The 111562-nt window shown below is 64.6% G+C and carries 102 protein-coding genes and 2 pseudogenes (2 of these 104 only partly in view); 40 read left to right on the top strand and 64 right to left on the bottom strand.

Annotated elements, in window-relative coordinates; all coding sequences use genetic code 11:
- The 13 genes and pseudogenes from atpA to ACMGF8_RS04855 form a co-directional block, all read left to right on the top strand.
- Positions 1-943 carry the 3' portion of a F0F1 ATP synthase subunit alpha gene (gene atpA, locus ACMGF8_RS04915; protein ID WP_102862412.1) on the top strand. It extends 602 nt beyond the left edge of the window, so the window shows 943 of its 1545 coding nt (coding positions 603-1545); its start codon lies off the left edge, out of view; it ends in the stop codon at positions 941-943.
- A gap of 50 nt (positions 944-993) precedes the next feature.
- Positions 994-1854, top strand: a complete 861-nt coding sequence (gene atpG, locus ACMGF8_RS04910; protein WP_016964880.1) for a F0F1 ATP synthase subunit gamma — start codon at positions 994-996, stop codon at positions 1852-1854.
- 27 nt (positions 1855-1881) lie between these two features.
- Positions 1882-3258 (top strand): F0F1 ATP synthase subunit beta, encoded by a 1377-nt coding sequence (atpD, locus tag ACMGF8_RS04905; protein WP_007924510.1) that lies wholly within the window; start codon positions 1882-1884, stop codon positions 3256-3258.
- Positions 3259-3303: 45 nt separating this feature from the next.
- Entirely contained in the window at positions 3304-3729 is a 426-nt protein-coding gene (locus ACMGF8_RS04900; RefSeq protein WP_011064380.1) for a F0F1 ATP synthase subunit epsilon, read from the top strand.
- A 115-nt stretch (positions 3730-3844) separates the two neighbouring features.
- Positions 3845-5212: a bifunctional UDP-N-acetylglucosamine diphosphorylase/glucosamine-1-phosphate N-acetyltransferase GlmU gene (gene glmU / locus ACMGF8_RS04895; protein WP_102862411.1), complete on the top strand. Its 1368-nt coding sequence runs from the start codon at positions 3845-3847 to the stop codon at positions 5210-5212.
- A 187-nt stretch (positions 5213-5399) separates the two neighbouring features.
- Positions 5400-6167 carry a DeoR/GlpR family DNA-binding transcription regulator gene (locus ACMGF8_RS04890; protein ID WP_102862410.1) on the top strand — a complete coding sequence of 256 codons (768 nt, stop codon included), beginning with the start codon at positions 5400-5402 and terminating at the stop codon, positions 6165-6167.
- A 10-nt stretch (positions 6168-6177) separates the two neighbouring features.
- Complete coding sequence (glmS, locus tag ACMGF8_RS04885) at positions 6178-8010, top strand: glutamine--fructose-6-phosphate transaminase (isomerizing) (RefSeq protein WP_110594160.1); 1833 nt, start codon at positions 6178-6180, stop codon at positions 8008-8010.
- Positions 8011-8108: 98 nt separating this feature from the next.
- Positions 8109-8429 carry a hypothetical protein gene (locus ACMGF8_RS04880; protein WP_102862408.1) on the top strand — a complete coding sequence of 107 codons (321 nt, stop codon included), beginning with the start codon at positions 8109-8111 and terminating at the stop codon, positions 8427-8429.
- Between the two features lie 70 nt (positions 8430-8499).
- On the top strand, positions 8500-9402 hold the full coding sequence (locus ACMGF8_RS04875; RefSeq protein ID WP_102862407.1) for a LysR family transcriptional regulator: 903 nt from the start codon (positions 8500-8502) through the stop codon (positions 9400-9402).
- A gap of 125 nt (positions 9403-9527) precedes the next feature.
- Positions 9528-10157: a glutathione S-transferase family protein gene (locus ACMGF8_RS04870; RefSeq protein ID WP_102862406.1), complete on the top strand. Its 630-nt coding sequence runs from the start codon at positions 9528-9530 to the stop codon at positions 10155-10157.
- Between the two features lie 25 nt (positions 10158-10182).
- A pseudogene (locus tag ACMGF8_RS04865) lies at positions 10183-11058 on the top strand (pyridoxamine 5'-phosphate oxidase family protein); the annotation flags it as partial.
- Positions 11059-11214: 156 nt separating this feature from the next.
- Positions 11215-12417 (top strand): DUF3142 domain-containing protein, encoded by a 1203-nt coding sequence (locus tag ACMGF8_RS04860; RefSeq protein WP_102862404.1) that lies wholly within the window; start codon positions 11215-11217, stop codon positions 12415-12417.
- Positions 12404-14554 (top strand): hypothetical protein, encoded by a 2151-nt coding sequence (locus ACMGF8_RS04855; RefSeq protein ID WP_416758858.1) that lies wholly within the window; start codon positions 12404-12406, stop codon positions 14552-14554. The genes ACMGF8_RS04860 and ACMGF8_RS04855 overlap by 14 nt, the downstream gene beginning before the upstream one ends.
- Positions 14555-14899: 345 nt before the next feature.
- Here ACMGF8_RS04855 and ACMGF8_RS04850 read toward each other — a convergent pair whose 3' ends face one another.
- Positions 14900-15514: a LysE family translocator gene (locus ACMGF8_RS04850; RefSeq protein ID WP_416760268.1), complete on the bottom strand. Its 615-nt coding sequence runs from the start codon at positions 15512-15514 to the stop codon at positions 14900-14902.
- A 160-nt stretch (positions 15515-15674) separates the two neighbouring features.
- Between ACMGF8_RS04850 and ACMGF8_RS04845 the strand changes: the two genes are divergently transcribed.
- Positions 15675-16148, top strand: a complete 474-nt coding sequence (locus ACMGF8_RS04845; protein WP_016966246.1) for an Lrp/AsnC family transcriptional regulator — start codon at positions 15675-15677, stop codon at positions 16146-16148.
- Between the two features lie 170 nt (positions 16149-16318).
- On the opposite strand, the gene ACMGF8_RS04840 is transcribed toward ACMGF8_RS04845, so the two are convergent.
- From ACMGF8_RS04840 to ACMGF8_RS04815, 6 genes are read right to left on the bottom strand one after another with little or no spacing between them, the layout of a single operon-like run.
- Positions 16319-17251 (bottom strand): phosphatidate cytidylyltransferase, encoded by a 933-nt coding sequence (locus ACMGF8_RS04840; RefSeq protein ID WP_102862402.1) that lies wholly within the window; start codon positions 17249-17251, stop codon positions 16319-16321.
- A 1-nt stretch (position 17252) separates the two neighbouring features.
- Positions 17253-17876 (bottom strand): lysophospholipid acyltransferase family protein, encoded by a 624-nt coding sequence (locus ACMGF8_RS04835; RefSeq protein ID WP_207166805.1) that lies wholly within the window; start codon positions 17874-17876, stop codon positions 17253-17255.
- A 9-nt stretch (positions 17877-17885) separates the two neighbouring features.
- The gene (locus tag ACMGF8_RS04830; protein WP_102862400.1) at positions 17886-18341 is read right to left on the bottom strand and encodes a hypothetical protein; all 456 of its coding nucleotides are present in this window, start codon (positions 18339-18341) and stop codon (positions 17886-17888) included.
- On the bottom strand, positions 18331-19677 hold the full coding sequence (locus ACMGF8_RS04825; RefSeq protein ID WP_102862536.1) for a phosphatase PAP2/dual specificity phosphatase family protein: 1347 nt from the start codon (positions 19675-19677) through the stop codon (positions 18331-18333). Before ACMGF8_RS04825 ends, ACMGF8_RS04830 begins: the two co-directional genes overlap by 11 nt.
- Entirely contained in the window at positions 19677-21434 is a 1758-nt protein-coding gene (locus ACMGF8_RS04820) for a bifunctional alpha/beta hydrolase/class I SAM-dependent methyltransferase (RefSeq protein WP_207166803.1), read from the bottom strand. Before ACMGF8_RS04820 ends, ACMGF8_RS04825 begins: the two co-directional genes overlap by 1 nt.
- Before the next feature lie 10 nt (positions 21435-21444).
- Complete coding sequence (locus tag ACMGF8_RS04815) at positions 21445-22068, bottom strand: CDP-alcohol phosphatidyltransferase family protein (RefSeq protein ID WP_102862398.1); 624 nt, start codon at positions 22066-22068, stop codon at positions 21445-21447.
- Between the two features lie 646 nt (positions 22069-22714).
- Between ACMGF8_RS04815 and ACMGF8_RS04810 the strand changes: the two genes are divergently transcribed.
- The 4 genes from ACMGF8_RS04810 (at position 22715) to cfaB (ending at position 25928) form a co-directional block, all read left to right on the top strand.
- A complete protein-coding gene (locus ACMGF8_RS04810; RefSeq protein WP_102862397.1) occupies positions 22715-22966 on the top strand; it encodes a hypothetical protein in 252 nt (83 codons plus the stop codon).
- A 65-nt stretch (positions 22967-23031) separates the two neighbouring features.
- Entirely contained in the window at positions 23032-23877 is an 846-nt protein-coding gene (locus ACMGF8_RS04805) for a DUF692 domain-containing protein (protein WP_102862396.1), read from the top strand.
- Positions 23868-24686, top strand: a complete 819-nt coding sequence (locus ACMGF8_RS04800) for a DNA-binding domain-containing protein (RefSeq protein ID WP_207166802.1) — start codon at positions 23868-23870, stop codon at positions 24684-24686. The genes ACMGF8_RS04805 and ACMGF8_RS04800 overlap by 10 nt, the downstream gene beginning before the upstream one ends.
- A gap of 54 nt (positions 24687-24740) precedes the next feature.
- Entirely contained in the window at positions 24741-25928 is a 1188-nt protein-coding gene (gene cfaB / locus ACMGF8_RS04795; RefSeq protein WP_416758852.1) for a C17 cyclopropane fatty acid synthase CfaB, read from the top strand.
- Positions 25929-25964: 36 nt separating this feature from the next.
- On the opposite strand, the gene cls is transcribed toward cfaB, so the two are convergent.
- Positions 25965-27404 (bottom strand): cardiolipin synthase, encoded by a 1440-nt coding sequence (cls, locus tag ACMGF8_RS04790; RefSeq protein ID WP_102862393.1) that lies wholly within the window; start codon positions 27402-27404, stop codon positions 25965-25967.
- Positions 27405-27536: 132 nt separating this feature from the next.
- Here cls and ACMGF8_RS04785 point away from each other — a divergent pair, with 132 nt between their 5' ends.
- Positions 27537-28061, top strand: coding sequence for a DUF3617 domain-containing protein (locus tag ACMGF8_RS04785; RefSeq protein WP_102862392.1), 525 nt, complete (start codon positions 27537-27539; stop codon positions 28059-28061).
- Positions 28062-28155: 94 nt separating this feature from the next.
- Here the strand turns inward: ACMGF8_RS04785 and thrS are convergent, their stop codons facing one another.
- From thrS to folE2, 8 genes are read right to left on the bottom strand one after another with little or no spacing between them, the layout of a single operon-like run.
- The gene (gene thrS, locus ACMGF8_RS04780; protein ID WP_207166801.1) at positions 28156-30045 is read right to left on the bottom strand and encodes a threonine--tRNA ligase; all 1890 of its coding nucleotides are present in this window, start codon (positions 30043-30045) and stop codon (positions 28156-28158) included.
- Positions 30046-30075: 30 nt separating this feature from the next.
- Positions 30076-31410, bottom strand: a complete 1335-nt coding sequence (locus tag ACMGF8_RS04775) for a dihydroorotase (RefSeq protein ID WP_250329695.1) — start codon at positions 31408-31410, stop codon at positions 30076-30078.
- Positions 31411-31412: 2 nt separating this feature from the next.
- Complete coding sequence (locus ACMGF8_RS04770; RefSeq protein WP_102862389.1) at positions 31413-31973, bottom strand: carbonate dehydratase; 561 nt, start codon at positions 31971-31973, stop codon at positions 31413-31415.
- A complete protein-coding gene (hisI, locus tag ACMGF8_RS04765) occupies positions 31963-32406 on the bottom strand; it encodes a phosphoribosyl-AMP cyclohydrolase (RefSeq protein ID WP_416758849.1) in 444 nt (147 codons plus the stop codon). Before hisI ends, ACMGF8_RS04770 begins: the two co-directional genes overlap by 11 nt.
- Positions 32403-33287 carry a metal ABC transporter substrate-binding protein gene (locus tag ACMGF8_RS04760; RefSeq protein ID WP_250329696.1) on the bottom strand — a complete coding sequence of 295 codons (885 nt, stop codon included), beginning with the start codon at positions 33285-33287 and terminating at the stop codon, positions 32403-32405. The genes hisI and ACMGF8_RS04760 overlap by 4 nt, the downstream gene beginning before the upstream one ends.
- A gap of 11 nt (positions 33288-33298) precedes the next feature.
- Positions 33299-34165 carry a metal ABC transporter permease gene (locus ACMGF8_RS04755; protein ID WP_416758846.1) on the bottom strand — a complete coding sequence of 289 codons (867 nt, stop codon included), beginning with the start codon at positions 34163-34165 and terminating at the stop codon, positions 33299-33301.
- Positions 34165-34833: a metal ABC transporter ATP-binding protein gene (locus ACMGF8_RS04750; RefSeq protein ID WP_102862385.1), complete on the bottom strand. Its 669-nt coding sequence runs from the start codon at positions 34831-34833 to the stop codon at positions 34165-34167. The genes ACMGF8_RS04755 and ACMGF8_RS04750 overlap by 1 nt, the downstream gene beginning before the upstream one ends.
- A complete protein-coding gene (folE2, locus tag ACMGF8_RS04745) occupies positions 34833-35726 on the bottom strand; it encodes a GTP cyclohydrolase FolE2 (RefSeq protein ID WP_102862384.1) in 894 nt (297 codons plus the stop codon). Before folE2 ends, ACMGF8_RS04750 begins: the two co-directional genes overlap by 1 nt.
- A 130-nt stretch (positions 35727-35856) precedes the next feature.
- On the opposite strand from folE2, the gene ACMGF8_RS04740 reads away from it, so the two are divergent.
- Positions 35857-37080: an N-acetylmuramoyl-L-alanine amidase gene (locus ACMGF8_RS04740; protein ID WP_115581256.1), complete on the top strand. Its 1224-nt coding sequence runs from the start codon at positions 35857-35859 to the stop codon at positions 37078-37080.
- 108 nt (positions 37081-37188) lie between these two features.
- Here ACMGF8_RS04740 and ACMGF8_RS04735 read toward each other — a convergent pair whose 3' ends face one another.
- The gene (locus ACMGF8_RS04735) at positions 37189-37566 is read right to left on the bottom strand and encodes a glutamine synthetase (protein WP_102881365.1); all 378 of its coding nucleotides are present in this window, start codon (positions 37564-37566) and stop codon (positions 37189-37191) included.
- A 122-nt stretch (positions 37567-37688) separates the two neighbouring features.
- Here ACMGF8_RS04735 and dksA point away from each other — a divergent pair, with 122 nt between their 5' ends.
- From dksA to ACMGF8_RS04715, 4 genes are all read left to right on the top strand, one after another.
- Complete coding sequence (gene dksA / locus ACMGF8_RS04730) at positions 37689-38093, top strand: RNA polymerase-binding protein DksA (RefSeq protein ID WP_102862381.1); 405 nt, start codon at positions 37689-37691, stop codon at positions 38091-38093.
- Positions 38094-38122: 29 nt separating this feature from the next.
- A complete protein-coding gene (gene zigA, locus ACMGF8_RS04725) occupies positions 38123-39331 on the top strand; it encodes a zinc metallochaperone GTPase ZigA (RefSeq protein WP_102862380.1) in 1209 nt (402 codons plus the stop codon).
- Positions 39331-40038 carry a DUF1826 domain-containing protein gene (locus tag ACMGF8_RS04720; protein ID WP_115581254.1) on the top strand — a complete coding sequence of 236 codons (708 nt, stop codon included), beginning with the start codon at positions 39331-39333 and terminating at the stop codon, positions 40036-40038. Before zigA ends, ACMGF8_RS04720 begins: the two co-directional genes overlap by 1 nt.
- A 168-nt stretch (positions 40039-40206) precedes the next feature.
- A complete protein-coding gene (locus ACMGF8_RS04715) occupies positions 40207-41169 on the top strand; it encodes a CobW family GTP-binding protein (RefSeq protein ID WP_207166794.1) in 963 nt (320 codons plus the stop codon).
- A 21-nt stretch (positions 41170-41190) separates the two neighbouring features.
- Here the strand turns inward: ACMGF8_RS04715 and ACMGF8_RS04710 are convergent, their stop codons facing one another.
- A complete protein-coding gene (locus tag ACMGF8_RS04710; RefSeq protein ID WP_102862377.1) occupies positions 41191-41583 on the bottom strand; it encodes a DUF3301 domain-containing protein in 393 nt (130 codons plus the stop codon).
- A 117-nt stretch (positions 41584-41700) separates the two neighbouring features.
- On the opposite strand from ACMGF8_RS04710, the gene pdxY reads away from it, so the two are divergent.
- Positions 41701-42573 (top strand): pyridoxal kinase PdxY, encoded by an 873-nt coding sequence (gene pdxY, locus ACMGF8_RS04705; RefSeq protein WP_102862376.1) that lies wholly within the window; start codon positions 41701-41703, stop codon positions 42571-42573.
- A gap of 21 nt (positions 42574-42594) precedes the next feature.
- Here the strand turns inward: pdxY and ACMGF8_RS04700 are convergent, their stop codons facing one another.
- Positions 42595-43989: an APC family permease gene (locus tag ACMGF8_RS04700; RefSeq protein WP_102862375.1), complete on the bottom strand. Its 1395-nt coding sequence runs from the start codon at positions 43987-43989 to the stop codon at positions 42595-42597.
- Positions 43990-44250: 261 nt separating this feature from the next.
- The gene (locus ACMGF8_RS04695; RefSeq protein ID WP_102862374.1) at positions 44251-44736 is read right to left on the bottom strand and encodes an acyl-CoA thioesterase; all 486 of its coding nucleotides are present in this window, start codon (positions 44734-44736) and stop codon (positions 44251-44253) included.
- A gap of 287 nt (positions 44737-45023) precedes the next feature.
- Here ACMGF8_RS04695 and ACMGF8_RS04690 point away from each other — a divergent pair, with 287 nt between their 5' ends.
- Positions 45024-46787, top strand: coding sequence for a cation:proton antiporter (locus tag ACMGF8_RS04690; RefSeq protein ID WP_102862373.1), 1764 nt, complete (start codon positions 45024-45026; stop codon positions 46785-46787).
- A gap of 51 nt (positions 46788-46838) precedes the next feature.
- On the opposite strand, the gene ACMGF8_RS04685 is transcribed toward ACMGF8_RS04690, so the two are convergent.
- From ACMGF8_RS04685 to uvrD, 4 genes are all read right to left on the bottom strand, one after another.
- The gene (locus ACMGF8_RS04685; RefSeq protein ID WP_102862372.1) at positions 46839-47246 is read right to left on the bottom strand and encodes an SMI1/KNR4 family protein; all 408 of its coding nucleotides are present in this window, start codon (positions 47244-47246) and stop codon (positions 46839-46841) included.
- A gap of 136 nt (positions 47247-47382) precedes the next feature.
- Entirely contained in the window at positions 47383-48258 is an 876-nt protein-coding gene (locus tag ACMGF8_RS04680) for a Tim44 domain-containing protein (RefSeq protein WP_102862371.1), read from the bottom strand.
- A gap of 181 nt (positions 48259-48439) precedes the next feature.
- Positions 48440-48880 (bottom strand): EamA family transporter, encoded by a 441-nt coding sequence (locus tag ACMGF8_RS04675; protein ID WP_060841802.1) that lies wholly within the window; start codon positions 48878-48880, stop codon positions 48440-48442.
- 101 nt (positions 48881-48981) lie between these two features.
- Positions 48982-51165: a DNA helicase II gene (gene uvrD, locus ACMGF8_RS04670; RefSeq protein WP_011064327.1), complete on the bottom strand. Its 2184-nt coding sequence runs from the start codon at positions 51163-51165 to the stop codon at positions 48982-48984.
- A 246-nt stretch (positions 51166-51411) separates the two neighbouring features.
- Here uvrD and ACMGF8_RS04665 point away from each other — a divergent pair, with 246 nt between their 5' ends.
- From ACMGF8_RS04665 to ACMGF8_RS04655, 3 genes are all read left to right on the top strand, one after another.
- Complete coding sequence (locus ACMGF8_RS04665; RefSeq protein ID WP_102862368.1) at positions 51412-54276, top strand: EAL domain-containing protein; 2865 nt, start codon at positions 51412-51414, stop codon at positions 54274-54276.
- Positions 54277-54443: 167 nt separating this feature from the next.
- Positions 54444-55310: a transcriptional regulator HexR gene (gene hexR / locus ACMGF8_RS04660; protein ID WP_011064325.1), complete on the top strand. Its 867-nt coding sequence runs from the start codon at positions 54444-54446 to the stop codon at positions 55308-55310.
- Between the two features lie 106 nt (positions 55311-55416).
- Positions 55417-55629 (top strand): PA3496 family putative envelope integrity protein, encoded by a 213-nt coding sequence (locus tag ACMGF8_RS04655; protein ID WP_081002137.1) that lies wholly within the window; start codon positions 55417-55419, stop codon positions 55627-55629.
- On the opposite strand, the gene ACMGF8_RS04650 is transcribed toward ACMGF8_RS04655, so the two are convergent.
- Complete coding sequence (locus ACMGF8_RS04650) at positions 55571-56533, bottom strand: LysR family transcriptional regulator (RefSeq protein ID WP_102862367.1); 963 nt, start codon at positions 56531-56533, stop codon at positions 55571-55573. The genes ACMGF8_RS04655 and ACMGF8_RS04650 overlap by 59 nt on opposite strands.
- A 189-nt stretch (positions 56534-56722) precedes the next feature.
- On the opposite strand from ACMGF8_RS04650, the gene ACMGF8_RS04645 reads away from it, so the two are divergent.
- The 4 genes and pseudogenes from ACMGF8_RS04645 to ACMGF8_RS04630 all read left to right on the top strand — a co-directional run.
- Positions 56723-58138 (top strand): acetyl-CoA carboxylase biotin carboxylase subunit, encoded by a 1416-nt coding sequence (locus tag ACMGF8_RS04645; protein ID WP_025131542.1) that lies wholly within the window; start codon positions 56723-56725, stop codon positions 58136-58138.
- 11 nt (positions 58139-58149) lie between these two features.
- Positions 58150-59958, top strand: coding sequence for a sodium-extruding oxaloacetate decarboxylase subunit alpha (gene oadA / locus ACMGF8_RS04640; RefSeq protein WP_102862366.1), 1809 nt, complete (start codon positions 58150-58152; stop codon positions 59956-59958).
- 270 nt (positions 59959-60228) lie between these two features.
- A complete protein-coding gene (locus ACMGF8_RS04635; protein WP_102862535.1) occupies positions 60229-61503 on the top strand; it encodes a HipA domain-containing protein in 1275 nt (424 codons plus the stop codon).
- Positions 61500-61763: pseudogene (locus ACMGF8_RS04630) on the top strand (helix-turn-helix domain-containing protein); the annotation flags it as partial. The gene ACMGF8_RS04635 and the pseudogene ACMGF8_RS04630, both read left to right, overlap by 4 nt.
- Positions 61764-61853: 90 nt before the next feature.
- Here the strand turns inward: ACMGF8_RS04630 and ACMGF8_RS04625 are convergent.
- Both ACMGF8_RS04625 and ACMGF8_RS04620 read right to left on the bottom strand, forming a co-directional pair.
- Positions 61854-62690, bottom strand: a complete 837-nt coding sequence (locus ACMGF8_RS04625) for an amino acid ABC transporter permease (RefSeq protein ID WP_207814938.1) — start codon at positions 62688-62690, stop codon at positions 61854-61856.
- Entirely contained in the window at positions 62687-63508 is an 822-nt protein-coding gene (locus ACMGF8_RS04620) for an ABC transporter substrate-binding protein (RefSeq protein WP_250329703.1), read from the bottom strand. The genes ACMGF8_RS04625 and ACMGF8_RS04620 overlap by 4 nt, the downstream gene beginning before the upstream one ends.
- Positions 63509-63618: 110 nt before the next feature.
- Here ACMGF8_RS04620 and ACMGF8_RS04615 point away from each other — a divergent pair, with 110 nt between their 5' ends.
- The gene (locus ACMGF8_RS04615) at positions 63619-64518 is read left to right on the top strand and encodes a homocysteine S-methyltransferase family protein (RefSeq protein ID WP_102881354.1); all 900 of its coding nucleotides are present in this window, start codon (positions 63619-63621) and stop codon (positions 64516-64518) included.
- A gap of 185 nt (positions 64519-64703) precedes the next feature.
- On the opposite strand, the gene ACMGF8_RS04610 is transcribed toward ACMGF8_RS04615, so the two are convergent.
- From ACMGF8_RS04610 to ACMGF8_RS04600, 3 genes are read right to left on the bottom strand one after another with little or no spacing between them, the layout of a single operon-like run.
- Positions 64704-65375, bottom strand: a complete 672-nt coding sequence (locus ACMGF8_RS04610; protein ID WP_102862361.1) for a GNAT family N-acetyltransferase — start codon at positions 65373-65375, stop codon at positions 64704-64706.
- A gap of 19 nt (positions 65376-65394) precedes the next feature.
- Positions 65395-65841, bottom strand: a complete 447-nt coding sequence (locus ACMGF8_RS04605) for a GNAT family N-acetyltransferase (protein WP_102862360.1) — start codon at positions 65839-65841, stop codon at positions 65395-65397.
- A 30-nt stretch (positions 65842-65871) separates the two neighbouring features.
- Positions 65872-66495, bottom strand: a complete 624-nt coding sequence (locus ACMGF8_RS04600; protein ID WP_207166787.1) for an FMN-binding negative transcriptional regulator — start codon at positions 66493-66495, stop codon at positions 65872-65874.
- A gap of 102 nt (positions 66496-66597) precedes the next feature.
- Between ACMGF8_RS04600 and ACMGF8_RS04595 the strand changes: the two genes are divergently transcribed.
- Positions 66598-68148, top strand: coding sequence for a PLP-dependent aminotransferase family protein (locus ACMGF8_RS04595; RefSeq protein WP_416758835.1), 1551 nt, complete (start codon positions 66598-66600; stop codon positions 68146-68148).
- Positions 68149-68188: 40 nt separating this feature from the next.
- Positions 68189-69400, top strand: a complete 1212-nt coding sequence (locus ACMGF8_RS04590) for a YeeE/YedE family protein (RefSeq protein ID WP_207166786.1) — start codon at positions 68189-68191, stop codon at positions 69398-69400.
- Between the two features lie 170 nt (positions 69401-69570).
- Here the strand turns inward: ACMGF8_RS04590 and ACMGF8_RS04585 are convergent, their stop codons facing one another.
- The 5 genes from ACMGF8_RS04585 to ACMGF8_RS04565 form a co-directional block, all read right to left on the bottom strand.
- On the bottom strand, positions 69571-70671 hold the full coding sequence (locus ACMGF8_RS04585) for a polyamine ABC transporter substrate-binding protein (RefSeq protein WP_102862356.1): 1101 nt from the start codon (positions 70669-70671) through the stop codon (positions 69571-69573).
- A 12-nt stretch (positions 70672-70683) separates the two neighbouring features.
- Positions 70684-71715, bottom strand: coding sequence for a histone deacetylase family protein (locus ACMGF8_RS04580; RefSeq protein WP_102862355.1), 1032 nt, complete (start codon positions 71713-71715; stop codon positions 70684-70686).
- A 163-nt stretch (positions 71716-71878) separates the two neighbouring features.
- On the bottom strand, positions 71879-73801 hold the full coding sequence (locus tag ACMGF8_RS04575; RefSeq protein WP_416758832.1) for an ankyrin repeat domain-containing protein: 1923 nt from the start codon (positions 73799-73801) through the stop codon (positions 71879-71881).
- A 101-nt stretch (positions 73802-73902) separates the two neighbouring features.
- Complete coding sequence (locus ACMGF8_RS04570; RefSeq protein ID WP_416758830.1) at positions 73903-75825, bottom strand: ankyrin repeat domain-containing protein; 1923 nt, start codon at positions 75823-75825, stop codon at positions 73903-73905.
- A 71-nt stretch (positions 75826-75896) separates the two neighbouring features.
- Positions 75897-76889, bottom strand: coding sequence for an AraC family transcriptional regulator (locus ACMGF8_RS04565; protein WP_102862353.1), 993 nt, complete (start codon positions 76887-76889; stop codon positions 75897-75899).
- Positions 76890-77087: 198 nt separating this feature from the next.
- On the opposite strand from ACMGF8_RS04565, the gene ACMGF8_RS04560 reads away from it, so the two are divergent.
- Positions 77088-77633 (top strand): hypothetical protein, encoded by a 546-nt coding sequence (locus ACMGF8_RS04560; protein ID WP_041120452.1) that lies wholly within the window; start codon positions 77088-77090, stop codon positions 77631-77633.
- Between the two features lie 72 nt (positions 77634-77705).
- Here the strand turns inward: ACMGF8_RS04560 and ACMGF8_RS04555 are convergent, their stop codons facing one another.
- The 29 genes from ACMGF8_RS04555 to aspA all read right to left on the bottom strand — a co-directional run bounded on the left by ACMGF8_RS04555 (position 77706) and on the right by aspA (position 108651).
- The gene (locus ACMGF8_RS04555) at positions 77706-78707 is read right to left on the bottom strand and encodes an asparaginase (RefSeq protein ID WP_416758827.1); all 1002 of its coding nucleotides are present in this window, start codon (positions 78705-78707) and stop codon (positions 77706-77708) included.
- 104 nt (positions 78708-78811) lie between these two features.
- Positions 78812-80251, bottom strand: coding sequence for an alanine/glycine:cation symporter family protein (locus ACMGF8_RS04550; protein WP_102862350.1), 1440 nt, complete (start codon positions 80249-80251; stop codon positions 78812-78814).
- A gap of 448 nt (positions 80252-80699) precedes the next feature.
- On the bottom strand, positions 80700-81929 hold the full coding sequence (locus ACMGF8_RS04545; protein WP_102862349.1) for a hypothetical protein: 1230 nt from the start codon (positions 81927-81929) through the stop codon (positions 80700-80702).
- Positions 81930-82252: 323 nt separating this feature from the next.
- Entirely contained in the window at positions 82253-83212 is a 960-nt protein-coding gene (locus ACMGF8_RS04540) for a PDR/VanB family oxidoreductase (RefSeq protein WP_416758824.1), read from the bottom strand.
- Between the two features lie 58 nt (positions 83213-83270).
- A complete protein-coding gene (locus ACMGF8_RS04535; protein WP_115581240.1) occupies positions 83271-84305 on the bottom strand; it encodes an aromatic ring-hydroxylating oxygenase subunit alpha in 1035 nt (344 codons plus the stop codon).
- A gap of 21 nt (positions 84306-84326) precedes the next feature.
- Positions 84327-84554, bottom strand: coding sequence for a recombinase-like helix-turn-helix domain-containing protein (locus tag ACMGF8_RS04530; protein WP_416758822.1), 228 nt, complete (start codon positions 84552-84554; stop codon positions 84327-84329).
- A 27-nt stretch (positions 84555-84581) separates the two neighbouring features.
- Positions 84582-85547, bottom strand: a complete 966-nt coding sequence (locus ACMGF8_RS04525; RefSeq protein WP_102862345.1) for a VOC family protein — start codon at positions 85545-85547, stop codon at positions 84582-84584.
- Positions 85544-87040, bottom strand: coding sequence for an aldehyde dehydrogenase (locus ACMGF8_RS04520; RefSeq protein ID WP_416758820.1), 1497 nt, complete (start codon positions 87038-87040; stop codon positions 85544-85546). The genes ACMGF8_RS04525 and ACMGF8_RS04520 overlap by 4 nt, the downstream gene beginning before the upstream one ends.
- Positions 87041-87153: 113 nt before the next feature.
- Entirely contained in the window at positions 87154-87957 is an 804-nt protein-coding gene (locus ACMGF8_RS04515) for an aspartate dehydrogenase (protein WP_102862343.1), read from the bottom strand.
- Between the two features lie 10 nt (positions 87958-87967).
- Positions 87968-89650 (bottom strand): thiamine pyrophosphate-binding protein, encoded by a 1683-nt coding sequence (locus tag ACMGF8_RS04510; protein ID WP_102862342.1) that lies wholly within the window; start codon positions 89648-89650, stop codon positions 87968-87970.
- On the bottom strand, positions 89643-90440 hold the full coding sequence (locus ACMGF8_RS04505) for an SDR family oxidoreductase (RefSeq protein WP_102862341.1): 798 nt from the start codon (positions 90438-90440) through the stop codon (positions 89643-89645). Before ACMGF8_RS04505 ends, ACMGF8_RS04510 begins: the two co-directional genes overlap by 8 nt.
- Position 90441: 1 nt before the next feature.
- Positions 90442-91275, bottom strand: coding sequence for an IclR family transcriptional regulator (locus ACMGF8_RS04500; RefSeq protein WP_102862340.1), 834 nt, complete (start codon positions 91273-91275; stop codon positions 90442-90444).
- Positions 91272-92150, bottom strand: coding sequence for an alpha/beta fold hydrolase (locus tag ACMGF8_RS04495; protein WP_102862339.1), 879 nt, complete (start codon positions 92148-92150; stop codon positions 91272-91274). Before ACMGF8_RS04495 ends, ACMGF8_RS04500 begins: the two co-directional genes overlap by 4 nt.
- 4 nt (positions 92151-92154) lie before the next feature.
- Complete coding sequence (locus ACMGF8_RS04490; protein ID WP_060845001.1) at positions 92155-92691, bottom strand: cupin domain-containing protein; 537 nt, start codon at positions 92689-92691, stop codon at positions 92155-92157.
- Between the two features lie 12 nt (positions 92692-92703).
- Complete coding sequence (locus tag ACMGF8_RS04485) at positions 92704-93471, bottom strand: SDR family oxidoreductase (protein WP_374704515.1); 768 nt, start codon at positions 93469-93471, stop codon at positions 92704-92706.
- A complete protein-coding gene (locus ACMGF8_RS04480) occupies positions 93468-94244 on the bottom strand; it encodes an ABC transporter permease (protein WP_102862338.1) in 777 nt (258 codons plus the stop codon). Before ACMGF8_RS04480 ends, ACMGF8_RS04485 begins: the two co-directional genes overlap by 4 nt.
- A 29-nt stretch (positions 94245-94273) precedes the next feature.
- Positions 94274-95275: an ABC transporter substrate-binding protein gene (locus ACMGF8_RS04475; RefSeq protein WP_102862337.1), complete on the bottom strand. Its 1002-nt coding sequence runs from the start codon at positions 95273-95275 to the stop codon at positions 94274-94276.
- Between the two features lie 39 nt (positions 95276-95314).
- Positions 95315-96151, bottom strand: coding sequence for an ABC transporter ATP-binding protein (locus ACMGF8_RS04470; protein ID WP_162884164.1), 837 nt, complete (start codon positions 96149-96151; stop codon positions 95315-95317).
- Positions 96152-96537: 386 nt separating this feature from the next.
- Positions 96538-97554, bottom strand: coding sequence for an aromatic ring-hydroxylating oxygenase subunit alpha (locus ACMGF8_RS04465; protein ID WP_207166775.1), 1017 nt, complete (start codon positions 97552-97554; stop codon positions 96538-96540).
- A complete protein-coding gene (locus tag ACMGF8_RS04460) occupies positions 97551-98723 on the bottom strand; it encodes a hypothetical protein (protein WP_416758815.1) in 1173 nt (390 codons plus the stop codon). The genes ACMGF8_RS04465 and ACMGF8_RS04460 overlap by 4 nt, the downstream gene beginning before the upstream one ends.
- The gene (locus tag ACMGF8_RS04455) at positions 98687-99841 is read right to left on the bottom strand and encodes an ATP-grasp domain-containing protein (RefSeq protein ID WP_115581232.1); all 1155 of its coding nucleotides are present in this window, start codon (positions 99839-99841) and stop codon (positions 98687-98689) included. Before ACMGF8_RS04455 ends, ACMGF8_RS04460 begins: the two co-directional genes overlap by 37 nt.
- A complete protein-coding gene (locus tag ACMGF8_RS04450) occupies positions 99829-101187 on the bottom strand; it encodes a F390 synthetase-related protein (protein WP_416758813.1) in 1359 nt (452 codons plus the stop codon). Before ACMGF8_RS04450 ends, ACMGF8_RS04455 begins: the two co-directional genes overlap by 13 nt.
- Positions 101177-102031 carry an MBL fold metallo-hydrolase gene (locus ACMGF8_RS04445; RefSeq protein ID WP_416758811.1) on the bottom strand — a complete coding sequence of 285 codons (855 nt, stop codon included), beginning with the start codon at positions 102029-102031 and terminating at the stop codon, positions 101177-101179. Before ACMGF8_RS04445 ends, ACMGF8_RS04450 begins: the two co-directional genes overlap by 11 nt.
- Positions 102028-103035, bottom strand: a complete 1008-nt coding sequence (locus ACMGF8_RS04440) for an NAD-dependent epimerase/dehydratase family protein (RefSeq protein ID WP_416758809.1) — start codon at positions 103033-103035, stop codon at positions 102028-102030. Before ACMGF8_RS04440 ends, ACMGF8_RS04445 begins: the two co-directional genes overlap by 4 nt.
- Positions 103035-104054 carry a beta-ketoacyl-ACP synthase 3 gene (locus tag ACMGF8_RS04435; RefSeq protein ID WP_102862329.1) on the bottom strand — a complete coding sequence of 340 codons (1020 nt, stop codon included), beginning with the start codon at positions 104052-104054 and terminating at the stop codon, positions 103035-103037. The genes ACMGF8_RS04440 and ACMGF8_RS04435 overlap by 1 nt, the downstream gene beginning before the upstream one ends.
- Before the next feature lie 36 nt (positions 104055-104090).
- Positions 104091-104750, bottom strand: coding sequence for a YcxB family protein (locus tag ACMGF8_RS04430; protein ID WP_102862328.1), 660 nt, complete (start codon positions 104748-104750; stop codon positions 104091-104093).
- A 99-nt stretch (positions 104751-104849) separates the two neighbouring features.
- A complete protein-coding gene (locus tag ACMGF8_RS04425; protein ID WP_416758806.1) occupies positions 104850-105629 on the bottom strand; it encodes a hypothetical protein in 780 nt (259 codons plus the stop codon).
- A gap of 412 nt (positions 105630-106041) precedes the next feature.
- Complete coding sequence (locus ACMGF8_RS04420; protein ID WP_060844991.1) at positions 106042-106395, bottom strand: DUF6124 family protein; 354 nt, start codon at positions 106393-106395, stop codon at positions 106042-106044.
- An 831-nt stretch (positions 106396-107226) separates the two neighbouring features.
- Positions 107227-108651, bottom strand: a complete 1425-nt coding sequence (aspA, locus tag ACMGF8_RS04415) for an aspartate ammonia-lyase (RefSeq protein ID WP_102862326.1) — start codon at positions 108649-108651, stop codon at positions 107227-107229.
- A gap of 181 nt (positions 108652-108832) precedes the next feature.
- Here aspA and ACMGF8_RS04410 point away from each other — a divergent pair, with 181 nt between their 5' ends.
- The 3 genes from ACMGF8_RS04410 to ACMGF8_RS04400 all read left to right on the top strand — a co-directional run.
- Positions 108833-109750 carry a LysR substrate-binding domain-containing protein gene (locus ACMGF8_RS04410; protein WP_102862325.1) on the top strand — a complete coding sequence of 306 codons (918 nt, stop codon included), beginning with the start codon at positions 108833-108835 and terminating at the stop codon, positions 109748-109750.
- Between the two features lie 447 nt (positions 109751-110197).
- Complete coding sequence (gene purE / locus ACMGF8_RS04405; protein WP_016967060.1) at positions 110198-110689, top strand: 5-(carboxyamino)imidazole ribonucleotide mutase; 492 nt, start codon at positions 110198-110200, stop codon at positions 110687-110689.
- Between the two features lie 11 nt (positions 110690-110700).
- Positions 110701-111562 carry the 5' portion of a 5-(carboxyamino)imidazole ribonucleotide synthase gene (locus tag ACMGF8_RS04400; protein ID WP_102862324.1) on the top strand. It continues 221 nt past the right edge of the window, so the window shows 862 of its 1083 coding nt (coding positions 1-862); the start codon lies at positions 110701-110703; its stop codon lies beyond the right edge, outside the window.

The raw sequence follows: 111562 nt of genomic DNA, 5'->3' as shown, positions 1-111562 counted from the left end.
GAAACAATCGACCATCGCCAACGTGGTTCGCAAGCTGGAAGAAAACGGTGCCCTGGCTAACACCATCATCGTTGCTGCCAGTGCTTCCGAATCGGCTGCACTGCAGTTCCTGGCACCGTACTCCGGTTGCACCATGGGCGAATACTTCCGCGACCGCGGTGAAGACGCGCTGATCGTTTATGACGATCTGTCCAAGCAAGCAGTGGCTTACCGCCAGATTTCCCTGCTGCTGCGCCGTCCACCAGGCCGTGAAGCCTACCCAGGTGACGTGTTCTATCTCCACTCCCGTCTGCTGGAGCGCGCTTCCCGCGTTTCCGAAGAGTACGTAGAGAAGTTCACCAACGGCGCAGTGACTGGCAAGACCGGTTCCCTGACCGCTCTGCCGATCATCGAAACCCAGGCTGGCGACGTTTCCGCGTTCGTTCCGACCAACGTGATTTCCATCACCGACGGTCAGATCTTCCTGGAATCGGCCATGTTCAACTCCGGCATCCGTCCGGCTGTGAACGCCGGTGTTTCGGTATCCCGTGTGGGTGGTGCCGCTCAGACCAAGATCATCAAGAAGCTGTCCGGTGGTATCCGTACCGCTCTGGCTCAGTACCGTGAACTGGCGGCATTCGCCCAGTTCGCTTCTGACCTGGACGAAGCGACCCGTAAGCAACTTGAGCATGGTCAGCGCGTTACCGAGCTGATGAAGCAGAAGCAATATGCGCCGATGTCCATCGCCGACATGTCCTTGTCCCTGTACGCCGCTGAACGTGGCTTCCTGACGGACGTCGAGATTGCCAAAGTTGGTAGCTTCGAACAGGCCATGATTGCTTACTTCAACCGCGATCACGCCGACCTGATGGCGAAGATCAACGTGAAGGGTGACTTCAATGACGAAATCGACGCTGGCCTGAAAGCCGGTATCGAGAAGTTCAAAGCCACCCAAACCTGGTAAGCCGCAGCGGGAGCCGCAAGGCTCCCGCTTGCTAACCTGATAGGTGTTACATGGCAGGCGCAAAAGAGATTCGCAGTAAGATTGCGAGCATCAAAAGCACGCAAAAAATTACCAGCGCCATGGAAAAAGTGGCGGTCAGCAAAATGCGCAAGGCACAAATGCGCATGGCTGCTAGCCGTCCTTATGCGGAGCGCATCCGCCAGGTTATTGGTCATCTGGCCAACGCCAACCCGGAATATCGTCACCCGTTCATGATCGACCGTGCTATCAAGCGCGTCGGTTACATTGTGGTGAGCAGTGACCGTGGTCTGTGTGGTGGCTTGAACACCAACCTGTTCAAGGCCCTGGTCAAGGACATGGCGGTAAACCGCGAACAAGGCGTCGAGATCGATCTGTGTGTGGTCGGTAGCAAGGGTGCGGCCTTCTTCCGCAACTTCGGCGGTAACGTCGTTGCAGCTATCAGCCATCTGGGTGAAGAGCCGTCGATCAATGACCTGATCGGCAGCGTCAAGGTGATGCTGGATGCGTACCTGGAAGGCCGGATTGACCGCCTGTCCGTGGTATCCAACAAGTTCATCAACACCATGACCCAGCAGCCGACCGTGGAGCAGTTGATTCCACTGGAGGCAACCCCGGATCAAGAACTCAAGCACCACTGGGACTATCTCTACGAACCGGATGCCAAGGAGCTGCTGGACGGCTTGATGGTCCGTTACGTGGAGTCGCAGGTCTACCAGGCGGTGGTCGAGAACAACGCAGCTGAACAAGCGGCGCGGATGATCGCAATGAAGAACGCTACCGACAACGCCGGTGATTTGATCAGCGATTTGCAGCTGATCTACAACAAGGCGCGTCAGGCTGCGATCACCCAAGAGATCTCGGAAATCGTCGGCGGCGCTGCCGCGGTTTAACGGTTCAAATATTCAGAGGATCCAGCTATGAGTAGCGGACGTATCGTTCAAATCATCGGCGCCGTTATCGACGTGGAATTTCCACGCGACAGCGTACCGAGCATCTACGACGCCTTGAAGGTTCAAGGCGCCGAAACCACTCTGGAAGTTCAGCAACAGCTGGGCGACGGCGTGGTGCGTACCATTGCGATGGGCTCCACCGAAGGCTTGAAGCGCGGTCTGGACGTCAACAACACTGGCGCAGCCATCTCCGTACCGGTCGGTAAAGCGACCCTGGGCCGGATCATGGACGTACTGGGCAACCCAATCGACGAAGCCGGTCCTATCGGTGAAGAAGAGCGTTGGGGCATCCACCGTCCAGCTCCTTCCTTCGCAGAACAGGCAGGCGGCAACGACCTGCTGGAAACCGGGATCAAGGTAATTGACCTGGTTTGCCCGTTCGCCAAGGGCGGTAAAGTCGGTCTGTTCGGTGGTGCCGGTGTAGGCAAGACCGTAAACATGATGGAACTGATCCGTAACATCGCCATCGAGCACAGCGGTTATTCCGTGTTCGCCGGTGTGGGTGAGCGTACTCGTGAGGGTAACGACTTCTACCACGAGATGAAGGATTCCAACGTTCTGGACAAGGTTGCTCTGGTCTACGGCCAGATGAACGAGCCACCAGGAAACCGTCTGCGCGTAGCGCTGACCGGCCTGACCATGGCCGAGAAGTTCCGTGACGAAGGTAACGACGTTCTGCTGTTCGTCGACAACATCTATCGTTACACCCTGGCCGGTACCGAAGTATCCGCACTGCTGGGCCGTATGCCTTCCGCAGTAGGCTACCAGCCGACCCTGGCTGAAGAGATGGGCGTTCTGCAAGAACGTATCACTTCGACCAAGCAAGGCTCGATCACCTCGATCCAAGCGGTATACGTACCTGCGGACGACTTGACCGACCCGTCGCCAGCGACCACCTTCGCCCACTTGGACGCCACCGTCGTTCTGTCCCGTGACATCGCTTCCCTGGGTATCTACCCAGCGGTAGACCCACTGGACTCGACTTCCCGTCAGCTGGACCCGAACGTGATCGGCAACGAACACTACGAGACCGCTCGCGGCGTTCAGTACGTACTGCAGCGTTACAAAGAGCTGAAGGACATCATCGCGATCCTGGGTATGGACGAACTGTCGGAAGCCGACAAGCAGTTGGTATCCCGCGCTCGTAAGATCCAGCGCTTCTTGTCGCAGCCGTTCTTCGTGGCTGAAGTCTTCACTGGTTCTCCAGGCAAATACGTTTCCCTGAAAGACACCATCGCTGGCTTCAAAGGCATCCTCAACGGTGACTACGACCACCTGCCAGAACAAGCGTTCTACATGGTCGGCGGCATCGAAGAAGCGATCGAGAAAGCCAAGAAACTGTAATCCCGGCGCCCGGCAACGGGCGCTAATTTAGGTTGAGGCAAGCAGATGGCTATGACAGTCCATTGCGATATCGTCAGCGCGGAAGGGGAAATCTTCTCCGGTCTGGTGGAGATGGTGGTTGCGCACGGTGAACTGGGTGATCTTGGTATCGCTCTGGGTCACGCACCGCTGATCACCAACCTGAAGCCAGGTCCGATCCGCTTGATCAAGCAGGGCGGGGAAGCCGAGGTGTTCTACATCTCCGGTGGTTTCCTCGAGGTTCAGCCGAACATGGTCAAGGTTCTTGCCGATACCGTGCAACGCGCTGCCGACCTGGACGAAGCCTCCGCTCAGGAAGCCGTCAAGGCTGCTGAGAAGGCCCTGAATGAAAAAGGCGCAGATTTCGACTACGGTTCTGCTGCTGCACGTCTGGCCGAGGCCGCAGCTCAGCTGCGTACCGTCCAGCAGATCCGCAAGAAGTTCGGCGGCTAAGTCGCAGGCTTTCTGTGTGATTGATTAAAAAGGGTAGCCTCGGCTACCCTTTTTATTTTCCGCCATTCACCCCCCTTGGTCGCAGTCGCCGGCCCCCCAGGATTGGTAGCCAGTCATGTCTCTCGAAATCGTTATCCTCGCCGCGGGTCAAGGCACTCGTATGCGCTCGGCGCTGCCGAAGGTGCTTCACCCGGTCGCCGGCAACTCCATGCTCGGGCATGTTATCCACAGCGCCCGGCAACTCGACCCACAGCGCATCCACGTGGTGATTGGCCACGGCGCGGACGCGGTGCGTGAGCGCCTGGCGGCCGATGACCTGAATTTCGTGTTGCAGGACAAGCAACTGGGCACCGGCCACGCGGTGGCCCAGGCTGTACCGTTCATTACCGCCGACACGGTGCTGATCCTCTATGGTGATGTGCCACTGATCGAAGTCGAGACCCTGCAGCGCCTGCTCAAGCAAGCGGGACCTGAACAACTGGGCCTGCTCACCGTTGAGCTGGATGACCCGACCGGCTATGGGCGCATCGTCCGTGACGCCAGTGGCAAGGTCACCGCCATCGTCGAGCAGAAGGATGCCAATGAAGCCCAGCGCGCGATCACCGAAGGCAACACCGGGATTCTCGCGGTGCCCGGCAAGCGCCTCGGCGACTGGACCGGCCGCCTGTCCAACAACAACGCCCAGGGCGAGTACTACCTCACCGACGTGATTGCCATGGCAGTCAGCGACGGCCTGATTGTCGCCACCGAGCAGCCCCACGACGCCATGGAAGTGCAGGGCGCCAACGACCGCAAGCAACTGGCCGAGCTGGAGCGCCACTACCAGCTACGCGCCGCGCGCCGGCTGATGGCCCAGGGCGTGACCCTGCGTGACCCCGCGCGTTTCGACGTGCGCGGCGAAGTCACGGTCGGCCGCGACGTGCTGATCGACATCAACGTGATTCTCGAAGGCCGAGTGGTGATCGAGGACGACGTGGTGATCGGTCCCAACTGTGTGATCAAGGACAGTACCCTGCGCAAGGGCGTGGTGATCAAGGCCAACAGTCACCTGGATGGCGCGGTACTGGGCGAGGGCAGCGATGCCGGCCCGTTCGCTCGCCTGCGTCCCGGCACCGTGCTGGAGGCCCGTGCCCATGTGGGTAACTTCGTCGAACTGAAGAATGCCCACCTGGGCCAGGGCGCCAAGGCCGGTCACCTGACTTACCTGGGCGACGCGGTGATCGGTGCCCGCACCAACATCGGCGCTGGCACCATCACCTGCAACTATGACGGGGTGAACAAGCACAAGACTGTCATGGGCGAAGACGTGTTCATCGGGTCCAACAACTCCCTGGTGGCACCTGTGGATATCTTGTCCGGTGCTACCACGGCCGCCGGCTCCACCATCACCCAGAACGTAGCGCCAGCCCAACTGGCAGTGGGTCGGGCCCGGCAGAAGAACATCGACGGCTGGAAGCGGCCGGAGAAGATCAAGAAAGACTGAGGTTATCCACAACCGCGGCGGACCTGTTCGCCGGTCAGCCAGCTCCTATGCTCAGCGGTAGGGGCTGGCTGAATGTGGATAACTTCCCACCCAACAGCAGCGTTTTTTTCACCTCCCCCGCTTGACGAAGTTTCGATCATAGGTTTTTATTGCGCCTGTTATCTTTCGAATCGAAACTTAAACCGCCATGTCGAAGCGCAATACCCCCCAACGCCGCCACAATATCCTTGCCTTGCTCAATGAACAGGGCGAAGTGAGCGTTGATGCTTTGGCCAAGCGTTTCGAAACCTCTGAAGTTACGATTCGAAAGGATCTGGCCGCTCTGGAAAGCAATGGCTTGCTGCTGCGTCGTTACGGCGGCGCCATCACCATGCCTCAGGAACTGGTCAGCGACCTTGGCCAGCCGGTGTCCCTCTACAAGCAGGCGATTGCCCGGGCCGCGGTACAGCGCATCCGGGAACACGCACGAATCATCATCGACAGTGGCAGCACCACCGCCGCCATGATTCCCGAACTGGGCCAGCAACCCGGCCTGGTGGTGATGACCAACTCGCTGAATGTGGCCAACGCCCTGAGCGAGCTGGAGCACGAACCCGTGCTGTTGATGACTGGCGGCACCTGGGACCCCCATTCCGAATCCTTTCAGGGCCAGGTGGCTGAACAGGTTCTACGCTCATACGACTTCGACCAGCTGTTTATCGGTGCCGACGGCATCGATCTGGCCCGCGGCACCACCACCTTCAACGAATTGCTGGGGTTGAGTCGGGTCATGGCCGAAGTGGCTCGTGAAGTGGTGGTGATGGTCGAATCCGACAAGATCGGCCGCAAGATTCCCAATCTGGAGCTGCCATGGAGCAGCGTCCATACCCTTATTACCGATGATCGCCTGCCCTTTGAGGTCCGCGACCAAATCCAGGCCCGCGGCATAACTCTGATTTGCGCGGCTGTCAGCTAGGAGAAAAACCATGTGTGGAATTGTTGGCGCCGTTGCTGAACGCAATATCACCGCCATTTTGCTGGAAGGCCTCAAGCGTCTCGAATACCGCGGCTACGACAGCGCCGGTGTGGCGGTCTACACCAACGCCGGCAAGCTCGAGCGCATGCGTCGCCCGGGCAAGGTCAGCGAACTGGAACAGGCCCTGGCCAGCGAGCCGCTGGTTGGCCGCCTGGGCATCGCCCACACCCGCTGGGCCACCCACGGCGCGCCGTGCGAGCGTAATGCCCACCCGCATTTCTCCGGCGACCTGGCGATCGTGCACAACGGCATCATCGAGAACCACGAAGCCCTGCGCGCGCAGCTCAGCGCCCTGGGCTATGCGTTCACCTCGGACACTGACACCGAAGTCATCGCCCACCTGCTGAACCACAAGCTCAAGGACCTGGGCGACCTCACCGTGGCGCTCAAGGCCACCGTCAAGGAACTGCACGGTGCCTATGGCCTGGCGGTGATCAGCGCCAGCCAGCCGGACCGCCTGGTGGCAGCCCGCAGCGGCAGCCCGCTGGTGATCGGCCTGGGCCTGGGGGAAAACTTCCTCGCCTCCGACCAACTGGCCTTGCGCCAGGTCACCGACCGCTTCATGTACCTGGAAGAAGGCGACATCGCCGAGATCCGCCGCGACAGCGTGCAGATCTGGGACATCGACGGCAAAGCGGTTGAGCGCGAAGCAGTGCAGTACCGCGACGGCGCCGAAGCGGCGGAGAAGGGCGAGTTTCGTCACTTCATGCTCAAGGAAATCCACGAGCAGCCATCCGTGGTGCAACGCACCCTGGAAGGCCGCCTGAGCGCCAATCAGGTGCTGGTCCAGGCCTTCGGTCCGCAAGCCGCGGAGCTGTTCGCCAAGGTGCGCAATGTGCAGATCGTTGCCTGCGGCACCAGCTACCACGCTGGCATGGTCGCCCGTTACTGGCTGGAAGAACTGGCCGGCATCCCCTGCCAGGTGGAAGTGGCCAGCGAGTTCCGCTACCGCAAGGTGGTGGTGCAGCCCGACACCCTGTTCGTGACCATCTCCCAGTCCGGCGAAACCGCCGATACCCTGGCGGCCTTGCGCAACGCCAAAGAGCTGGGCTTCCTGGCCAGCCTGGCCATCTGCAACGTCGGCATCAGCTCCCTGGTGCGTGAGTCCGACCTGACCCTGCTGACCCAGGCCGGTCGCGAAATCGGCGTGGCCTCGACCAAGGCCTTCACCACCCAACTGGTGGGCCTGCTATTGCTGACCCTGTCCCTGGGCCAGGTACGTGGCACCCTGGCCGCCGGCGTCGAAGCCGAGCTGGTAGAAGAACTGCGCCGCCTGCCGATCCGCCTGGGTGAAGCCCTGGCCATGGACGGCGTGGTGGAGAAGACTGCCGAACTGTTCGCCGACAAGCACCACACCCTGTTCCTTGGCCGTGGCGCCCAGTACCCGGTAGCGATGGAGGGCTCCCTCAAGCTCAAGGAGATTTCCTACATCCACGCCGAAGCCTACCCGGCCGGCGAGCTCAAGCACGGTCCCCTGGCGCTTGTGGATAACGACATGCCGGTGGTCACCGTGGCGCCGAACAACGAGCTGTTGGAAAAACTCAAATCCAACCTGCAGGAAGTGCGTGCCCGTGGCGGCGAGCTGATCGTGTTTGCCGACGAACAAGCCGGCATGACCAATGGCGAAGGCACCCACGTGATCCAGATGCCGCACATCCACGACATCCTCTCGCCGATTCTCTACACCATCCCGCTGCAACTGCTGTCCTACTACGTTGCCGTGCTCAAGGGCACCGACGTCGACCAGCCGCGCAACCTGGCCAAGTCGGTGACCGTGGAGTGAGTTATCCACAGCTGTCTGCCAGGCAGCTGTGAACCCATCACCCAGAAAGTCCCGGCTTGTGCACAGGCCGGGACTTTTTATTGAGCTGTGGAAAACCTATGAAACTGCGTTTGATTTATGGATGGACGCTGGTCCTGATGCTGGTTGTCCTGCTGCTGGGCGGGCTGACTCCGGTGCTGTCCAACAGCCTGTTGCTGCTCAAGGACCGGGCCAACTTCATTCCCGCCGAATCCTCCATCTGGACCTTCGAGCCGACCCTGATTAATCAGGGTTCTTCTTCCTATTGGTTGTACGGGGAAGATCGGCACTACTACTTCTATTTTTCCTACGCCGAAGATCAGCCTTACCGACTGATTGCCAAGAACAACCCGTGCCCGGGATTCGATCGGCACGATGTCGGCACCTGGTGTATCCCCTGAAGCCCGGGCCCTGGATTATGCTGCTGGCTCGCGGCGCTCACCGGGCAGGCGCTGGCAGTTGAGGTAGGGCATGGACAGGTTCCAGGAAATGCAGGTGTTCGTTTGCGTCGCTCAGGAGCAAGGCTTCGCTGCTGCCGCTCGGCGCCTGAGTCTGTCGGCCGCCAGTGTGACCCGAGCCGTCGCCGCGCTGGAGCAGCGCATCGGCACTCAGTTGTTGATCCGCACCACCCGCAGTGTGCATTTGAGCGAAGCCGGGCAAGGCTACCTGGAGGATTGCCGGCGCATTCTGGCCGAGGTCCAGGACGCCGAGGCTTCGGCCGCCGGCATCCACGCCCAGCCCCGGGGTCAATTGACCCTGACTGCGCCGGTGCTGTTCGGTGACCTCTTCGTCACTCCACTGCTGGTGCGCTACCTGCAACGTTATCCACAGGTCAACGTCAACGCCCTGCTGCTGGACCGGGTGGCGAGCATGGTGGAGGAGGGCATCGACGTGGCGATACGTATCGGCGAGTTGCCCGACAGTGGCCAGCACAGCGTCCGAGTCGGCGAGGTGCGCCGCGTTGTCTGCGCCGCGCCGGAGTTTCTTGCCGTCCACGGCCGTCCCCAGCATCCCGATGACCTGCGCCAGGCGCCGGTGATCGCGCCGTCGTCCGTGGGCCAGGCGCGCAACTGGCAGTTCAACGATGCCGGTCGGCCCTTGAGCATTCGGCCCGAACCGCGGTTGCTGGTCAGCGCCAATCAGGCGGCCATCAGTGCCGCCTGCCTGGGGTTGGGCCTGACCCGAGTGCTGTCCTATCAGGTCGCCGACCAGGTCGCGGCGGGGCAGTTGGAAATTGTCCTCCAGGCCTTCGAGCTGGCGCCCTTGCCGATCCATGTGGTGTACCAGGGCGGGCGCAAGGCGCCGGCGCGGGTGCGCAGCTTTGTCGACTTCGCCGTACAGGCTTTGCGTGAGCATCCATCGCTCAATCCTTGATCAGCGTTGTTGCGCTGGATGAAAGGATGGATTGCGATTTCTGGTGATTCTGTTGTTTTTTCCCAGGGATCAAGATGGGGCTCCCAGCGCGGCACTTCGACCGCGCCTCGTTCGCGGAGTCGACCATGTCTCAGCCACCTATCAAGTTCTACAACTTTCCCCGTTCCGGGCATGCCCATCGGGTCGAGCTGATGCTGTCCCTGCTGGACCTGCCCAGCGAAACCATCTTTGTCGACCTGGCCAAGGGCGCCCACAAGCAGGCGGACTTCCTCGCCCTCAACGTCTTTGGCCAAGTGCCGGTGATCGACGACCAGGGCGTGGTGCTGGCCGATTCCAATGCGATCCTGGTGTATCTGGCCCAGCGTTATGGTCAGGGCCGCTGGTTGCCCAGCGATCCGGTGGGCGCGGCCCAGGTGCAGCGCTGGCTGTCGGTGGCGGCGGGGCAGATCGCCTTTGGACCGGCGGCGGCGCGGTTGATCACGGTGTTTGGCGCCTCGTTCAATGCCGAGGAAGTCATCGCCCGTGCCCACGCGCTGCTCAAGATCATGGATCAGGAGCTGGCGAGCCGGCCCTTCCTGGTAGGGCAGCAGGCGACCATTGCCGATGTCGCGGGCTACAGCTACATCGCCCACGCCCCGGAAGGCAACGTGTCCCTGGACGCTTACCCCCATGTACGGGCCTGGCTGCAGCGTATTGAAGCCTTGCCCGGCTTTGTCCCCATGCCATCCACGGCGGCGGGTTTGAAAAGCGCCTGAAGAGCCACTCTGCGGAGGCCACCACATGAGCACGCATTCACCTTGGCATGCCGGCGAACGGCAATTGCAGCTCCAGGCAGGGGTGGCCGAGCGCATGGAAGCCTTCGGCGCCAAAGTCATCCGTGCGGCCATGCCCGAGCAGCACCAGCAGTTCTTCGGACAACTGCCGTTCATCCTGGTGGGCGCGGTGGATGCCCACGGCGATCCCTGGGCGAGCCTGCTTGAAGGGCCGCCCGGTTTTGCCCAGGCCCCGCAAGCCAACCTGCTGCGCCTTGCCAGCCTGCCGGCCGCCGATGATCCGCTGCAGTTGCAGGAAGGCGCGGCAGTGGGCCTGTTGGGGATCGAACTGCATACCCGGCGACGCAATCGTCTCAACGGTCGTATCGACGAGCTCGATAGCCGAGGCTTTTGCCTCAGGGTGCAACAGTCGTTTGGCAACTGCCCGCGCTACATCCAGTTGCGCGATCTGCAGCGGGTGCCCTTGAGCGATCCGGCCAGCCGCCCGGCCCAGCACCGACAGGACCTGGACCCGGCGGCCCGGGCCCTGATCGGTGCCGCCGATACCTTCTTCGTCGCCAGCTATGTCGATGTGGAGGGCCAGCGTGCGGTAGATGTCTCCCATCGTGGCGGCCCGACCGGGTTCGTTCGAGTCGAAGGCAACTGCCTGACCATCCCGGATTTCGCCGGCAACCTGCATTTCAGTACCCTGGGCAACCTGCTGCTCAATCCCCGGGCGGGCTTGCTGTTCATCGACTTTCACAGTGGCGAGTTGCTGCAACTCAGTGGGCGTACCGAAATCATCTTAGGCGGCCCGCTGCTCAGCACCTTCCAGGGCGCCGAGCGCGTGTGGCGCTTTACCGTGGAGCGGCTGGTGCGGCGGCCGGCAGCCCTGTCCCTGCGGGGCTTGTAACGGGCCCTGGGCGCCTGCAGAAAAAAGTCTTCGCCAGCGATTGCCGCCAGCCGCGGCCCTGCGTAGGCTGGCGCGATCTCAAGGTTGATCATCTGCAGAGCGCCCGGCACGCCGGGGCTTTGTTGCGTTAAAGGGAATCAACGATTCATGCTGCCCCGGGTCTTGCTCCGCCTCTTCGCCCTATTGCTTTGCCCGGTGCTGCTCAGCGCCTGCCGCCTCGAAGACGCCCCCCCTCTGGATCAACAACTCTACATCTGGCAACGGCAGTGGACGCCTGCCCACGCCGACGCTCTGGCCGGTTCCCGGGCCGACTTTTCCACAGCCCGGGTCCTGGCCCTGCAGGCTTTTCCACAGGCTGGCTGGAGCCGTGCGCGGATCGACGCCGGCTTGCTCAAGCAGGATGCCCGGCCGTTGATCGCGGTGATCCGCCTCGACGGGCAACTGCCGTCCCTGGATCAGGACGAGATCATCCGTCAGGTCCAACAACTGCTGACGGACTGGCAGGAGCAGGGCCTGACTCTGGCTGGGATCGAGATCGACCACGATGCCGGCAGCGCGCGCTTGCCCGCCTACGCCAAGCTGCTTGAGCGCTTGCGGGCTGTACTGCCGAGCCAACTGCCCCTGAGCATCACCGCCTTGCCGGCCTGGCTCGACAGTCGCGAGTTGCCGGGCCTGCTGGCCAAGGTCGACAGCAGCGTGCTGCAGGTGCACGCCGTAAGTGATCCTCGGCAGGGCCTGTTCGACCCACGACAAGCCGAGCAATGGGCTCGGCGTTGGGCGCGCATCAGCGACAAACCCTTCTATCTGGCCTTGCCCGCCTACGGCGTCGCCTTGCTCCCCGCTGCCGAAGGCGCGCCCCTGGTGGAGAGCGAGGCGCCGCTGCGACGGCGCGGTCAGCGCCAGGAACTGATGGCCGACCCCGAGCAACTCAGCCAGTTGGCCAGGACCCTGCGCAACGACCCGCCGCCGCACCTGGCCGGTCTGATCTGGTTTCGCCTGCCGCTCAAGGGCGATGTGCGGGCCTGGAGCCTGGAGACCCTGCGGGCGGTGGCCCGGGGCGACGCCCTGGCCGGCCAACTGGGCATCCGCCTGGAGGAACAGGACGGCCTGTTCGACATCCGCTTGAGCAACGCGGGCAACCTCGATCGGCCCTTGCCTGAACAACTGACCCTGGCCGTTGCCCAATGCGACGGATTCGACGGGCTGGGCGGCTATGCCGCGCAGCTGCGCGACGGCCAACTGCGGTTGACCCGCCAACAGACCGGGCGTCTGGCCGCTGGCGCCAGTCGCGCTGTGGGCTGGGCCCGCTGTACAAAAATTGACCAAGGAGCTGCGCATGTTCGTCCCTAGATCCCGTCACCTGCTGTGCCTGAGCCTGTGCCTGCCCCTGGCTCCGGCCCTGGCCTGCGGACCGACTTTCCCCATGCGCCTGCTGGACGACCGCCCACAGACGCTGGCGCAGCTGCCCGAAGGCAGTTTCCAGTTCGAGATCAGCCGCCTGGGTCAGCCCATCGTCGGGCTCATGCCGGTCGCCAAGAATGGCTTCAGTGTCGATTACAGCCTGCCTGACAGCTATTCGGTGCAAGAGCGTAACTGGGCCGAACAGCAAGGGCTGGACCAGGCTCAGCAAACCCTGGTCGGCCAGTTGCGCAAGCTCAATGACGCACGCGTAGCGGAGCAACAAGGGGCCAGCCTGCCGCTGGAGATCAAGCTCTACACCGCGGGCGCCGTGGCCTTCAGCGCCGGGGATCATGAGTTGGCGGCGGAGTATTTCCGCAAGGTGCTGGCGCTGCCCGCCGAGCAACGCGCCCTGCGCAGTACCTGGGCGGCCTATTCCCTGGGGCGGGCCCTGTCCTTTATCAGCGAGCAAGCCAACGAGCTGGACGATCAGGGCCGGCGCGACATGCGCCAGTCGGCGCGCCAGGCGTTCGCCCAGACCCGCCAGCTGAGCATCGACGCCTTCAGCGACCCCTTGAGCCTGGGCGTCGCCAGCCTGGGGGAGGAGGCCCGCATCCTCAAGGATCAGAACGACTGGAGCCAGGCCATCGATCTGTATGCCGTCCAGAACCAGCTGGGTTCGGAGGTCGGCTACAGCTCCCTGAAGCAGGTGGTGGGCGAACTGAGCGGCCTGCCGGACGCGCAGTTGCTGGAGCAGCTCAAGCATCCTTCCGTAGCCCGCTTGCTCACCGCCTCCTTGATCTCGCACCAGGCCTGGTCCTTCGGCGAGCGGCCCGAGTCGGAGGTGAAACTGATCAAGCTGCTGAGCCAGGGCACTGCGGGCAGTTTCGACAACGCCGACCGGCTGGCGGCGCTGAATTACCAGAATGGTGATTTCGCCACCGCCCAGCGCTTGCTCGAGCATGCCGGCGATGGCGGCCTGGCCTGGTGGCTGCGGGCCAAGATGGCCCTGCGTGATGGCGACAAGGTGGCTGCTGCCGCCGCATACGCCAAGGCCGCCGCGGCCTTCCCCCGCGACGAGAGCTGGGGCTTTCGCGGTGATTACGACGGCAATTACGAAGACCTCAAGCCCGGTTGCCGGGTCGAAGGCGAAAGCGCCCTGCTGGCCCTGGATCGTGGCGACTACGTGCAAGCCTTCGAGCTGCTCTACCGCAGCGGCGACATCTACTGGCACGACGCAGCCACGGTGGCGGAGCGGGTGCTGACCCTGGATGAACTCAAGCAGTTCGTCGATACCCAGGTACCCGCACCGCCGCCGACGCCCAAGCAGCCGGACGCCTACTACGAAACCCTGCCGATTGCCGCCCAGGTGCGCGAATTGCTCGGCCGGCGCCTGCTGCGCGAAGGCCGCTACGAAGAGGGTTGGGGCTACTTCGACAGCCCGGAGCGCCAGGCCATCGCCAAGGCTTACGGTGAGTACCGGCGCAGCGCCGAGTCGGCCTGGTTGCCCACGCGCCGGGCAGAGGCCTATTACCAGGCCGGCAAGCTGGCCCGTGCCTCGGGCATGGAGATCCTGGGTTACGAAATGGGCCCGGACTATCACAGCCTCTGGGGCAGCTACAGCCTGGAGATCCCGCCGGTGCAGGCCGGGCCCTTTGTCAGCGCCGATGAAGTGCAGCGTCAGCAAGCCACCACCGCCGCGCCCGACGTGCGTTACCACTACCGCTACCTGGCCGGGGAGCTGGGCAACCAGGCCGCGGACTTCCTGCCTCACACCAGCCAGGCCTATGCCGCGGTGCTGTGCAAGGCGGCGCGCTGGACCCGGGGTAGCGATGCGGAGATCGCCTACTACCGGCGCTACGTGGAAAACGGCCCCTTTGTGGAGTGGGCCGGCAACTTTGGCATGAACTGCCAGGAGCCGGACTTCGGCAGCGCCAACAAGCGCTACCTGACCCAGTGGCTGGACGCATCCCGTTCCGCGGTGGCCGAGCACAGGCTGGTTGCTGGCGCCGGTGCCGGCGTGCTGCTGTTGGGGGCGGCCTACCTGTTCCGACGCCGCCGCGCGGTGCCCTCGCACAAGGCGACATAAAGGCGTGCCCCGGATCCTGTAGCCGCTGCCGCAGGCTGCGAACGAGCTGGGCGGCACTCCGACGCAGCGGTCGCGGCGATCTCTGGGGCGCACATTTTGTCTAGGGATCGCCAGGCAAGGTCCTGCGGACCTTCGCGCAGCTTCGCCGAGGCTCAGCAGCGGCTACAGAGCCGTGCTGGTCGGCTTTTTGTAGCCGCTGCCGCAGGCTGCGAACGAGCTGGGCGGCACTCCGACGCAGCGGTCGCGGCGATCTCTGGGGCGTACATTTTGTCGAGGGATCGCCAGGCAAGGTCCTGCGGACCTTCGCGCAGCTTCGCCGAGGCTCAGCAGCGGCTACAGATGCCGTCAGGCCTGCTGGACGAAGGTCAGGCGCAAGGCAAAGCCGATCAGCAGGCTGCCGAACAGCCATTGCTGCACGCGCTGGGCCGAAGGGCTGCGCTGCATCCAGCGGCCCAGCCCGGCGCCGGCCAGGGCGTAGCAGCAGTCGAACAGTCCGCCCACCGCCACCAGCAACACACCCAGGGTGACGAATTGGGGGGCTACCGCGCCGGCCTGGGGATCGATGAACTGCGGCAACAGCACCGAGCAGAACAGCAGCGCCTTGGGGTTCAGCAGGTTGGTCAGCAGGCCGCGCTGGATCGCCTGGCGCCAGCGCAGGGGCGTGGCCGTCACGCCGGCGCTGTCGAGGTTGGGCAGCAGGTTGGCGCGCAGGCACTGGATACCGATCCACAGCAGGTAGGCGGCGCCCGCCAGGCGTACCACGTCGAAGGTCCAGGGGGCGGCCTTGAACAGCGCCGCCAGGCCCAGGGCGGCCAGGGCCACGTGGCAGCCGCGGGAGATCGCCAGCCCCAGGGCCGTGGCCAGCGCCTGGGCCTTGCCCTGGCGGGCACCGGTCTGCAGCAGCAGGATCATGTCGGGGCCGGGCAGCAGGTAGACCACCGCCAGAGCCAGGAAATACATCCACAGTTGCGCCACCTTGCCCCCCCATTCGTTGTCGACTCGGTGCGCCCAGTTTAGGGCCACAGGGGCGGGCAGGTGCTTGCGTAATCAACCAGCAAGACGGTGAAAATTGGCATAATCTTCCAGCTTTCAATGGAGCGGCCATCCGGATATGCCAAACATGAAACTCGATGCCTACGACCGCAAGATCCTTGCTGCCCTGCAGCGCGACGGCCGCCTGAGCAATGTGCAACTGGCCGAGGAGATCGGCCTGTCGCCGTCACCCTGTTTACGTCGGGTGCGCATGCTGGAGGAGGCGGGGGTGATCCGTGGTTACCAGGCGACCCTGGACCGGGATGAAGTGGGGCTGGGGCTGACGGTGTTCGTCGGGGTCAAGGTGGAGCGGCACAACGACGCCGAGGCCGAAGCCTTCCGCCAGGCGGTGTTGCAGTTGCCGGAGGTGATCTCGGCGTTCCTGGTGTCCGGCGAGTCGGACTTCCTGCTGCAGGTGGTGGTCCCGGACCTGCGCGGTTACGACCGGTTTCTCACCGGCTGCCTGCTGAAGATCCCCGGGGTCAGCGACATCCGCAGCAACTTCGCCATTCACACGGTGAAAACCCCGGGGCCCCTGCCATTGGGGCACTTGCCCGGCTGATGACCCTGGCCAGCCGGGTCAGCGCCTCACCGGCTTGCTCTAGCTACTGTGGCGAGGGAGCTTGCTCCCGCTCGGTCGCGCAGCGGCCGCAGAATCTGGCTACGCGGGGTGTCAGGTACTTTGCGTTGGCCGGGCCTGGGGCCGCGTTGCAGCCCAGCGCGAGCAAGGGCTCAGGTCCACCAGTAGCGCACCAGGTGGAAGAAGATCGGTGCAGCGAAGCACACCGAGTCCAGGCGATCGAGCATGCCGCCGTGGCCTTCGATCATGTGGCCCCAGTCCTTGACCCCGCGGTCGCGCTTGATCGCCGACATGACGATGCCGCCGGCAAAGCCCAGCAGGTTGATCAGCAGGGCGATCAGGAACGACTGCCAGACATTGAACGGGGTGATCCAGAACAGCGCGCCGCCGATCAAGGACGCCAGGAGGATGCCACCGACAAAGCCCTCGACGGTCTTGGACGGCGACAGGTTGGGGGCGATCTTGCGCTTGCCGAAGAGTTTTCCACAGACGTACTGCAGCACATCCGAGAGCTGCACCACGATCACCAGATAGGCGATCAGCAGCAGGTTGCGGCCTTCGTAGCCGGCGATGTCCAGGGTCAGCAGGGCCGGCACGAAGGACACGCAGAACACCGCGATCATCAGCCCCCACTGAACCTTGGAGGCGCGTTCCAGAAAGTGCGTGCTGTCGCCCCCCAGGGACGCCAGGATTGGCAGCAGCAGGAACACGTAGACCGGGATGAAGATCGAGAACAATCCGTACCAGTCGGAGTAGATCAGCAGGTACTGCAGGGGCAGGGCCAGATAGAAGGCCGCCACCAGGGCCGGGTAATCGCTGCGCCGGGTCGGGGTCAGGGTGAGGAATTCGCGCAGGGCGTAGAACGACACCGCGTAGAACAGCAGGATCACCGCCGCCGTGCCGAGCCAGAAGGCGATGCCGATCACCAGCACCATCACCCACCAGGCATTGATCCGCGCATTGAGGTTGTCGATCACCGGGTTGGGTGTGCCGCGGGTGCGCCACTTGAGGATGAAACCGATCAGCGAGGCCAGCACCAGAATGGCGCCGATGCCACCGAACAACATCAGGGTCTGCTTATCCATGTCAGCTGTGCTCCGGGGCCAGGGCCAGCAGCGCGGCGCGGCTGCGTTCGAGGAAGTGTTCCTTGCTTTCATCCTCTTCCAGGGTCAGTGGCGCACCGAAGCTGGTGGTGCACAGCAGGGGCAGGGGCAGGAAGCGGCCCTTGGGCATGACCCGGTTGAGGTTGGCGATCCACACCGGAATCACCTCTACCTGTGGATAACGTTTGGCCAGGTGGTAGATCCCGCTCTTGAACGGCAGCAGGCCGTCTTCCAGGTTGCGCGTGCCCTCCGGAAAGATGATCAGCGAGTCGCCGTTGTCCAGGGCATCGAGCATCGGCTGCATGGGATTGTTATCCACAGCCTCCTTGCGCTCGCGGTCGATCAGCACGCCGTTGAACACCCGGTTGATGATGTAGCGGCGCAGGGGGCTTTTGTGCCAGTAGTCGGCACCGGCCACGGGCCGGGTCAGTTTGCGCAGGGCCGGCGGCAGAGAGGCCCAGAGCAGCACAAAGTCGCCGTGGCTGCTGTGGTTGGCGAAGTAGATCCGCTGCACCGGCCGCGGCGCGGAGCCGAGCCACAGGCTGCGGGCGCCAGTGATGCTGCGGGCGGCGGAGGTGATGAGGTTGGCAACCAGGGGTTCGAACATGGGCATTCCTTATCCGGCGAAGGTCAGCCAGGGGCTGGCCAGGATCAAGCTCAACAGCACCAGCACTTGTGCCGCCAGCAGCAACGCCTGGCGGCGCAGCAGGCCAAGGGCTCCGCGGCTGCGTTGGTCCCAGGGCCGGCCGCCTTTTTCCACAGGCTGCAGGCCGAGGGCGCCCAGGGCCTGATCCAGGGCCTGGGTGCTGTGTTCGAGGGACGCGGGACTATCGGCCACGCGCTGAAACAGGTCGGCGTCGAAGGCCACGCGCAGCGCCAGGTACTTTTCCACCAGCCCCAGCAGCACCAGGGCGAGGCTGACGATCAGGCCTCCCAGGCTGACACTGGCCAGCAGGTACTGGCCCAGGCCATACAGGGCGCCCAGTAGGGTCAGGCCTGTGGATAACTGATCCAGGGCCCGGCCCCGGCGCAGCAGGCTGGCGACGCTGTAGAGCTGCATCTCACTGGACATGGGCCGCTCTCTTGCTACTGATCAGGGTTTCCAGCGCCTGCCGATGGGCCGCTTGCAGGACGATCTGCGGGCGTGCCCGCTGGATCTGCACGATGGCCGCGTCCACGGTGGCGGCGCGGCCGCTGTGCAGCAGCCAGGCGGCAATCGCCGTGGCACTGCGGGAATAGCCCAGGGCGCAGCACACCAGCAGCGGGCCTTGCTGGCGCAGGCGTTCAACGGCTTGCGCCGCAGCCAGGCACTGCTCGGGGCTGAGGGCACACAGGTCCAGTACCGGCAGGCTCTGGTAGGCCTGCAAGCCACGGCGGTCCAGGGACAGCTCGGCGCACAGGTCGAGCACCGCGACAAAGGGGCTGTCCTTGAGCTCCGCCGGAGTCGGCAGGCGGCCGAGCCAGACGTTATCCACAACTTGATCCGGCTGTGGATGTTTTTTTGTCCACAGCCGCGAGTTGATCCAGGCCGCTGCCAGATAGGGCGCCAGCAACCAGCGGGCGGCGGGGCTCAGGCGTCCGTCCTCGCGTTTCTGGAACCCTGCGGCGCCGAGCAGCGCGTAGTTCAGGGCCACCAGCAACAGCGCCACGGCGGGCCAGATCAACCACAGCCCGGTGCCGCCCCAGGTGAAGGCGGCCACCGCCAATAGCGCCGCGCCCAGGGCGTAGCGCCAGGCCAGTTGGCGGCGCCGCGGGTCTTGGGTCCGTTGTGCGCTGAACAGCGGGCTGGGGCGATCCAGCGGCCACAGCCAGACGCACAGCCAGCCGGCCAGGGCGCCGGTAGGCACATCGACAAAGTGGTGTTGATAAGTGGTGAGCACCGACACCCCGATCAAGCCGAACCAGCCATGCACCAGCCAGCGCCAGAAGCCCTGGCTATGCCGGGCGTAGCAGACCCACAGCACCACCAGCAGCGCGATGTGCAGGGAAGGGGCCTGGTTGAAGGGCTTGTCGAAGCCGGCCAGCACCTCGAACAGCCAGCCGAAGACCCCGTCCAGCTCTGGCCGGGCAAAGGTGAAACGCAGCGGCCAGAGCAGGAAGCAACTGACCGCGATCACCTGGGCGGTGAGCAGGCGCAGGGCGTGGCGCTTGAGCTCGTCCCGGCTGCGCGGCAGCAGCAGGGAGAAGCCGTAGAGCAGGTCGATGGACCAGTAGGGCACGATGGTCCAGGCCCAGAACGGCATATGCCGCTCCCAGTCGAAGACCAGACTGCCGACGTCGTCGCGCTGGGCCGTGACCCAGGTGGCGAAGCCGTAGGTGCTGAAGAACAGCGGTGCCAAGAGCAGCAGCCAGAGCACCGCCGGTTTCAGCAGGCCCGGCTCCCGCGCCGGCAAGGCGCCTGCGCTCATCATTGCACCCGTTGCGCCAGGGACACGCTGAAGATCCCCCACTCATCCACGCGCATGGTGATCTTGCGAAAGCCTGCGGCTTCCACCAACTGATCCATTTCCGCCTGGGTGCGGCGGCGCATGACCCAGGCTTGGCCTTCGCGGTGGCTGGTCAGGGCGCGGGCGATCAGTTCCAGTTGCGGGTGCCACGGCTGGCCGGTGTACACCAGGTAGCCGCCGGGTTCCACGGCGCTGGCCAGCCCCGCCAGGGAACCGCCGACCATCTGGTTGTCGGCGAACAGTTCATAGAGCCCGGAGACCACCGCCAGGGTCGGCTTGGGATCGAGGGCCGCCAGGTCCTCGCGATCGAAGGCGTTGCCTTTGACGAAGCGCGCGATGTCACCCAGGCCCTTTTCCTGGATCAGGGCACTGCCGTCGCGCACGTTGATGTCGCTGTAGTCGCGCAGCAGGATCGATTCCGGCAGCGGGCTGACCCCTTGCAGGGCTTCGAGGATGTAGCGGCCGTGGCCGGCGGCGATGTCGACGATGCGCACTTCGCTGTCCTGCTCACGGAGCTTTTCCATGGCCAGGCGCAGCAGCTCCTCCACGTGCAGCTTGCGCTGGCGAATGCCGCGCCAGCCGATGGAGTTCAGGTAGTTCTGGTCGATCAGCCGGCCCAGGGCGGAATGCCCGGTGGGCTGGTTGCGGTAGACGTAGTCCAGGGTGCTGCCGGAGTCGAAGCCGGTGTCGAAGCCCAGCTTGACCCCCGCCGACAGCTGGCTGCCCAGGCGCATGCTGGCGCGGGTCGCGCGCCAGTACAGGTCGCGCAGGGAGTTGTGCGGCAGCGGCGCGGCCAGGGCTTCAGATTCGGCGCAGGTCACGCCCAGGCGGTCGGCGTCCAGCAGGGCAGGGCGGTTCAGCGGGCGGGCGAAGTTCTGCAGGATGAAGCGGCGGATGCTGGCCATGGCCGGCGCGCGGTTCTTTTCTCCCAGGGTGTCGTGGAAGAAGCCCGGGAGGATGTGTTTTTCCTTGTGCAGGCTGCCCAGGCGTTCGAAGAACTGCTCCTGGGGCTTGCGGTGCACCACGAAGTCCGAGCCGGAGATCAGCAGTTGGGTCGGCACCTGAATGGCCTGGGCATCGGCCACCACCCGGTCGGCTGCTTCATACAGGCCCAGCAGCACGTTGACCGAGATCGCCTTGGTGATCAGCGGGTCGGCATCGTAGCTGTGGACCCGTTCCGGGTCGTGGCTCAAGAAGCGCGCCTTGACGTAGCTGTTGACGAAGAAGTTGCCGCGAAAGCGCCGCATCAGGGCCAGGCCGGGGCGGGCGAAAGGCACGTACAGCTTGACCTTGAACGCCGGCGAGGCCAGCACCAGGGAGCGAATCCGTGGGGCGTAGTCGTGGACCCAGGTGGAGGCGATCACCGCACCGACGCTCTGGGCCACCACGGCGATGTTTTCTTCATCGATGCCGTGGGCGCTGCCCAGGTGGTCGCAGAAGGTCTGCACGTCGCGCACGCTGGTGGCGAAGCTCGGGCTGTCGCCCCGGGCCCCCGGCGATTGGCCGTGGCCACGGGCGTCCCAGGCGAAGAAGTCGACCTGCGGCAGGTTCAGCTCGTCCACCAGATGGGCAATGCGCCCGGAGTGTTCGTGACCGCGATGAAACAGCATCACCGCCTGCCGCGGTTCGCCGGGGGCCACTTCAGTGGCCGGCCAGTGGCGGTAAAACAGTTCGACGCCGTCATGGGTCCGGAACGTCTGGTGTTGAGCGTCGCGCATTACCATTTCCTTATGCAGAGGGAGCGTTGTGCTGAACTTCTTTGAGGCCCTGGCGGACCCGATTGATCAGGGTGTAGACCAGCAAAGCGGCGACCAGTGCCAACACGCCGTTGATCCACAGGGCGCCGAGCCAGCCCAGGGCGATGCCGGTGGCCAGCACGCCGAGGATGAAGGCGCGGTCGCTTTTGCCCATGGGCCCGTCGTAGCGCCGTGAGGCGCCGACCATCGGCCCGAGCACTCCGGCGTATTCGCTGAACAGCGCCAATAGGGTCACGGCCAGCACCAGCAGCAGGCTGACGCCCGGGAGCAGGGCGAAGGGCAGGATCAGGGCGCTGTCGGCGACCACGTCGCACAGTTCATTGAGGTAGGCGCCCAGGCGCGATTGCTGGCCGAATTCCCGGGCCAGCATGCCGTCGATGGCATTGAGCGCCATGCGCAGGATCATCCACAGCGGAATCAGGGCGAACAGCCAGGTGTGGCTGGCGAACAGGGCGATGACGGTGCCGACCAGGAGTGAGACGACGGCGGCCAGGACGGTGATCTGGTTGGCCGTGGTGCCGTTGTCGTACAGGCGCTGCACCAACGGCCGCAGCAAGTTCTGAAAGCGCGGTTTGAGCTGGTAAATCGAGAGCATGATGGGACGGTTCCTTGTCGCACGCGGTGAGCAGGGCTGGATTATTGCCTTAAATGCCAGGGGCTGACATCAGAAGTTTCTGCTTGAGCAACTGGCTGCCAGTTGTGTCTAGTCTCTGTACGGAAAGCCTGGATACTCGGCGATGCTGTGTTGAAAACGGTCTCGTGCGCGAGTCTGATCGGGATGCTCATTTACACCCCGTAAAGTCGAACGCGACTCAGGCCGTTCCTCGATCGTTTTCGCTTTGCCTGACCTTCGTCTCAAAACTTTTCGTATAGAGACTACGACGCACGCCGTAGCTGAAAAGGCATGGCGTGCGACAAAAAATTCACTCGATGGCTAATACAGCAACGCATTGCCCCAGCGTTATCCGCAGCGCCGGCGCGCCTGGCAGTATTGATCGGCGCGCAATTCCGGGTACTGGTGGATGGTCCGCCGAGCCTGCCGAGCAAAGCATCCGGGTCGCGGTCATGAGTAAGGTTCCACGTGGAACACATGAACTGGGTAGCCCGTGGATTCCCACCGCAAGGCCGCCGCGCAGAATATTTTCATCCCGGCTGTAACGCCGGGGGGCTTCCTCTCTCTAGTGCTATGACGGGATTGCACACGCCTCCCGTCGTCCCCTGCGATTATTGAGGAACAAAAAATGAACATGAAGAAAACCGCTGCTGGTGCTGCCCTGGCTTTCGCTGCCGCCACCCTGTTTGCCGGTGTTGCCACTCAGGCGTCGGCAGCTGATGCCCAGGTTCATTGTTATGGCGTCAACGGCTGCAAAGGCCAGAACGACTGCAAGACCAAAGACCACGCCTGCAAAGGCATGGGCGCTTGCAAAGGCCAGGGCTTCAAGGCCATGACCCAGTCGGAGTGCGAAAAAGCCGGCGGCAAAGTCGGCGAGTAAGCGGCGAATCCGTGCAGCCGCAGTGGGACTGACGACCACTGCGGCCACCTTGCGAGGAGTTCGCTATGTCTGACCTTTCTTCCTGCCTGGGCTATGGCCTGGGTTTGCGCAGCGCCTACTACCAGCAGATTCTCGATGAAGCACCGGACGTCGACTGGTTTGAAGTGGTGTCCGAGAACTTCATGGTCGAGGGCGGCAAGGCTCTCTATTACCTGGACGCCATTGCCGAGCGTTACCCCATCGTGATGCATGGGGTGTCGTTGTCCATTGGCGGTCCCCATGCCCTGGACCTGGACTACCTCAAGCAACTCAAGCAACTGGCCCGGCGGGTTGAGCCGGCCTGGATTTCCGATCACCTGTGCTGGAGCCGCGGCAACGCTCATCAACTGCACGATCTGCTGCCCTTGCCCTATACCGAGGAAAGCCTGGAATACGTGGCGGGCCGGGTGCGCCAGGTGCAGGAGGTGCTGGAGCGTCCCCTGGTGCTGGAGAACGTCTCCAGCTATGTGCGCGCCGCCGCCGATCAGTTCAGCGAGTGGGAGTTTCTGGCCGCCTTGAGCCAGCTCAGTGGCTGCGAGCTGCTGCTGGACGTGAACAACGTCTACGTCAGTTCACGCAATCACGGTTTCGATCCCTGGCAGTTCATCCAGGGGCTGCCGGCGCAACGGGTGCGGCAATTGCATCTGGCCGGGCATCAGGATCATGGCGACTACGTGATCGACACCCATGACCAGCCGGTGTGCGATCCGGTCTGGGCGCTGTATCAGCGCACCCTGCAACACCTTGGACCGGTCGCGACCCTGCTGGAGCGTGACGATCATTTTCCGCCGTTGAGCGAACTGCTCGGCGAACTGCACAAGGCTCGCGCGCTGGGGCAACGGGCGCTGTCCGGGAGGCTTGAATGCGCCTGAACGAATGGCAACTGGCCTTTGAACGCTACCTGCTGGCCGAGCAGTCCCAGGCGGACAGCCTGCTGGGCAACAGCCTGATCGGCGGACCGACCCTGAATGTCGCCACCGGTCTGGCGATTTACCACAACGCCTACCAGGCGCGGCTGCTGGAAGTCATGGTGGCGGACTTTCCGACGATCCTGCAGTGGCTCGGCGATGAGGAGTTCGCGTCACTGGCCGGCGCGTATATACGCCAATCGCCCTCCCTGCATTTCAGCCTGCGCTGGTTGGGGCAGGGCTTCGCCGAGTTCATCCGGGGCCATCTGGTGCCGGAGCAGGGCCTGCCCCTGGCGGAACTGGCGCGCCTGGAGTGGGCGTTCACCCTGGCCTTCGACGCCGCCGAGGCCCAGGTGCTGACGGTGGCGGACATGGCGGCCCTGGACGCCGAAGAGTGGCCGTTGCTGCAACTGCAACTGGCGCCTTGTGTGCAGTGGCTGGACTGCCGCTACAACAGCGTCGCCCAGTGGCGCGCGGTCAAGGATCAGGCGGATTTCCCCGAAAGTGCTTTACTCGAACAAGAGCAGCCTTGCCTGGTATGGCGGGTGGATCGGGTCTGCCGCTATCGCAGCTTGTCGTCAGCAGAAGCCCAAGGGTTGCGAGGCATGATCGAGGCGCAGTGGAGTTTCGCGGAACTCTGTGCCGAGCTGGCCGTCACTTACCTTGAGGGGGCCCCGTTGCAGGCTGCTACCTGGCTCAAACAGTGGGTCGAAGATGGCCTGGTGGTACGCCGCGAGTCCTGGAAAACGGCTGGAAATTCGATAGCCAGCTAATTTCCCAAGATGGTCTACCCTCATTTCAGACGTCTGAAACAAGGGGGATTTTTCATGCTCGCGCAACTTCCACCGGCCTTACAGAATCTGCAATTACCCTTGCGCCTGCGGCTCTGGGATGGCCATGAATTCAATCTTGGGCCGGAGCCCAGCGTCACCATCGTGGTCAAGGACCCGCAGCTGGTTGCGCAATTTACCCATCCCAGCCTGGACGCACTGGGGGGCGCCTTTGTCGAGGGCAAGCTGGAACTCGAAGGCTCCATCAGTGAAGTCATCCGGGTGTGCGATGAGCTGAGCCAGGCCTTGCTGGACGAGGATGACGACGATCAGCCGGTGCGCACACAGCACGACAAGGCCACGGACGCGGCGGCCATTTCCTACCATTACGACCTTTCCAACGCCTTCTATCAGCTCTGGCTCGACAGTGACATGGCCTATTCCTGCGCCTACTTCGAGACCGGCAGCGAGTCCCTGGAGCAGGCCCAGCAAGCCAAATTCCGCCACCTGTGCCGCAAGCTGCGCCTGCAACCGGGGGATTACCTGCTGGATGTCGGTTGCGGTTGGGGCGGGCTGGCCCGTTACGCTGCCCGCGAGTTCGGCGCCAAGGTCTTTGGCATCACCTTGAGCAAGGAGCAACTGGCCCTGGCCCGTGAACGGGTCAGTGCCGAAGGCCTGGACGATCTGGTGGAGCTGCAGCTGCTGGACTATCGCGACCTGCCTCAGGATGGCCGCTTCGACAAGGTGGTGAGCGTCGGCATGTTCGAACATGTGGGCCATGCCAATCTGCCGGAATACTGCCGGACCCTGTTCAACGCGGTGCGCGAGGGCGGCCTGGTGATGAACCACGGCATCACCGCCAAGCACACCGACGGACGTCCCGTGGGCCGGGGCGCCGGGGATTTCATCGAGCGGTATGTATTCCCCAATGGCGAGCTGCCGCACCTGGCGATGATCTCGGCGCAAATCAGCGAGTCCGGGCTGGAAATCGTCGATGTCGAAAGCCTGCGCCTGCATTACGCCCGCACCCTGGATCACTGGAGCGAGCGCCTGGAAGACAACCTGGAGGCGGCCGGCCAGCAGGTGCCGCCGCAAGCGCTACGGATCTGGCGGCTGTACCTGGCGGGTTGCGCCTATGCGTTTGCCAAGGGCTGGATCAATCTGCACCAGATCCTCGCGGTCAAGACCCATGCCGATGGCAGTCATGAGTTGCCCTGGACCCGGGACGACCTCTATTACCCCTAGGCCCGGCAGCGTTTGCTGCAGACCTTGAGTGGCTTCCTAGAGGATCGGTGAAATCAGCCGCGCGACCCGCATGCCCAGTTGTTGCAGGCGGTGAGTCTGGCGGCTTTCTTCCCGGGCGATTTCCCGGGCCTTGGCGAAGTCGGCGTCCAGCATCTGCTCCACCTCGGTGGCGAAGTCGTCGTCCACGGTCAGCAGCATCACTTCGAAATTCAAGCGGAACGAACGGTTGTCCAGGTTGGCGCTGCCAATGGCGCTGATCTCGTTGTCGATTAACACCACCTTTTGATGCAGGAACCCTGGCTGATAACGGAAGACCCGGACCCCGGCGCGCACCGCCTCGAAGGCGTAGAGGCTGGAGGCGGCGTAGACGATGCGATGGTCCGGGCGCGAGGGCAGCAGGATGCGTACGTCCACATCCCGCAACACGGCCAGGCGCAGGGCGGCGAAGACCGCTTCATCGGGAATGAAATACGGGCTGGTGATCCATACCCGTTCGGTAGCGGCATGGATCGCCTCGACGAAGAACAGCGAGCATGTTTCGTAGGCATCGGCGGGGCCGCTGGCGAGCAATTGGCAGAGCACGCCGTCATCCGGGTAGGTGTCCGGAAGGATCAGCGGCGGCAGTTCCCGGGCCGCCCAGAACCAGTCTTCGGCAAAGGACTCCTGCAGGCAGGCCACCACCGGGCCGCTGACCTGCACGTGGGTATCGCGCCAGGGCGCCAGGGGCGGTTTCTTGCCCAGGTATTCGTCACCGACGTTGTGTCCGCCGACAAAACCCAGCAAGCCGTCCACCACCACAATCTTGCGGTGATTGCGGAAGTTCACCTGGAAGCGGTTGAGCCAGCCACTGCGGGTGGCGAAGGCATGCACCTGGACCCCGGCGTCACGCAGGGTCTGCACATAAGCGGCGGGCAGGGAATGGCTGCCGATGCGGTCGTAGAGCAAGTGGATGGAGACGCCTTCGGCGGCCTTTTCCAGCAGCAGGCGTTGCAGGCGCCGGCCCAGCTCGTCGTCGTGAATGATGAAGAACTGGATCAGCACCGCCTTGTGGGAGCGGCGGATGGCATTGAAGATCGCTTCGAAGGTGGCGTCGCCGTTGACCAGCAGGCGCACCTGATTGTTGGCCAGGCACGGCATGCGCCCCAGCTTGGGCATGGCCCGCAGCGTGGCGTAGGCCTGGGAGGCGCGGGCGGTGAGCGCCTCTTCGACCCAGGGCCGCCAGTTCAGCTCATTGATGGCCTTGTGCATTTCCACGTTGGCCTGGCGCCGGGCCTGGATGTAGGCATCGAAGGTGCTGCGGCCGAACACCAGGTAGGGAATCAGGGTCAGGTAGGGCATGAACATCAGTGACAGGGCCCAGGCAATGGCGCCTTGGGCGGTCCTGACGGTGAGCACCGCGTGGATCGCGGCGATCAGCCCGAGAAAATGCAACAGTGCGATGAGATAGCCGAAGAGGTGCGGGCCAAAATAATCCATGGGGCAACCTTTGCTCCTGAAGATTCAATGCCTAACAGACCATGTTCCACAGCGAATGTCGCTATTTTATTCTGCATGCAACGCCGTGCCTTGGCCGAAGTCTAACGGCCACTACTGTCTAGGAGTCATTCGATGAAACTTCGTTTACTGGGTTGGGCCTTGGCGGCGGGATTGGCGCTGCCATTGGCTGCGCAGGCGCAGATGCTGCAACCGGGCTTGTGGGAGCTGACCAGCAGCAACATGAAGGTCGATGACCAGAACTTGCCGGACTTGTCGCTGATTCTTGGCCAGTTGCAGCAACAGATGACCCCGGAACAACGGGCGATGCTGGAGAAACAGGGCGTGACCATGGGCGGCAAGGGTATTCGGGTGTGCTTGACGCCGGACCAGGTGAAATCCGACACCATTCCGCTGCAGGACCCGCAATCGGGTTGCCAGCAGCAGGTCACCGAGCGCAATGGCAATCAATGGAAGTTTCGCTTCAGTTGTCCCAAGGCTCAGGGTAACGGGGTGGCCAAGTTCATCAGTGATCGCGAGTTCACCACCAACGTGATCGGCACCTTCAATGCCACCGGCCTGCAGCAAAAGGGCAGCATGGACACCCGTGCCGTATGGCTGGGCCAGGACTGCGGCACGGTCAAACCCCGCGCCTCCTGACCGACCCTGTAGCAGTGACGGCCGCTGCGCTTGTCGGCGAAGCGGCCCTCCAGGCACCTGGACCAGGGCCTTCGCCGACAGGCCCGGGCACCGGCTAGCCCATCCGTTCCACTACCTGTTCCAGCGTCAGCTGTCCCAGATCCTCGCCATCTCTGCCGCGCAGGCTGACGTAGCCTCCGGCTTTCTCCTTGTCCCCGATCACCAGCAGGTAGGGCACTTTCTGCAGGCTGTGCTCACGGATCTTGTAGCCGATCTTTTCGTTGCGCAGGTCGGCACTGGACCGCAGCCCCTCTCGGCGTAGGCGTTCGCTGATTTCCCAGGCATAGTCCGCCTGAGCTTCGCTGATGTTGAGCACCACCACCTGCTGCGGCGCCAGCCACAAGGGCAGGGCGCCGCCATAGTGCTCGATGAGAATGCCGATGAAACGTTCCAGGGAGCCGAACAGCGCGCGGTGCAGCATCACCGGTTGCCGGCGTTCGCCGTTGTCGGCGATGTAGCTGATGGCGAAGCGCTCGGGGAGGTTGAGATCCACTTGCAGGGTGCCGCACTGCCAGTCGCGGCCGATGGCGTCGCGCAGCACGAATTCCAGTTTCGGACCGTAGAAGGCGCCTTCTCCCGGGTTGAGCCGATAGTCGATCTGCATGCTTTGCAGGGCGCCGACCAGGGCGCTTTCCAGCTGATCCCAGACCTCGTCGCTGCCGATGCGGTTGGCCGGGCGCGTAGAGAGCTTTACCGCCACGTCGTCAAAACCGAACTCCTTATAGATGTCGAACACCAGGGCGATGGTGCGGGCGCATTCGTCCTGCATCTGTTCCGGGGTGCAGAAGATGTGGGCGTCGTCCTGGGTGAAGTGGCGGACCCGTAGCAAGCCGTGCAGTGCCCCTGAAGGTTCATAGCGATGGACCTTGCCGAATTCGGCGATGCGCAGGGGCAGGTCGCGGTAGCTCTTCAAGCCGTGGCCGAAGATCGCCACCGCGCCGGGGCAGTTCATGGGCTTGAGGGCGAAGGTGCGCTGGTCCTCGGTGCTGGTGGTGAACATGTGGTCGCGGTAGTTCTGCCAGTGCCCGGAGGTTTCCCAGAGGCTGCGGTCCATCACGTCCGGGGTGTTCACTTCCTGGTAGCCGGCCTGTTCCTGGCGCTGGCGCATGTAGCCGATCAACAGCTTGAACAGGGTCCAGCCCTTGGCGTGCCAGAACACTGAGCCCGGCGCGCAATCGTCGAAGTGGAACAGGTCCAGTTGCTGGCCCAGCTTGCGGTGGTCGCGCTTGGCGGCCTGTTCCTGACGCAGCAGATAGGCGTCCAGATCCTGGCGGGTGGCCCAGCAGGTGCCGTAGATCCGTTGCAACGGCGCGTTGCTGGCATCGCCGCGCCAATAGGCGCCGGCCACCTTGGTCAGCTTGAAGGCCCGCAACTGGCCGGTGGTACGCACGTGGGGGCCGCGGCACAGGTCTTCGAAATCACCCTGGCGGTACAGCGACAGTACGGCCTCCGGGGGCAGGTCGCGGATCAGCTCGACCTTGTAGTGCTCGCCCTGGTCGGCGAAGTGTTGCAGCGCCTGCTCCCGGGACAGCTCGCGGCGGCGCAAGGTGTGGTTGGTGGCGGCAAGGCTGTGCATGCGCGCCTCGATCAGTTCCAGATCCTCGGGGGTGAAAGGGCGCTCATAGGCGAAGTCGTAGAAGAAGCCGTCCTCGATCACCGGGCCGATGGTGACTTGGGCCGAGGGATACAGCTGCTTCACCGCCATGGCCAGCAGGTGGGCGCAGGAGTGACGCAGGACTTCCAGGCCATCGGCATCGGTCGCGGTGACGATGCTCAGGCGGGTGTCGGTGTCCAACAGGTAGTCACAGTCCACCAGCCGGCCATCGACCCGTCCGGCCACGGCGGCTTTGGCCAGGCCGCTGCCAATGCTGGCGGCCACTTCGAACACGGACAACGGCTGGTCGTACTCACGGCACGCGCCATCAGGCAGGGTGATGCGGATCATCTTCGGTGGTCCTTGGTCAGGCTTGGGGGATTAGCGGATGAAGCGCAGGGGCAGGCCCTGACAGTGGTCATACAGACGCCCCTGGTGCCAGGCGAGCTGACCCGAGACCAGGGTGGTGGCGACGCTATGGCGAAAGCGTTGGCCGGCAAACGGCGTCCAGCCGCATTGGGCAAGAATTGGCTGGCGGTCCACAGCCAGGCCCTCGGGCTCGGCGCGGATCAGCACCAAGTCGGCCCAGTAGCCTTCGCGCAGGTAGCCACGGTCGGGGATGGCGAACAGGTCGGCTACCCGGTGGCTGGTCTTGGCCACCAGGGTGGTCAGGGGCAGGACCTGGTCCGCCACCAGTTCCAGCAAGGCCGGCAAGGCGTGCTGCACCAGAGGCAGTCCGGCGGGCGCACGGGTGTAGGGCTGCTGTTTCTGCTCCCAGGTGTGGGGCGCGTGGTCACTGCCGATGATGTCCAGGCGGTGGCTGTTGAGGGCCTGACGCAAGGCGTCGCGATCGGCCTGGGTCTTGATCGCCGGGTTGCATTTGATCAGGTGGCCAAGACGCGAGTAGTCGCGGTCATCGAACAGCAGGTGGTGCAGGCAGACTTCGGCGGTGATGCGCTTTTCGGCCAGGGGCCGGTCCTCGAACAGGGCCAGTTCCCGGGCGCAGGTCAAGTGCAGGACGTGCAGGCGGGTGCCGTGTTTTTTCGCCAGTTCCACCGCCAGGGACGAGGAGCGGTAGCAGGCCTCGGCGTCGCGAATGCGCGGGTGAGCGGCAGCGGGAATCTGCTCGCCATAGAGTTGCTGCCAGCGTTGTTGCTTGAGCTGGATGCTCGGGGTGTGTTCGCAGTGCGCCAGAAGGAGGGTCGGTACCTGGCGAAACAGCCGGTCCAGCACGTGCGGATCGTCCACCAGCATGTTGCCGGTGGAGGCGCCCATGAACACCTTGACCCCGGCGACCTCGGTGGGATCGAGGGCGGCGACGGTGTCGAGGTTGTCGTTGCTGACACCGAAGTGAAAGCCGTAGTTGGCCACTGAAGCGACCGCTGCGCGGCGTTTCTTGTCGGCCAGGGCGGCCAGGGTCAAGGTCGCCGGCGAGGTGTTGGGCATGTCCATGAAGCTGGTGATGCCACCGGCCACTGCGGCGCGCGACTCGCTATGGATGCTGCCTTTTTCCGGGGCGCCGGGATCGCGAAAGTGCACCTGGTCGTCGATCATCCCTGGCAGCAGCCATTGGCCCTGGGCGTCGATTTCCAGTTCGGCGCTGAGGTGGTCGAGGCTGCCGATGGTCTCGATGCGTCCATGATTGACCAGCAGGTCGGCGTCGAACTCCCGTCCTTCGTTCACCAGGCGGGCATTGCGGATAAGGATTCGGCTCATGCTCAAAACTCGTTCTGCAGGGCCTTGTAGCCGCGGACCAGATCGACGTTGGTACGGGCCACGTCCTCGGAAAACTCCGAGGCGCTGATGCTCACCGGAGGGAACTGCGCCAGGTCGGTCTTGGGGCCGATGCGGGTGGTGGAGGGCACGTAGAAGCCTGGGGGCAGGTCGCGACCGTCCACCACCGAGTTGTGGCGGACCACGCTGCCGTCGCCCACCACGCAGTTGAACAGCACGCTGTTGAAACCGATGAACACCCGGTCGCCGACCACGCAGGGGCCGTGGACGATGGAGCGGTGGGCGATGGAGGTGTGCTGGCCGATGGTGACGGCGGCGCCGGATTTGGAGTGGATCACCACGCCGTCCTGGATGTTCGAATTGGCGCCGATGGTGATGGCTTCCATCTGGCCGCTGGCGTCGACCTCGTCGGCGCGGATCACCGCGTAGGGGCCGACGAACACGTTGTCGCCGATCACCACCTTGCCGCAGATGATGGCGGTCTTGTCCACGTAGGCGGATTCAGCGATCACCGGCAGATCGCCGGAAGGGTTTTTACGAATCATGGCGCGAGTCCTTCACGGGGGAACTGATGACTTCCACCGCGCCATCGCGAATGGCGTTGTAGAAACAGTTGGGGCGGCCGGTGTGGCAGGCGGGGCCTTGTTGCTCCACTTGCAGCAACACGGCGTCGCCATCGCAGTCCAGGCGCGCTTCGATCAGGCGCTGGCGGTGGCCCGAGCTTTCGCCCTTGCGCCACAGGCACTGGCGCGAGCGCGACCAGTAGCAGACCTGGCCGCTGGCCAGGGTTTCGGCCAGGGCCCGGCGGTTCATCCAGGCCAGCATCAGCACCTCGCCGCTGTCGTGTTGCTGGGCGATGGCGGCGATCAGTCCGTCGCTGTTCCAGGGCAGGGCATCGAGCACCGCGGTCAGCGGCCAACGACTGCCCTGGGCAGCGCTTTCCAGGTCCAGCAGTGTCAGCGGCAGGCGTTGGATCATGGTCGGCTCAGGGCGTCGTATAGGGTGTTGAGGTTGTATTCGAACAGCCCGATGAAGGTGCTGGCCGGGCCGCTGGCGGAGAGGGCGTCGGAGTACAGGGTGCCGCCGATATGGGCGCCGCTTTCGTCGGCAATCTGCTTGAGCAGGCGGGCGTCCTTGATGTTCTCCATGAACACCGCCTTGACCTTGGCGTTGCGGATCTGGGTGATCAGCGCCGCGACTTCGGCGGCCGAGGGTTCGCGTTCGGTGGACAGACCCTGGGGCGCCATGAAGTCGATACCGTAGGCCTGGCCCAGATAGCCGAAGGCGTCGTGGGAGGTGACGATCTTGCGGTTGCCCGGGGGCAGGGCGCCGAGTTTGGTCTTGGCCTCGGCCAGCAGGCGGTAGATCTGTTGCAGGTAGGCCTGGCTGTTGCGCTGATAGTCAGCCTGGTGGGCCGGGTCGGCGGCGATCAGTGCCTGGGTGATGGTGTTCACATAGAGTTCGCTGTTGGCCAGGTTGTGCCAGGCGTGCGGGTCGGGCACCTGTTCGCCGTCCTCGTCCAGGGTCCGTGGAATCACCCCGCGACTGGCGGTGATCACCGCAGTCTTGGTAGCCGAGCTGGCCACCAGGCGATCCAGCCAGGGTTCGAAGCCCAGGCCGTTCTTGATGATCAGCCGGGCTTTGAGCAGGGCCTTGGCATCGTCCGGCGTGGGTTCGTAGGTGTGGGCGTCTTCATCGGCGCCTACCAGGTTGGTGATCTGTACATGCTCGCCGCCGACCTGGCGGGTGATGTCGGCGAGGATGCTGAAGCTGGTGACCACGGCCAGCTTGTCCGCGGCCTGGGCGGTGGACCACGACAGTGGCAGCAGCAGGCTGAACAGCACGAGTAGAGCGCGCATCGGGAAACACCTCATGGGGATGTGAGCAACGGCGGGCGGTGCAACAGGCCGTGTACCGGACCGAACACCACGGACAGCAGGTACAGGCTGCCCGCCACCAGCACGATGGCCGGTCCGCTGGGCAGCGAGTAATGGAATGACAGCAACAGGCCGAGCCACACCGAGAGACAACCCAGCAGCGCGGCGATGCCCATCAACAGCGGCAGCCGCCGGCTCCAGAAGCGCGAGGCGGCGGCCGGCAGCATCATCAGCCCCACCACCATCAGGGCGCCGATGGCCTGGAAACCGATCACCAGATTGAGCACCACCAGGGTCAGGAACAGGCCGTGAGCCAGGGGACCCAGGCGACTGACGCTGTGCAGGAACAGTGGGTCGAGGGTGTCCAGCAGCAGGGGTTTGTAGATCAGGGCCATGGCCAGCAGGCTGACGGCCGAGACCAGGAGCATGCCGTTGAGGGTCGGGCCGTCCACCGCCAGGGCCGAGCCGAACAGCAGGTGCAACAGATCCAGGCGTTTGCCCGCCAACCCGAGGATCAACACGCCGCTGGCCAGGGAGATGGGGTAGATAGCCGCGATGCTGGCGTCTTCCCGCAGGCCGGTGCGGCGGGTGATCCAGGCCGCGAGGCCGGCCATACCCAAGCCGGCGCCCAGGCCGCCGAAGGTCAGGGCCGGCAAGCTGAGACCGGCGAACCAGAAGCCCAGGGCGGCGCCAGGGAGGATGCCGTGGGCCACCGCATCGCCGATCAGGCTCATGCGCCGCAGGATCAGGAAGACGCCCAGAGGGGCGGTGCTGCAGGCCAGGACCAGGCCGCCGAGCAAGGCCCGGCGCATGAACACGAATTCGCTGAAGGGTTGCCAGAGCTGTGCGGCGAACTGCATCACGCCACCTGCGTCTGGAAGGGCGGGGCAATCAGTTCTTGGCTCGGGCCCAAGACACAGCCGCTGCTTTTAACCCACAAGGTCTGAGGGATGTGCTGGCGTACGGCGGCCAGGTCATGACAAACCACCACCAGCGTCCGGCCCTGGGCGTGCCAGCTGTGCAGGTGTTGCCAGAGCAAGGTCTGGCCCGCTTCGTCGAGGGCGGCGTGGGGTTCGTCCAGGAGCAGCAGAGGCGCTTCGGTCAGGCTCAGTCTGGCCAGCAGCGCGCGCTGTAATTCCCCACCGGAAAGGGCCATCAACGGGCGACTTTCCAGACCACTCAAATGCCAGTCTTCGAGCACCGCCTGCAGTTTTTCTGCCCTGGCCCTGGCGGGTTCACGCTTGCCCCAGAAGCCTGCGGCCACCAGCGCTTCGAGGCTGATGGGGAACTGGCGATCGAGGTGTTGCTGTTGCGGCAGAAACGAAAAGCCGCCCCGTTTGGGCGCCGCCAGATCGACCTTGCCGGCCAAGGGCTTTTGCAGCCCAGCCAGGACTTTCAGCAGGCTGCTCTTGCCCGAACCGTTGGCGCCGATGATGGCGCTCAGGCTGCCGCTGGGCAGGTGCAGGTCCAGGGCTGGAGTCAGGGGTTGGCCCGGCGCGCCCCAGCGCAAACCTCGGCAGCGGATCATCAGGCCTCCCAGTTCCAGCGGCTTTGTGCCACGGCGTCGTGGGCGTGCAGGCTTTCCGCATGCACGACCCGCAGTTGGAAGGCGTTGACCCCGGGGGAGCGACGCAGGGCCAGATTCAACCGGCGGGCGGCGTCTTCGCAGAACATCAGGTTTTGTCCGTTGGCCAGGGCGAAGGCCTGTTCATCGGCGCGTTTGACCGCCGTTTGCACGGCGGTGCCCAGGGCGTTTTCCGCGTCGTTGATCAGTGCAATCAACGGCAGTTCGTCGAGGAAGTCGTCCAGGCGCAGATGCAGTTCGGCGTTGCTGCGTTGGCTATGGGGCGTGGCGACTATGCCTTGGGTCGAGCCCAGCCAGGCCAGGATCTCGGCGTGCTGCAATGGCCGGTTGGCGAAATCGTCGACGAATTGCTGTTGGATCAACTGACGGGACAGGGCGGCCGAGCAAGGACAGGTGGAGGAATAAGGCACGACGATTTTTAGTTCCACGTGGAACATCGCGTTTTTCAGCCGTGCTTCGATGCTCAACGGATAGCTCTTCCAACCGGCCAAAGGGCTGACCAAGGCCGGGCGTTTGAGCAGCAGATCGAAGTGCAGGCGCAGGTAGGCGCTGTTGGCCAGGCCTTCGTGACTGTCGAGAAAGCGCTGTAGCACTTGGCGCAGCAGAGCAGGCGTGAGGTTGTCCTGTTCGAGCATTTCCAGGGCCAGGTACAGCCGCGACATATGAATGCCTCGCGCCTCGCCGTCGTCGAGGCTGACTCCGGCGTCCGCTTTGGCAGCGATCCGTTGGCTGTCCATCAGTACAGGTAAGGCAATGCCGCACATGCCCACCCATTCCAGGGGCAAGGCTTGGCGTGAGGCCTGCGCGGCGATATCCGGCAGAGTCAGCGCGTTCATGAACAGGTCCGTCGTTAGGAATATTTCTGCATGTTATATTATAACAATACATCCGATGAAACATTTTTCCTCGGCGGTTCTCTGGCCTGTTCTTGTGAGTACGGACGCTCCCTCATCTGCGGTATTTGTCATGCACAGACGTCAATTGCTCAACCTGCTGTTGGCCGGCACGGCCCTGATGTTGCCCTGGGCTGTTTCTGCCGCGCAGATCCGTAATGCGCGGCTGTGGAAAGACGCCGACAAGCTGCGGCTGGTGCTCGATCTGAGTGGCCCGGTGCAGTACAAGACCTTCACTCTGAGCGCACCGGAGCGCTTGATCATCGATTTGAACGGCGCTCGCCTGAGTGGCGATTTCAGTCAGTTGCCCCTGGCCCGTACGGTGATCCGCGCGATCCGCTCCGGGCATTTTGGCCAGGGCGATACACGGATCGTCCTCGACCTGAATGAGCCGGTGCAGCTCAACAGTTTTCTCCTGCCGCCCCAGGATGGGCAGGGCCACCGACTGGTGCTGGACCTGTCTGCGGCCGGCAAGGTGCCGTTGCAGATCGCCGCGGCCGCTGCGCCCCTGGCCCAGCCCGAGGCGTCGCCGGGCAAGCCTCATCCCAAGCGCGACATCATCGTGGTGGTGGACCCTGGCCACGGTGGCAAGGACCCCGGCGCCGTGGGGGCCAAGGGTGAGCGAGAGAAGGATGTGGTGCTGTCCATCGCCCGGTTGCTGGCCAAGCGGCTCAAGCGCGAGAAGGGCTTTGCCGTGAAGCTGGTGCGCAACGACGACTTCTTCGTGCCGCTGCGCAAGCGGGTGGAGATCGCCCGCAAGCACAAGGCCGACATGTTCATCTCGGTGCACGCCGATGCGGCACCGCGCCTTAGCGCCTCCGGTGCCTCGGTGTATGCCTTGTCCGAAGGCGGGGCGACTTCGGCCACTGCGCGCTTCATGGCCCAGCGGGAAAACGATGCCGACTTGCTGGGGGCCAGCAGCCTGCTCAATCTCAAGGACAAGGACCCGATGCTGGCAGGGGTGATTCTCGACATGTCGATGAACGCCACTATTGCCGCCAGCCTGCAGCTAGGGGGCACGGTGCTGGACAGCCTGTCGGGGATCACCACCCTGCACCAGAAGCGCGTGGAACAGGCCGGCTTCGCGGTGCTCAAGTCGCCGGACGTGCCATCGATCCTGGTGGAAACCGGCTTCATCTCCAATCGCCGCGACAGCCAGCAACTGGTCACCACGCGGCATCAGCAGGCGATTGCCGACGGCCTGTTCCAGGGTTTGCAGCGCTACTTCGAAAAGAACCCGCCGGCCAACAGCTATCTGGCCTGGCTCCAGGAAACAAAGAACAGCCGCACCGTGTAGGAGCCGGCTAAGAGGCCGTTGGATTGTGCGTCGCCCTGACGGTCGCGTTCGCTGGCAAGCCAGCTCCTACAGCCACCAGCGCCTGCACCTGGCGCGCTGTGGGTGCGGCTAGCAACCGCTGATGCGGCTGCAGGTGAACTTGGCGCTGCTGCCGCCAGAACTGGAGAAGCGATTGCGGGTGGTCCAGCCCACGCGCTGGCTGTAGCCCACCCAGGCTTCACCATCGGAGGCCAGGCCGGTGAAGAAGGTCAGTTGCCCGTAGCGACTGTTGGTCTGCGCCCAGTAGCGTTTGCCGATCACCTCGAACCCGCGCAAGTAAGTCGTGCTGCCCGCCGTGGCGACGCTGTAGGCGTTGCCCAAGGGATCGACGCAGGCCAGCAGGGTGGCGCTGCGGGTGCAGGTGGCCAAGGTACTGGGCACGGCGGCTGTGGCGTGGCCGGCCAGCAGCATCAGGCTTGAAAGCAGGGTGGGCAGGACAAGGCGCATGGCAGTTCTCGTGGCGACAGGGGCGCAGCATTGCGCCCTTCGTCGTGGTCGGCAAGGGAGTATTGGCTAATCTGCATTGTTATAATATAACATAAAATAAAGCCTGACCCGTGACCCCCGCCATGACTGAACAAGAGCTCCTCGCCGAACCCTCGGCGCATTACATGAACGACGCCCAGCAGGGCTTCTTCCGCGATCTGCTGCTGGCCCAGCGCAGCGAATTGCAGGAGCGCATTGCCGCTGAGTTCGACCAACTGCGCGAGCAGGAACCCCACAGCGACCCCGCCGACATCGGCAGCGCCGAAGAGCAGCGGCAATGGCAACTGCGCCTGCTGGAGCGGGAAAAGAAGCTCCTGGACAAGATCGACGAGGCCCTGGAGCGCCTGGCCCGCGGCGAGTACGGCTGGTGCCGCGACACCGGCGAGCCCATCGGCCTGCAGCGCCTGCTGCTGCGGCCCACCGCCACCTTGTGTATCGAAGCCAAAGAACGCCAAGAGCTGCGCGAACGCCACCAGCGGGCGCTTTGACCCAGCCGCGAACCTGATGAGGAACCCCCATGACCGAGCGTCTTCCCGTTACCGTGCTGTCCGGCTTTCTTGGCGCGGGCAAAAGCACCCTGCTCAATCACGTCCTGCGCAACCGCGACAACCTGCGGGTAGCGGTGATCGTCAACGACATGAGCGAAATCAACATCGACGGCAGCGAGGTGCAGCGCGATGTCAGCCTCAACCGCGCTGAAGAGAAGCTGGTGGAGATGAGCAACGGCTGCATCTGCTGCACCCTGCGCGAAGACCTGCTGGAGGAAGTGGGCAAGCTGGCCCGCGACGGGCGCTTCGACTACCTGCTGATCGAGTCCACCGGGATCTCCGAGCCGCTGCCGGTGGCAGAAACCTTCACCTTTCGCGATGAGGCCGGGCAGAGCCTGGCGGACATCGCCCGCCTCGACACCATGGTGACTGTGGTCGATGGCATGAACTTCCTGCTGGATTACCAGGCGGCGGAAAGCCTCGCCAGTCGCGGTGAAACCCTGGGCGAGGAAGACGAGCGTTCGATCACCGACCTGCTGATCGAGCAGGTGGAGTTTGCCGACGTGATCCTGGTCAGCAAGATCGACCTGATCAGCAGCGCCGAGCGCCAGGAGCTGATGGCGATCCTGGCGCGGCTCAACGCCCAGGCAGAGATCATCCCCATGGTCATGGGCCAGGTGCCCTTGGCCAAGATCCTCAATACCGGGCGCTTCGACTTTGAACGCGCGGCCCAGGCGCCGGGCTGGCTGCAGGAGTTGCGCGGCGAGCACGTACCGGAAACCCAGGAGTACGGAATTGCTTCAACCGCCTATCGGGCGCGGCGCCCCTTTCATCCGCAGCGCTTCTTCAACTTCATCAACCGGCCCTGGGTCAACGGCAAGCTGCTGCGCTCCAAAGGCTTCTTCTGGCTGGCCAGCAAGTACCAGGAAGCGGGCAGCTGGTCCCAGGCCGGTGGCTTGATGCGCCACGGTTTTGCCGGGCGCTGGTGGCGCTTCGTGCCCAAGCAGCAATGGCCCCAGGACGAGGAAAGCATGGCGGCGATCCTGCACAACTGGACCCCGGCCACGGGCGACTGTCGCCAGGAGCTGGTGTTCATCGGCCAGAACATCGACTTCACCCGGCTCTGTGCCGAGCTCGACCTGTGCCTGCTGGATGACGATGAAATGGCCCTGGGTGTCGAGGGCTGGAGCCTGATGACCGACCCTTTCGGTGCCTGGCATGAAGAGGAGGCGGCCTGATGCTGACCCTGAGTTCTCCGGTGACTCCACTGAGCATTCCATTGGCGGCCAGGAGCTTGCTGCTGCCTTGTGCGGTGCCGCTGGTTTCCCGGCGCGCGGCCATTGGCCCGACCCCGGCGGTCCTGGCCGAGGTGCTGGACGATGAGGTCAACCTCGGCCTCTGGCAGCGCCAGTTGCCGGCGCACATCGAGGACTTCGGCCCGTTGCTGTTGTCCCTCAACGAGCCCTTGGCCGAGTCCCTGTCCCTGGAACTGCCGGATGAGGATTGCCCACCGAACCTGCGGGGCCTGGCCTCGCGCTTCAGCGACTTGCACGGTTATGACGGCTTTATCGCCGACGTTTCCTGGCTGGTCAGCGCCTTTGCCTGCCTGTTGGGCGCCAAGCGCGTGGGCTTGCGCTTGCGGGTGCTGGACAAGGCCATGTGCCCGCGCTTTCACGTCGACCATGTGCCCGTGCGCCTGATCACCACCTATGCCGGGATTGGCAGCCAGTGGTTGCGCGAGGGGGCGATGGACCGTCGACAACTGGGACAGGCCAGTGCTGAACCCCGAGACCCGGCGCTGATCCAGCAGATCGGCAGCGGTGAAGTGGCGCTGTTCAAGGGCGAGAAGTGGCACGGCAACGAAGGTTTCGGCCTGATCCACCGCTCGCCGCAACTAGCGTCGGGGGAGCGCCGGCTGATCCTTACCCTTGATTGGCTGGGTTGAGCCAGGCGTGTAGCCGCTGCCGAGCCTGCGAGGCTGCGCCAAGGTCCGCAGGACCTTCAGTGCGCTCAAGAACGGCGTCTGCTGCGGCGTCGTTCTTGAGCGCGCGGATTTTCGCCCTGCACGGGAAGGGCGTAGCATCACCTCACAGGCTTTCCGGACCCCCTTGCCATGCTGCAGAACATTCCTACCCATGTGATCGCCGGCCCCCTGGGGGCCGGCAAGACCAGCCTGATCCGTCATCTGCTGAGCCAGCGCCCGGCCCATGAGCGCTGGGCGGTGCTGATCAATGAGTTCGGCCAGATCGGCCTGGACGCGGCCTTGCTGACTCGGGATGACGATGGCATCGCCCTCGGCGAAGTGGCCGGCGGCTGTCTGTGCTGCGTCAACGGCGCACCGTTTCAGGTGGGCTTGGGGCGTCTGCTGCGCAAGGCCAAGCCGGATCGTCTGTTCATCGAGCCTTCTGGCCTCGGTCACCCGGCGCAATTGCTCAAGCAACTGAGCGTCGCGCCCTGGCAAGGGGTGCTGGCGTTGCAGCCCTGTGTGCTGGTGCTCGACGCCCAGGCCCTGGCGGCCGGCAAGCCGCTGCCCCAGGCCCAGCAGGACGCCCTGTCCAGCGCCGGCCTGTTGGTGTTGAACAAGGACGAACTGCTTAGCGACAGCGATCGGCTGCGGGTGCTGGAGCAGTTGCCGGACCTGCCCTTGTTCTGGACGCGCCACGCCGCCTTGCCCCTGGCCGAGCTACCGGGCCTGGAGGTCAGCGCCGGGGCGACGCTGGAGCACCTGGATGTTCCCCAGGGCCTGGCACAGTTACCGGCGGTGTGGAGCGATCCGGCGTTGCCGATCTGCCTCAGTCAGTCTCAGGAGGAGGGCTGGAGCATCGGCTGGCGCTGGCACCCGAGCCAGCAGTTCGACCTGACCCGGGTCGATCACTGGCTGCAGAACCTCGACTGGCGTCGGGCCAAACTGGTGATCCACAGCGATGAGGGCTGGCGCTCGGGCAATGGCTTGGATAATTCACCGCTGAACTGGCTGCCCAGCGAATGGCGACGGGATTCGCGCCTGGAGTTGATTTTCAGTGCCCCTCAGGACATGGCCGCCCTGCAAGCCAGCCTCAGCGCTTGCCGCCTGTAGGCGCAGGCTTGCCTGCGCCTCTCACGGCTTGAACTTGCGATGCTCTTCGCGCCACTGACTCAGCTCGATCACCTCGGCGCTGGGCAACGGCTCTTTCACTTCGAATGGATAGGGTGCCAGCTCGATGTGCGCGCTGTGGGCTCCGAACTGAGTGATGGTTCCGGCGTGGCGGGTTTCGCCAGTCACGGTGAATTCGAAGTTGTAGATTCGCGCCAGGCGCCGACGGCCGTTGGCGTCCTTGACCAAACCGATGCGCTTGAGCGCGACGTTGCCGTCCAGCAGCTCGATGTCGAGCCGTGCACAGTGCTGCTTGACCCGCGCCAGCGCCCGTTCCCGCAGGCCGTGGTTGTGCCATAGCCAGGCGGCGCCGGTCGCCAGCAGCATCAGCACAAAAATGTTTCCAAGGGTCAGCATGAAGGTTTGCTCCAACGAAGTGGCGTCAGCTTAACTGCGTCTCCGGTCTGTCGTACAGGCTGCGTTTAGTCGCATACTGCGCGGCTTGAATTCCACCGGTTTTATGGAAAATCCTGCATGAAACGTACGCCCCACCTGCTTGCGATCCAGTCCCATGTGGTTTTCGGCCACGCCGGTAACAGTGCTGCGGTGTTTCCCATGCAGCGGGTCGGGGTGAATGTCTGGCCCCTGAATACCGTACAGTTCTCCAACCACACTCAGTATGGTCACTGGGCCGGAGAAGTGTTGGCGCCCCAGCAGATTCCCGAGCTGGTGGAAGGTATCGCCGCCATCGGCGAGTTGGGCAACTGCGATGCGATTCTCTCCGGTTACCTGGGCAGCGCGGCCCAGGGCCGGGCGATTCTCAGTGGCGTGGCGCGGATCAAGGCGACCAACCCCAAGGCCTTGTACCTGTGCGACCCGGTGATGGGCCATCCGGAGAAGGGCTGCAGCGTGCCGGCGGAAGTCAGCGACTTTCTGCTGGATGAAGCGGTGGCCATGGCGGATTTTCTCTGCCCCAACCAGCTGGAACTGGACAGCTTCTGCGGGCGCAAGCCGCAATCGTTGTTCGATTGCCTGGGCATGGCCCGCTCGCTGCTGGAGAAGGGCCCCAAGGCGGTGCTGGTCAAGCACCTGGACTACCCGGGCAAGTTGGCGGAAGGCTTCGAGATGCTGCTGGTGACCGCCGAGGGCAGCTGGCACCTGCGGCGTCCGCTGCTGGCGTTCCCACGCCAACCGGTGGGAGTGGGCGACCTGACGTCGGGTCTGTTCCTGGCCCGGGTGCTGTTGGGTGACAGCCTAGTAGCGGCGTTCGAATTCACCGCCGCGGCGGTGCATGAAGTGCTGCTGGAAACCCAGGCCTGCGCCAGCTACGAGCTGGAGCTGGTGCGGGCCCAGGATCGCATCGCCCATCCGCGGGTGCGGTTCGAGGCCACGCCGATCGGCTTCTGATGGCGACCGGCGTTCAGTGACTCAGGCCTGCTCGGAGAATTGCACCGTCGGCGCCGGCTGACGGAAGCCCCGGGTGTGTACGCCCAGGTACGCCAGGCCCAAGGCGAACCAGGCCAGGCCAATCCCCAGGGTCAGGGCCGAGAGGCTGGTCCACAGCCAGACGATCAGGCCGAAGCCGATCAACGGCAGCAGGCCGTACTGCAGCAGTCGCGCCCCCGTGCGCGGCTGCCCCTGTCCCAGGTGACTCTTGATCACCGCCAGGTTGACCACCGAGAACGCCACCAGCGCGCCGAAGCTGATCATCGACGCCAGGGTGGTGAGGTCGATGACTACTGCCAGCAAGGACACCAGCGACACCAGGACAATGGCGATCACCGGGGTCTTGTAGCGCTCGGACAGGGTGCCGAACACTCGCCGTGGCAAGATGCCGTCGCGGCCCATGCTGAACAGGATGCGCGACACCGAGGCCTGTGACGCCAGGGCCGAACCGGCAGCGCCAGCGACATAGGTGGCAGTGAAGAACATCTCCAGGAAACGTCCGCCGGCGTGCAGCATCACCTCGCTGGCTGCTGAATCGGCGTCCTTGAAGCTGCTGCCGGGGAAGGCCAGCTGGCTGGTCATGGCCAACAGGATGAACAGCAGGCCCGCGCCCAGGGTGGTGATGACAATGGCCCGGGGAATGTCCCGGCGTGGGTCGCGGGTTTCCTCGGCCAGGGTCGATACCGCGTCAAAGCCGAGGAACGACAGGCACAGCACCGCTGCTCCGGCCATTAATGGCAACAGTCCGCTCTGGCTGCCGTCGCCGACCCAGGGCGCGCTCAGGTCCAGGCTCTCGGCCCCGGCCAACTGGCGAATCACCAGGGCCACGAACACCACCACGAACACCATCTGCGCGCAGACGATCAGGTTGCTCATGCTCGATACCGAACCGATGCCGCGAATGTTCAGCAGCGTCACCAGGCTGATGGTCGCCACCACAAAGACCCAGGCTGGCACGGCGGGAAAGGCCAGGTTGAGAAACAGGCCGATCACCAGGTAGTTGATCATTGGTAGAAACAGGTAATCCAGCAGCAGCGACCAGCCGGCAAGAAAGCCGATGCCCGGTCCGAAACTGAGGCTGGCGTAGGAATAGGCCGAGCCGGCAATCGGGTACTTCCTGACCATGACGCTGTAGGACAGGGCGGTGAAGAGCATGGCCAACAGGGTGATCACGTACGCGGCGGCGGTACGCCCGCCGGTGATCTGGGTGACCACGCCGTAGGTGGTGAAGACGGTCAGCGGGACCATGTACACCAGGCCGAAGAACACCAGGGCCGGCAGCCCGAGGATGCGGCGCAGGGAGGTGCCCTGGGCACTGTGGGTGAAATCGCTGGGGGCGAGGGTGGGATTGTCGGAGAGAGTATTGGCGCTGGGCATTGTTATTGTTCTCACGCGTTCGTGGGTTCGAAGGCTCCCCAAACGGGGAGTGCGCTTGTGCCTTGCCCAACGATTCTGGCAGCGGTGCCCCTGGGGCATAACTCTCTATGTGGTCAAAAAGGGATGGATGTGGCCATTCGGGATGACCGCAGAAGACTGCCTGGAGCAGCGGAGGGAGAGGGGGCGAGTGCGCAAGGCTTTGCAGGGGCGTGGCGAGTGGACCGTCCGTGGTCCTGCTGAATCAGCGTATCTGTCTGAGGATCAAGGGCCGTCGGCCTTGATTTCCTGGTAGCGCTTTTCCAGCTCCTGGCGGATCTGCCGACGCTGCTGGGCCTGGATATAGCGGCGCTTGCCGTCGGCGGTCTCGGGCTGCAGCGGTGGCACCTGGGCCGGTTTGCGTTGGTCGTCCACCGCCACCATGGTGAAGAAGCAGCTGTTGGTGTGGCGCACCGAGCGCTCGCGGATGTTCTCGGTCACCACCTTGATACCCACCTCCATGGAGGTGTTGCCGGTGTAGTTGACCGAGGCCAGGAAGGTCACCAGTTCGCCGACATGCACCGGCTCGCGGAAGATCACCTGGTCCACCGACAAGGTCACTACGTAGCGGCCGGCATAACGGCTGGCGCAGGCATAGGCGACTTCGTCGAGGTACTTGAGCAGGGTGCCGCCGTGGACATTGCCAGAGAAATTGGCCATGTCAGGGGTCATCAATACCGTCATCGACAGCTGGGCGTTTCCGGGTTCCATAGCACACTCACGGTTCAAGGCAGGGGTTGCTGGAGCACCTCTGCGGGTGCTGGTTTCAAGGATTTTCAAACCATCGATAACGGGACGCCGGGCCGCGTCGTGCCGTCACGCTCCGGTGGATCTGTTTCCTAATATTGCATCGCCTTTCTGCCAGAAGTCCCGGTGTTAACCTGAAAAACACCCGTTCCAGGGCTTTTTCCGCTCATATTTTGGATATTTCTTTGTACTGATCAGATTTTTCTTTTTAGGCGATCTGCGCCGCCCAGCGTTCAAGGAGAACCCCGTCCATGCATGCCATCAGCTTCATTCAGGACTTGGCCGTGATCATGCTGGTCGCAGGTGTAGTGACCATTCTCTTTCATCGATTCAAGCAACCTGTGGTGCTGGGCTACATCGTCGCTGGCTTCATCATCGGTCCCCACACACCGCCGTTCGGCCTGATCCACGACGAACAGACCATCAAGACCCTGGCCGAGCTTGGGGTGATTTTCCTGATGTTCTGCCTGGGGCTGGAATTCAGCCTGCGCAAGCTGTTCAAGGTGGGCGCCACGGCGTTTATCGCGGCGTTCCTGGAAATCGTCCTGATGATCTGGATCGGCTACGAGATCGGTCGCTGGTTCGATTGGAGCACCATGGATTCGCTGTTCCTCGGAGCGATCCTGGCCATTTCCTCCACCACCATCATCGTCAAGGCGCTCAACGACCTGAAGATGAAGAACGAGCGCTTCGCCCAGCTGATCTTCGGTGTGTTGATCGTCGAAGACATTCTCGGCATCGGCATCATCGCCTTGCTGTCGAGTATTGCGGTCAGTGGCACCGTGAGTTCCGGCGATGTGTTCTCCACCGTCGGCAAGCTTTCGCTGTTCATGATCGTGGCGCTGGTGATCGGCATTCTGCTGGTGCCGCGCCTCTTGGCCTACGTGGCCAGGTTCGACAGCAACGAGATGCTGCTGATCACGGTGCTGGGGCTGTGCTTCGGCTTCTGCCTGCTGGTGGTGAAGCTGGAGTACAGCATGGTCCTGGGCGCCTTCCTGATTGGCGCGATCATGGCCGAGTCCCGTCAGTTGCTGAAGATCGAACGGCTGATCGAGCCGGTTCGTGACCTGTTCAGTGCCATCTTCTTTGTCGCCATCGGTCTGATGATCGACCCGCAGATCCTTCTGCAATACGCCTGGCCCATCGCCGTGATCAGCGTGGCAGTGGTGCTGGGCAAGATGCTGTCCTGCGGCATGGGCGCCTTTATCGCGGGTAACGATGGACGGACCTCGTTGCGAGTCGGGATGGGCCTGTCACAGATTGGCGAATTTTCGTTCATCATCGCCGCCCTGGGCATGACCCTGCAGGTCACCAGCGATTTTCTCTATCCGGTCGCGGTTGCCGTGTCGGCGATCACCACCTTGCTCACGCCTTATCTGATTCGCGCGGCCGATCCTTTGTCGCACAAGCTGGCTGGAGTCCTGCCTCAACGCCTGAGCCGGGTGCTGGGCATGTATGGGGAGTGGTTGCGCAGTATCCAGCCTCAGGGGGAGGGCGCATTGCTGGCGTCGATGATCCGCAAGATCCTGCTGCAAGTGGGGGTGAATCTGGCGCTGGTGGTGGCGATCTTCTTTTCCGGCGGCTATTTCGCCAAGCGCATCGGCACTTATCTGGAGGAATGGGTCAGTGATCCTAGCTGGCAGAAGGCGCTGATCTGGGGCGCAGCGTTGCTGCTGTCCCTGCCATTCCTGATTGCCGCCTACCGCAAGCTCAAGGCGCTGTCGATGCTGCTGGCGGAGATGGGGGTCAAGGCGGAAATGGCCGGGCGTCATACCCAGCGAGTGCGTCGGGTGATCGCCGAGGTGATTCCGATCCTGTCGCTACTGGTGATCTTTCTGCTGTTGGCGGCGCTGTCGTCGAGCATCCTGCCGACCCTGGAGTTGCTGGTACTGATTGCCGTGGTGGCGGCGGTGGTGGCCGCGGTGTTGTGGCGCTGGTTCATCCGCGTGCACACGCGGATGCAGGTGGCGCTGATCGAAACCCTCGATCACAGCAAGGACAACGGCGGACATTGACCTTGCCGCTCGCCAGCAGGGCGCTGGCGAGCCGGTTGCAACGGCGGGGGCTCAGCTTTCCAGCCAAACGTCCCGCGCCCAGTGCCACACCGATTCCCAGGACTCTTCGGTGATCAGCTCTTCTTCGCCGGACCACAGCACCACGGTGCCGTCTTCTTCGACGCAGTAGTAGTCGTCGCCGTCCTGGCAGATCGGGATCAGCTCACGAGGCACGCCCAGGTCCCAGGCGGTCGCGGCCACTTCCGGCAGGTAGGTGTGGGATTGCGGGTCGGTGACGGTGACCGGTTCCAGGCTGCCGTAAACCACGTCGCTGACCGTCAACAGGAACTCTTTGAAGACGAACGGGATATTGATGAACAGCTGTTCTTCAATTTCCACCAGTTGGTCTTCGTCCGGCAGTTCCAGGGGGACGGGTACCGGTTCGTTGGCTTCTCGGAGTTGTTCGATGACTTCTTCCACGGCCTGGGTCCTCTTTGCTCTATGGCGCGGTTGTTTGACGGCGGTTTATACAGTAGCTCGCTATAAGTGCAATCGTGAAATGCAAAACCCCGACCTGAGTCGGGGTTTTGCCTTACAGCTGTGACAGCAGAATGAATCAGCCGTTCTGGCGGATACCTGCCACCAGCCATGGCTGGTTGTCGCCCTGGGCGCGTTCCATGTTCCAGCTTTCGCTGAACACTTCGCCCTGGTCGAAGCGCGAGGTCTTCGATACACCGCTGAAGGTCAGGGTGGCGATGGTCTTGTCGGCACGGTCATCCACGCCTTCCAGCTGCACTTGCAGGTTGTCGATGTAGGTGGACTGGAAGCCGTCGCCCAGATCGGCACGTTCCTGTTTCAGGAACTGCAGCATCTGCGGGGTGACGAACTCGGCAATCTTGTCCATTTCGTTGGCGTCCCAGTGTTGCTGCAGGGACTGGAAGTGATTGCGCGCCGCTTCAATGAAGCGCTCTTCGTTGAACCAGGCCGGAGCGTTGATCACCGGGCGCGCGGCAGGGGCTGCCGAGCCACCGAAGATCGAACCGCCAGCCGGTTGCTGAGGCTCGAACGCTTCACGCTGCATCGGTGCGTGACCCGCTGGAGCGAACTGCTCCTGCTGCTTGCGACGGCGAGCGGCGATAAAGCGGAAGATCACAAAGGCGATGACCGCCATGATCAGGATGTCGAAGATCTGCATGCCCTGGAAGCCGTCACCCATGAACATGGAGGCCAGCAGGCCACCGGCTGCGATGCCGGCCAGAGGGCCGAGCCAGCGCGAAGCACCACCGGCCTTGGCCGCGGCACCTGCAGCTCCGGCTGCGCCAGCGGTGGCGGCAGCGGCAGGCGCGCCCGGAGTGGTTGGCGCCGCCTGGCGAGTCTGGTGGGTCGGGGCAGCGCCGGCGCTTTTGCCGCCGCCGAAGCGCTTGGCGTTGGCGTCGAGGCTCATCGTCAGGCCGATGCACAGCGCCATGGCGATGCTAAGAAAACGTTTCATAAAGGGGGTTCCCATTTGTGGATGGCACGCGCGCCATATTGCACAGGTGAAGTGTCAGTAGCGAGCGGCATAATGTTTCGGGCTTTTGCCTGACAGGCTCGGTTCAGCTCCGTTCGCCGGCATGCTCGCCGATAGGTTTTTTGTCCTCAAGGACGCGGCTTTGGTTCAATTGCGTCGCCGTTCAGCGACGCAGTGCCAGGAGCACGACGCCGGCGGTGATCAGGCCGATTCCGCCCCACTGGCGCAGATCGAGTTTCTCGCCCAGCAGGGCCACGCCGATGACTGCGACCAACACCACGCTGAGCTTGTCCACTGGCGCCACCAGAGAGGCCGGGCCGAGTTTCAGGGCGCGGAAGTAGCACAGCCAGGAGGCCCCGGTGGCCAGTCCCGACAGCAGCAGGAACAGATAGCTCCTGGTGGAAATCGATCCCAGGGACTGATATTGGCCCGTTGCGTACAAAATCAAGGCCAGGCTGACCAGGACCACCACGGTGCGCAGCAGGGTGGCGAAGTCTGAATTGACGTTTTCTATCCCGACTTTGGCGAAGATCGCCGTCAAAGCGGCGAAAGTTGCCGAGAGCAGCGCCCAGAATGTCCACGAGGAAAAAAAGCCTGAACCCATGTTCGCGCTGCCTTTTCTGCACTGACCTGGCGGAGCCGGCTTGCTGGCGAAGAGGTGGTGCGCCAGTGAGCTTCACCGGCAAGCCGGCGCCTAGGGTCGGGTTAGATGGCTTCCAGCTTGGCGTAGCCGAGCATCAGCCATTTGCTGCCTTCGCTGAAGTTGACCTGGACCCGGGCCTGGGCACCGGCGCCTTCGAAGTTGAGGATCACCCCGTCGCCGAACACCGAGTGCCGCACCGCCTGGCCCAGGCTCAAGCCGGTGTCCGGAATCTCGCTGCCGCCGAACAGGCTGCTGGTGCTCTGCGACTGGCCACCGCCGAAAGGCCGGCTGACGCTGTTGGACAGGCGCACTTCCTGAATCAGCCCCTTGGGCACTTCGCGGACGAAGCGCGACACCTTGTTGTAGGTTTCGCTGCCGTACAGGCGACGGGTTTCCGCATAGGTCATCACCAGGTTCTGCATCGCCCGGGTGATGCCGACGTAGGCCAGACGGCGTTCTTCCTCAAGGCGGCCGGGTTCTTCCAGGCTCATCTTGTGCGGGAACAGGCCTTCTTCCATGCCCACCAGGAACACGTAGGGGAACTCCAGGCCCTTGGCGCTGTGCAGGGTCATCAGTTGCACGCTGTCTTCGTGCTCGTCGGCCTGGGTATCGCCGGCTTCCAGGGACGCGTGGCCGAGGAAGGCCGCCAGCGGCGTCAGGTCCTCGTCTTCTTCGGTGTTCTCGAAGTTGCGCGCGGCGCTCACCAGTTCCTCAAGGTTTTCCACCCGGGCCTGGCCTTTCTCGCCTTTTTCCGCTTCGTGGTAGGCGATCAGCCCTGACTGCTCGATCACCGTCTGGGTCATCAGGTGCAGGGGCATTTCCAGGGTCTTGGCCGCCAGGTTCTCGATCAGCTCGATGAAGGCGCCGAGGGCGCCGGCCGCACGACCGGTGAGGCCTTTATTGGCCACCAGCTGGCGCATGGCTTCCCACATCGACACATCGCTGTGGCGCGCGTGTTCGCGGATGGCTTCGACGGTCTTTTCGCCGATGCCCCGGGCTGGAACGTTGATCACCCGTTCCAGGGCTGCGTCGTTGCCCCGGCCTTCCAGCAAGCGCAGGTAAGCCATGGCGTTCTTGATCTCGGCCCGTTCGAAGAAGCGCTGACCGCCATAGATGCGGTACGGAATGCGCTCGCGCAGCAGGGCTTCTTCCAGCACCCGGGACTGGGCGTTGGAGCGGTAGAGAATGGCGATGTCGCTGCGGGCCAGGCCGGTTTTCAGCGCGCTCTCGATGGTTTCCACGACATAGCGGGCTTCATCGTGCTCGTTGAAGGCGGCGTACAGGTTGATGGCTTCGCCGTCGCCGCCGTCGGTCCACAGTTCCTTGCCCAGGCGTCCGGTGTTGTTGGCGATCAGGGCGTTGGCGGCCTTGAGGATGCCGGCGGTGGAGCGGTAGTTCTGCTCCAGGCGGATCACTTCGGTGTCCGGGAAGTCGGCGGAATACTGATGGATGTTCTCGATCTTCGCTCCGCGCCAGCCGTAGATCGACTGGTCGTCGTCGCCCACCACCATCAGGCTGTCGCCACCTTGGGCCAGCAGTCGCAGCCAGGCGTACTGCACGGCGTTGGTGTCTTGGAACTCGTCCACCAGCACATGGCGGAAGCGCTTCTGGTAGTGCGCCAGCAGGCCCGGGTGGTCGCGCCACAAGTCCAGGGCGCGCAGCAGCAGCTCGGAGAAATCGATGACTCCGGCGCGCTGGCAGGCGGCCTCATAGGCCTCATAGATGCCGCGCATGGTGGCCAGGAAAAGATCGCCGCTGGCCTGGATGTGTTGCGGGCGCAGGCCTTCGTCTTTCTGTCCGTTGATGAACCACTGGGCCTGACGGGCCGGCCAGCGCTGCTCGTCCAGGCCCAGCTCGCGGATCACCCGCTTGACCAGGCGTTGCTGGTCGTCGCTGTCGAGGATCTGGAAGGTCTGGCTCAGGCCGGCTTCCTGCCAGTGGGCCCGCAGCAGGCGGTGCGCCAGGCCGTGGAAGGTGCCGACCCACATGCCTGCCGGGTTGATGCCCAGCAATTGCTCGATGCGGTGGCGCATCTCGGCGGCGGCCTTGTTGGTGAAGGTCACCGACAGGATCGAGTGGGGCGAGGCGTTCTCGACCTGGATCAACCAGGCGATACGGTGCACCAGCACACGGGTTTTGCCGGAGCCAGCACCGGCCAGGACCAACTGACGACCCACGGAGGCAGCTACGGCCTGGCGTTGGGCATCGTTGAGGGAGTTCAACAGGAGGGAGAGATCATCGCGCATCGGGGCATTCTAGGGGGCCGCGTCACCCCGGGCAAACCCGGCATTGCATTAGCCGATAAAACAACGGCCGGGGACGACCGGTTGGTCACAGGCCGCAGCCATTGGTGTCTCGCGCGCGCGCACTTGCACGGCGGATTACGGCGGGATTTGTTTTATCGGTTTTATGATCCAGAGCAGTTTGGCTCGAGCTTGTGCTTGTGTATGCTCCGCCGACGTTTCGGGCTCTACATTATAAGAATACTGCCTATGACACTTAACCCCGACCCGTCCGGGCCCTTCATGGCGCCGGGGGGCATCCGCCAGCATTACGCCGTCGAGATGGCAGTGGAGCGTACGCGCCTGCTGTATCAGGGCTCGCTGCTGCCGACCCTTTTCATGCTGCTCAACGGTCTGGTGTGCACCTGGTTGCTCTGGAGTCCGGCGCGCTATCTGTTGCTCAGCGTGTGGATGGTCTGGCTGCTGGCCCTGGTGGCCTTGCGGGTGATCCAGGTGGCGGCGTTCGACTCGGCGATTCCCAGTCGCCAGGCGCAGCCCATCTGGCAGCGCATGTTTCTTCTGGGGTCGGCGGTCAGTGGCCTGACCCTGGCCTGCGCCGGCATCGCCCTGGTGCCCACCGACAGCTTTTTGCAGCAGGCCTGGGTTTTCGGCCTGATCGGCGCGGCGATTCTTTCCGCCAGCGTGGCCTACGCGGTCAGCCTGCAGGCCTTTCTCTCCTTCACATTGCCCTGCCTGTTGCCGGCCATCGCCTATCTGTTCTGGGGCGGAGACGATCAGCAGCGCGGCTGGGGCTGGCTTGGGCTGATTCTCCTGGTATCCCTGAGCGTGGTGGCCTGGCAGGTCAACCGCCTGATTCAGCGAGGCCTGTTGCGGCGCTTTCAGAATCAGGCGCTGATCGAGCATCTGCAGGATGCCCAGAGCCGCGGCAGCCAGCTCAACCGCGAGCTGGCCCGTGAGATCGAACAGCGCCGACGGGCCGAAGAACAATTGCGTGAAGCCCAGGCGGGACTGGAGCAGCGGGTGGCCCAGCGCAGCCTGGAGCTGGACCAGGCCAACCAGGCCCTGAGCAAGAGCGAGGCGCGCCTGGCCCTGGCCCTGAATGCCAGCGAGCTGGGACTTTGGGACTGGAACCTGCAGACCGACGAAATCCATCACACCCAGATCAAGGAACTGTTTGGCCTGGAACCCGAAGACGTCACCGCGATGCTCAGCCATCTCAAGCCGCGCCTGCACCCCGAGGATTTGCCGCTGCTCAAACGTGCCCTGGTGGAGCATCTCAAGGGCCGCAGCGAGGATTACCAGGTGGAGTACCGGGTGCGTCATGGCGATGGCCATTGGGTGTGGATCGAGGACCGGGGCAGGGCGGTGGAGCGCAGTCCTGGTGGAAGGGTGTTGCGCATGGTGGGCACGCGGCGGGATATCAGCGCCGACAAGGAAGTGGAGGTGCAGCGCAATCTGGCGGCGACAGTGTTCGAGGCGGCCAGTGAAGGCATCGTCATCCTCGACCCCGAGTACGCCCTGATCGCTGCCAATCAGGCCTTCAGCCAGGTCACGGGCTATCAGATCGAGGACATGCTCGGGCGCAATGTGGTGGAACTGTCCTGTAGCCGCGATGCCCGCCGGCATTACCCGTTGATTCATCAGGCCCTGGAGCAACACGGCAGTTGGCAGGGCGAGCTGGTGGAGACCCGCAAGAACGGCGAGCTCTATCCGCAATGGCTGCAATTGAATGTCGTGCGGGATAAACGAGGGAAAATCCGCCACATCGTGGGCTTCTTCGCCGATCTATCGGCTCGGCGCGAGTCCGAGGAGCGCATGCGCTACCTCACTCACTACGATGAACTCACCGGGCTGGCCAACCGTTCCCTGTTTCGCGAGCGCCTGGGCGAGGCCCACCAACGGGTACGCCAGGGCGGCCGCAGCCTGGCCTTGCTGCACATCAATCTGGATCGCTTCAAGTTGCTCAACGACAGCCTCGGCCATGAAGTGGCCGACCAGTTGCTGCAGAAGATGTCCAGACGACTGGTCAATGCCCTGCCGGAGGCCGACACCATCGCCCGGCTGTCCGGGGATGAGTTCGCTGTGTTGTTCGACGCCTACGGCAGCCTGTCGAGCCTGACGCGGGTGGCGACCCGGCTGCTGAGCAAGCTGCGCCTGCCGATCACCGTCGATGGCCATGAATTGGTGGTCAGCGCCTCCATGGGCATCAGCATGCTGCCGGACAGCGCCCGGGAGATTGCGGCTTTGGTCAGTCAGGCGAACATGGCCATGGCCCACGCCAAGCACCTGGGCGGCAACAACTTCCAGTTCTACACCGAGAGCCTGCAGGCCAGCACCCTGGAGCGTCTGCAACTGGAGAACCAGCTGCGCAAGGCCATCGAAGAAGGCCAGTTGATGGTGTTCTACCAACCCAAGCTATGCCTGGCCACGGGCCTGCTGAATGCTGCCGAAGCCCTGGTGCGCTGGGATCACCCGACCATGGGCCGGGTGCCGCCGGGGGACTTCATCGGCCTGGCGGAAGAGACCGGGCTGATCGGGCCCATCGGCGAGTTTGTGTTGCGTCAGGCCTGTCGCCAAGCCTGCGACTGGCAGCGCCAGGGGCTGGAGCCGATTCGGGTGTCGGTCAACCTGTCGGTGTATCAACTGCGCCAAGGCAAGCTGGTGAGCCTGGTGCGCCAGGTATTGGAAGAAACCGGCCTGGAGCCGCATTTCCTCGAGCTGGAACTGACTGAAAGCCAGCTCCTGGACAGCGTCGAGCACATCATCGCGACCTTCCAGCAACTGCGTGATCTGGGAGTGAAGCTGGCCATCGATGACTTCGGCACGGGTTACTCGTCCCTGAGCTACCTCAAGCGCATTCCGGTGGACTACGTGAAGATCGACCAGGCCTTTATCCGTGGCCTTGCCGAAGGTGGCGAGGATGCGGCGATTACCCGGGCAATCATTGCCATGGCGCACGGGCTGTCGCTGAAAGTGGTGGCCGAGGGGGTCGAGGACCCGGCGCAGTTGACCTTCCTGCGGGCCGAACACTGCGATGAAGTGCAGGGCTACCTGATCAGTCGTCCGGTGAATGCCGAAGCGCTCGCGCAGCTGTTGCAGGCCCAGTCTCGCTAGTGGGCGGCGACGCCAGCCACAACGGCTACATAAGTCGTACCCGGCTGAAAATGGGGGGCAGGCCGGCAAATTGATGATGCATTGAACAGGCAAAAAGACGATTCCTGTAGTATAACTACAAGCTTGCTACATCCCCGGCGTCAGCCAATAACAATGAGTCCAGCCCTTTGAACCTGTTGCAGCACATCGCCCAGTCACGTCATTTGTTACGCAAATCGGAACTCAAGGTCGCCGATCACGTGCTCCTTGATCCTGCGGCCGTGATGCACAGTTCCATGGCGGACCTGGCCCACAGCGTGGGCATCAGCGAACCGACCATCGTGCGTTTCTGCCGGGCCATCGGTTGCTCCGGTTTTCAGGACCTGAAGCTCAAGTTGGCTCAGAGCCTCGCCGCCGGTGCCAGCTTTGGCCAGTTCGCGATCCATGAAGACGATTCTGTCGCTGACTACAGCCTGAAGATCTTCGACACCACCCTGCACACCCTGATGGAAGTGCGCGAGAAGCTCGATCCGGTGGCCCTGCAGCAGGCGGTGACTGCCATGTCCCAGGCCCAGCGCGTGGAGTTCTACGGCTTTGGCGCGTCTGGCGCGGTGGCGGCGGATGCCCAGCACAAGTTCTTTCGCCTGCTGCTGACTGCGGCGGCCTATTCCGACCCGCACATGCAGGCGATGTCGGCGGTGACCTTGAAGCCTACCGACGTGGCCATCTGTATTTCTCAGTCCGGGCGCTCCAAAGACCTGCTGATCACCGCCAACCTGGTGCGTGAAAGCGGCGCCTCGCTGATCACCCTGTGCCCGAGCCAGACGCCGTTGGCCGAGCTGTCCACGGTCAACCTGGCCATCGATGTCCACGAAGACACCGAGATCTACACCCCGCTGACCTCGCGTATCGCCCACCTGGTGGTGATCGACGTGCTGGCCATGGGCGTGGCCATGGCCCGCGGGCCGAGCCTGGTGAACCACCTCAAGAGCGTCAAGCGCAGCCTTCGCAGCCTGCGTCTGTCGCCCAAGTCGGTCAAAGCCCTGGACGACTGATTCCTGGAGAGGGGCGAATGTTCATCGTCCTGTAACCGACCCGCCGCCAAACCGTAACCGCCGACGTCCATCGTGAAGCTCCCGTACTCGCATTGGGAGACTCGAAATGGCCCGGCCTTACGAAGAGAGCAACAGCGCAGTCAAGACCCGTCGTCAGCAGGAAGATCAGCGCCGCATGGAATTTCGTCGTGCGATCGAACACCGCTTCGAGCTGCGTCAGTTGCAGCAGCAAATCAACGATTACCCCGAGCTTGAGGCCGTCAATTACTGGCAGGCGGCACCCGCGGCTTCCCGTCGAAGCGTTCAACCAGCCCGCTGATCTGCACGCGTTCGCTGCGGATGAATCCCAGGAACGCATGCGCTACCGGTGACAGGCGTTTGGCTTTGGCCTGCACCAGGCACCAGCTGCGAAGCAATGGCAGCTCTTCGACCGGCAACTCGATCAAGCCGCCGGTCGCCAACTCAAGGTTCAGGGCGTGGCGCGTCAGCAAGGCCACGCCCAGACCCGCCCGCACGCACTCGCGCTGAGCTTCCGCCGACGACACTTCGAGGATCTGGGTGAAGTGCACGCGCTTCTCCTTGAAGTACTCCTCGCAGGCCAGGCGGGTGCCCGAGCCGGGCTCGCGTAGCACCAGGGTGTAGGGCTCCAGGTCCTGCAGGCGCAGCGGACCCATGTGGCTCAGGGGATGATCCGGCGGCGCCACGGCGACGATGGGGTTGTTGAGAAACGGCAGGAATTCCAGCTCCATGTCCTGGGGCACCATGGACATGATCACCAGGTCATCGCGGTTGTCCGAGAGGCGGCGGATCACCTGGGAGCGGTTGACCACCGTCAGTTGCAGGTGGACTTCCGGATGCTGGCGCTTGAAGGCGGCGAACAGGTGCGGGACGAAGTATTTGGCGCTGGATTCCACCGCCAGCTTGAGCTGGCCCTGCAGTGAGCCCTGCATGTCCGAGAGCTGCATGTCGAGGTTTTCCAGGCGCCCGAAGATGTCCCGGCTGGCCCGTTGCAGGGCCTCGGCGGCTTCGGTCATGTAGAGCTTCTTGCCGACGTAATCGAACAGCGGCTGGCCGATCAGCTCCTCCAACTGACGGATCTGCAGGCTGACCGCGGGCTGGGTGAGATTCATTTCATCGGCGGCGCGGCTGTAGGAGCGTAGATCGCAGACTTCATTGAAAATCTGCAACTGACGTAATGTCAGTCTCATCAAGGACTTACGCATTTTTTAGTGCTCGCGCCAAGGGCTGGTAGCACAACTATAAGTCTTTACTTATGCCCAACCCAATAATTATTGATTTTTGTTAATCCCTCTGCAGAGCTAGTGTGACGCGGCGACTGACTTGAAACATTTGGTCACGCGCCGACTCGGTCTAGCGGGTCGTTTGTTCCAACGGCTCAAGGGAACCTCCAAGTGATAAAAAAGATCCTGATCGCCAACCGTGGTGAGATCGCCGTACGAATCGTGCGTGCCTGCGCCGAGATGGGCATCCGTTCGGTAGCGATCTTCTCCGACGCTGATCGCCATGCCCTGCATGTAAAGCGTGCGGATGAGGCCCACAGCATTGGCGCCGAGCCGCTGGCCGGCTACCTGAACCCCCGCAAGCTGGTGAACCTGGCGGTGGAAACCGGCTGTGATGCCTTGCATCCCGGCTATGGTTTTCTTTCGGAAAACGCCGAACTGGCGGACATCTGCGCCGAACGTGGCATCAAATTCATCGGCCCGTCGGCGGAAGTCATCCGCCGCATGGGCGACAAGACTGAAGCCCGCCGCAGCATGATCAAGGCCGGCGTGCCGGTGACCCCGGGTACCGAAGGCAACGTCGCGGATATCCATGAAGCCCTGACTGAGGGCGACCGCATCGGCTACCCGGTGATGCTCAAGGCCACCTCCGGTGGTGGCGGCCGCGGCATCCGTCGCTGCAACAGCCGTGAAGAGCTGGAGCAGGCGTTCCCCCGAGTGATTTCCGAAGCCACCAAGGCCTTCGGTTCGGCGGAAGTGTTCCTGGAAAAATGCATCGTCAATCCCAAGCACATCGAAGCGCAGATCCTCGGCGACAGCTTTGGCAACGTGGTGCACCTGTTCGAGCGCGACTGCTCGATCCAGCGCCGTAACCAGAAGCTCATCGAGATCGCCCCGAGCCCGCAGTTGACCCCGGAACAGCGCGCCTACATCGGCGACCTGTCGGTGCGCGCGGCCAAGGCCGTGGGCTACGAGAACGCCGGCACCGTGGAGTTCCTGCTCGCCGAGGGCGAGGTGTACTTCATGGAGATGAACACCCGGGTGCAGGTGGAGCACACCATCACCGAGGAGATCACCGGCATCGACATCGTTCGCGAGCAGATCCGCATCGCCTCGGGCCTGCCACTGTCGGTGAAGCAGGAAGACATCCACCACCGTGGTTTTGCCCTGCAGTTCCGGATCAACGCCGAGGACCCGAAGAACAACTTCCTGCCCAGCTTCGGCAAGATCACCCGTTACTACGCCCCCGGCGGACCCGGCGTGCGCACCGACACGGCGATCTACACCGGCTACACCATTCCGCCGTTCTACGACTCCATGTGCCTGAAGCTGGTGGTCTGGGCGCTGACCTGGGAAGAGGCGATGGACCGTGGCCTGCGCGCCCTCGACGACATGCGTCTGCAAGGGGTCAAGACCACCGCCGCCTACTACCAGGAAATCCTGCGTAACCCGGAATTCCGTAGCGGTCAGTTCAATACCAGCTTCGTTGAAAGCCATCCGGAACTGACCAACTACTCGATCAAGCGCAAACCCGAAGAGCTGGCCCTGGCCATCGCCGCCGCCATCGCCGCCCACGCAGGCCTGTGAGGAATAAAACAATGTCCAAGAAGATTCATGTAACCGACACCATCCTGCGCGACGCCCACCAATCGCTGCTGGCGACTCGAATGCGCACCGAAGACATGCTGCCGATCTGCGACAAGCTCGACAAAGTCGGCTACTGGTCCCTGGAAGTCTGGGGCGGCGCGACCTTCGACGCCTGCGTGCGCTTCCTCAAGGAAGACCCCTGGGAGCGCCTGCGCCAATTGCGCGCGGCGCTGCCCAACACCCGTCTGCAGATGCTCCTGCGTGGCCAGAACCTGCTGGGCTACCGCCACTACAGCGACGACGTGGTCAAAGCCTTCGTGGCCAAGGCCGCGGTCAATGGCATCGACGTGTTCCGCATCTTCGACGCCATGAACGACGTGCGTAACCTGCGGGTCGCCATCGAGGCGGTGAAGGCCGCCGGTAAGCACGCCCAGGGCACCATCGCCTACACCACCAGCCCGGTGCACACCATCGAGGCCTTCGTGGCCCAGGCCAAGCAGATGGAAGCCATGGGCTGCGACTCCATCGCCATCAAGGACATGGCCGGCCTGCTGACCCCTTACGCCACCGGCGAGCTGGTCAAGGCGCTGAAGGCCGAGCTGTCGCTGCCGGTGTTCATCCACTCCCACGACACCGCCGGCCTGGCTGCCATGTGCCAGCTCAAGGCCATCGAGAACGGCGCCGACCATATCGACACCGCCATCTCCAGCTTCGCCTGGGGCACCAGCCACCCGGGCACCGAGTCCATGGTCGCGGCCCTTAAAGGCAGCGAGTTCGACACCGGCCTGGACCTGGAGCTGCTGCAAGAGATCGGCCTGTACTTCTACGCCGTGCGCAAAAAGTACCACCAGTTCGAAAGCGAATTCACCGCGGTCGATACCCGGGTGCAAGTCAACCAGGTGCCGGGCGGGATGATTTCCAACCTGGCCAACCAGTTGAAAGAGCAGGGCGCGCTGAACCGCATGGGCGAAGTGCTGGCCGAGATCCCGCGGGTGCGTCACGACCTGGGCTACCCGCCGCTGGTGACCCCGACCTCGCAGATCGTCGGCACCCAGGCGTTCTTCAACGTCCTGGCTGGCGAGCGCTACAAGACCATCACCAACGAAGTGAAGCTCTACCTGCAGGGCGGCTACGGCAAGGCCCCGGGTCAGGTGGACGAAAACCTGCGGCGCCAGGCCATCGGCAGCGAGGACGTGATCGATGTGCGTCCGGCCGACCTGCTGAAACCGGAAATGACCAAGCTGCGCGGCGAAATCGGTGCCCTGGCGCATTCCGAGGAAGACGTGCTGACCTACGCCATGTTCCCGGACATCGGGCGCAAGTTCCTCGAAGAGCGTGAGGCCGGCACCCTGGTTCCGGAAGCGTTGCTGCCGATCCCTGAAGCCGGTGGTGTCAGCAAGCCGGGCGGTGAAGGCGTACCTACCGAGTTCGTCATCGATGTCCACGGCGAAACCTACCGCGTCGACATCACTGGCGTTGGGGTCAAGGCCGAAGGCAAGCGCCACTTCTACCTGTCCATCGACGGCATGCCGGAAGAAGTGGTGTTCGAGCCACTCAACGAGTTCGTCGGCGGCGGCACCAGCAAGCGCAAACAGGCCAGCGCCCCGGGTCATGTCAGCACCACCATGCCGGGCAACATCGTCGATGTGCTGGTCAAGGAAGGCGACGTGGTCAAGGAAGGTCAGGCGGTACTGATCACCGAAGCCATGAAGATGGAAACCGAAGTCCAGGCGGCCGTCGCCGGCAAGGTCGTGGCGATCCACGTGGCCAAGGGCGACCGGGTCAACCCGGGCGAAATCCTCATCGAAATCGAGGGCTGAGTTCAGGCCCTCATCTGCAACGGTTTACCTCGGGGGAGCTACGGCTCCCCTTTTTTTGGCTTTTTTGAAGTGTCATTTAATGCATTTTATGCAGCCGATAGTTCATTGAAATGTTTTTAGATGCACTTACTGGCTCGGAGGCTTGGAATAACTGCAATATAATGCGCGGATGATTGAGGCGGAGTCTCTATACACGTGCAGCAAATGACAGGTACCCCAATGCTCCGGCTGACGTTGCAGCTCTACGGCGCAGGGGCGTGGACCGATGCCATGACCCTGAGTTTCGACAACCCCGAAGCGGGCTTTGCCAGCCCTTGCAGCTTTGGTTATGTCCCGCAGTATCTGGTGGACAACCTGGACGCGGTTGCCAGCCCGCTGAGCCGCTCGGTCAGTGCGCAGATACCCTTGGGCTGGGAGCCCTGGCGAGAAGAGCGGGCGCCGGCCTTTCTTTATGACCTGGTCGCCACGCCGGCGGCGCGCCGCTTTTTGCTGCGGCAGATCGGCCATGAGCGGCCCGATGGCATGGGCAGCGAGTTGTTCCTCCTGGCCCGAAGCACTGCGGCGCCCATTGGCCATCTGCGGATCAAGGAGTCCCTGGCAGGGCTGCACAGGCGTCCGGCCCTGGGCTTCACCCGGGAGCAGGTGGTGACCCTGGATAACCGTTTTCTGGAATACGCCCATGAGCAGGCGGCGGCTTTTGGTGGCACGGCGAACATCGGCGACGAAGCGCCCAAGCTGTTGCTGACGGAAAACCGCGAGGGCTTGTTGTACCCCGATGCGTTGCTCGATGACGCTTGTGCAGCGCGTCACTGGTGGGTGAAGTTCCCCCGTAACCCGGCTTCGCCGACTGCCTGCGACATCCTCAGAAGCGAGTTCCATTACTACCGGGCGCTGCAGCAGCTGGGTATCGAGACCTTCCCGGCGCCTGGGCTGGCGCTGGAAGAGGGGCGGCGGCCAAGCCTGTGGATGCAGCGTTTTGACCGTCGGCTAACGCCCGCCGGAGTCGAGCGTCTGGCAGTGGAGTCGATCTACTCCCTGGCCGCTCTGGTGGGCCATGGCCAGGGCATGCGTCATACCGAGGTCCTGGGGATTCTCGCCGAACTGTGGCGCGCCACCGGCCAGGAGGCGTCGATCCCTGAACTGGTGGCGGACTACCTGCGGCGCGACCTGCTCAACAGGATTCTCGGCAACACGGACAATCATGGCCGCACGCTTGCGGTGGTTCGCACGGATACAGAGGTGCGCCTGGCCCCGATCCATGACCTGGCGCCCAAGGTCATGGATGACCAGGGGATTGCCCGCACCACCAAATGGCCAGGACGCATGGAAGTAGCCGGTGACGTCGACTGGCGCCTGGTGTGTGCCAGCCTCAGGCCGCTGCTGGATCCAGAGGCCGCCCTGACGCGCCTGCGCGCAGATGCCGAACACCTGCGGGCCCTGCCGGACCTGTTGAGTGCCGGCGGCCTGCCCGAAGCCACCTTCAATCATCCGCGCATTCACCTGCGCCACCTGGACCGACGCCTGCAGGAGTGGGGATTGCGATGACCATGACGCTGGAAGAACGCGGGGCCTTGATCGACCACATCCAGCAGGAGCTGGCGGGCGGTCGCTTGTCGCTTGGCGACGCGGTCAAGCGCCTGCGCACTGAAGTCACTGGGCTGCATCAGAGCCAGTTTGCCAGGATGTGCCGGATTTCCCTGCGCACCCTGATCCACATCGAACACGGTGACGGCAACCCGACCTTCAAGTCATTGACTGCGGTGTTCAAGCCGTTCGGCCTGCAGATGGGGGTGGTGAAGGTGCAGAAGACCAGCCGCGCCCGTTCGCTGCTCGATGAACTTGAGCACTCGGCAAGAAGCCCGGTTATTCCCGGGCCTTCGACGCTTGCCTGAGCCTTAGCCGCGTTTGGCGTAGCCCTTGCCGTAATGCTTTTCCATCCGTGCCTGGATCAGTTCCAGGCCGATGGACAGCAGCCAGTAGATCAGCGCCGCGGTGCTGAGCATCTCGATGTAGCGGTAGCTGGAACGGCCATAGGACTGGGCCAGGAACATCACTTCCCAGACGCCCATCACCGAGATCAGCGACGAGTCCTTGAGCATCGAGATGAACTGGTTGGTGGCCGGCGGGATGATGGTGCGCATGGCCTGGGGCAGGGTCACCTGCCAGAAGATCACGCTGTCGCTCATGCCCAGGGCCAGGGCCGCCTGGCGTTGGCCGTGGGGCACGCCAAGGATGCCGGCACGGAAAATCTCGCTGAGGTAGGCGCCGTAGTTCAGCGACAGGGCGATGATCCCGGCGGTAATGGCGCCCGGCACCACCCCCAGTTGCGGCAGGCCGAGGTAGATCAGCAGGATCTGGATCAGCAACGGCGTACCGCGAAAGAACGAGGCATAGAAGCTGGCGATGCCGAAGGCCACGGCGCTGGAAGACAGGCGCGCCAGGGCGGTGACAAAGCCCAGCAGCGACGAGGCGACGATGGAGCAGGCGCAGAGGAACAGGGTCAGCGCCGCGCCCTGGAGAAAGCCGCTGGGGGACAGGTGCAGGCCCAGCAGGTTCGGCAGCTTGTCGAGGATGATCGAGAACTTCAGGTCGAAGCTCAGGAAGAAGCTGGCGAACAGCACCAGCAACGCCACCCAGGTCAGGTACAGACGAGTGCGAAAGCCCAGCAGACGCTTGAGCAGCGGTTCAGCCACCGGTTGCGGTGGCTGAGGCGGTGGCGTGTAGGCAGTCATTGGCTGATATCGGCGCCGATCCATTTCTGCGACAGCTTGCTCAGGGTGCCGTCTTGCTTCAGCTGGGCGAAGACCTCACGCACCTTGGCGTTCCACTGGGCATCGCCTTTCTCGATGGCCACCGAGTTGGGCTCGGCGTACAGCGCCTCGCCGGCCAGCTTGAAGCGCGCATCCTGGGTCAGCCGTGGCTGGGCGGTGACCAGGTTGGTGAGGATCGCATCCAGGCGCACGCCCGGTCCCAGGCCGAGGTCCTGGAAGGCCACGTTGTCGGTGTCGTAGGGGGCGATCTGTACGTTCTCGAAGGGATATTGCAGGTGGGTGTCTTCAGCGCCTTCGATCACCAGGCTCTTGTTCAGGTAGCTCTCGTAGCTGGAGGCGGCGGTCAGGCCGACCTTCTTGTCGCTCAGGTCCTTGGCGCTATGGATACGATCATCCTTGGCGTTGACCACAATCACCGCCGGCGAGGCGTAGTACTGCACCGGGAAGTCGAAGACTTCGGCGCGAGCCTTGCTCGGGGTCATGGAGCAGATGCAGATGTCGTAGCGTCCGCTCCAGCGTCCCGCGGCGATCACATCCCAGGACGGGGTTTCCAGGCGCAGCTTGACGCCGAGCTTGTCGGCCACGGCCTTGGCCACGTCGACATCGAAGCCGTCCAGCTGGTTCTGGTCATTGAGGAACGAGAAGGGCGGGTAGCTTTCCATCAGCACCCCGACCAGCTCCTTTTTCTGCTCGATACGCTCCAGGGTGGCGCCGGCGAGGGCTTGGGAAGAGGCGGTAAGCAGGGTCAGGCCGAGGGCCAGCAGCGGTTTGAAATTCATCGGAATCCTGACTGAAAAAGAGTTGTTATTAACCGAATGGTGCGTATTTAATAGTTATAAGAACGACTCCGGTAGTGAGTTATTTTCATAAGCATATGAGTAAAAAGCATATGGGCGCAGGTAGCACGGTAATTCTGGATGGCGGTATGGGTCGTGAGTTGCAGCGCCGTGGTGCGCCGTTCCGGCAGCCCGAGTGGTCAGCCCTGGCGTTGAGCGAGGACCCCCAGGCGGTGGAGGCGGTGCATGCGGCCTATATCGCCAGCGGTTCCAACGTGATCACCAGCAACAGCTACGCCGTGGTGCCGTTCCACATCGGTGAAGAGCGTTTTGCCGCCGAAGGCCAGGCCCTAGCGGCCCTGGCCGGTGAGCTGGCGCGCCGCGCAGTAGAGGCCTCCGGCAAGCCGGTGCGAGTGGCGGGTTCGTTGCCGCCGCTATTTGGCTCCTATCGCCCGGACCTGTTCGATGCGTCCCGGGTCGAGGAAGTGCTGAGCCCGCTGGTTAAGGGGCTGGCGCCTTTCGTGGACCTGTGGCTCGCAGAAACCCAAAGCTCGATCGCCGAGGCGCGGGCCATCCACGCCGGACTGCCCAAGGATGGCAAGCCGTTCTGGCTGTCCTTCACCCTCAAGGACGAAGAGGTCGATGAAGTGCCGCGCCTGCGTTCCGGCGAGCCGGTGGCTGAAGCGGCGGCGGTGGCGGCGCAGTTGGGCGTGCAGACCCTGCTGTTCAACTGCAGCCAGCCGGAGGTGATTGGTGCGGCAGTGGATGCCGCTCGCGAGACCTTCGAGCGCCTGGGGGTGCAGATCCATATCGGCGTGTACGCCAACGCCTTCCCGCCGCAGCCCGAGGATGCCACCGCCAACGACGGCCTGTGCCCCCTGCGCGAAGACCTGGACCCGCCGGGTTATCTGCAATGGGTGGCGGACTGGCACCAGCGCGGTGCCAGCCATGTCGGCGGTTGCTGCGGCATTGGGCCTGAGCATATTGCGGTGCTGGCGCAGAAACTGGGCTGACCCCTGTAGCCGCTGCCGCAGGCTGCGCCAAGGTCCGCAGGACCTTCCGAGGCCTTCAACGGCGGCGCCCGCTGCGTCGGAGTGCCGCCCAGCCCGTTCGCAGCCTGCGCCAGCGGCTACAGGTCTTCTACCAGGCCGGGCTCACCGCCCTCTTGTAGGCGCCGGCTTGCCGGCGAAAACCACGGTTACCCGCGACACTCCGCCAGCGACTTGAGCTGCCCCGCGCCGCTCTGGTTCTCATCGCTGAGCCATTGCTCGAAGCCCTTGGCGATCGCCGGCCATTCCCCGTCCAGGATCGAGAACCACGCGGTATCGCGGTTCTGCCCCTTGGCCACCATGTGCTGGCGAAACACCCCCTCGAAGCTGAAACCCAAACGCTCGGCGGCATAGCGCGAGCGGGCGTTGTCGTTGTTGCACTTCCACTCCAGGCGTCGGTAGCCCAGGGCGAAAGCTTCCTTGGCCAGCAGGTACACCGCCTCGGTGCTCTTGGGCGAGCGCTGCATCGGTGCGCCGAAGGTGACGTGGCCGATCTCGATGCGGCCCTGGGCCGGGACGATGGACATCAGGCTGATCAGGCCCTGGGCCTGGCCACTGGCGCGGTCGATCACGGTGAAGAAATACGGGTCACTGGCAAGGGCGTGGTTAGCGAGCCAGGCATCGAACGCCGCACGCTCGGGGAAGGGGCCATAAGGCAGGTAGTTCCACAGTACGGGGTCGGCGTCCGGGCCTTGCAGCACCTGGAACAGCTCGTCGCCATGGCGCGCCGGGTCGAGCCTTTGCAAACGGATGAAGCGCCCTTCAAGCAGGGTGGCCGAAGGGGCGGGAACGCCTTTCCAGTCGGCGAGAGAAATCGACATGCAGTGGCTCCTTGCGGGTTCAGAGGGGTTTGCGGAACTGGATAAAGCCCGGGCGCTCGGCGATGCGCTCGTAGAGCTGGATGGCCGTGGCATTGGTTTCGTGGGTCAGCCAATGCACCTTGGCGCAGCCGTCCTGTTTCGCCTGGGCGTAGACGAACTCGATCAGCTGGCGGCCGACGCCGGTGCCGCGCTGGTCCGGGGTCACCAGCAGGTCTTGCAGGTAGCAGGCGTTCTCGATGCTCCAGTTGGAGCGGTGGTAGATGAAATGCACCAGGCCCACGGCGCGCTCGCCGTCCCAGGCCAGGGCCGCGTGGGTCGGTTCGCGGGCATCGAGGAAGCGCTGCCAGGTGCTCTGGGTCACGGCGTCCGCCAGTTCGGTTTCGTAGAAGCGCAGGTAGGCCTGCCACAACGGCAGCCAGGCGGCGTGGTCGGCAGTGGTAACCGGGCGGATCTGGATCTGGCTCATGAAAGCTCCTTTATTGTTCTGGGCGGGCACTCAGCCCATCAGTTGCGACAGGTGTTGGTCACGCGGGTCGGCGCTGGCCGCCAGACCGTCGCGGACCCCGGCGATATCTTCGGCATTGCGGTTCTGGCTGAGCTTGCGCTTGCCCTCCAGGCGCTGGATCGGCAGGGCGAAACCGACAATCGCTTTGAGCATGCCGTCGATGTAGTCGGCCGGGGCATCGGCCACCTTCCACGGCTGCGGGCGACCGGCCTCGTGACGTTCAGTCAGTCCCTTTACCACCTGCAGCAGCCGCTGCGGGTCGGTGAAGACCTCCGGCTGGCCATAGGCGTGCACCGCCACGTAGTTCCAGGTGGGCACCACTTTGCCGTGTTCGGCCTTGCTCGGATAGAACGAAGGGCTGATATAGGCATCCTCGCCCATGAAGATCAGCAACGCTTCGGCGCCACTGGCGAGCTCGGCGCACTGTGGGTTGGCCTTGGCCAAGTGTCCGTAGAGGGTGCCATTGGCCCCCTGTTCGGGGTCCAGCAGCAGTGGTACGTGGCTAGCCTGCAGGCCCAGGGCGCCCCAGGTCACCAGGGTCGCCAGGCGGCTGTGTTGGATCACGCCCTGCAGGCGGGGGAGGTCTTCATCGACGAAAGCGCGCGGTAGGTACATGGAAAAAATCCTTGGCGAGTGGCTGCATCCTAGGCAGGCTAATGGTTCGTTGTAAGAGCCATCTTTGGTCTATTTTGTGGGTCCAATCCCTGGGGCGCCTCGATGAACAGTGCTTTGCCTCCGCTTTCTTTCAACCCTGCCGGGATCGAGCTGGATCGCCGCCAGGGCCTCAGCCGCCAGCTGTACCAGGCTCTGCGCCTGCGGGTGCTGGACGGGCGCCTGGCCAGCGGCACACGCTTGCCGGCCAGCCGTGATCTGGCGGCGGCATTGGGGATTTCCCGCAACAGCGTGGTGCGCGCCTATGACCAGCTGTATGCCGAGGGTTTTATCGAAGGCCGGGTCGGCGATGGCACCTACGTGGCCCAATTGCCAGAAACCCGCTTACCCATCAAAAAACTATCCACAAAAGTATCCACAGGGTTGTCAACAGGCTTACCCACAGGTTTATCCACAAAATCGACCGAAATAACTGGTGATGCATCCAGTAAAGTTATCCACAGCAGTGGTGTGCAGCGCCTGCAAAAGCATCATCTGAGCACGCCACCCAGTGGCCCGCCGCGGGCTTTCCGGGTCGGCGTGCCGGCTTTCGATCTGTTCCCGTTCGAGGTCTGGGCCAAGCTGAATGCGGCTTTCTGGCGCAGGCCGGACCTGCAGCAGCTGTGCTACGGCGATTCCGCTGGCGATTCGCGACTGCGCAGCCTGATCGCCGCTTACCTGCGCAGTGCCCGTGGGCTGCAATGCAGCGCTGAACAAATTGTGATCACCAGTGGCGCGCAACAGGGCATCAGCCTTTGTGCACAGCTGCTGGTGGAGCCCGGCGACAGCGTGGCTGTGGAAAACCCCGGCTATCGGGCGGCCGGTCACGCCTTCGCCGTGGCCGGGGCGCAGTTGCAGGGCGTGGCGGTGGACCAGGAGGGCATCGACTGCCGTCAGCTGGAGCAGTTGCCCACCTGCCGCCTGGCCTATGTCACCCCGTCCCACCAGTACCCCACCGGGGTGATCATGAGCCTGGCCCGGCGCCTGGAGCTGCTGGCCTGGGCCGAGCGCAGCGGCGGCTGGATCGTCGAGGACGACTACGACGGCGAGTACCGCTACAGCGGCGCGCCCCTGGCCCCCCTGGCGGCGCTGGACCGGCAGGGCCGGGTGATTTACGTCGGCACCTTCGGCAAGGTGGCGTTCCCGGCCTTGCGCCTGGGTTACCTGGTGCTGCCGCCGAATCTGGTGCAGGCCTTCGCCCAGCGTCGGGCGGTGGACGTGCGCCACTCCGAGGTCAGCACCCAGGCGGTGATGGCCGAGTTCATGGCCGCCGGGCATTTCCAGCGGCATATCCGGCGCATGCGCCGGGCCGCCCTGAGCCGGCGCAACACCTTGCTCGCCGGCTGGCCCGAGGCGATCCCAGGCGTCGGACCGCTGCCCACGGTGGCTGCCGGGTTGCACCTGACAGTGCGCGTGGACAGCCTGGCCCGGGAGCAGCAACTGCTGGAGCAGGCGGCCAGTGTCGATGTCGAGGTGAACGGCTTGAGCACTTACTGGTTGCCGGAAACCCGGTTGCCCGAGGACCAACGGGCTGGGCTGGTGCTGGGCTTCGCCGCGGTGCCTGAGGCCGATATCCAGGCCGCCCTGGGCCGCCTGCGTCAGGCCTGGCGGGTCTGACGGGGTATACTCGCGGGCCTTTTCCTGCCCGAGAGCCCTCATGAGCCAGACCCTCTCCCTGGCGCCTGAACGCAAGTTCGGCGCTCCGCTGTTCGCCTTGTTGCTCCTGGTGGGCGGTGCCTTGTTCCTGCAGACCCAGGTGGGGGCGCGACAGGTGCTGCTGTTACTGCTGGGTGCCGCCCTGGGGCTCACCCTGTACCACGCCGCCTTCGGTTTCACCTCGGCCTGGCGGGTGTTTATCCGCGATCGGCGCGGTGCTGGCCTGCGCGCGCAGATGGTCATGCTGGCCCTGGCGGTGTTGCTGTTCTTCCCGGCGTTGGGGGCGGGCAGCCTGTTCGGCCAGCCGGTGGTGGGGCTGGTGGCGCCGGCCGGGGTGTCGGTGATCTTCGGTGCCTTCATTTTCGGCATCGGCATGCAACTGGGGGGCGGTTGCGCCTCGGGCACCCTGTTCACCGTCGGCGGCGGCAATGCGCGAATGCTGGTGACCCTGGCGTTCTTCATCTGCGGCTCGCTGATTGCCACCCATCATGTGGACTGGTGGTTTGCCTTGCCGTCGCTGCCACCGATCTCCATCGTCCAGAGCTTCGGCGTCGGCCCGGCCCTGGGCTTGAGCCTGTGCCTGTTCGCGCTGATCGCCTTGCTCACCCAGACCCTGGAAAAACGCCGCTACGGCAGCCTCGAAGCCCCGGTCGCCAGCCAGCACCAGGGCTGGCGCCGCCTGCTGCGCGGCCCCTGGCCGCTGGTCTGGGGCGCGGTGGCCCTGGCGTTGCTCAACTTCGCCACCCTGGCCCTGGCCGGGCGCCCGTGGGGCATCACCTCGGCCTTTGCCCTGTGGGGCGCGAAAGTCGCCAGTGGCTTGGGCGTGGACGTGGGCAGTTGGGTGTTCTGGCAGGGCGCGGCAAACGCCAAGGCCCTGGCCGCCCCGGTGTGGCAGGACATCACCAGCGTCATGGACATCGGCATCGTCCTGGGGGCCTTGCTGGCAGCGGGACTGGCGGGACGTTTTGCCCCCAACCTGAGAATCCCCACCCGTTCCCTGGTGGCGGCGGTGATTGGCGGGCTGCTGCTGGGCTACGGTTCGCGCCTGGCCTATGGCTGCAACATCGGCGCCTACTTCAGCGGCATCGCCTCCGGCAGCCTGCATGGCTGGCTGTGGCTGGTGGCGGCCTTTATCGGCAACGGCGTCGGCGTGCGTCTGCGGCCCTGGTTCTTCGCCGAAGAGCGCAGCCCCCAAGGCCTCAGCGGCTGCTAACCACTTTTCGTGGCGAGGGAGCTTGCTCCCGCTCGGCCGCGCAGCGCTCGTAACGCCGACGGTTGCGGTGTATCAGGCAGAACCGGGAAACCGCTCTTGGGCTTGCTGCGCCATCCGGCGCGAGCAAGCTCGCTCGCCACAGGGCGCGCGGTTCCCGTCCTGGATGAGGGTCAGGTTCCGGACTTGATCTTGGTCCAGGCCCGGGTCCGCGCCCGCTCCGCATCACGGGGCAGCGGTTGCAGGGTGTACAGGGTGCTCATCGCCGCTTCCGTCGGATACAGGTTGGGGTTGTTGCGGATCGAAGGGTCCACCAGTCCGGTGGCGTCCTTGTTCGGGTTGGGGTAACCGACAAAGTCGCTGACCGGGGCGATCACCTGGGGTTGCAGCAGGTAGTTGATGAAGGTGTAGGCATCTTCCGGGTTCTTGGCGCCTTTAGGGACCGCCAGCATGTCGAACCAGATCGGCGCGCCTTCCTTGGGCAGGCGCATGTCCACGGTCACGCCGTTCTTGGCTTCCTTGGCGCGGTTGGCGGCCTGGGAGAAGCTCCCCGAATAACCCACGGCCACGCAGATGTCGCCGTTGGCGATGTCGGCCATGTACTTGGACGAATGGAAGTAGGTGATGTACGGGCGGATCTTCATCAGCAGCGCTTCAGCTTTCTCGTAGTCCGCCGGCTTCTTGCTGTTGGGGTCCAGGCCCAGGTGCTGCAGGGCCAGGGGCAGGATCTCCGAAGGCGAATCCAGCAGGGCCACGCCGCACTGCTTGAGCTTGCTGATGTTCTCTTCCTTGAAGATCAGGTCCCAACTGTCCACTGGGGCCTTGTCGCCCAGGGCGGCCTTGACCTTGTCCGGGTTGAAGCCGATCAGGATGGTGCCGTACATGTAGGGCACGGCGAACTGGTTGCCCGGGTCGTTGGCCTCGATCAGCTTCATCAGCTTGGGGTCCAGGTGGTTCCAGTTGGGCAGCTTGCTGCGGTCCAGGGGCTGGAACACCCCGGCCTCGATCTGCTTGGCCAGGAACACGTTGGACGGCACCACCACGTCATACCCGGAGTTGCCGGTCAGCAGCTTGGCTTCCAGGGCTTCGTTGGTGTCGAAGATGTCGTAGACCAGCTTCACCTGACTGTTCTGCGCCTTGAAATCTTCCAGGGCCTTGGGGGTGATGTAGTCGAACCAGTTGTACACCCGCAGCGTGCGTTCCTCGGCGTGGGCGGCGGTGCCCAGCAGGCTGGCGCACAGGGCGGGAACCATTAAGCGTTTGAGTCTTTGCATGATGCGAGTCCCTCACTGGGCGCTTTGAAAACCTTCGAGAACGTTCACGGCGTTGATGCCGATTTCCTCTACCGCGTAACCGCCTTCCATGACGAACAGCGTCGGCTTGCCGAGGGCGGCGATGCGCTTGCCCATGGCCAGGTAATCCGGGCTGTCGAGTTTGAATTGCGAGATCGGGTCGTCCTTGAAAGTGTCCACGCCCAGGGACACCACGATGATGTCGGCGTCATAGCTGTGGATCTGGTTGCAGGCCTGCTCCAGGGCTGCGCTCCACACATCCCAGCCGCTGCCGGCGGCCAGCGGGTAGTTGAAGTTGAAGCCTTCCCCGGCGCCTTCGCCGCTTTCGTCGGCATAGCCCAGGAAGAACGGGAACTCGGCTTCCGGGTGGCCGTGGATCGAGGTGAAGAGCACGTCGCTGCGTGCGTAGAAGATCGACTGGGTGCCGTTGCCGTGGTGGTAGTCGACGTCGAGGATCGCGACTTTCTTGCGGCCCTGGTCGAGGAAGGCCTGGGCGGCGATGGCCGCGTTGTTCAGGTAGCAGTAGCCGCCCATCAGATCGCTGGCGGCGTGGTGTCCTGGTGGCCGGCACAGGGCAAAGGCACTGCGGGCACCGCGCTGGATCACCGCCTGGGCGGTGAGGGCCACTTGCGCCGCGCTGTAGGCCGCCTGCCAGGTGCCGGCGGTGATCGGCGCGCCGCCGTCGAAGCTGTAGTAGCCGAGCTGGCCGTGGAGGCTGGTGGGAATCACGCTGCGCAGGGTGCGCGCCGGCCAGGTGTAGGGCAGCAGGTCGCCGTCGATGCCCTGTGCCGCCCAGCGCTCCCAGGCGCCTTTGAAGAAGTCCAGGTAGGCCCGGCTGTGGACGCGTTCGATGGGCCCCAGGCCGAAGTCCTTGGGCGCCTCTACCGGGCCAAGGTTGCGGTACTTCACCCGGTCCAGCACATGGTCGGCCCGGGAAGGCATTTCAAAGCAGGGCATCAATTGCCCGTCGATAAGTTCACAACGGCCGTGGTGCAGGTGGTGATCGTCCGAGTAGATCGTCAGCATTTTCTTGTTCTCCGCAGGCTGATTCGGTGGATCACAGTCTTGCGGGGCGCGGGGTTTCGGAGAACGGCAGGAGCGGCCAAAAGGGGATTGATCTGGCCAAAGTGTTTGACCGAAATTCGCCCCTTAAAGAGGCGCGGCGCCCCATTGCGGGGCACCACGGGGTTCAGCCGGCCGGCGGGGCGGGAACGTAGCGCTGCAGCACTCTGAGCATGTCCTCGCGTTTGTTCCGGGCGATGGCTTCCAGCAACAGCGCGTAGCCCTTTTTCTCGCAGTGCTGGCCGACATTGGGATCGGCGCCTTTTTCCAGCAGCAGGGTGAACAGCTCCAGGGTGTCCTGCTGGCTGACGTAGGGCGCCTTGTCGTCGGCGGAGGTCTTGTCGGCCACCAGGGTCAGCAGGCTCTCGCCGACGGGCTGGTTGTAGCAGGTGCCACGGCCGTAGCTCAGGTTGAGGTTGGCACCAGCGGCTATCAGTTGTCGTACGGCTTCGTAGTTGTTGCCCGAGAACGCCCGATACAGTGCGGTTTCACCATTGTCGGTTCTGCGCCGGTCGAGGTTTTGCGGGTGTTGCAGCAGCCAAGTGAAGCCTTGCAGGCTGCGCTTGTTCTCGGCCATCTGCATCAGGGGCGTCTGGCCCTGGCTGTCGGGCTCGTCGAGGGCGACGCCAGCGTCGATGAGGAATTTCAGGCGCCCGCCCTGGCTCAGGTCGGGGCTGTCGCCCAGATCGCGGCGCATGGCCAGGGTCGCCAGGGTGGTCCAGTTGTACAGGCCGCGGGTGTGGGCGCCGTGCTCCAGCAGCAGCCGGGCGATGTCCAGGCGCGGGGCGTCCAGGGCATGCAGCAAGGCGCTGCGACCATCGTCGGCCATGACCTCGCCGCTGATGCCACTGGCCAGCAGGCGCTGCACTTCGCTCAGGTCGCCGGCATCCACCGCGTCCACCAGCGGCCAGAAGGCCTGGCAGTCCCGGGGGTTGGCGGCGTTCAGGCCCAGGCGCTGCAGGACCCGGGGCGGGATGCTTATCTGGCGTTTCAGGCGCAGGCCGCAATACACCCGATAACCCTCGATGGCCCGGCCCTGGTGGATGTTGTCCTGCGTGCGTTGTTGGTAGATCGCCCAGTCCAGGTCCGCCAGGTTGAGGTAGGTCGGCATGCGCCCGGGGTCACGGCGCAGCACTTCCTTGAGCCAGGGGCGGGCGGTTCTCAGGTGTCCGGCTTCGCTGGTCCAGTAGGCGATGTCGTTGAGCAGGCCGGCGTATTCACGGCGCTCGGTGGCGATGCTGCGAAAGTCACGGGTGACGAAGAAATCCTCCACCCGGTTGATGCCCGGTTGCTTGTCCTTGGCGGTGCGCAGTTGTTCGTGCAGCGCGCGGAATTCTTTCCAGATGCTGTCCGGGTTCGAGGCTGGCGCTGGCACAAAGGCGTTGACGGTGATCGGCCCGCTGCCTTGGGTGAAAGGGCGGAACCACGGCGGGAATGTCTCCAGGGCCTGCAACCACTGGCGCCCGGTTTCATCGCTGATGGGTTGCTGCGGGGTGAACTCCATCTGGGTCAGGTCCCGGCGGTGACTGATCGCCAGCAGCGGGCGCTGCGGATCGCGCTGGTCGATCAGCAGGTAGCGTCGGCTGAGTTGCCAATCGCTGGGCTCCTGGCACTTGAAGTCGAGCGAGGTCAGGGTGATGCCGGTGTCCAGGGTATTGCTCGTGGGCCAGTTGTCGGCGACTGGCACCGGATACTCCGGGGCCGCACAGGCCCGCAGTTCTTCGGGGCTGAACAGGGCCATGGGCGGCGATTTGTAGACCCGCTGCTGGTACTTCAGGTCCTGATAGGCGTTGAGGTAGAACAGCCCGCGGTACTGGGTCAGGATGATCCGCGCCGGCACTCGCTCCAGGCCCGGCACGGGGAACGGCTTGAGCTGCAGGGTGGCGGTTTCCGGGTAGTCGATGACGAAGTAGCGAGCCATTCCCGACCATTTGATCGCGCCCAGGTCCAGGTCGAAGGCCTGGGCGGCGGGTGCGCCAGCCAGCAGCGCCAGTGCCAGGCCGAGCCCGCGAATGCCGATGCGCCGGGCGATGGCGGTCAATAGGTTCACGTGTGCAGTCCCTTGCCGGTAGAAAGCTCGGCAATGTAATGCAATCGGCGCCGTTGTGCCGGGCTTTGTTTCAGGGGGCTCAGCGGGTTCGGCGCCACGCCTCAAAGGCGAAACGCCGTCGCCGGCGGTGGCGGCGCAAAGCTTTGCAGCACCTTGAGCATGTCGTCGCGCTTGCGCCGGGCCATGATCTCCAGCAGCCAGGTGTAGCCGTTGTTCTTGCAGTAGCGGCCGAGGTTGGGGTCGGCGCCTTTTTCCAGCAGCAGGGTGAACATGTCCAGGCTCTCTTGCTGGCTGACCCAGGGATTGATGACCTCGGGCGAGCCCTGTTCGGCGACGATCATCAGCAGGCTTTCGCGAATCGGCTGCCCTGCGCAAGCATTGCGGCCGTAGCTCAGGTTGAGGTTGGCGCCGGCTTCCACCAGTTGCCGGGCGGCAGCGTAGTTGCCGCCCTTGAGCGCCAGGAACAGCGCGGTTACCGCGTCTGGCCCGCTGCGCTTGTCGAGGTCCTGGGGGTGTTGCAGCAGCCAGTTGAAGCGCTCGATGTCCTCGCGGTTTTTCGCCATTTCCTGCAGCGCGGTGCCGCCCTGGGCATCCTGCTCATCGATGGCGGCACCGGCCTGCAGCAGGAAGTTCAGGCGCTTGGCCTGGTTCAGGTCGGGGTTGTCCTTGAGGTCGCGGCGCATGGCCAGGACCACCTGGGTGCGGCCGTTGTACTGGCCATCGGGGCGGGCGCCATGGGCCAGCAACAGCCGGGCGATGTCCAGGTCGGGTTTGTCCAGGGCGTGCAACAGCGCCGGGCGTCCGTCGGCGGCGATCACGTCGCCACTCAGGCCCTTCTCCAGCAGGCGCCGGACTTCGCCCGCGTCACCCTGGTCCACCGCTGTCACCAGCGGCCAGGCGCTTTGGCAGGCCGGTTCGCTGGGGGCCTCAAGGCCCAGGCGCTGGGTGACCCTGGCGGGGACCCCAAGCTGGCGTTGCAGGCGTAGCCCGCAATACAGCCGATAGTTCTCCATGGCCCGGCCCCGGTGCCGGGTGTCTGCGGGCTGCTGTTGGTACAGGCGCCAATCCAGGTCCGCCAGATTGAGGTAGGTCGGCATGCGCCCAGGGTCGCGACGCAGCACGTACGCCAGCCACGGTCGGGCGCTCTGCAACTGGCCGGCCTCGGTGGCCCAATAGGCGATGTCGTTGAGCAGGCCCGGGTAGGTACTGCGCTCGGGGGCGATCGCGCGAAAGTCATGACGGCTGAAGAACTCTTCCACCCGGGCGATGCCCGGAGCCTTGTCTTTGGCATCGCGCAATTGCGTGTGCAGCTGGCGAAATTCTGTCCAGACCTGCTCCGCGCTGGGCGGCGGCGCATAGGGCTTGACGCGCAGCTGGCCGCTGCTGGCGTCAAAGGGTTCCAGCAGCTTCGGGTACTTCTGCAGGGCTTGCAGCCATTGCTGCTGCAGTTCGGGGGTGATCGGTTGCTGCGGGGTGAAGTCGATTTGTGCCTCGCCCTGGCGCTGACCGATGGCCAGCAACGGCCGCTGGGGATCGCGGCTGTCCACCAGCAGATAGCGATTGCTCAACTCCCAGCCTGGGCTCTGGCAGTCGAAACTCAGTTTGGTCAGGCTCAGGGCGGATGCCAGCTGCTTGCTCGACGGCCAGTTGTCCGTGGCCCCAACGGGTCGCTGCTCGGGCACGCAGGCCTGTAGTTCCTGGGCGTTGAACAGCGGCAGGGGCGGCGACTTGTAGACTCGCTGCCGGTACTGCCCATCCGCATAGCCATTGAGATAGAACAGGCCGTGGTATTGGCTGAGGATCACTCGGGCCGGCGCCTGGGCCAGCCCGGGCAGGGCAAAGGGTTCGAGTTGCAGCGTGGCGGTTTCCGGATCGTCCAGGAGGATGTCGCTCTGCATTTCCCACCAGCGGATTTTGGACAGCTCGAAGGCCTGGGCGAGGGGGAGGCCGGCTAGCAGCACCAGCGCCAGGCACCCCCCGCGAATACCGATGCGCCGGGCGATGGCGCCTGTGATTGGGTTCAAGCTTGCAGTCCCTTGCCGGTTTCAAAGCTCGGCAATGTAATGCAATCGGCGTCTTTATGCCGGGGTTTGTCTCAGGGCCGGAACTGGCTCGGCGCCACACCGCTCCAGCGGATGAAGGCATGGCGAAAGCTCGCGGTCTCGCTGAAGCCCAGGGCTTCGGCAATCCGGTAGATGGGCATCTGGTCTTCGCAGAGCATTTGCTTGGCCCGCTCGAAGCGCAGCTCGTCCAGCAGCTCCTGATAGCTGCAGCCCAGGTCGCGCAGGTGGCGGCGCAGGGTCCGGGCCGAGCAGTTCATCTGTTCCGCCAGCCCTTCCAGCCCCGGCGCGGCGTCCAGTTGCGCTGCCAGCAGCTGGCGGATGCGCCCGAGCCAGGCCTGGCGCCCGGTGAACTCGGTGTTCTGTTTGCGGCAACGCTCGGCCATGGCCTGGTGGGTGATGGCATCCGCCAGGGGCAGGGGGTGTTCGAGCCATTGCTGGTCGAAGGCGAAGGCGTTGCTGCGGGCGTTGAACTGCAGCGGACAGTCGAAGGCTTCGCGGTAGCGCTGTTGATAGTCCGGTGCCGGGTAATCGAAGCGCGCCCCCAGCAGCGGCAGGGGGTGGCCCAGCAAGTCGTCGCAGATGACCTTCAGCGACACCAGGCAGAACTCGGTATTGAACGCCGCCAGGGCCGGGCTTTCGCGGTAGCCGGCGGCGGTGAACCAGATGCGCGGGCCGTCGGCTTCCAGGCTCAGTTCGAAAAGTGTTCCCAACAGCGCCGGATAGCGCATGGCCAGGCGCAAAGCGTCACCTAAGGTGGCACTGGTGAGCAGGGCATAGCCGAGCATGCCGTAGGAGGAAACGTGCATGCGCCGGCCCAGTTCCAGGCCGATATCCCGTTGCAGGGCCACGGCATTGGCGCACACCAGCATCTCTTGATTGGTGGTGATGCGGGTGTCGGCGCGGCTCAGGTCGGCGGGGTTTATCCCGCTGCCGGCCAACAGGGCTTCACTGTCCTGGCCCTGTTCCTTGAAGGTGTTGAGCACCAGGGAAACGGCGTTGAGGGTGGTGAGGTGCGAGTGCAGCATGCGCAGATTCCAGCCAGGGGAAGACCCTTAATCGGAGCAAGTTGCATGCCGCCCGCGATCAGACCTGCGGTTTGCCGGCCCGCTGCATGGGGCATTCCGAGCGTTGTGTGGCTAGTGACTTGGCGCTTTGATTGGTGCAACCTGCCTGCCATTCATCGCCTGAAGTGGCGGTGCAGCAACCTCGATAAAGGACTATGTATGACCCTCATCCCTGCGCGTTCCCTGCTTCTGGTCTCCGGCTTGCTCCTGAGTTCGCTGTGCCTGGCCGAGGCTGAGCCAGGCAGCGAAAGCACCATCAAGGACTCTGCCAAGTCAGCCGTCTCATCAGCCATTTCGGCAGGCAAGAACCTCTTGGGCGGCGTCAGCGAAGGTGTGCTCGATGGTCGCCAATCGGCGCAAGGCGTCGACGGTGCCTCGATCATTTCCTCCCGTGAGCAAATGAAAGGCCGCGTCGATGTCCAGGTATTGAAAACCGAAGCCGTCGGCGACAGCTTCAACGTCACCCTGGGTTTCAAGAACAGCAGCGACAGCCAGTTGCGACTGATCAACCTCAAGCAGACCGGCGCTCTGCTGGCGATCGACCAGGACGGTTACGCCAACAATCTGACTGTCAGCCTCGACAACCCGGACGAAGTCACCATCCCGGCCAAGGCGGCAGTGCGGCAGAAGTTCGTGTTTGAAGGGCCGATCGAGAGCTCGAGTTCGGTGCGGGTCTGGGGCCAGGATTACTCGGTCAAAAAGTAACCTGACAGCCACCCTCTGCTCGTCGTCGAGCCGGCAGCTACCGCAGTAGCCACCGGCTCCCGAGCGCGAGCTTCAGCTCAACTCGCCACACAGATCGAGTTCGACCAGGCGCCGCACTTCGGCGCTTTCCAGCCCGGCACCGAGCAGCGCATTGAGCTTGCCGAACGCCGCTTCGCGAGTCATGCCGCCACCAGACAGCACGCCCACGCCGCGCAGGCGGCTGCCGGCTTCGTAGATGTCCAGCTCCACACCGCCTTCATGGCACTGGGTCACCGCCACCACGACGATGCCTTGCTCCTGTGCGCGCTTGAGACTGGCCAGGAACGCCGGGTTGTCGCTGGGCCCGGTGCCGCTGCCGAAACATTCCAGGACCAGGGCCTGGATGCCGCTGTCGAGCACGCCGTCCAGCAGCTCGGCGCCGATGCCGGGGAACAGCGGCAACACACCGACCTTGGCCAGTTGCTTGGCCTGGCGGTAGTCCAGTGCCGACGGAATCGCTTCGGCCTTTGCGCCGCCGCCATTGCGTTGCAGGGCGGCGAACGGGTGACGGCCGAAACTGCGGATTTTCGCGCAGCGGGTCGGCGCCAGCAGCTCGCCGTGGAAGTACAGGTGCACCCCCGGTGCCAGGCCCTGGCCCAGGGCCAACAGGGCGCCACTGAGGTTTTCCCAGGCGTCGCTGTCAGGCACACCGGCCGGCAGCATCGAACCGGTGAACAGCACCCGCGCCGGCAGCCCCAGCAACTGGAAGCTCATGGCGGCGGCGCTGTAGGCCAGGGTGTCGGTGCCGTGGAGGATCAGCACGCTGTCGCAACCCTGATCCACGGCTTCGACCACCGCTGCACGCAGGCGCTGCCAGTAGTCGGGGGTCATGTTGGCGCTGTCGATCAGCGGCGCCATCTCGCGAAAGCGCCAGGCCGGCACCACCAGTTCGGGCTGGCTGTCGAGGTAGGCGCGCATGCGCGCGTCGAAACCGGACGCCGGGGCCAGGCCGTCGGCGCTGGCCTGCATGCCGATGGTGCCACCGGTGTAGAGCACCATGACGTGCTGGGCGGCAGGGTAGGTCGAAGGGTTCATGGGATTCTCCGAAACGGTGAGTTCCTGTGGGAGCGGGCAAGCCCGCTCGCACATTTATCGCACTGTAACCGACGGGTGCAGAGGATGCGCCCGTCGTTCACCCGTCAGCGTTGCGCTGCGGGCACGCCTTGCGGCTCGGCCTGGGTGACGGCCGAAGATTCGGCAGGCCAGGCCTTCAGGTCCAGGTCCAGATCGGCGAACTTGCGCGAGTCGAACACCGGCTGGTCGACACCGGCGCGGCGCTGCTCGTCGTAGTCGCGCATCACCCGCAGGCCGACCTTGAACAGCATGGCCAGGGCCACCAGGTTGACGAAGGCCAGGCAGGTCATGGTGATGTCGGCGAAAGCGAACACGGTTGTAAGGTCCTGCATCGAACCCCAGACCACCAGCGCCAGCACCAGGCCGCGGAACAGCATCAACACAGTGCGGTTGCGGGTGAGGAACTGCAGGCTGTTCTCGCCCAGGTAGTAGTTGTAGAGGATGCAGGTGAAGACGAACAACGACAGCGCGACACTGACGAACAGGCGGCCCCAGTCACCGACCACGGCGGCCAGCGAGTTCTGGGTCAGGACGATGCCGTCGCCTTCGAAGCCCGGGGTGTAGAAGCCCGACAGCAGGATCAGCAGCGCGGTGCAGGTGCAGATCACGAAGGTGTCGAGGAACACGCTGAAGGCCTGGACCACGCCCTGGGCGCCCGGGTGCTTCACGGCGGCCACGGCGGCCACGTTCGGCGCGCTGCCCAGGCCCGCTTCGTTGGCGAACACGCCACGTTTCACGCCCATGACGATGGCGCTGCCCAGCAGGCCAGCGAAGGCCGGGTCGAGGCCGAAGGCGCTCTTGATGATGGTTTCCAGCATGGCCGGCACGTGTTCGATCTGGGTGCCGATCACGTACAGGGTCACGGCGATGTAGGCCAGGGTCTTGATCGGAACCAGCAGGTCGGACACCGCGGCGATGCGCTTGATGCCGCCGATGAAGGTGATGGCCAGCAGCACCGCCAGGACGATGCCGGTGTGGCGTGGGTCAAAGGCAAAGGCGTCCTGCAGCGAGTGCGTCACGGTGTAGGACTGCAGGCCGATGAAGGCGAAGCCGTAGGTGACCAGCAGCAGGATCGAGAACACCACCGCCATGCCCTTGAGCTTCAGGCCGTGCTGGATGTAGTAGGCCGGGCCGCCGCGGTACAGGCCGTCGCCGTCGGCGCGCTTGTAGACCTGGGCCAGGGTGCACTCGAAGAAGCTGCTGGACATGCCGACCAGCGCGGTCACCCACATCCAGAACACCGCGCCAGGGCCGCCCAGGGTCACGGCGATGCCGACGCCGGCGATGTTGCCCGCGCCGACCCGACCAGCGAGGCTGAGCATCAGCGCCTGGAACGAGCTGAGCTGGCCGCCGCTGCTTTTCAGGCTGTCGCGGAACACCGCGAACATATGGAGGAAGTGGCGCAATTGAACGAAACGCGAGCGGATCGTGAAGTAGCTGCCGAGCCCGACAATGAGCACGATCAGCACTTTCCCTGAGAGGAAGTCGTTGATGACTTCGAGCATGGATTATTCCTCGCTGTTTTTTGTGTAGGCAAAAGCAGAACGGACGGAAACATTCAGTTACACCGCTGATTGCACGCACGGCAAGGCGGTGGGGCGAGCGTTCGTCCCGGTTCTATATTTCGCGGGTTGTTATTAGTTCGGGTTTCCCGTGGGGTTGAGCCTCGTTACCGACGGCTGTCCACGTGAAGAGGGGGCGCACTATACCGGTGCGCGGGCTCGCCGTCTGCATGTTGCGTGTCGAGCCGAGGAACGGCAGTGCCGGCGGTGGGCTGAAACGGTTCTTGTCCTGCCCGGAAAATCCCGCGAACAGAGGCTCCAAGGGGGCCGTATCAGCTCCGCGAGCCCCCTGCCAACCGTAGGAGCTGGCTGGCCAGCGAAGGGGGCCGCTTGAGCGGTGTCCGTCTTGAAGCCCTGTTCGCCGGCCAGCCGGCTTCTACGGAGCGTGGGATCAGAAGTAGTAGCCGATGTTGATATTGGTCCGGTAATACCACTGGTTGCTGCCGCTGGAGGTGGTGCTGGTGAAGCCGCTGCCATTCTCGGCACCGCCGTAAGGGTTGGCGTTCCTGGCCCAGGTCAGGTCCAGCCAGGCCATCACCGGCAGTGCCAGGAACTGCGCGCCAACGGTGTACATCTGCGAGTCGTCCCAACCTTGTTGGTCTTTGCGCATGTGGCTGTAGTCGTTGTACAGCTTGATCCGCTTGAGTTGCCCAAGCCCAGGAGTGTCGATGTCGTACCCCAGGTTCAGCGAGGCCACGCTGGCCCGGGAGGCGATCAGGTAGGCCGGGGTCAGGCCGTTGCCGCCCATCAACACCGAATGCTTGCTGACGCCATTGGGGTTTTGTGGGTCGAACTGGTAGCGGATGGCCTGGCTGGTCAGGGTCCAGGGACCATGATTGATCACCGCGTGCAGCCCCGCGGCCCAGTAGTCGCCGTTGTCCCGGGTGCTGGCGTTGTACAGCTGGGCGGTGGCGAGCGACACGCCAAGCTCGGTCTTCCAGTCGTCGACGCTGAAGGTCCTGGCCAGCCGGGCGTTGACCTGGTTGCGTTTTTCGTTGTCTTGGCGCGATTGCACGGCGGCGATGGCATTGTCCTTGAGGTCGACGTAGCGGCCGACCTCTGGTGAGAAACGAAGGTCACTGGGCAGCATCCGCGGGAAGTACGCCAGTTGCACATCCCAGCCTTGGTCCTTGTGGCTGTACTTCAAGCCACTGGCGCTGCTGGAGCCGTAGCCGAGAAAAAACGGGATGTGATAGCTCCAGCCAAATTGCGGGTAGGGCTCCAGGCCAAAGGGTTTGAAGGGCGCTCCCAGTTGCAGGGTCGATTGACTATTCAGCCGATAGCCGACGAAGCCCCGGTCGATGGCGCGCTTGCCGTCATCCTGGAACCAGTAGCCCAGGTCGCCATAGAACTGTTTGTGGCTGGCCTGGATATCCAGGCGGAAGGTGTCGAACAGCAGGCGGCCGTTGTTTTCCGTGGTCTGCCAATGCTCGTCGCGATAATTCAGGCGCAGGGCGCCGCCGATGTCCAGGCTGCTGTCGCCGTCCGTGCTGCGCCAGGAAACATGCGGGAATGGCTTGTTGGCGGCGTTGGCGCGCACCGGTTCGGAAGGCACCGGTTCAACGGCGAAACCGGCGCAACTGATCACTAGCAGGCTGGCCCCCAGGGCGTGACGCTTCATCTTGATCTCCTCCTTAATGAACTGAGGAGGGCAAGAGCAGAAACCATGCCAGTCGCCACGTTGTTTTATTATGAAAAAATACTTTTAAATCAATGATTTATATGAGAAACAGGGCTCCCTTGTACAACCCTTGGAACAGCGGGTTACAGAGGTAACAGGGGGCCTTGCCCGGTGCGTCTTTATTGCACCTTGGGGGTATTACGCGGGCAGGGTGTTTTATGGGCGAACCGATGGGGGCGTGATCAGGAGCCGGGCTGCCGGCAAAGAGGCGGGCAAAAAAGGCCGATCCCCAGGACCGGCCCCAATTCCTGCAACAGCGAGGTTTACAGATCCAGCACCAGGCGCTGGCTCTTGCAGCCTGAGACACAGACCATCATCGAACGGTTGGCCGCCCGTTCGGCCTTGCTCAGGACCCCGTCGCGGTGGTCAACCTCGCCTTCCAGGACCCGGGTCTCGCAGGAGCCGCAAACCCCTTCGCGGCAGCTGTGGTCGATGTCGCAACCGGCCTCCAGCAGCACCTGTAACAGGCTCAGGCCTGGGGCCACTGCCAGGGTCCGTCCCGACCTTTTCAGCTCCACGCTGTAGTGGCTCCGGGCGTCGGCGCTGGCCGCGATTTCGCCGGCGCTGAAGCGCTCGACATGGCTGTGAACGTAGCCCAGGCGTTCACAGGTGCTTTCAAAGGCATCGAGCATCGGCGTCGGGCCACAGCAATAGAAGTGGGTGTCGCCGGGGTAGCCGGTCAGGTAGTCCCCCAGATCCGGCGGCAGGCCCTGCTCGTCGTTGAAGTGGTAACGCACCGGGGCTCCGAGGCTGTCGAGGCTGGCCACCAGCGCCGCTTCCTGGCGCGAGCGGGCGCAGTAGATCAGCTCGGCGGATTTTCCCAGGGCCAGCAGTTGGCGGAACATGCAGTAGATCGGCGTGATGCCGATGCCGCCGGCTACCAGCACGCTGTGCTCGGCAGCCAGATCGAGGGCAAAGTTGTTACGCGGCGCCGAGATCGACAACGCCATGCCCACCCGCAGCTGGCTATGGACGTACTCCGAGCCGCCGCGACTGTTGCGATCACGCAGGATGCCCACCCGGTAATGCCCCGGATCGCCAGGGGCATTGAGCAGCGAATAGCTGCGCACCAGGCCGTTGGCCAGGTGCAAATCGATATGGGCGCCGGCCTCGAAGGCCGGGAACCGGGTGTCGCCCAAGGGCCGCAGTTCGACGCTGATGATGCCCTCGGCTTCATAGTGCAGGCTTTGCACACGGGCCGTGAGGAGCGGGGATGTGCCCATCATTCACCTCTTTCAAGACAGCGCCGGCACGGGTCGAGCCGACCCCTGCCGGTCAGGTTCACGCCAGTTGCTTGGCGTCGATCAGTTCCAGCTGGGCCTTGGCGGCGTTCTTCAAGTAGCGCCGCAGACGCACCACTCCCAGGTCGTGCTGGTAGAGGTTCTCCCGCTGGTTGGCGTCAGCCTCCATGAACTCCAGCAGCACCCGGTCCTGCTCCAGCACTGCCCAGTGGCGCGCTTCCAGGCGGTTCTTGTAGAGGAACCGCCAGGTGTCGCGCTGCCAGCCGGTCAGCGGCCGGCAGCGCCAGTGGAACACCGCCGCCAGGGCGCGACTGCTGGGGGTGTAACTGCCGATGATGGTGAAGTTGCCTCCCGGGCCGCCGGTTTTCGGGTAGGGAATTTCCAGGCGCAGCCAGTGGCAGCCGTTGTCGAGGAATTCGGTCCAGTCGAAGTTGACCCCGCGTTGGCCTTCCTTCTCGAAGAAAAAGCCCTGGTCGGTGTCGCGGGTGACGAAGCGCGCGGTGGCCTCGCCTTCGCTCATCGAGTGGGACATCTTGTGCAGATAGGTGCCGTGCATCGGGTCCATGACGTTGTCCAGCACATAGCGGTAGTCGCCTTGCCACTCGGTGTAGCAGAGGAAGTGGCTCCATTCGGGATCAGTCAGTTGCTCCGGCAGCACCAGCTCCGGCGCCTGCTCCAGATGGGGATCGCTGGCGTTGAACAGGAAGATCGCCCCGGCCGCTTCACGGGTATGGAACATCCGCGTCGGCCGGCTGCCTTCAAGCTTGCACCCGGGACTGCCGGGCACCTTGAGCACGGTGCCGTCGCAGCGCACTTCGATGCCGTGATAAGGGCATTGCAGGCGATCGCCCAGCACCGGGCCCTGGGACAGCGGCGCGCCACGGTGCGGGCAGTGGTCCTCCAGGGCATGGACGCGGCCATCGTTGTCGCGCCACAGGGCGATCTTGTAGCCCAGGCGGCGGATGGACACGGGCTTGTCCCCCAGGTGCTCCGACGGCAGCACGGGAAACCACAGGTCTTTCAGGCCATTGGCCAGGTGTTGCTCAACAGGATCGACGGTCAGTTGCAGGTTCATTTCTTATTGTCCTCCGACGGGTCATTCGCCCAATCGAGCCATGAGGGTTTTATAGGCATCCGCCGTCCACTTGCCATGGGTCAGCGGGCAGGGTGGGCCTGCCTGGTCGAGGTGCGCCAGCAGGGCCGGCAGTTCGCTGATGCCCTTGCCGAAGGCACGTTCGATGGCGTCGCCCAGCAGATCCTCGAAGGGCGTACTGGGACGTTTACGAGCCTGATGCGGCTCCAGATAGGGTGCGCGGGCGGTCATGTCATGGGTCTCCTTTACGGGGGCTGCTCAGGCTTTGGGTTTATCAGTGAGAAATTTGCCCTGGGGCGCCTCGACGTGTGGCTGGCGCCGGGTGTGGCCGTCGATGCCACCGGCAATCGCCCATTCGGCGAACACCGTGGGCCCGGGCTCGAAGCTGCGGGGCTGCCATTGCCCGGTCAGTTGGTCCTCGTCGGCGTAGTACTCCACCAGGGCCCCGGCGGGGTTCTTGAAGTACCAGAAGAACGCCGACGACACCGGGTGCCGGCCCGGGCCGATTTCCGTGCTCCAGCCGCAACGGGAAATGTGCATGCCGCCGCCAAACACCTCGTGCACATCACGCACGGTGAAGGCCACATGGTTGAGTCCGGCCCGCGGCGCCGGCAGTTGCAGCATGAACAGGTCGTGATGGCCGCCTTCCTCGGCGCTGCGCAAAAAGGCCCCACGATCCGGGTAGCGGTCCGAGGCCTGGAAGTCGAAGCGCTCGCTGTAGAAGGCTTCGCAGGCGTTCACGTCCTTGACGAAAAACACCACGTGGCCGACCTCGATCGGTGTGGCGCGTTCGTAGATCGGCGCCGGCTTGTTGATCCGGCCCTTGGTCTGCCAGGTGTTGTGGCCACTGCACTCGATGTCCAGGGCGCGCTTGCGGGTCACCTGCAAGCGGATGGCCAGACCGTTGGGGTCGGTGCAGCCGATATACCCGTCGGCTTCGACGAAACCCGGGTCGCTGGCGATGCGCTGGCGGTACAACGCCAGGTCGGCGGCGTTTTCCACGCCCCAGACCACTTCGCGCACCGTGGAACCGGCTTCGATCGCCGGCGGCAGGCCGGGACGGTTCAGGTCCGCCAGCACCACGCGACAGCCGTTGAGGGTTTCAAAGACCACCTCATCCGCCCGGGCGCTGACCTGCTGCAGGCCCCAGTCGCGGAAAAACCGCACGCAGGTGTCGAGGTCCTCGACGCCGTAAGTGACTTCATCAATGCCCAGAACACTCATTGCGCTACCTCGTTGCCCAGACCGGCCCAGGCCAGTGGTTGTGAATTCATGCCCCAGTAGAGGCTCTTCTGTTCCATGTACTGCAGGATCCCCAGGCGGCCCTTTTCCCGGCCCAGGCCGCTGTCGCGCCAGCCGCCGAAGGGGGTGGAAATCGAGAACTGTTTGTAGGTGTTGATCCACACCGTGCCGGCCTGGAGCTTGCGGCCCAGGGCCCAGGCGCGCTTGTAGTCGCGGCTCCAGATCCCGGCCGCGAGGGCATACAGGCTGTCGTTGGCCTGTTCCAGCAACTGCGCTTCATCCTCGAAGGGCAGGGCCACCAGCACCGGTCCGAAGATCTCTTCCTGGCACACCTGCTGCCGGTTGTGCAGGCCTTCGAGGATGGTCGGCGGGTAGTAGAAGCCACGCTCGTAGGCCGCTCCCGCCAGGCGTTCTCCGCCCAGGCGCAGGCAGCCGCCAGCGGCCAGGCCCAGGGCCACATAGCGCTCTACCGACTCACGGTGCTCGGCGCTGATCAGCGGTCCCATCTGGGTGCGCTCGTGCGCCGGGTCGCCGACCCGCAGCCGGCTCGCCGCGTCCACCAGTCGGTCCATGAACGGCTGGTACAGGCGCTGGGCGACAAACAGCCGCGACCCGGCGATACAGGCCTCGCCCGAGGAACTGAAGATGCCGTACAACACCCCGGCCACGGCGTGGTCGAGGTCGGCGTCGTCGAGCACGATGGTCGGCGACTTGCCCCCCAGTTCCAGGGACACCGGCATCATCTTGTCGGCGGCGATGTGGGCGATGTGCTTGCCAGTGCGGGTGCCACCGGTGAACGAGACCTTTTTCACCAGGGGATGGCGGGTCAGGGCGTCCCCCAGCAGCGAGCCCTTGCCCGGCAGCACGCTGACCAGCCCCTTGGGCAGCCCGGCGTCGTCACAGATGCGCGCCAGCTGCAGGGCCAGCAGCGGGGTGATTTCCGCCGGTTTGACCACCACCGCATTGCCGGCCGCCAGGGCCGGCGCGATCTTCTGCGCCTCACTGGCGATGGGCGAATTCCAGGGGGTGATCGCGGCGATCACGCCCATGGGTTCGTAGACGCTCATGCTGACGAAATCCCCCCGGGATGGGGTGATGGTTTCTTCCAGGGTTTCGCAGGCGGCGGCGAAGAACTGAAAGGTCGCAGCCGCACTGGCCACCAGAGCCCGGGTTTCATTGATCGGCTTGCCGTTGTCCTGGCGTTGCAACTGCGCCAGCTCCTCGCTGCGCTCACGGATCAGCCCGGCGATGCGCAGCAGCACCGCCGCCCGCTCATGGGGTTTGCGCTGGGCCCAGCCGCTGTGCAGAAACGCCTGGTGGGCGCCCTGCACCGCCTCCTCGACATCCTGCAGATCGGCGGCATTGAGCCAGGCCACCACCTCGTTGGTGGCGGGGTAGCGGCTGGCATAGCGGGCTCCACGGCCCAGGCGCCAATCACCGGCAATGCAAATGGGTAACGACTGCTCGACGTTCATAAAAACCTCAGCTGCAAGCTGCAAGCTGCAAGCCGCAAGCTACAAGTGACGGCAAGAGCGCTGCGTGCGCTTTGACTTGCCGCTTGTAGCTCAACGCTTGGCGCTGCTCTTACTCATATGGATAGGCCGTGGGCGTGGTTGCCCAGGGCCCGGATCACGCTGTAGACGGTCAGTGCCGACGTCTTGGGATTGGCCGCCAACGGTTTGCCCCGCAGGCTCAGTTCAAAGCCGCCAAAGGCACCTCGGGCCTGGAACTGGTGGACGTTCTCGTCACTGTGGGGGTCGGCGATCAGCGTCACCCGGGTTCGGTCCAGGCCGATCCCGGCCAGGGACAGGGTGGCGGCGACGTTGGCGTTCCTCGGGTACAGCCGCGCGGCTTCCCGGGCGCTGCCCTGGAAAATCACCGTGGCTTGGCTGATGCGCTCCAGGTCGCAGGCCTGTTCGCCAGGGGTGTTTTTCCAGGCCCGGGCCGGTTTGCGCCCGGTGTAGTCCACCGAGTCCAGGCCGCCGACCTTGGCCGCCGACAGCGCGTCGATGCCGCCGATGGCCCCCGGCAGCAGCTCGATACGGGTTCGGCCGCGCTCGGCCGCGGCTTCCAGGCGCTCCACCAGGCCCGGCTGCGAGAGCGCGCCCACCGAGACGATCAGGCAGGCGATGCCCCGTTCCAGCGCGGGCAGTACGTGTTCCTCCAGGGCCTGGTGGCCGGCGCATTCCAGCAGCAGGTCGGGCCGAGCCTCGGCTGGCAGGGCGCTGAGCACCTGGGGTGGATGCTGGAAGCGGGCCAGGCGCTGACGGGCGGCGGCTTCGGAGCCGGGCGAAACGATTACCCGGTCCACCCGCAGTTGCCGGTCCTGTTCCAGCAGTTCCAGTACGCCGAGGCCAATGGCCCCGCAGCCGATCATGGTGATGTGCAACATGGCGCATTCCTCAGGCATTGGCTTTCTGGGCTTGGGTTTCGCTGTTGGGCGGCCCGGCGAACGCGGTGGCGAAGTTGCCGACGCTGAGCATGTCCACCTCCAGCAGGAAGGGGCCGGGCTCGCTCTGGGCGCGGTCCAGCAGGGCGCCGAAATCCTTGAGGTCGCTGACCCGGCCGTGACGCAGGCCAATGGATTCGGCGAGCTTGCTGTAGTCCGGTGTGTGCAGGTCGACGTAGCAGTGACGGCTGCCGTAGACCGCGTCCTGGATGTTGCGGATGACCCCGTAGCGCTGGTCGTTCATCAGCAGGATCACCAGGTTGACGCGCTCCTGGACCAGGGTCGCCAGCTCACCCAGGTTGAGGATGAAACCGCCGTCGCCGGCCAGGGCAAAGACCTTGCGCTGCGGCGCATTGACCGCTGCGGCAACGGCGGCGCCGATGCCCATGGCCAGGCCCTGGCCGATACCGCCGCCCAGGGCGTGGATACCGCAGCGCGGGTGATAGAGGGTCAGCAGGCGGTTGCCCCAGAGGCTGTTGGACAGGGTCACGTCGCGCACCCAGGTGAAGTCGCGGCCAGTGTGGGTCTGCAACTGCTCGACCATGGCCGAGTAGGGCCCCAGGTCCGCCAGCAACTGCTGGCGCGAGGCGGCGCGCACCGCCTTGAGTTCAGCGAGGAACTCCGGGTCGCCGTGCAGGCGTCCTTCAAGGCGGTCGGCCAGGCCTTCCAGGGCCAGGGCGGCATCGCCACAGACAAACAGCTCGCTGGGGTAGCTGCGGCCTTCGATGGCCGGGTTGGCGTCGATGCGCAACGTGTTGTGGGGCAGCTTCAGGCTGTACTTGAAGGTCTCGTTGCTGCGCAGGCGTGAGCCGGCGATCAGCAGCGCGTCGCAGCTTTGCAGGAACTGCTCGACCTGTTTGTTCTGCGAGAAGGCGCCAAGGCAGCGTTCATCGTCCTCGTTGACCACGCCCCGGCCCTGGGTCGAGGTGATGATCCCCAGCCCCAGGTCCATCAAGCGCTTGACCTGAGGCCCGGCGTGCCGCGCCCCGCCGCCCAGCCAGAGCAGCGGCCGACGGGCCTGCGCCAGGCGTTCGGCCAGTTGGTCCAGGGCCTCGGCGGCGGGCACCGCCACGGCCACTGGCAAGGGCGAGAGGTCCGTGGGCATGGGGATCAGGGTCGACTGGATGTCGATGGGGATTTCCACACTCACCGGCCCGCTGGGCGCGGTCAGGGCGGTCTGCACCGCCAGCTTCAGGGTACTCAGGGCGGTTTCCACGCTGCGCACCCGGAAGGCCGCTTTGGACACCGCCTTGAGCATGCTCAGCTGGTCCCGGGCTTCGTGGATGTAGGCCAGTTCCTGGTCCAGGTAGGGGGTTTCGATCTGCCCGGTCAGGTGCAGCAAGGGCGTGCCGGCGGTCAAGGCTTCGACCAGGGCGCCGGCAGCATTGCCTGCCGCGGTGCCGGTGGAGGTCAGGCACACCCCCAGGCCGCCGCTGGCCCGGGCATAGGCGTCGGCCATGTTGGCCGCCCCGGCTTCGCCCCGGGCCATGACGAAGCGGATATTGCCGCGCACCGCGAAGGCATCGAGGATCGGCATGTTGTGGATCGAGATCACGCCAAAGGCGGCCTTGACGTCGCACTGTTCGAGAAAGGCGGTGATGACCGCTCCGACGGTGACCATTGGTTCATTACGCATGGCGGCAGAGGCCTCCGGAAACATCGATATGGCTGCCCGTGGTGTAAGCGCTTAGAGGCGAGGCCAGGAACAGGATGGCTTGAGCTGCCTCGATCGGCAGGCCCAGGCGTCCCAGGGGAATCTGTTTGCGCTGGGCCAGTTGGGCGGTCCACTGCATCCAGTCAAGGTGGCGCTCCTCCCGGGCTTCGAAGCGCCGGCGCCATTGCCCAGACTCCACCAGGCCCAAGAGGATGCCGTTGACCCGGATGCCATCGGCGGCGAACTCGCTGGCCAATGAGCGCACCAGATTCAGCACCCCGGCGCGGGCCGCGGACGTGGCCACCATGTGTGGTTCTGGCTGGCGCGCCAGCAGCGAGTTGACGCAGACGATTGCCGCTGCGGGCTGGCCATCGAGCTGGGGCTTGAAGGCGTGCACCGGGTTGATCACCGAGAACAACTTGAGGTTGAACTCTTCGCTCCAGGCCGCGGCGCTGGTGTCGGCGAAGGTCGACACCCGGCCTTGCCCGGCGTTGTTGACCAGTACGCTGGCCGGGCCCAGGGCTTTCAGGCTGGCGCTGGCGAAGGCTTCCATGGCGTCGGCATCGAGCACATCGCAGACCCGCGCCAGCAGCTGCGCCTCGGGGAAACGTTCGCGCAGGCTGTGTTCCGCCGCTTGCAGGCGGCCCGGATCGCGGCCACAGAAGGCCACCTTGGCGCCAGCCTGCAGCAGCAGTTCGACGCAGGCCAGGCCGATGCCCGAGGAGCCGCCAGTGACGATGGCCGTGCGGCCTTGCAGTTGATAAAGGCTCATTTCAATCCCTCATCAAGGCGGTGACCCGCGGCAGCCCGTTGTGGGCGGCGCTGTTGTAGTTGAGCAGGCGCGACAGCTCGTCGGCGCTGCGGCGTACCTGCAGCAGCAGTTCGTTGTAGTTGATGTGGCCGACCTGGGCGGTGGCGATGGTCACTCCCAAGGCGGCGACGATGCTGCCGCTCTGATCACGCACCGGGGCCGCCACCGTGGAAATGCTCGGCTCGAAGAACCCTTCGCCGCTGACAAAGCCGCGCTGGCGGTCGGCCTGGACCATGTCGAACAGCGCCATCACGGTGTTTGGCGTGCTGGGGGAGTGCTGTTCCAGGTGTTCCTCCGGGTACAGCTCGCGCAGCTCGGCCAGGGACAAATCCCCCAGCAGCACGCGGCCGAGCACCGTGGCGTGGGCCGGCAGGCGGGTGCCGACACTGACCGCGCTGGAGAACACCGAAGGTGGCGAAACCTTGGCCACGTAGACGATCGAGCGACCGTCGCGCACCACCAGGTTGCTCGGGTAGTTGAGGCGGTCGCACAGCCGCGCCAGCAGTGGCTGGCCCAGCTCGGTGAGCTCCAGCGACGCCAGGTATTCGAAGCCCAGGCGCAGCACCGACATGCCCAGGCGGTATTCATTGCCGCTGCGGGTGACGAAACCCATGGTTTCCAGGGTGGTCAGCAGACGGAAGATGGTCGAGCGCGGCAGGGCCAGGCGCCGGGCCAGCTCCGGGGCAGTGAGGGTGCGGTTGCTGCGGCTGAACTCGCACAGCAGCAACAGGCCCCGTTCCAGGCCCGGGACTATGTATTTGTCCTGAGGGTCCTTCAGCGGATCGGCGTCGTTCATAGGGGTCTACCTGTCAGGGATTCTTCGATGGCGCAGGCCAGGCGGCCCGCCACCACCAGCGGTTGTTCGACGGGGCTGGCGTGGCCCGCGTCGGCGATCAGGTTGAAGCGCGCGCCCAGCGCCTTGGCCAGGGTCCGGCAACCCTCGGCCGGGGTGATGCGGTCGGCTGCGCCGCAATGCACTTCGCAGGGCATGCCGGGTGGGCCATGGCGCAGCAGATCGTCGCCGCACAGCAGCTCGATGGCCTGGCGATACCCGGCAGGGTTCAGCCGCGCCATGTTCCAGCGCACCCAGGCCAGGGCCTGGGGCGTGGCGGAGGGCGAGAGCATCTGGGCGCTGCGCTGTTCGGCCAGGCCGGCGATGCCCAGGCGCTCTAGCGTGTCCAGGCGTTGTTGACGCACCTGCCGGCCCTGCTCGGCCAGCGCTGGCGCGCCGTAGCCCCGGGCCGGGCTGATCAGCAGCAAGCGGCTGACCCGCCGGGCCTGGGTGCTGCGAGCCAGGGCCAGGGCCGGCAACGCGCCCAGGGAGTGCCCCACCAGCACGCATTGCTCGATCTGCAGCGCATCGAGCATCTGCAGCAGCCGGGCGGCGTAGTGCTCGGCTTTCGGCGCGGGGGGTTCCAGCGGGCTGGAGTCACCGTAGCCGGGCGCGTCCCAGGCAATGACCCGGGCCTTGGGCGCCAGGTGCTGTGCGACTTCCAGCCAGGAGGCCGCCCCGGAGCCGATGCCGTGCAGCAGCACCAGCGCCGGCCCCGCGCCGCCTTCACGCAGGGCCTGGCGGCCACCGCTGGCCGTCACCAGACGCTGGGGAAAGTCCCGGGCCAGCTGGGCTTTCAGGTCTGCCGTCGCTGCCGGTTGAGAGAGGCCTGGGAACATGGCCTTACCCGCGCTTGATCGAAGCCAGAGGGTGCTCTGGCGGGTAAGTCGGGGTGATCGGCTTCTTCGCGCCGAGCATCACGCACATCAGCGCGTCTTCATCGCCGATGTTGATCTCCTCGCGGTACACCCCCGGCGGCACCGACACCAGGTCACGTTCGTTGAGGATGGTTTCAAAGCGCTCGCCGTCCTTTTCCAGCACCAGCTTGAGCCTGCCGCGCAGGACGAAGAACACTTCCTCCACATCAATATGCAGGTGCGACGGGCCTTCGTGGCCGGCGGGGATGACCATGGTGGAAAAGGTGAAGTGCTCGGCCGGGACGGTGTTGCTGTCGTTGCTGACTCCGGTGCCGCCGGTGCCGATGTAGCGCATCTGCGCGCGGCGGTACTTGGGGTCGTAGTCGGCCTGGAACTTCAGCGCATCCCAGTCGTACTGGCGGGTTGCGTAGCGGGCGATGCGCGTGTTCATCCAGCTTTCCAGGCTGGCCCCGGCCGGGCGTTCCCAGCTTTTGGCTTGCGAGTTGGCGGATAGATCGGTCATGGCAGTCTCCATTCAGGGCATGACGAACCCGCCGTTGACCGGCAGGGTTTGTCCAGTGATGAAACGGGCAAGGTCGGACAGGGCGAACAGCACCGCGCCGCTGACGTCCTCGGGCAGTTGCGGGCGTTGCAGGGCGCGCTGTTCCAGGTACAGGCGATGGCGCGCCTCGGGTACGTAGGCGGTGGCTTCCACTTGCACCAGGCCCGGGGCGATGGCGTTGACGGTGATCCCGTCGCCGCCCAGCTCCCGCGCCAGGCTGCGGGTCATGGCGATGATCGCGCCCTTGCTGGCGACATAGGCCAACAGGTTCGGCGCGCCCCACAGCGGCGTGTCCGAGGCCAGGTTGACGATGGCCCCGCGCCCGCTGGCGCGCAGGGCCGGCAGGCAGCCCTTGGTCATCAGCCAGGTGCCGCGCACGTTGACCTGCATCACCTGATCCCAGGTTTCCAGGGTCAGTTGCTCGCAGCTCTTGCCCCCGGAATGGGTTATCGAGGCGTTGTTCACCAGGCCGTCGAGGCCACCCAGCAGCTCCACGGCGGCGTTGATACAAGCGTCGATGGCGTCGGGGTTCGCCAAGTCCAGGCTCAGGGCGCGGACATCCAGGCCCTGGTGGCGCAGGTCGACGGCGGCCTGTTGCACCCGCTGCTCCAGCACATCGGCAATCACCACCCGGGCTCCGGCGCGGGCGATGGCTTCGGCGAAGGCGTAGCCCAGGCCACGGGCGCCACCGGTAATCAGGACCCGACGGTCCCGCAGCAGATCGTTTGGGGTGTTCATCATTGGCTACTCAACATGGCTTTGGGCAGGTAGTGCAGGACGCGTTTTTCCGCCCAGACCACGGCGCCGTAGGCGATCACCCCGATCAGCGTCAGCATGACGATGGCGACGAACACCCCGGCGGTGTTGCCCTGGCCCTCGGCGTCCACCAGGAGGAAGCCCAGGCCCTGGTTGCCGCCCACCAGCTCGCCCACCGTGACCCCGATCACCGCCAGGGTCGAGGCGATGCGCAGGCCGGAGAACAGCGCGGCCATGGCCGAGGGAAACTCCACCAGGCGGAAGATCTGCCAGCGGCTGGCGCTCATGGTGCGCACCAGATTGATCATGTCCGGGTCCACGGTGCGGATCGCCGACAGCACGTTGATCATCACCGGGAAGAACACGATCAGGATGGCGATCAGGATCTTCGGGTAGACGGTGTAGCCCAGCCACATCACGAACAGCGGGGCGAAGGCCACCTTCGGCGCGATCTGCAAGGCCAGGATGTAGGGCGAGAGCACCGCCTCGGCGGTGGGCGACAGGCCCAGGGACACGCCGATGGTCAGGCCCAGGAAGGCGCCGAGGGCGAAGCCGACGATGATTTCCAGGGCGGTGACCAGGGTGTGCTGCCAGAGGTTGCCGGTCTGCCACATGACCAGGCTTTCCTGGGCCACGCGGCTGAGCTTGGGCATGACAAATTCCGGCATGCCCAGCAGGCCCGGGCCCCACTGCCAGAGCAGCAGGAACACCAGCAGCAGCGCGGCGCTGCCGAGCACGGAGTGATTGAGGGTTTTCATCCGGGGTTGTACCTCGCGAGGGGCGGCGCTCATTGCGCAGCCACCGGGCTGTCGATGAACTGGTTGGTGTAGAGGTCGTCGAGCCTGGGTTCCTGGCTGACGATGCCTTCGCTGACATAGAACTGGCGCACCTGCTCCAGGCGCTGGGGATCGATGCGCCCCAGCACCTGTTGACCGGCATAGACGTGCTCGACATAGAGCTTGAAGATCCGCTCCAGAGCATCCTCCTTGCCGGCGTAGGCCGGTACTGCCTGGGCGAAGGTCAGGGCCGCGGCGCGCGGGTCCTGGATGATGTCGCGCATGCCTTGCAGGGTGGCCTGGACCACCCCGCGCACCAGTTCCGGCTGGTCGCGGATCGCCGTGTCGGAGGCGAGGATCGCCTGGGCCATGCTTTCGAAGATCTGTTCCCGGGGAATCAGTTGCACCTTGATCCCGGCGTCCTCGGCATTGATCACCCAGTCCGGCACCGCGGCCATGGCCTGGGCCTTGCCGGCGGAAAACAGCTGCCAGACCCCGGACGGGCCAGCGGCCTGGATGTCCACATCGCTCTTGCTCAGGCCGGCTTTGCGCAGGGAGGCAAGCAGCGCGTAGTAGGTGGTGTCCGAGTAGGACATCACGGTCAGGGTCTTGCCCTTGAGGTCGCCGATGGCCTTGATCCCGGCGTTTTGCGGTGTGGCGATCAGGGTCACCCCGCCGGCCCCCAGCAGTGCCACCGCGCGCACCGGAATGCCATTGGCCCGGACCACGATCGGGGTGTCGCCGATGGCGCCGCCCATCAGCGCGTTGCCGGCGCCGATCTGCTTGGCCACGTCGACCCCGCCCTTGGCGGCGATAAAGGTCAGGTTGAGGTTGCGGGCGGCGTAGTAGCCCTTTTCCTTGGCGATGATCCACGGCGCGAACGCCGGCAGGTTGGGTGGCGCCGGCAGCAGGTAGGTGACCTCCTGCGGGGCGGCCAGCGCGCCCTGCGCCAGGGTCAGGCCGAGGGCGACAGTAGCGGTGCGGCCGAGTCTTTGAAGCAGCGACTTGAGCATGGGTACTCCTGAATCGGTTGCGGCCCGTGAGGGCCTTGATCAATGCAGTTCGAGGTCCTGGCCGACTTGCAGCAGCTCCATCAGACGCCCCACCAGCGGGCCGATCTCCGGCAACTTGCGGCGCTCCAGGGGGTTGTCCCGCAGGGGCAGGTCGACGCTGATTTCCTCGACGATGGTTCCCGGGCGGGCGCTCATGACCAGCAGCCGGTCGGACATGGCGATGGCTTCCACCAGGTCGTGGGTGATGAACAGCGCGGTCTTCCCGGTGTCGGCCAGCATCCGCGCCATGTCCTGTTGCAGGATCATCTTGGTCTGGGCGTCGAGGGCCGAGAACGGCTCGTCGAGGAATAGCACCTGGGGGTCGATGGCCAGGGTCCGGGCCAGGGCGGCGCGCTGGCGCATGCCGCCGGACAGCTGGAACGGGTAGTGCTCGGTGAAGCCCTTGAGGTGGCAGCGTTCGAGCAAGTCATTGGCCACTGCTTCCCGGGCGCTGGCCGCCACGCCCTGGATCTCCAGGCCCAGCTCGACGTTACGGCGAATGCTGCGCCAGGGCATCAGCAGGTCTTTTTGCAGCATGAAGGCCACCCGGCGCACCGGCCCGGTCACCGCCTCGCCGCCCACCAGCACCTGGCCTTCGCTGGGCAGGTATAGGCCCGAGCCCATATTGAGCAGGGTGCTCTTGCCACAGCCGGAAGGGCCGATGATCGACACCACCTCGCCGCGGCGGATCTTGAAACTCACGTCACGAATGGCAAAAGGCGCGCTGGACTGACCCTTGCTCGGAAAACACTTACCGACTTTGCGAAATTCGATTTCAGTCGGTGCCAACTCTTCCTGAGGAACAGGGGTATTCCATTGCGGCACGACGGCGTACATCTCTTTCACAGCCATTGGGATAGTTCTCAAGTCTGTTTTATAGGTGATACGTCGTTTAGTGCATGAACAATGCCAGTGAATTTAATATTCGGGTTTAAGTTATAAAAATCGTTATTAATCAGTTACTTGTAATAAGTAATTTGATTTTTGCTGTGTTTTATATATGAAACGATGTTTATTATCTGGCACGAAACTGCCCAACACTTGGAAGTGGCTTGGGAAGTTGCGAGAGAAGAAGGCTTTGCGGGTAACGGGAAAAACGCGATAAATGCCTTGTTTGTTTTATATATGAAACATGGCACGCGCCAGTCAGCGGCTCTTCATATAAAAGCAGCGGCACCGCAATGATCTATTGCCGAAAGTATCGGGGTGCAAGACGTATCGGGTTACAGCCAGAAGGTTTCATGCCGCTCCTGGAAGTTGTGTATTTCACCCTGTTCCAGCAACTGGCGAATCCACGGCCCCAGCAGATCCAGCGAGCTGTCCAGAGGCGCGGGCCGCTGCCAGCGCAGCGGCACCCGGGCAAAGCGTTGCTGGTTGGCGCTGACGTTCTCCAGGATCTGCCGGTCCTGCTTGAGGATCACCTTGAACAGCGGCTGCAGCACGCCGCGTTTGAGCCAGCCCGGCAGGCGGCCCTGGGCTGTGGCGATGCGGGCGAACAGCCGCAACTGGCCCTCGGCGGCCGGGCTCAGCCAGGCGCTGACCAGCAGGTTGAGCCGGCCCTGGCGGTCGCGGTATTCGATTTCCGCCAGCCCCGGCAGACGAAAGCGCCCCATGCTCAGGCCGCGTTCGCCTTCGAACAGCCGGGAAATCAGCCCGGATTGGGTGCCTTCTTCGCTGTACTGCGCTTCAACCCCGTCTTCGAGCCGATGCACCCAGGCGCGAATGCGCTGGCGCTGGCGATCGTGGCGAATCCAGCCGGCGTGCACGAAGTGGGTGTGGAAACCGTCGAGGAAGTTCTCCGCGGCGTCCTGCAAGCTGCACTGCACCCGGTCGCTGATCCAGAACACATCCAGGGCCTGGGCCTGTTCGGCGGCGGCTACTGGCGGCTCATCCGGCCGCTCGCTGGCAAGGCTGGCCCACACCAGCCCCTGGGCTTCGCAGCTGTGCAGCGGCTGCAGCAAGGGCTGGCTGCAACGCTGCTGCTCCAGCCCGGGCAGCTGAGTGCAACGGCCCTGGGGATCGAAGCGCCAGCCGTGGTAGGGGCACTGGATCTGCCCGTCGCGCACCCGGCCGGCGCTCAGCGGCGCAAAGCGATGGGGGCAGCGGTCCGGTAATACGGCAGGGGCGCCCTCGGCGTCGCGAAACAGCACCAGCGGCACGCCGTGCAGGGTGCAGGCCAGGGGCTGCTTGTGCAGTTGCCGGCTGAGGGCGACGGGCCACCAGCCCGAGTGACTGTTCACAGTTTGAGCTTCCTCATCAGCGGTACGCCGATCCGTTGCAGCAGCATCCCCATCAGTTGCCACACCAGCCTGCGCGGCCAGGGCAGGTGGGCGACGTGGATCAGGCTGTATTCGATTTCGGGCTGGCCGCCACGCAAGCGCTTGAAGGCGGCGGCGCCGGAGCTGAAGTTGAGCACCTGACGGCGGTTCACCGCTTCTTGCAGGCACAGCCGGGTCAGTTGCCGGTACAGCCCGGCGCGCTGGGGCAGGGCGGTGTCGTAGCCAACGATGGGCGTGCTGATCAGCGCGCTGTTGGCGAACCAGCCCAGGGCGCCGTCGATGCGGCCTTCGGCGTTGCGCAGGGCGCGCACGTCCAGCCAGCCTTCGGCCTGCCCGCGTTGCAGCCATTGGGCGCTGTAGTGGGGGTTGAGGCGGCTGTATTTATCCAGGTACAGCAGGTTGTACAGCTGCTCGATGCGCTGGAAGTCGGCCTCGTTCAGCTGGCTGCCGGGCACCACCGTATAGGGGCTGCGACGCAGCAGGGTGGCGTCCAGACGGGTGTTGTGGTGGCGCAGGAAGGCTGAATTTTCGCCCTCGCGGCCGTCGAACAGGTACACCTGGCGGCTGGGAATCGCCAGGTAGCCCAGGGCTTGCAGGCGCTTGCGCAGGGCGCGGTTGCTGAAGTCGTTGAGCGAGCGAAAGCCAAAGCCGTGGTCGGGAAACGCCCGGCGCAGCAGCTCGGTGATTGCCGGCAAGTCCGCGCCGTCCCAGTCGGCCGGGTACAGGTTGGTGGACAGCAGCCAGTTGTTGACCTGCACCAGCCGGTCGACCTTGGCCGCGCTCAGCAGCCGGTCTACGCCCTGGGTCAGCAGCCTCAGCGGCCGGGCCAGCCAGGGCCGTTTCAGGCGCTGCAGTTCTTCCCGGGCATAGCCGCTGTAGGCGGTTTGCGGCGACACCACGTAGCAGTTATCCACAGGGTCGTGGCCGTGGTTGATGCTCACCGGGAACTGATGATGGCCGGTGTCCAGCAGGGCCAGGGCGGTGCTGACGTTGCCGATCAGCGCGCCGCCGGCGCAGGTGCGCACGTACTGCCGGGCGTGGCTGTCGTCGGCGCTCGTGGGCTCAAGGGCCAGTTGCTCGGGCATCCACAGCTTCATCGGCGCGTTGCCCCCAGGGGCTGGCCGTTCCATTCGATATCGGCGGTGGAGGCGGCCAGCAGCCCGCAGCGGCGGGTCAGGGCGCGGCCGATGATCTCGCTCAGGCTCAGCAGCTGGGCGGTCAGCGGGCCACGGTCGCCGTCCTGGACGATCACGTCTCGGGCTTGCCGGTAGTCGTGCCAGAACGCCCGGCTCAAGGCCCGTTGCGGCGCGGCCAGAAGCAGCATGGCCAGGGCGATCATCCTGGGTTCCAGGGTCGCCTCCAGCGCAGCGCCGGCTTCGCTGCCCAGCGCCGCTACCAACGGCACACGCTGATCGTCGAACAGGTGCACGCCGCTGGTGGCCCTGGGGTTGCACTCCAGCACGTGGAAGCGGCCGTGCGGGTCCTCGATGAAGTCAAAACCCACCTGCCCGGTGTAGCCGGTGGCCCGGCCGAACTGCTCCAGGAAGGCGCGGATCGGCGCCGGGGCGCAGCTGTGAAAGTAGATTCCCGAGCCACGCCCGACCCGGTAGCGCGGCTGGTAGCTGCTGTGGGCGCGCAATTGGCCGTCCACCAGCACGCTGAAGCTGCAGTATTCCTGGCCGGGGACAAACTGCTGGGCCACCCAGGGCGCCTCGCTGCTGGGCCGGACTTTCGCCAGTTGCGCCGGGCTCGGGCGGATCAGGGTCTGGGAGGCGAAGCGCGAATAGGCCGGCTTGAACACCAGGGCATCGTGCTCTGCCGCCAGTGCTTGCAACGCGGCCGGGTCATGCAGCACTCGGGTCGGCGGCGCGGCCACATCCCAACCTTGGGTCATGGCGGCGAAATCGCCCTTGTGGTGCAGGCGGTGCAGCAGCTCGAAATCGCTGGTGAACACCCGGCACAAAGGTCGCAGGCGCTCCAGGCCGTGGGCCAGGTAGAACACCTCTTCGCAGGTGGGCAGCAGCAGGTCGATGGCCTGTTGGCGTATGACCCCGGCCAGGGCCTCGATCCAGGCATCCGGGTCGTGGCGCGGCTCCGGCAGGCGCACGAAGTGCTCGGCGGCGCGGCTGAAGCGGCTCAGGGGCTGGGCCAGGGAATCGGCCACGGTCACCGTCCAGCCGGCTTGGCTGAAGGCCCGGGCCCACTCCAGGCAGGCCGGGGCCCGGGCGCCGAGAATCAATACACGCATGGCAGTCCCTCGGGTAGTTGCAGCATCAGCAGGCGGCGTCTTTTCGTCTGTGGCGGCGGCGCCTGCCAGTGGCCGAAGCTCAGATGCGGCGCCTGCAGCCCCTGTTGCGCGCAGAGCTCGGCGAGGGCCTCGCTCAAGCGTTGGCACAGCCCGTGGTAGTCGCCCGAGGTGCGCAGGTTGACCTGCCAGAGCAGCCCGCGCTGGTGGATCTGGTATTCCTCAAGCGCCGCCCCGAGCATCAGCAGGGCCCGGCGCAACAGGTCGGGGTAGAGCGGTGCCAGCTGCTGGCCGTCGAGCCGCGGCAGCCAGAGGATCTCGTCGGCGCGGCCTTCCACGGCGGCGATGGCCCGTTCCGCGCGGCCACAGGGGCAGGGCGCGTCGGCCACTCGCAGGATGTCGTTGAGGCGATAACGCACGATCAGCTGCGTACGCCGGGAAAAGTCGGTGATGATCGGCTGAAAGCGCGTGCGCTCAGGGTCCAGCCACTGCGGCTCGATGTGCAGGTGGCTTTCATTCAGGTGCAGGGTGCCGGCCTCGCAGGTGTAGCCGAGGAAGCCTTCGCTGGCCTGATAGATCTGCCGGGGCTTGAGCCCGAAGGCCTGCTGTACCACCTCGGCGTCGGTAGTTTCCAGCACTTCGGCCACCGACAGAATGTGCCGGGGGCGGATCGTCAACTGCCCGGCCAGGGCCGCCTGGGCCAACCCGCGCAGCACCGTGGCCGGGGCCACCAGCACGTCCGGGTTCTGATGGTTGAGGCGTTGCAGGGAGGCGCTCAGGCCCAGGGTCAGGTCATGAAAGGCGAAGTCGATGCGGCGGCTGGCCAGGGTGGTGTACAGGCGGCTGTTGGCTCGCAGGAAGAAGGCGATGCGCAGCGGCGCCAGCCAGGGGCACAGCAGCCGGGGCAGCAGGGCCCGGGGCAGGGTCCGCGCCAGCAGGATGCCGGCCCAGCGTTGGCGTTCCACGCTGCTGACCAGGAAGACCCCCTGGGCCCCCGAGGTGCCGCTGGACAGGCCTACGGTGATGTCCCCCAGGGTCGGGCTGAAGTCCCGGGAACGCTCGGCCTGCAGGGCCACCGGTAATACTTGTTCCAGGCTCAGGGCGCGGGTGTTGTAGCCGGCGAAATCGCTCATCAGGCTGGCCTTGTCCATGATCGGCAAGCTGTGCAGGCCATCGTGGGTCAGCCCGTTGAAGCGCTGGCCACGGGGCATGACCCGCGCCATGAAGTGCTTGAGGCGTCGGGCCTGCCAGGCTTCCAGGCGCTCGCGGCGACGAAAGCGCAGGGCGTAGCGGCTGAACACGAAGGCGCCGATGCTGCGCAGGGTGCCCAGCAGGCGTTCACTGTTCATGGGCGAACGCCTCCCAGGCCTGGGTGCAATGGGACGGCAGCACCGCCACCGCCGGTTCGCGGCGGATCAGCTGGCCCAGGCCGCTGTAGGTGCGCACATATTGCTGACGGTCGGCGCTGGCAAACCACAGTGCCGGGGCGGCGGGCAGGCGTTCGGCGCGGCAGGCCGGCACCGACCAGCAGGCGTCGGCCACCAGGAACACCGGCCGGCCCTGGGCATCGGGGATGAACAGGCCCAGCTGGCCTTCGCTGTGCCCGGGCAACGGCACGCCGATCAGGCTGCCATCGCCGAACAGGTCCAGGCCCTGCTCGAAGGGCGCCATCCAGCTTGGCAGCGTACAGCTGGGGCTGGCTTCGGCCAGGCGCAGGCGGGCGCTGAAGTCGTCCGGCAGCAAGCCCGGCAGATGGCCGCCGAGGGTGGCGCGCCAACGCTGGCCGCGCAGGCTGTCGATATGCCGGTAATCGGCTTCCAGGGCGATAAAACGCGCGTTGGCAAAATCTCGCAGCCCGGCGATATGGTCGGCGTGGAAGTGGGAAATGATCACATGGCGGATATCCCCCGGGCCGATGCCCAGCTCATGCAACTGCGCCCCCAGCTGTTCGGCCACCGGCAACTGCACCGGCACCGCACTGCGGTACAGGCGCTCGGGCAGGGCGCGGGTGGCCTGGAAGAAGTGCTCGGCGTAGCCGGTGTCGTACAAAATCCAGCCGTGCTCCGGGTGCTGGATCAGCCCGCACAGGGCCGGAAACTGCACCGGCGCCAGGCGCCCGCCACGGTCGGCCATGCATTCCAGGTGCTGGCACCAGCCGGCCCGGAGGATCTTCAAACTCACACTGCGGCTCATGCTCGTTGCCTCTGTTGGGCCAGCCACCATTGGGCGTGTTGGACGATGCCTTGTTCCTGGCTGATCACCGGGCTATAGCCCAGCTCGCGCTGGATGGCGCTGATGTCCAGGGTCTGACTGAAGGCCAGGACGCCGGCGCCGTAGCGGGTGATCAAGGGTTCGGCGCCGTTGCCCAGGCGCGCCTTGAGCTCCAGCAGGTGCGCCACGCCGTGCACCAGGGGCCAGGGCAGGCGGCGGGTGCGCAGCGGCAGGCGGAAGTGCTCGGCCATCTGTTGCAGCAGGTCCTTGAAGGCCAGGGGTGTGGCGTTGCTCAGGTTGTACACGCACAGCGGGCGCGGCAGGGGCCGGGTCAGGGCCAGCCACACCGCGTGCACCAGATTGTCGACGCAGGTCAGGTCCAGCTGGGCCCGACCGCCGCGCATCAGCGGAATCGCCCCGCGCTGCATCACCCGCAGCAGGCGCGGCATCAGGGTTGCGTCCCAGGGGCCGAACACCGCCCGGGGCCGCAGGATCACGCACTCGGGCAGCTTGGCGTCTGCCAGCAGGGTTTCGGCCTGGGCCTTGCTGCGGGCGTAGTCGTTCACCGGGTTTGGCAGCGGCTGGTCTTCGCGGATACCCAAGCGGTCGCTGAAGTCGAAGTACAGGCTCGGGGTGGAGATGTGCACCAGCCGCGGGATGCGGTTCTTGCCGCAGGCGTGGATCACCTCGGCGGTGGAGTCGAGGTTGGCCCGGGCAAACGCCTGGGGCGACCCCCAGGGTGACGACAGGGCGGCGCAATGCACGATGGCGTCATGCTCGCGGCTGGCGTCGGCCAGCAGGCGCTTGGCCAACGGGCTGCCGTGCTCCAGCGGCAGCCAGCGCACCGGCGCCGGGCTGTGGGCAATCACCTCGGCCGCCGCCTCGGGGTTGCGCCCGCTGAACTGTACCTCACAGCCTTCGGCGGCCAGCTTCCAGACCAGATGCCGACCGATAAAACCGGTACCGCCGGTGACCAGGATCTTCATCAGAACTCCAGGATCATGCCGCCGAGGGACAGGCCCGCGCCGGTGCCGATCAGCAGCAAGGTGTGTCCGCGTTGAATGCGCCCGTCGCGCACCGCGATGTCCAGGGCGGTGGGCAGCGAGGCCGCCACCTGATTGCCGTGCTGGGCAAAGATATCGATGACCTTGTCCGGCCCCAGGCTCAGGCGCTTGGCCGCATGCTGCATGGCCTGCTGGCTGGCTTGATGAGGGATCACCCAGTCGATTTGCCCAAGGGAGAGCCCGGCTTGCAGCAACAGATCGTCCATCAGGTCCGGCAGGTGTTTGGCCGCGAGACGGAACACGCCCTTGCCCTGCATGGCGAAGCTGGTCAGGGGCTCGAACGGCACGTCGATGCGCCGCGGATGAAAGCGCGAACCGCCGGCGGGGATCTGGCACAGCGCCGCGCCTTCGGCGTAGGTCTTCAGGCGCGAGGCGAGGAGCTTCTGCCCGCCATGGCCCGGGCCCAGCACCACCGCCGCCGCGCCGTCGCCGAAGATGCCGCAGACCTCCACCTGCTGCCAGTCCAGGCCGCAGGAAGCGATATCGGCGCACACCAGCAGCACGCGCCGGTAATGCCCGGCCTGGATCGGCCAGGACAAGGTATCCAGGGCGGCGATAAAGCCCAGGCAACTGGCGTTGATGTCCATGGCCGGAATGCCCGACTGCCCCAGGCCCAGCTCCCGTTGCAGCAGCGCGGCGTTGCAGGGCATGCCCTGGTCCTGGGTGCCGCTGGCGCAGACGATCAGGTCCAGCTGGCCAAGCTCCAGGCCGGCCGCCTGCAGGGCCTGGCGCGCGGCACGGGCGCCGAGGCTGGCGGCGGTGTCCGCAGGATCGGCGACGTGGCGCTGCTGCACCCCGCTGATGCGCGCCACGCTACCGGCTTCCAGGCCGAGCTGGCGGTCCAGCTCGGCACTGCTGACCACCCGCTGCGGCAGGGCGTGGCCGGTGCCGAGGATGGCCAGGGCGCGGGCCGGGCGGGGGGAGGACGCTGATGTGTGCATGCAAATTCCGTGTGTGGGGCGTCGGGGGAGGCTTGGTCAGGTGGCGGACGGCGCGACCGGGCATTGGCTCAGAAAGGCTTGCAGCCCTTGCTGATACTCCTCGGCGTCCATCAGTTCGCTGTGTTTGGCGATGCAGTAGCCCATGTTCTTGCGTTGCAGCTCGGCACAGGCCACGACGTAGAAATCGGGGGTTTCCCGCAAGTGAACAACCTGTTCCCAGGCCAGGCCGCTCTGCTTGCCCCGGGCCTTGCTCAGGCTGAAACCCTGGTCGTCGAAGCTCAGGTGGTAAGTGCCCTCGGCCGCCTTCAGCGGCGCGCGCAGGCGGGCTTCGATCAGGCGCTGGTTCACACCCTGCAAAGGCTTGCCGGGCTTGGCGTGATGGGCGGCGATACGGGCGTGCAGGTGGGTGAGCCAGCGCTTGGAAAAGCGCCACCAGAGCATGCTGAAAATCAGCACGAACACCAGCATGGCAATGACTTTTTCCGGGGTGAAACGCTGTTCGGGGAAATAGATCGCCAGGCCGCCGCCGATCAGGCAGAGGGTGAACATCAAGGGGCCGATCAGTCGGGTCTGCCAACGGGCGACGCTGGCCATGATCCGCGCCTGCTGCTGGTCCTGCCTGAGCATTTCCTGGGGCAGTTGTTCGGCGAGCCGGGCTTGGGTGTTGGCAGAGGTGATGCTGTAGTGCAATTCCATGGAGGAGCGAGTCCGAGGTCCGTGTTCGGTGAGGGCGGCAGTCTACCGACTTCTGAGCTGTGGGTAGCAGCGGCGTATGCACCCAGGTCGCCCCTCTGCTCAGGCGGGGAACTGCTCTGTATGCCGCTCTACCCACTGATACAGGCGTTCGTCCAATAGCGGCCGCTGTTGCTGGAAGTGATCCTGGCAGCGGTTGAAGAGCGGGTCCTGGTTGATGCGCATGGCCAGCTCGACGGGGCCTTCGCTTCCGCCATGGGCGGCTCGTAGCTGCTGCTGGCGCTGATCGGCCTGCTCCAGGGTGTCCGCCAGGTCGTCCAGTTGCAGGAGCCTGAACTGAGCGATGGCCTGGGACAGGTGAAAGTGCAGGGCGCTGTCGAAACCTTCCCAGCCCTCGAAGGCCAGCCACTCGTGCAGGATCATGAAGCAGCGCGGTGCTGGGGGCAGTCGCTCCAGCGCTGCGAAATCCAGCCAGTACTGACGCGGCAATTGCTCGGCGGTTTCGATGGCCTGGGCGATCAGGTCCAGGGCCTGGCCCGGGTCCCGGTGATGCTTGCGCAGAATGCGCTGGGTCAGGGTGAAGCGCGCTTCGTCTATAGCGTGCAGGGCGCGGTTCAGGTCGTAACCGGCGTTGAGCAAGTGTTCCCGGGCTTGCTCTTGGGGCAAGCCGGACTTTTCTACCAGCACTTGCAGCAGATCGGATTTGTACAGTTCGGCGGCTTGCTGCGGATTATTGGCGCAGCGGGCGAGCAGGGCCTGGGCGTGGCGCAGGCCGATGGGGATCAGGTGGCGTAGCTGTTGCAGAGCTTGGGTGTGCGTCGGGTCCATCGACAGGGTGCCTTGGTCGTCATTGCCGGTGGCGGCGGGAGGCTGATTATCCACCGTGCCGAGCAAAACCTGTAGCCGCTGCCGCAGGCTGCGAACGGCCCGAAGGGACGCGGGGTTCTCAAGGCCGCTGAAGGTCCTGCGGACCTTGTCGCAGCCTCGCGGGCTCGGCAGCGGCTACAAAGAGGTGGCGGCCGCAGTTCAGGTTGGGGGTGTAGCCGCTGCCGCAGGCTGCGAACGGCCCGAAGGGACGCAGGGTTCTCAAGACCGCTGAAGGTCCTGCGGACCTTGTCGCAGCCTCGCGGGCTCGGCAGCGGCTACAAGGAGGTTGCGGCCGCAGTTCAGGTTGGGGGGGTAGCCGCTGCCGCAGGCTGCGAACGGCCCGAAGGGACGCGGGGTTCTCAAGGTCGCTGAAGGTCCTGCGGACCTTGTCGCAGCCTCGCGGGCTCGGCAGCGGCTACAGGTTGCGTCAGGGAGTGGGGCGGGCGCCGTCGAGCAGGGCATCCACCACGGCGCGGGCCATTTCCACGGAATGCACCATGGACCAGATCAGTCCGCGCTCGATGCCGCTGGCCCGTTCGGTGATTTCATCGGACACCTCTTCGGCGCATTTGAGCAGCAAGGAAACGTGCATCAGCGCGTCTTCGGCATTCACCTGGGGCTGTACGGCGAACAGCGGGTGGCCCTGGGCGTCGCGCAGGCCGAAGGGGCGATGGCGGGTGCCATTCAAGGCGGCCAGCAGGTTGGCGTTGGCGCGGTCCAGCTCCGGGTCGCGGCGTGGATGATCGGTTTGGAGAGGTGGGTCGGGGACGAGCTTTTTCATGACTGTCACTCACTCAGTAGTTAACGGACTGCCGAGCTCACTTCCACATGAGGGGTGGCAGTTGTGCGAGGGTGTGGAAGACCGGGACTGAGTAACCCAGCACACCCGAAGGTGTCCCGCGCACAACCGCCATAAAGCGATGCCAACGAAAATACGTCGAGCCATGCTCATGAGCGCTCATGCTTACTCAGGTCCGAACTTCCACATCCGGGCCGCTGATTTGGCAGCGGCACCGGGAGACTGCCTGATCGTTCGAAGGGGTACAAGGCGCTCAAAGGCGTGGGGGATTCTCTCGGATTTGCCCTACAAAACAAAGCGAAACGGCTCCGGCACTGGGCGGTATTCCCTGACAAATCGGGTGCTGGGTAGGGGGATAGGGGCTGTGTTGAATGTGCGAGTGGGGTCGGGCAGGCAGAGTGTGCTGGCAGGTTTTGCGGCCCCTTCGGTGCCGTTCGCAGCCTCGCGGGCTCGGCAGCGGCTACATAGAGGTTGCGGCCGCAGTTCAGGTTGGGGGTGTAGCCGCTGCCGCAGGCTGCGAACGGCCCGAAGGGACGCGGGGTTCTCAAGGTCGCTGAAGGTCCTGCGGACCTTGTCGCAGCCTCGCGGGCTCGGTAGCGGCTACAAAGAGGTGGCGGTCGCAGTTTAGGTTGGGGGGGTAGCCGCTGCCGCAGGCTGCGATCGGCCGCGCAGCGGGCGCGGCGATTTCAACAGCAGGCAAAAACAGCAGGCAAAAAAAAGGGCCTGGAGACGTATCTCCAAGCCCTCAAAAGGTGAGAGGTGTCTAGTCCCTCAACCTGGTGAGCGGTGTTGCATGTTTCGGGGGCGCGGCGGTTACGCTTTCAGCGGAACCAGGCGCGGGGCAATCATGTTTTCCGGACGCAGGATGTCGTCGAGCATGGCGTCGTCCAGCAGGCCTTCTTCGCGCACCAGTTCCAGTACGCCACGGCCACTTTCCAGGGCGATGCGGGCGATACGGGTGGCGTTTTCATAGCCGATGTACGGGTTCAGCGCGGTGACCAGGCCGATGGAGTGCTCCACCAGTTCGCGGCAACGGGTTTCGTTGGCGGTGATGCCGGTGATGCAGTGCTCGCGCAGCATGTCCATGGCGCGTTGCAGCAGGCGGATCGAGTCGAAGATCTTGAAGGCGATCAGCGGCTCCATCACGTTCAGTTGCAGCTGGCCGCCTTCGGCCGCGATGGTCAGGGCCAGGTCGTTGCCGATGATCTGGAACGCCACTTGGTTGACCGCTTCCGGGATCACCGGGTTGACCTTGCCAGGCATGATCGAGCTGCCGGGCTGACGCGCTGGCAGGTTGATTTCGTTGATGCCGGTGCGTGGGCCGCTGGACAGCAGGCGCAGGTCGTTGCAGATCTTCGACAGCTTGACCGCGGTGCGCTTGAGCATGCCGGAGAACAGCACGAAGGCGCCCATGTCGGAGGTGGCTTCGATTAGGTCGGCCGCCGGTACCAGCGGCTGGCCGCTGATGGTGGCCAGGCGTTGTACGGCCAGGGCCTGGTAGCGCGGGTCGGCGTTGATGCCGGTGCCGATGGCGGTGCCGCCCAGGTTGACTTCGGTCAGCACTTCCGGCGCCAGGGTCTTCAGGCGAGCCAGGTCTTCACCCAGGGTGGTGGCGAAGGCCTTGAATTCCTGGCCGAGGGTCATCGGCACGGCGTCTTGCAGCTGGGTACGGCCCATTTTCAGGACGTGGCTGAATTCTTCACCCTTGGCGGCGAACGACTGGATCAGGCTGTCGAGGCTGGCCAGCAGGGCGTCGTGACCCAGCAGCAGACCCAGGCGGATCGCGGTCGGGTAGGCGTCGTTGGTGGACTGCGCCATGTTCACGTCGTTGTTCGGGTGCAGGTACTGGTATTCGCCCTTGCTGTGGCCCATGGCCTCCAGCGCGATGTTGGCGATGACTTCGTTGGCATTCATGTTGGTGGAAGTGCCAGCGCCGCCTTGAATCATGTCCACCACGAACTCTTCGTGGAAGTCGCCGCGGATCAGGCGGGCACAGGCCTCGCTGATGGCCGCATGCTTGGCTTCGCTCAGATGACCCAGTTCGCGGTTGGCGTCAGCAGCTGCCTGCTTGACCATTGCCAGGGCCACGACCAGTTTTGGGTAGTGCGAAATCGGAACGCCGGAGAGGCGGAAGTTGTTCACCGCTCGCAGGGTCTGGATGCCGTAATACGCTTGAGCCGGTACTTCGAGTACGCCAAGCAGGTCTTTTTCTGTGCGGAAAGATGCAGCGGAGGACATGACGGAGATCATCTCGGTAGGGACCCGGTCTGTGCCGGGAACGCTGCGAATCCTAGGCCGAAGGGAATTTTTGGGCCAATGCTGTTAAACACTGGGCTATGCATATTCGGCATAATGCCGGTGTGACGCCGCTTTGCCGGCGAGCGTGTGACCTAAAATGGTGCGTGTCCGGGAGGACGTGATGAATCTGGAAAGCAAATGGCTCGAGGACTTCAGTGCCCTGGCCGCCACCCGCAGCTTTTCCCAGGCTGCCGAGCGACGTTTCGTGACCCAGCCGGCCTTCAGCCGGCGCATTCGCAGCCTGGAAGCGGCCCTGGGCCTGACCCTGGTCAACCGCTCGCGCACGCCGGTGGAACTGACGGCGGCGGGGCAGCTGTTCCTGGTCACCGCGCGCACCGTGGTCGAACAGCTCGGCGAGGTGGTGCGTCACCTGCATCATCTGGAAGGTGGCCAGGGCGAGGTGATGCAGGTGGCGGCGGCTCACTCCCTGGCGCTGGGCTTCTTCCCGCGCTGGATCGCGCAACTGCGCAATGAAGGGCTGAACATCGCCACGCGGCTGGTGGCCACCAACGTCGGCGATGCGGTGCACGCCCTGCGCGAAGGCGGCTGCGACCTGATGCTGGCCTTCTATGACCCGGACGCGGCCTTGCAGATGGACTCGGAAATCTTCCCCTCGCTGCACCTGGGGCACACCGAGATGCTCCCGGTGTGCGCTGCCGATGCCCAGGGCAAGCCGCTGTTCGATCTGGAAGGCGAGGCCAGTGTGCCGTTGCTGGCATACAGCGCCGGGGCCTTTCTCGGGCGTTCGGTGAACCTGCTGCTGCGCCAGCGCAACCTGCGTTTCACCACGGTTTATGAGACCGCCATGGCCGACAGCCTCAAGAGCATGGCGTTGGAAGGGCTGGGCATTGCCTGGGTGCCGCAGTTGAGCGTGCGCGCGGAACTGGCCCGGGGCGAGTTGGTGGTCTGTGGTGGTGCGCAATGGCATGTGCCGCTGGAGATCCGCCTGTATCGCTGCGCCCTGGTGCGCAAGGCCAACGTGCGTTTGCTCTGGCGCAAGCTGGAAGGCGCCGCCGCACAAGCGACGGGCAACACATGAGCCTGTTGCCGGTGTTGCAGATCGCGAGGGATTTTCAGCGTCGGCAACGCCAGGCCCTGTAGCCGCTGCCGCAGGTTCGGGCCGCGGGCACCGCAGGGGCCGCCACACCTGGCGCTGCGGAGTGTCTGAAGGATTGGGGATAGAGCTCTGGCGCCGGCTGCGCCGTCGTTCGCAGCCTGCGGCAGCGGCTACAGGGAACTGGTCAGGCTGCGAGGGGCTTTCAGTTCGGGGAGACTGACTTCAGAGTCAATAAAACCGGGGTTTTGCGCCGGAAATACTTTGTTCGACAGATGGTCGGCGAAAGTGCGTTTAGCGCGGCTTTTTCGGTATACTGCGCGGCCTTCGGCCGGTTCGTCCGGCCATAATTCGTACAGTCAAGCCACGCATTTTCGCGTGGCTTGTTGTTTTTGACGCGCCCGCGGGCGCCCAGAGAGAAGAGGCACGACGATGAGTGCACTGGTTGGCGTGATCATGGGCTCCAAGTCCGATTGGTCCACCCTTAGCCACACCGCCGATATGCTGGAAAAGCTCGGCATCCCTTATGAGGTGAAGGTGGTGTCCGCACACCGCACCCCGGACCTGCTGTTCCAGTACGCCGAAGAGGCTGAGGCGCGTGGCATCGAGGTGATCATCGCCGGTGCCGGCGGCGCGGCGCACTTGCCGGGCATGTGCGCGGCCAAGACCCACCTGCCGGTGCTGGGTGTGCCGGTGCAGTCGTCGATGCTCTCGGGCGTGGATTCGCTGCTGTCCATCGTGCAGATGCCCGCCGGCATCCCCGTGGCCACCCTGGCCATCGGCAAGGCCGGCGCGATCAACGCGGCCCTGCTCTCGGCGAGCATCCTGGGCGCCAAGCACCCGCAGTTCCATGCGGTGCTGAAAAAATTCCGTGCTGAACAGACAGACAGCGTCCTGGACAATCCAGACCCGCGCGTCGCCTGAGGTTGTTGACGATGAAGATCGGTGTAATCGGTGGCGGCCAGTTGGGCCGCATGTTGGCCCTGGCGGGGACTCCGCTGGGAATGAACTTCGCTTTTCTCGACCCGGCGCCGGATGCGTGTGCCGCTGCCCTGGGCGAACACCTGCGGGCCGACTACGGCGACCAGGACCACCTGCGCCAGCTGGCCGATGAAGTGGACCTGGTGACCTTCGAATTCGAGAGCGTGCCGGCGGAAACCGTGGCCTTCCTCTCGCAGTTCGTGCCGGTCTACCCGAGCGCCGAAGCCCTGCGCATCGCCCGTGATCGCTGGTTCGAGAAGAGCATGTTCAAGGACCTGGGGATTCCTACCCCGGAGTTTGCCGACATCCAGTCCCAGGCGGATCTCGACGCCGCCGTGGCGCGCATCGGCCTGCCGGCCGTGCTCAAGACCCGCACCCTGGGTTACGACGGCAAGGGCCAGAAGGTCCTGCGCAGCGCCGCCGACGTCGCAGGCACTTTCGCCGAACTGGGCAGCGTGCCTTGCCTGCTGGAAGGCTTCGTGCCGTTCACCGGTGAAGTCTCGCTGATCGCCGTGCGTGCCCGTGACGGTGAAACCCGTTTCTACCCGCTGGTGCACAACACCCACGACAGCGGCATCCTGCGCCTGTCGGTGGCCAGCAGTGATCACCCGCTGCAGGCCCTGGCCGAGGACTACTCCAGCCGCGTGCTCAAGCAGCTGGATTACGTCGGCGTGATGGCGTTCGAGTTCTTCGAAGTCGACGGCGGCCTCAAGGCCAACGAGATTGCCCCGCGGGTACACAACTCCGGGCACTGGACCACCGAAGGCACCGAGTGCAGCCAGTTCGAAAACCACCTGCGGGCGGTAGCCGGTCTCC

It is taken from the genome of Pseudomonas sp. BNK-7 (genome assembly GCF_048072025.1).
Classification (GTDB): Bacteria; Pseudomonadota; Gammaproteobacteria; order Pseudomonadales; family Pseudomonadaceae; genus Aquipseudomonas; species Aquipseudomonas danubii.
Note: the sequence above shows the minus strand (reverse complement) of the source record. Positions and strands in the feature narration are given on the sequence as shown.

Excerpts from the sequence above, each read along its gene's own strand:
- purE (WP_016967060.1), top strand. The coding sequence starts at position 110,198 with ATGAGTGCACTGGTTGGCGTGATCATGGGCTCCAAGTCCGATTGGTCC.
- ACMGF8_RS04690 (WP_102862373.1), top strand. The coding sequence starts at position 45,024 with ATGCATGCCATCAGCTTCATTCAGGACTTGGCCGTGATCATGCTGGTC.
- ACMGF8_RS04625 (WP_207814938.1), bottom strand. The coding sequence starts at position 62,690 with ATGACTGCCTACACGCCACCGCCTCAGCCACCGCAACCGGTGGCTGAA.
- folE2 (WP_102862384.1), bottom strand. The coding sequence starts at position 35,726 with ATGAACGCGCTGACTCTGCCGGATATCGCCGCGCAGGCCTCACGCCAA.
- ACMGF8_RS04870 (WP_102862406.1), top strand. The coding sequence starts at position 9,528 with ATGTCTCAGCCACCTATCAAGTTCTACAACTTTCCCCGTTCCGGGCAT.
- ACMGF8_RS04470 (WP_162884164.1), bottom strand. The coding sequence starts at position 96,151 with ATGTACGCCGTCGTGCCGCAATGGAATACCCCTGTTCCTCAGGAAGAG.
- ACMGF8_RS04460 (WP_416758815.1), bottom strand. The coding sequence starts at position 98,723 with ATGGAACGGCCAGCCCCTGGGGGCAACGCGCCGATGAAGCTGTGGATG.
- ACMGF8_RS04700 (WP_102862375.1), bottom strand. The coding sequence starts at position 43,989 with ATGCCCAGCGCCAATACTCTCTCCGACAATCCCACCCTCGCCCCCAGC.
- ACMGF8_RS04440 (WP_416758809.1), bottom strand. The coding sequence starts at position 103,035 with ATGAAGATCCTGGTCACCGGCGGTACCGGTTTTATCGGTCGGCATCTG.
- ACMGF8_RS04710 (WP_102862377.1), bottom strand. The coding sequence starts at position 41,583 with ATGCTGACCCTTGGAAACATTTTTGTGCTGATGCTGCTGGCGACCGGC.
- ACMGF8_RS04555 (WP_416758827.1), bottom strand. The coding sequence starts at position 78,707 with ATGAACCCTTCGACCTACCCTGCCGCCCAGCACGTCATGGTGCTCTAC.
- ACMGF8_RS04860 (WP_102862404.1), top strand. The coding sequence starts at position 11,215 with ATGCTGCCCCGGGTCTTGCTCCGCCTCTTCGCCCTATTGCTTTGCCCG.
- ACMGF8_RS04510 (WP_102862342.1), bottom strand. The coding sequence starts at position 89,650 with ATGCGTAATGAACCAATGGTCACCGTCGGAGCGGTCATCACCGCCTTT.
- ACMGF8_RS04880 (WP_102862408.1), top strand. The coding sequence starts at position 8,109 with ATGAAACTGCGTTTGATTTATGGATGGACGCTGGTCCTGATGCTGGTT.
- atpG (WP_016964880.1), top strand. The coding sequence starts at position 994 with ATGGCAGGCGCAAAAGAGATTCGCAGTAAGATTGCGAGCATCAAAAGC.
- aspA (WP_102862326.1), bottom strand. The coding sequence starts at position 108,651 with ATGTCCTCCGCTGCATCTTTCCGCACAGAAAAAGACCTGCTTGGCGTA.
- ACMGF8_RS04410 (WP_102862325.1), top strand. The coding sequence starts at position 108,833 with ATGAATCTGGAAAGCAAATGGCTCGAGGACTTCAGTGCCCTGGCCGCC.
- ACMGF8_RS04760 (WP_250329696.1), bottom strand. The coding sequence starts at position 33,287 with ATGCGCGCTCTACTCGTGCTGTTCAGCCTGCTGCTGCCACTGTCGTGG.
- ACMGF8_RS04480 (WP_102862338.1), bottom strand. The coding sequence starts at position 94,244 with ATGAAAACCCTCAATCACTCCGTGCTCGGCAGCGCCGCGCTGCTGCTG.
- ACMGF8_RS04740 (WP_115581256.1), top strand. The coding sequence starts at position 35,857 with ATGCACAGACGTCAATTGCTCAACCTGCTGTTGGCCGGCACGGCCCTG.
- ACMGF8_RS04495 (WP_102862339.1), bottom strand. The coding sequence starts at position 92,150 with ATGTTCCCAGGCCTCTCTCAACCGGCAGCGACGGCAGACCTGAAAGCC.
- ACMGF8_RS04600 (WP_207166787.1), bottom strand. The coding sequence starts at position 66,495 with ATGTACCTACCGCGCGCTTTCGTCGATGAAGACCTCCCCCGCCTGCAG.
- ACMGF8_RS04520 (WP_416758820.1), bottom strand. The coding sequence starts at position 87,040 with ATGAACGTCGAGCAGTCGTTACCCATTTGCATTGCCGGTGATTGGCGC.
- oadA (WP_102862366.1), top strand. The coding sequence starts at position 58,150 with ATGTCCAAGAAGATTCATGTAACCGACACCATCCTGCGCGACGCCCAC.
- ACMGF8_RS04720 (WP_115581254.1), top strand. The coding sequence starts at position 39,331 with ATGCTGACCCTGAGTTCTCCGGTGACTCCACTGAGCATTCCATTGGCG.
- ACMGF8_RS04435 (WP_102862329.1), bottom strand. The coding sequence starts at position 104,054 with ATGCACACATCAGCGTCCTCCCCCCGCCCGGCCCGCGCCCTGGCCATC.
- ACMGF8_RS04810 (WP_102862397.1), top strand. The coding sequence starts at position 22,715 with ATGAACATGAAGAAAACCGCTGCTGGTGCTGCCCTGGCTTTCGCTGCC.
- ACMGF8_RS04545 (WP_102862349.1), bottom strand. The coding sequence starts at position 81,929 with ATGAAGCGTCACGCCCTGGGGGCCAGCCTGCTAGTGATCAGTTGCGCC.
- zigA (WP_102862380.1), top strand. The coding sequence starts at position 38,123 with ATGACCGAGCGTCTTCCCGTTACCGTGCTGTCCGGCTTTCTTGGCGCG.
- ACMGF8_RS04785 (WP_102862392.1), top strand. The coding sequence starts at position 27,537 with ATGAAACTTCGTTTACTGGGTTGGGCCTTGGCGGCGGGATTGGCGCTG.
- ACMGF8_RS04515 (WP_102862343.1), bottom strand. The coding sequence starts at position 87,957 with ATGTTGCACATCACCATGATCGGCTGCGGGGCCATTGGCCTCGGCGTA.
- ACMGF8_RS04890 (WP_102862410.1), top strand. The coding sequence starts at position 5,400 with ATGTCGAAGCGCAATACCCCCCAACGCCGCCACAATATCCTTGCCTTG.
- ACMGF8_RS04565 (WP_102862353.1), bottom strand. The coding sequence starts at position 76,889 with ATGCTGCACTCGCACCTCACCACCCTCAACGCCGTTTCCCTGGTGCTC.
- ACMGF8_RS04775 (WP_250329695.1), bottom strand. The coding sequence starts at position 31,410 with ATGAGCCGAATCCTTATCCGCAATGCCCGCCTGGTGAACGAAGGACGG.
- ACMGF8_RS04695 (WP_102862374.1), bottom strand. The coding sequence starts at position 44,736 with ATGGAACCCGGAAACGCCCAGCTGTCGATGACGGTATTGATGACCCCT.
- thrS (WP_207166801.1), bottom strand. The coding sequence starts at position 30,045 with ATGATCCGCATCACCCTGCCTGATGGCGCGTGCCGTGAGTACGACCAG.
- ACMGF8_RS04590 (WP_207166786.1), top strand. The coding sequence starts at position 68,189 with ATGAGCCAGACCCTCTCCCTGGCGCCTGAACGCAAGTTCGGCGCTCCG.
- ACMGF8_RS04750 (WP_102862385.1), bottom strand. The coding sequence starts at position 34,833 with ATGATCCGCTGCCGAGGTTTGCGCTGGGGCGCGCCGGGCCAACCCCTG.
- ACMGF8_RS04525 (WP_102862345.1), bottom strand. The coding sequence starts at position 85,547 with ATGAGTGTTCTGGGCATTGATGAAGTCACTTACGGCGTCGAGGACCTC.
- ACMGF8_RS04595 (WP_416758835.1), top strand. The coding sequence starts at position 66,598 with ATGAACAGTGCTTTGCCTCCGCTTTCTTTCAACCCTGCCGGGATCGAG.
- ACMGF8_RS04455 (WP_115581232.1), bottom strand. The coding sequence starts at position 99,841 with ATGCGTGTATTGATTCTCGGCGCCCGGGCCCCGGCCTGCCTGGAGTGG.
- ACMGF8_RS04800 (WP_207166802.1), top strand. The coding sequence starts at position 23,868 with ATGCGCCTGAACGAATGGCAACTGGCCTTTGAACGCTACCTGCTGGCC.
- ACMGF8_RS04665 (WP_102862368.1), top strand. The coding sequence starts at position 51,412 with ATGACACTTAACCCCGACCCGTCCGGGCCCTTCATGGCGCCGGGGGGC.
- cfaB (WP_416758852.1), top strand. The coding sequence starts at position 24,741 with ATGCTCGCGCAACTTCCACCGGCCTTACAGAATCTGCAATTACCCTTG.
- ACMGF8_RS04475 (WP_102862337.1), bottom strand. The coding sequence starts at position 95,275 with ATGCTCAAGTCGCTGCTTCAAAGACTCGGCCGCACCGCTACTGTCGCC.
- ACMGF8_RS04825 (WP_102862536.1), bottom strand. The coding sequence starts at position 19,677 with ATGAGCGCAGGCGCCTTGCCGGCGCGGGAGCCGGGCCTGCTGAAACCG.
- ACMGF8_RS04560 (WP_041120452.1), top strand. The coding sequence starts at position 77,088 with ATGACCCTCATCCCTGCGCGTTCCCTGCTTCTGGTCTCCGGCTTGCTC.
- ACMGF8_RS04830 (WP_102862400.1), bottom strand. The coding sequence starts at position 18,341 with ATGTCCAGTGAGATGCAGCTCTACAGCGTCGCCAGCCTGCTGCGCCGG.
- glmU (WP_102862411.1), top strand. The coding sequence starts at position 3,845 with ATGTCTCTCGAAATCGTTATCCTCGCCGCGGGTCAAGGCACTCGTATG.
- ACMGF8_RS04835 (WP_207166805.1), bottom strand. The coding sequence starts at position 17,876 with ATGTTCGAACCCCTGGTTGCCAACCTCATCACCTCCGCCGCCCGCAGC.
- ACMGF8_RS04485 (WP_374704515.1), bottom strand. The coding sequence starts at position 93,471 with ATGATGAACACCCCAAACGATCTGCTGCGGGACCGTCGGGTCCTGATT.
- ACMGF8_RS04715 (WP_207166794.1), top strand. The coding sequence starts at position 40,207 with ATGCTGCAGAACATTCCTACCCATGTGATCGCCGGCCCCCTGGGGGCC.
- ACMGF8_RS04505 (WP_102862341.1), bottom strand. The coding sequence starts at position 90,440 with ATGAGCCTTTATCAACTGCAAGGCCGCACGGCCATCGTCACTGGCGGC.
- atpD (WP_007924510.1), top strand. The coding sequence starts at position 1,882 with ATGAGTAGCGGACGTATCGTTCAAATCATCGGCGCCGTTATCGACGTG.
- ACMGF8_RS04850 (WP_416760268.1), bottom strand. The coding sequence starts at position 15,514 with ATGTATTTCCTGGCTCTGGCGGTGGTCTACCTGCTGCCCGGCCCCGAC.
- dksA (WP_102862381.1), top strand. The coding sequence starts at position 37,689 with ATGACTGAACAAGAGCTCCTCGCCGAACCCTCGGCGCATTACATGAAC.
- hisI (WP_416758849.1), bottom strand. The coding sequence starts at position 32,406 with ATGATCCAACGCCTGCCGCTGACACTGCTGGACCTGGAAAGCGCTGCC.
- ACMGF8_RS04420 (WP_060844991.1), bottom strand. The coding sequence starts at position 106,395 with ATGAAAAAGCTCGTCCCCGACCCACCTCTCCAAACCGATCATCCACGC.
- ACMGF8_RS04770 (WP_102862389.1), bottom strand. The coding sequence starts at position 31,973 with ATGATTCGTAAAAACCCTTCCGGCGATCTGCCGGTGATCGCTGAATCC.
- ACMGF8_RS04535 (WP_115581240.1), bottom strand. The coding sequence starts at position 84,305 with ATGAACCTGCAACTGACCGTCGATCCTGTTGAGCAACACCTGGCCAAT.
- ACMGF8_RS04875 (WP_102862407.1), top strand. The coding sequence starts at position 8,500 with ATGGACAGGTTCCAGGAAATGCAGGTGTTCGTTTGCGTCGCTCAGGAG.
- ACMGF8_RS04500 (WP_102862340.1), bottom strand. The coding sequence starts at position 91,275 with ATGAACGACGCCGATCCGCTGAAGGACCCTCAGGACAAATACATAGTC.
- ACMGF8_RS04840 (WP_102862402.1), bottom strand. The coding sequence starts at position 17,251 with ATGGATAAGCAGACCCTGATGTTGTTCGGTGGCATCGGCGCCATTCTG.
- ACMGF8_RS04605 (WP_102862360.1), bottom strand. The coding sequence starts at position 65,841 with ATGAGCCAGATCCAGATCCGCCCGGTTACCACTGCCGACCACGCCGCC.
- ACMGF8_RS04615 (WP_102881354.1), top strand. The coding sequence starts at position 63,619 with ATGGGCGCAGGTAGCACGGTAATTCTGGATGGCGGTATGGGTCGTGAG.
- ACMGF8_RS04680 (WP_102862371.1), bottom strand. The coding sequence starts at position 48,258 with ATGAAACGTTTTCTTAGCATCGCCATGGCGCTGTGCATCGGCCTGACG.
- cls (WP_102862393.1), bottom strand. The coding sequence starts at position 27,404 with ATGGATTATTTTGGCCCGCACCTCTTCGGCTATCTCATCGCACTGTTG.
- uvrD (WP_011064327.1), bottom strand. The coding sequence starts at position 51,165 with ATGCGCGATGATCTCTCCCTCCTGTTGAACTCCCTCAACGATGCCCAA.
- ACMGF8_RS04675 (WP_060841802.1), bottom strand. The coding sequence starts at position 48,880 with ATGGGTTCAGGCTTTTTTTCCTCGTGGACATTCTGGGCGCTGCTCTCG.
- ACMGF8_RS04450 (WP_416758813.1), bottom strand. The coding sequence starts at position 101,187 with ATGAACAGTGAACGCCTGCTGGGCACCCTGCGCAGCATCGGCGCCTTC.
- ACMGF8_RS04610 (WP_102862361.1), bottom strand. The coding sequence starts at position 65,375 with ATGTCGATTTCTCTCGCCGACTGGAAAGGCGTTCCCGCCCCTTCGGCC.
- ACMGF8_RS04755 (WP_416758846.1), bottom strand. The coding sequence starts at position 34,165 with ATGCAGTTCGCCGCACAGCTCTGGCAACCCTTCAGCGAATTCGTGTTC.
- ACMGF8_RS04855 (WP_416758858.1), top strand. The coding sequence starts at position 12,404 with ATGTTCGTCCCTAGATCCCGTCACCTGCTGTGCCTGAGCCTGTGCCTG.
- ACMGF8_RS04735 (WP_102881365.1), bottom strand. The coding sequence starts at position 37,566 with ATGCGCCTTGTCCTGCCCACCCTGCTTTCAAGCCTGATGCTGCTGGCC.
- ACMGF8_RS04620 (WP_250329703.1), bottom strand. The coding sequence starts at position 63,508 with ATGAATTTCAAACCGCTGCTGGCCCTCGGCCTGACCCTGCTTACCGCC.
- ACMGF8_RS04805 (WP_102862396.1), top strand. The coding sequence starts at position 23,032 with ATGTCTGACCTTTCTTCCTGCCTGGGCTATGGCCTGGGTTTGCGCAGC.
- ACMGF8_RS04530 (WP_416758822.1), bottom strand. The coding sequence starts at position 84,554 with ATGACCGCCCGCGCACCCTATCTGGAGCCGCATCAGGCTCGTAAACGT.
- ACMGF8_RS04550 (WP_102862350.1), bottom strand. The coding sequence starts at position 80,251 with ATGCTCGAAGTCATCAACGACTTCCTCTCAGGGAAAGTGCTGATCGTG.
- ACMGF8_RS04815 (WP_102862398.1), bottom strand. The coding sequence starts at position 22,068 with ATGCTCTCGATTTACCAGCTCAAACCGCGCTTTCAGAACTTGCTGCGG.
- ACMGF8_RS04655 (WP_081002137.1), top strand. The coding sequence starts at position 55,417 with ATGGCCCGGCCTTACGAAGAGAGCAACAGCGCAGTCAAGACCCGTCGT.
- ACMGF8_RS04635 (WP_102862535.1), top strand. The coding sequence starts at position 60,229 with ATGACCCTGAGTTTCGACAACCCCGAAGCGGGCTTTGCCAGCCCTTGC.
- ACMGF8_RS04580 (WP_102862355.1), bottom strand. The coding sequence starts at position 71,715 with ATGCTGACGATCTACTCGGACGATCACCACCTGCACCACGGCCGTTGT.
- ACMGF8_RS04650 (WP_102862367.1), bottom strand. The coding sequence starts at position 56,533 with ATGCGTAAGTCCTTGATGAGACTGACATTACGTCAGTTGCAGATTTTC.
- glmS (WP_110594160.1), top strand. The coding sequence starts at position 6,178 with ATGTGTGGAATTGTTGGCGCCGTTGCTGAACGCAATATCACCGCCATT.
- ACMGF8_RS04845 (WP_016966246.1), top strand. The coding sequence starts at position 15,675 with ATGAAACTCGATGCCTACGACCGCAAGATCCTTGCTGCCCTGCAGCGC.
- ACMGF8_RS04900 (WP_011064380.1), top strand. The coding sequence starts at position 3,304 with ATGGCTATGACAGTCCATTGCGATATCGTCAGCGCGGAAGGGGAAATC.
- ACMGF8_RS04490 (WP_060845001.1), bottom strand. The coding sequence starts at position 92,691 with ATGACCGATCTATCCGCCAACTCGCAAGCCAAAAGCTGGGAACGCCCG.
- pdxY (WP_102862376.1), top strand. The coding sequence starts at position 41,701 with ATGAAACGTACGCCCCACCTGCTTGCGATCCAGTCCCATGTGGTTTTC.
- ACMGF8_RS04445 (WP_416758811.1), bottom strand. The coding sequence starts at position 102,031 with ATGAGCCGCAGTGTGAGTTTGAAGATCCTCCGGGCCGGCTGGTGCCAG.
- ACMGF8_RS04430 (WP_102862328.1), bottom strand. The coding sequence starts at position 104,750 with ATGGAATTGCACTACAGCATCACCTCTGCCAACACCCAAGCCCGGCTC.
- ACMGF8_RS04820 (WP_207166803.1), bottom strand. The coding sequence starts at position 21,434 with ATGCGCGACGCTCAACACCAGACGTTCCGGACCCATGACGGCGTCGAA.
- ACMGF8_RS04585 (WP_102862356.1), bottom strand. The coding sequence starts at position 70,671 with ATGCAAAGACTCAAACGCTTAATGGTTCCCGCCCTGTGCGCCAGCCTG.
- ACMGF8_RS04540 (WP_416758824.1), bottom strand. The coding sequence starts at position 83,212 with ATGGGCACATCCCCGCTCCTCACGGCCCGTGTGCAAAGCCTGCACTAT.